Source organism: Lysobacter olei (assembly GCF_054777355.1).
In genome coordinates this window covers 1-115,343 of record NZ_BAAHAT010000006.1, presented here as the reverse complement: position 1 = coordinate 115,343, position 115,343 = coordinate 1, and the positions used below count along the sequence as shown (strand labels likewise).

Genomic DNA, 115,343 nt, shown 5'->3' with positions numbered 1-115,343 from the left:
TATTCCCGAAGCAGCGCCGTTGATACCGCGACACCTTTGTGTCTTGGCAAGGCGTTGAGCTTACCAAGGCCATGTGACTGGCCGCATACCACGCATTCGCTCTTCTCGCCGAGGTTGCTGATCCTGTGCGCCACACCGTGCCGTGTGGCCAGGAAGGCATGCAGCGCCTTGAGGTCACCATCATTCAAGCGCCTGTAGTACCACCAGGGCATGATGGGGTCGAGCAATCCGGATTTGCCGGTACGCATGATCTGGATGAAGTTTTCCGCGTCGTAAGGCATGCCGCTGGCATGCGGCGTGATGTTCGCACTGAACACGTCGCGGCCATTGCGTCCCACTTCGTTGCCGCCCGCAAAGGCGCCGGGAAGACGCTTTCCGTCCCACAAGGTGTGGCATCCGGAGCAATCGCCAATTGCGGCAAGGTAGCGGCCGCGTTCGACCTGCGTCCCTTGGGGCGGTGCCGGCACGGGCGCGGTAACGGGCTGTGGCCAACTGACATAGCGCTTGACCTGGTCCGCCGTCAGAACCGTCTTCGGCAATGGGTTGCGCACGGGTGGAAGCGAACGAATGAACACCACCACTGCAGCAAGATCTTCGTCGGACAACATCCGGAACGTGCGGTAGTACATCTGCGGGTGCAGCAGGCGGCCGTCGTGGCCAATGCCCTCGCGAATTGCGCGGGCCAGCATGTCATCGCTCCAGCGGCCCACGCCGGTTTCCGGGTCGGACGTCAGGTTTGCGGCGACAAGGCGCGCTTTGCCATCGTCATTCCACACCGTGCCTGCGTAGGCCTTGCCCACCACGGGCGGACCACCCGGCTGGTTCAGGTCGCGGTCGGAATGGCAGGCCTCGCAGGCGAGGATGCCCTCGGCCAGGTACCGGCCGCGCAGGCGCCTCTCCTCTGTCCGTTCGAACACGCGGTCGGTCAACGGACGCACCTTGAGGCCGGGCAATTGCGCGATCTGCGCGATTTCGGTCTGCTTGGGAGACGGCGCCGCAGCCTCGGGTCGCGAGCACGCTGCCAAAGGGAGGCCGACCAGCGCGATGATTAGCGTCTGCAGCGCCGTGCTCATGCGCTTCCACTCCGCCATGAAGAATCCACGATTCCAACGGACAGGGAAACGCGCGACGGCCACTCCATGCTGGGCAAACATGCCCGTTGGTGCCTCGCTTCGGCCCGAGGCGGACATCCGGCGAGCCCCAATCCGCCAACGCGGATAAGCCAAGCTCAGACGCGCGACTCAGGCCAACCGACGAAGCGTCCCGTGAAGCTGCGTCCCCGGCGACACGGTGTTGAACACCGTCCCGTATTTGGTGACGTTTTCGTGCAAGAGTTCAAGACGGCGATCGGACTCGTCCGTGTCCACGAGGATTTCGTAACTGATCGACTCCATCCGCGGGGGAACATCCTGCCGGACGCCGTGGATCCGCACCTCCACCCCCTTGAGCTCGAACTTGAGTATCGGGACCACCCGTTCGATTCCTTTGATCATGCAAGCCGACAGGGCTGCGAGGAGTAACTCCGCTGGATTGAACGCGTCACGCCGACCCGCCAGGTCGGTGTCCAGTTCGATCCGCGCGTCCTTGCAGTCAGCGTAGCTGCCATGGGCATCGCGACGCGTCGCGCGCACGTTGAAGGTCAACTTTGTCTTTGCTTCACTCACTTCGCTCTCCCGTGGCGAATGGCGCCCGCCTGCCCCCCAAAAACACGCTCATGATGGCCCGGGAAGATCGATCATCTCGCCGTCGGCGTTCATTGGCTAGCTCGATCCAAGCGGCGCTGAATCGAAGTCGAAGGACTAATTGACTGGGCGAAAGTGGGGAGGTGCCCTCACGAGGCGCGATCCATTCGGACCCCATCGTACCGGGCGTCAGCGGGTGTCGTGGCTCACAGTGATCCGAGCCAGGAAACCGAGCGATCGAGAGCAAGGCGTCCTGCCTCGGTATCCAGGTTGAACTGGTACTCATGGGCCAGGGGTGGCTGGTAATCGGGCGAATAGAACAGTTCAGTGACCGCGACGCCTTGCGATGCCAACGCGCTCGCCATGGCCTTGGACTGCGGTGCCAGCGGGTCTGCATTTCCGGCGCTGATGAATGTCGACGGAAATGCGGGGGTGACGTGGGGCGCAATGGACATCATTGCGAATCCTTCGGCATCGCGCCAGTCGCGCTTTCCGCTGTAGGCCCACGAGGTGGATTTGACGAACCACCCCAGTATTCCGCCGCCCTGTCCCATCTTCGTCACGTCGTACACGCCGCAATGAAGCAGCGCCCCGGCGATTCGTCCGGCTTCCATACCCGGGGCAATGCCCACGGCGCGCGCGTAGTCTGGATTGCTCAGATCGCCGCGGTCTGCGCCGCGATCTGCGCCCCCGCGCTATCACCGGCCAGCACGATCTTGTCCGCGTTGATCCGCAGCTGGCCTGCGTTGGCGCGGAGGTGGGCCAACGCCTTGTTCGCCTGCCGGATCGGGGTTGGATACGCCGCCTCCGGTGCAATGGCGTACTCCACGTTGACGACGTGGAACCCGCGCCCGGCCAGGATCTTCAGGTAATTGGCAACGTCGCTGCGTCGCCCTGACACGAAGCCACCTCCATGGAACCATACGATCGTGGGCGCCGCGGGCGTGACCTTGGCGCCGCGATAGATGTCGAAGCGTGCATCGGGGTCAGTGGCGTCGTAAGTCAGCCCGGATTCGACCGAAATGTCCGTCGGCACCTTTGACGCCAGCGCGGCGGAAGCCTGCTCCGCCCCGCGATCGAAGATGGTTCGAATCACCAGCACGCTGGGCCACGGAGTGACATACACCGTGACGATGGCCAGCACGCCCACCAGCAATGCTACCCACGTAATCAGCCGGAGCACCATGTCTCACCCGTCTTCGGAAGAGCGCTTGAACTCATAAATGCCGGAATCGGCCTCCAACGCGAGGTAGAGCCGATCCTGTTTCAGCGTGAAGGAGCGAACGCGCGCAAGGTCACGTGCCAGTCGCGTGTCCATCGCACCCGTCTGGCACATCGCCCGCGTCATGGGCCCACCCTGCAGGGCGACGGAGCCTCCCTGCGTGGATTGCGACGTTACCTGCCAGGTCCCCGAAGCCCGGTTGCAGTCCAGTTGCAGCAACAGGCGTCCGCCTTCCTCGAAGGTCATGGTGTATCGCTCGACATTTGGCGGAATGACCGTGCCGATCGCATCATCGGACGATTGGAACGCGATCAGGCTCCAGCGCGTACCGGCAAGGGCATTGCGTGGGGGCTCGACCTGTGGCTGCTGCATCGTCCATTTCTCCTCGCGACAGGTGACGGTTTCCTGGTTGGCGTTCGTCCAGCGCAGTTCATGCCCTTTCCCGCGGATGCTCTGGCCGCTGCCGGCATAGGCGAAGCCGGAACCCGCCGGCTGTGCGGCCATTTCGGCCATGCCACCCGGCGATTCAACGGTGGCCCGGCCATCGGCGAAGGCCACCGTCAACGTGATTCCGCCGTCGCAGAGGAAGCGGGTCGTCGTCGACGAGGCGTCCCGGACCGGAGATTGCGCCATACAGCCGGCAAGCAGGCAGGTGGCCGTCATCGGCAACAGTGCAAGGCGTACGTTCATGGGCTTCTCCACAAGTCAGCGATGGTTGCGGCATCGGTTCGGCCAACGCGGGGCTGCGATGGTCCCGGTCACCCCCGGGAGGCCTGGGGTAGTGCAATTCGGCATACGGGGGCTGCCCCCACATGGATGCAGTCGGTGGCGTCTCGCCAACACCCCGCCGCCCGTGGCTGGACGGGGGGCAGGATCGGGGCTAAATGCGTGTAAAATCGCGGGTTTTCCGCAAGACCTGCCTGTGCACAACGCCCTCCGGGCCCCGGTCCCGGCGCTCCACCGCCTGCTTGCCCGCCTGGGCGAGACCGACGTTGCCGCCCCCGCCCCGTCCCTCACCGCCCGGCTGAGCCAATGGCTGGAGTGGACCCAGGCGGTGGCGCTGTCCTCGGCGCTGGATGCCCGGCCCGTGGCGCGTTCACCCGACACTGCACCCTCGCTGGCCCTCGACGCCAGCGAATGCGCGCGCGTTCGCGCCGCGTTGATGGCGGCCATCGTGGGTGACCGGGCGTTTGCCAGTGCGCCCGGCGCCAGCGGCAACGACCTGGCACAGCCCGACGCCAGCTTCTTCCGCCAGCGTTACACCGCCCTGCAGCAGGTGATGGAGGCTGACATCGGCCACCTGCGCGGTCGACTGCGCGGTCTGATGACCCAACAGGCGCCGGAGCTGGCGCCACTGGCCGCCATGGACGCCGTCATGGAGCGCGCGCTGGGCCGCCAGGAGCGCGCCCTGCTGGCGAGGCTCCCCGAGTGGCTGGCCCAGCACTTCGATCGCCTTCGCCTGGCCGCGGCCGCCGCGCCTGACGCCACCTCCCCCTCGGCCCGCTGGCTCGATGTGTTCCGCCAGGACATGCAGAGCCTGCTGCTGGCCGAACTCGACCTCCGTCTGCAACCCAGCGAGGGCCTCGTTTCGGCCCTGCGCACCACCGTGACTCCCTGACATGCCCAAGCACCTGCTCTACCGCGCCATCTTCATTGCTGGACTGGCCGCCATCGGCTGGATCGGCGCGGGCTACCTCGGCACCAACCTGCTGGCGTTGGCGGTGGTACTGCTGATCGCGGGCTGTTATGTGGCCGGCGCATTGGAGCTGCGGCGCTATCGGCAGGCCACGGCCACGCTGGTGCGCGCCTTGGAAGCGGCGGCGCAGCCGGTCGCAGACCTGGGTGCGTGGCTGGGCCAGCTGCACCCGTCCCTGCGCGACGCCGTACGCCAGCGCGTCGACGGCGGCCGCGTGCCGCTTCCAGCGCCGGCGCTGACGCCGTACCTGGTCGGCCTGCTGGTGCTGCTCGGCATGCTGGGCACGCTGCTGGGCATGATGAACACGCTGCGCGGCACCGGGCTGGCACTGGAAAGCGCCTCGGACCTGGCTGCCCTGCGTGCGTCCATCGCCGCCCCGGTGAAAGGCCTGGCGTTCGCCTTCGGCACGTCCATCGCGGGCGTGGCGGCATCGGCCATGCTCGGGTTGCTGGCCGCGCTGTGCCGCCGCGAACGCGTGGAGGCGGCGCAGGGACTGGACGCGGCCATTGCGTCCACGCTGCGGCCGTTCTCGCAGCCACACCAGCGCGATGAGGCCTTCAAGCTGCTGCAGCGCCAGGCCGACACCCTGCCGACGCTGGTGGCGCAGCTGCAGGCCACGCTGTCCACGATGGAACAGCAGAGCCTGGCGGCGAACGAGCGCCAATTGGCGCAACAGACCGCCTTCCACGAACGCACCGAAGCCGTGCACACGCGGCTGGCCGCCTCCGTGCAGCAGTCGCTGATGGAAGGCGCCTCCGAAAGCGCCCGCGCCACGGGCGCTGCGCTGCAGCCGGTGATGGAAGCCACCATGTCCGCCATTGCGCGCAATGCCGCCACGTTGCAAGAAAACGCGATGCAGGCCGTGCAGCAGCAGGTCGCGGGGTTGGCGTCGGAGTTCCAGAACACCACGGCCACCGTCGCAGGGCTGTGGACCGGCTCGCTCGCCGACCAGCGCCAAGCCAACGACGCGCTGGTGCACGATCTGCGCGCCTCGCTGGAGCGCTTCAACGAAGCCTTTGAGCAGCGTTCGGCAGGCGTGGTGGACACCGTCGCGGCGCGCTTCGATGCGGCCACTGCACGAGCAACCGCGGCGTGGGATGAGGCTGCGGTACGTCAATCCACGGCGTGGACCGAAGCGGCCTCGCGCCATGAAGCCGCGTGGTCCGAGGCGGCAACTCGCCACGAGACTGCCTGGGCCAATGCCGCTGCACGCCACGAGACCGCATCGGCAGACGCCGCGGCACGCCAGGAGGCCGCGTGGACGGAAGCCGTGGCCCGCCAGCTCACAGCCGGCACCGAGCTGGCGACCCGCAACCAGACGGCGCTGGAAACCGCGGCAAGCACGTTCGAGGCACATGCGGCCGCGCTGGTGCAGGCCGTGCAGCACTCGCACGCGGAGCTGCAGGCCACGCTGGACGTCAACGCGCAGCAGCGCATGGCCGCCTGGGCGCAATCCTTCGACGACATGACCCAGCCGCTGGTTGTCCGCTGGGAGCAGGCCGGCGAGCGCGCAGCGAGTCGCCAGCAAGACCTGTGCGACACGTTGGCCCGCACCGCCGATGAAATCACGGCGCAGACGCAGGCGCATGCCCGAGACACCATCGCCGAAATTTCGCGCCTGGTGCAGACCGCCTCCGAGGCGCCCAAGGCCGCCGCGGAGGTCATCGCCGAACTGCGCCAGAAGTTGTCCGACAGCATGGCCCGTGACACCGCGGTGCTGGAAGAGCGCGGCCGCCTGCTGGCGACCGTCGACACGCTGCTCAACGCGATCAACCACGCCTCCACCGAACAGCGCACGGCGGTGGACGCGCTGATCTCCACCAGCGCGGACCTGCTCGACCGGGTAGGCAACCGCTTCACTTCGCACATCGAAGCCGAGACCGGCAAGCTGGATGCCGCCGCTACCCGCATCGCCGCCGGCGCGATCGAAGTGGCCAGCCTGGGCGATGCGTTCGGCGCGGCGGTGCAGCGCTTCGGCGAGTCCAACGACCAGTTGGTCACGCGCCTGCAGGCCATCGAGGCCGCGCTGGACCAATCGCTGTCGCGCAGCGACGAGCAACTGGCGTACTACGTGGCGCAGGCGCGTGAGGTCATCGACCTGAGCGTGCTCGCGCAAAAGCAGATCATCGGCGAGCTGCAGCAACTGTCCGAGCAGCGGGCCGGGGCGGACGTGGCATGAGCGTGGAGCACGACGGCGACGTCGACGCCTCCACCGCCGTCTGGGCCGCGTTCGGCGACCTGATGTCGGTGCTGCTGGGCGTGTTCGCGCTGATCCTGGTCGGCGTGATCGCGGTGCAGATGCGCCTCTCGCACCAGTTGGACGAGGAAGTCCGCAAGCGTGAACAGGCCGCCAAGCAGATGCAGACGCTGGAACAGGTGTTGGCGGTCCCACTGGCCCAAGGTCGGGTCACGCTGGTGAATGGCCGCATCGGTATCCGCGGCAACGTGCTGTTCGCACTCAACTCCGACCGCTTGCAGCCCGACGGTCGCGAGCTGCTGAAGTCGCTGGCAAGCCCGTTGGCCGAATACCTGCGCGCGCGCGAGGAGATTCTGATGGTCAGCGGTTTCACCGACGACCGTCTGGTGAGCGACAGCAACCGCCACTTCGCCGACAACTGGGAGCTGTCGGCGCAGCGCGCCCTGACCGTGACCCGCACGCTGATCGACGCGGGCGTGCCGCCGTCCTCGGTGTTTGCCGCCGCGTTCGGTTCGCAGCAGCCGGTCAGCTCCAATGCCAACGAGGAAGGCCGCGCGCGCAATCGCCGCGTGGAGATCGCGCCCATGCCGCGACCGGCAAAGGCCGCCCCCGGCACCCCATGAGCGACGGCAGCCCAAACCTGCGGTCCAGGCTGGAGGCTTTGCGGGCCGTGAATGGCGCGCCACTTGGTACGCTCCGGCTGGCGCGCGTCGAGGCTTTGGAACGGCGCGCGGCCACGCAGACAGGCGAGGTACGGCAACTGCTCGACGCGCGGGTGGCTGAATTGCTGACCGAGCTCGCGGGAGAAACGCCACGCCCAACTGAACTCGTGGATCCGGGCGACCGCGCGCGACCGAATAGCGCACTGGCGGAACTGATCCGGCAATTTGATCGTCATGGAGCGGGCCGCCATGCCAGCGACCGCGTCCGGTATGACACGCCGCAAGTTGCCGCCGGTGATGCTAGGGGCACACGTACCGAAGCCGACGCAGACGCAGGTAGTGCCAGCGCCAACTTCGGATCCAATGCCAGCGTCGCTGGGCACGGCGCAGCCAGCGCCAGCCCTGGGCGGCCCATGTCACTCCAACGCGCCGAACATGCCGCGTTTGAAGATATCCGCCGGGCCTGCGCTGAAGTTCGCTCCCGGGCCCAACTGCGTGAAGCGCTTGCTTCGGCACCCGCCGATGCGGGCCCGCTCAACTCGGTCAGTCTGGTGCACCGTGCGCTGGCGAGGATGCACGCGCTGTCGCCGGAGTACCTCGAGCATTTCCTGGCGTACGTGGATGCTGTGTCGGCCTTGGAACCGCTATGCGGCAGCGTCGCAAACTCGGGCGAGAACCCGCCTCGCAACAAGAGCGGTAGCAAGCGCGTTGCAGCCAAGCCCCGAAGCCGGAAGGCATAAGCGCCCGCAATTTGCGCCGTTCCCCTGCGAACGCCATCTGAGCATGGCGCAGGCGAAATAGCCCGAGGCCCCATTAAAGGCAAACGCCAGACATGAAGAAGGCCCAGTCCTCGGAAACGTGTCCCGGGTGGCTGAGCCTTCCAGTCGGAGCGATTGCAGGAAACAGGTTGTTTCTCGCTTTTTCTCCGGCAAGTCGAACTTTACGCGCCTGCCTGTTAGCTCCATGTAAATAAACAGGCGCCGTTCGTCGGCCGGTGGGCTAGCATGCGCACATGTGCCTGATTGCCGTTGCCTGGCGTGTCCACCCCCGTTACCCGTTGGCGCTGATCGCCAACCGCGACGAGTCCCACGCGCGCCCCACGCTTCCCGCTGGCACCTACCCCGACCTGCCCAACGTATTGGGTGGCCGTGACCAGTTGCAGGGCGGCAGCTGGCTGATGGTGTCTTCGCTGGGCCGCTTGGCCGCCGTGACCAACGTCCGCCGCGGCCTTGCCGCGGAAACGGCTCCGCGCTCCCGAGGCTGTCTGGTGACCGGCTTCGTGCAGGACGACGCTTCGGCGCCCGACTGGTGTGCGTCGTTGGCACCTGGCGCCCCTGACTACGGCCGTTTCAACCTGCTGGCGTGGGATGGATCGACGCTGGCCTTCGCCACCAACGCCCCATCCTTCGCCACGCGCCCCATCGAACCCGGCGTGCATGCGATGTCCAACGGCGCGCTTGATGCAAGGTGGCCCAAGGGCGGCCACGCGACGGCCGCACTGTCGACCTGGCTGTCGAACGACATGTCCGCCACCCGCGAGACCGATGACGTCACATCACTGGAACCGTTGTTCCAGGCGCTGGCGGATACCACGCCTGCGCCGGACGACGCCTTGCCCGACACCGGCGTGGGTCTGGAGCTGGAGCGCATGCTGTCGCCACCGTTCGTGCGCAACGATCGCTATGGGACGCGCTGCAGCACGGTGGTGCTGGTGGAATCCGGGCGGCTGCTCTTCGTGGAGAGGCGTTTCGGACCGGAAGGCCACGTGACCGGTCAGACCGCCCACACATTGCCTTTGCCCGAAAGCGTTCGCTGAGACTGGTTCAGCCCCGCATGCCGCCGGACTACGGCGCGAGCCCATGTTCGTGGACCGCACAGCATCGCCAATTCTCAACCTGAACAATTTCCCTTCGGGAGGTTTGGCATTGCCGCGGCTTTCACATGCCCGGCGGCAATGTGCCTGCGACGCACCAACGCGTTCCAGGAGAGCACACGATGAACACGACCAAGACCCTTCTCGCGATGGCCTTCGTGCTGGCGCTGGGCGCCTGCAACAAGGATCAGGCGAACATGTCGGCGCAGGATGCTGCCGAATCCGCCACCGAAGCGCAGGAAGCCGCCAACAACGCCGCCGCCACCGGCGACGCTGCAGCCGCCACCGCGGCCCAGGCCGCTGCTGACGCCGCCGCCGCCGCTGCCGACGCTTCCGCCACCACCGCGCAGGCCGTGGCTGGCGACGAAGTGACCCGCCGCGACGACCTGGCTGACGCTGCCGAAAAGGCCGCCGATGCCGCCGAGCAGGCCCAGGACGCTGCCGAAGAGGCCAACGCGGCTGCCGATGGCAAGAACAACACCGACGGCAACTAAGCCATAGGTGGCTCCATTCGCCGGCCTGCGGTTCCGGACACTTCCTCGTCCCCGCTCCAGGAGCCGCAGGTCTGGCGATTCTCGCGGACGCACGTGGGCAACCACGTGCGTCGCGTTTTTTCCGTAGGGGCCCCTCGAGTCAGGACACGGCGTGCCGGCCCTCAGGTCCACGGCCACCAGCCGCGCCCGCTGAGAGCGTAACGATCGGCGGCGCGCTCGAATGGATTGCGCACGCTGACACCGCCGCACAACAGATACACCGGCAGGAACAGCGGCCCCAGCACCATGTACTGGTACACGTGCGCGCGCTCGTGGTCGGCAAGCGTGATGTGCGGGTCTTCGCCGTGTCCGGCGCGGTGCGCATAGGTAATGCAGGGCGAATCCAGTGTGTCGCCGGTGTGCAGGATCACATTGCCCATGGTCAGCGCGCCGCCGGGACCCCACGGCCAGCGGTGGAATACCACCGCCAAGTCCTGCGGCCGCAAGTGCACGTGCGCGCCGAAGGCCATGCCGACCATGCCGGCCATCAACCCCAGCACGGTGTTGGGAGACGCCCACGCAATGCCAAGCACCTGCCCAGCGCGATGCAACCAAGGGCTCAGGCGCCCTCCTCCGGCATCAGCAGCCACAGGATCAGGTACACCAGGATGCCCGGGAACGCCGCCGAGGCGATCGAGACGATCACGAAGATGGCGCGCAGCAGCGTGGAGCTCCAGCCGAAGCGCTGGGCGATGCCGCCCAGGACGCCGGCGATCATGCGGTCGGAACGGGAACGGGTGAACGGGCGCGGGGTGTTCATGGCGTCGGTCCTTGTGGCCTCGGCGGCGAGCATAGCGCGGGCCCGCCGCCGGGGCATGTGACGGTCAGCGCGAGCGCGCCGCCAGCCAGTCGTGGATCGCCTGCGGCACCTCACGCTGGGCCCGGCTGGAAACGTAGATGCCAATGTGGCCGCCGCGGAACGACAGCTCGCTGTAATCGCGGCTGCCCACCAGACCACCCAGTGCCTTCGACGCCTCGGGCGGGACCAGGTGGTCCTGCTCGGCGAAGATGTTGAGCACGGGCATGTCCACGTGCATCAGGTCCACGGGGTGGCCACCGATGTCGATGCCGCCCTTCACGAACCCGTTGCCCTGGTAGAACTGCTTCATGAACTGGCGGAAGGCTTCACCGGCCTGGTCAGGCGAGTCGAAGATCCACTTCTCCATGCGCAGGAAATCTTCAAGGGCCTGCTTGTTGTCGAGGATGTCGACCAGGCCCACGTACTTCTGCACGAACAGCCGCCACGGCTTGAGCTGCAGGTAGGTGAAATTCATCAGGTCCGCCGGCACGTTGCCCAGCGTGTCGACGAACAGGTCCACGTCCAGGCTGCGCGCCCAGTTGGACAGCATGTTGCCCTCGGTGTGGAAGTCCACCGGAGTGACCATGGTGATGAGGTTGCGCACCTTGCGTGGGTTGAGCGCGCTGTAGCACAGCGAGAACGCACCGCCCTGGCAGATGCCGAGCAGGTTGATGGCGTCCTGGTGATAGGCACTGCGCAGGTGGTCCACGGCGCCGCCGATCCAGCGCTGGATGTAATCCTCCAGTTCGAGGTAGCGGTCGGAGCGGTCGGGGTAGCCCCAGTCGAGCACGTAGACATCCTCGCCGCGCTCGAGCAGACCGCGGACGATGGACTTGTCGCTCTGCAGGTCGACCATGTACGGACGGTTGACCAGCGCGTACACCAGCAGCAGAGGCACCTTGGCGGTGGACGCGCGCTCGCCGATGAAGCGGTACAGCACGACCTTGCCGTCGCGCCAGACTTCCTCGCGGCGGGTGGCGCCGTAGGTGACGTCATCCACTTGGGTCAGCGTTTCCAGGCCGGCGGCGAGCTTGTGCTGCAGTTGTGCGGCCTCTTCGGCCAGCGACTGCGGGGTGAAGCCCAGTGGACCGAAGCTGTCGAAAGCGTTCATGTCAGCGGACTCCCTTGCTGGTCTTGCTCACCGTCGGCTTGCGGGCCGTCGCCTTTGCGTTGCGCGCTGGCTGAGCGACCTTGGCCGCCGGGGCGATATTGCGGGAGCGGGTGGCCGAGGCCGCGCCCGCAGCCCGTGCCTGCGCGGCGGGTTGGCCGGCCGTTGCCACCTTGCGCTTGGCCGGCACCGACGTGTTCGCCTTCGCACTGGAAGCGCCCACGGCTTTTGCTGCACGGCTCGGGGTCTTGCTCGCCTTTGTGCCGGCCCTCGACTTCTCTGCCGCCGCGCGCGGTGCGGCGGCGACCTGTGCGCCGGTCTTGCGTCGCAACGTGCCAATGGCATCGGAGAACGCGCTGGCCTGCACGGGCGCGGGACGGGTCGCCGGCGTCGCCGACATGGCATGCACCAGGTCACGCAGGCGGCGCACTTCGCGCTCCAGCTGCACGATCTTGCGGTGCGCGGCGTCCACTTCGGTGCGGCCGGGCACCCCCAGCAGCGCGCTGGCGCGCTCGATCTCGTCCTGCACGTGCTGACGCACACGCATCTGTGCGTTGGCCATGTGCCCGTATGCGTCGCGGAAGCGCTGTGACAATGCCAGCTCCGCGTAGGCGTCTTCGGCCGCATCGATCCACAGATCGAACAGCGCACGCGCGGACGTCAGTTGGCGGCCTGGCTCGCTGCGCTCGGCCAACAGCTGCTCAAAGCGCTCGAACGCGGTCTGCGCCGATTCGGCCAGCAGCGTGTTGAACGCTTGGGTGGCGGCCTGGTATTCGTCCTGCGCCTTGGCGGCAGCCTGCCACCGCTCCTGGTGCTCGCGCGCGAAGCCGAACGTAGGCACGTCCATCCAGCGCCCGCGATCGTGCTGCAGCATGTCCAGGTAGGGACGCACCTGCTCGATCCAGGCTTCGAAATCGTGCTGACCGGGGCCGCGCACGTGCTTGAACACATCCGCGAAGGGGTTGGCGTTGGCGCCACCCAGCATCTGCTTCCAGACCCGGGTGATCTCGTTGGCATCGGCGTTCTGGCCGGCGAACTGCGCCGCCAACTGCTGCATCTGCCCGAACCAGCCCTGCGCCTGCGCGTTGAAGCGGCCGACGGCATCGTTGGCCTGCGCCGGTCCACCCTGCGCCAGCTGCGACCACCAGCGCACCGCTTCGTCCCAGCCTGGCACGGCATTGGCGGGCTTGGCGCCCGCACCGCGCATCATCTCGCCCCACGCGCTCCAGTACTGCTTGGCAATGGCGTCGAACTCATCCGCGCCAAAACCGCCCATCGCTCCGAAACCCTGCTTGGCCATCGTGCCCTCCCGCGTATGGGCAGATCATAGCAACGGAAATGTTGCGGTGCGCCAAGCCTTCGGTGACACCCTCAGGGCTTGGGGATGTGCAGGGTCTTGCTGATCATCAGCGAACCGGACAGGGCAAACATCAGCACGAGGGGGTGGAACTGCCACGGCCCCAGCTGGACCATGCCGAACCACAGGTTGTCACCGATGGCCCCTTGCGCCGCCGCCACCGCGAGGACAATCACCAGCACCAGACTGGTCGGAATGGGCGTGCCTTCGAAGTACTTGACCTTGCCCTCGTCGCCCGAAAGCTGTTCGGCGGTGACGTTGTAGCGGGCCAGGCGACTGACGCCACAGCCGACGAAGTAGCTCAGCACCACCCAGTCCCATCCGCCCTGCAGGCCGCAGGCGTAGGCCAGTGCAGCGGGTGCGACCCCGAAGGAGATCACGTCGGCCAACGAGTCCAGCTCGCGCCCCAGGGTGGACGCGGACTTTCGCCAGCGGGCGATGCGACCGTCGAGCGCGTCGAACACGAACGCCAGCGGGATCAGCGCCATGCCGATCATCAGGTCGCGCACGACCCCCTCCTGCAGGAAGCGCATGGCGGCGAAGATGGCGCCGGTGCCGCAGAAGGCGTTGGCGAGGGTAAACCAGTCCGCAAGGTGGAACTCACGGAGCATGGAGAAATGACGGCGCGACATGGCGACTCCTGTCGTCGGCAGGTCAGTGGGTGACCTTCAGCCTGTCAGCGTGCCAAAGACGGTGTGAATAGGGCAAGCACGAAATCTCGGGCGGCCTGCGTCGGATGGCAGAGAGCGTCCATTCCTGCGCACGACCGCCCTGCCCCTTACTGCAAGGCGGTCGCCCTTGCAGGGGAGCGCGACTTACTCCGTCGGCATGGCAAGGTGGCGCGTTTCCAATGCGTTGCCGGCGCCGCGGGGCACCGTGGGGATCACCGCATCGGCCGGGAGTACGCCGACACCGTCCAGGTGCGCCTGCACACGATCCAAAGCCTGGTAGACATACGGCAGCAGCGGCACGTAGCGCGCGGCATAGTCCGGCAAACCGAGGAAGCCGTCGAAGTGCTGGGCATTGCGGACCTGCCAGAAACGCACGTCACGACCGGCCGCCTTGGCGCCCGCAACGTAAGGCGCGCTGCTGAAGGACATGGGAATCAGGCCATCGCTGGTGCCATGCACCACCACCACCGGCAATCCGGCGCGGGGCCAACCGGCACGGGTCTCGGCCACGCCTCGGTGCAACTGCGTCGCCTGCGCGTCGGTGGTGTCGGTCCACAGCGCGCGCAGGCACTGCAGGTCATTCATGGGATTTGAGCCTGCTGGGGGCAACGCAAAGACGGCCGCACCCGGCGGGATGCCACTGGCGTCGCTCCACCACGCGGCACGCTCTGCGGGCGTCGCGGCGCGCGGCTTGCCGCCGGCATCCATGGCCGTGAAGCGGTAGCCACAGGGCTGGGCGCCCAACGAGGCACGCGTGTACGCGGCGGCGTAGGTCACCGCGACCGAACGCCAGAGGTCGAAGCCGGCCGACAACGCGCCGGCACGCAGGGCCTCGTCGGTCCAGCCGGCGTCACGCATCCGTCCATAAGCCGAGGCGGCCTGCGCGACCGTGTCGGCGCCTTCCACCAGTCCCATCTGTTTCACCGCCGCGCACTGGGCAGCCCACAACGGCGCCACCTGCGCCTGCAGCGGCGGCTGCGGCAACGGTGCCAGCGCCGGGTGCAGCAGCGCGCACGGCATCAGCAACGCGGCCTCCGTGGTGTAATCGTAAAGAGCGCGGCTGCCGTGGCCTTCCACCAGCACGTTGGGCTCGCCCGCCACCACGGCATCCAGCCAGTCACCTTCCAGCTCGGCCGCGCGCAGCACCGCGCCTCCGCCATTGGAGATACCCACGGCGATGACGCGGGTATTGTCGAAAGTGAACGGCGCGGCCTGCGGGAACGCCGTGCTCAGCGACTGCAGCGCAAACTCCGCCGCCTGCTTTACGTGGCGGCCCCAGTCGGCCTCCGGGTTGTCGCCGGAATGTGCGTGCTTGAAGGCCACGCCGGTGCTGCCGGCAGGCGCATGCGGCGCGAAGGCCAAGCCATCGGCCGCGCTACCGACGGTACCGTCCAGGCGTACACCCTGCCCGCTGTCCAAATCGAAATAGTCGGTCCCCGCGCCTTTATCGGTGTGCGCCACGGCGCAGCCCTTGGGCAAGCCCCACGCCCCCGCCACCGCGATGGCGCCGTAGACACCCCGCGAGCCCGAGGCTGCGGTCACCACGACGCAACGCCGATTGAGATCGAACGCATCCGGCACCTGCACCAGCACGCGATGCGGCTGCGTCGCGCCCGGAACGGTCGCAAACGCGCTGAACTCGCGGCCCGGCACCGTGGCCGTGCTGCCATACAGGCTGCCGTAGCCGCCACCCGGCGCCAGATCGGCGATGCCACGCCAATTCGCCCACAGCGCGCGGCGGCGAAGTTCCGCAGGTGTGGGCGCTGCGGTGTCGGCGAAGGCCGGGGGCGTCATCGCACGCAAGCCATCGAGGCCGAGGCCGGCGGTCAGCAGGTCATCGTTGCCGCGATGGTCGGTGATGCGCGTGGGGCCAAACACGGTGCGGTCTCCGGTGGCTCGGGGGGCGCCGAGGCTGCTGCAGCCCATCATTGCCGCGACCGCGCCAAAGGCCAAGAGCAAGCGCAGCGCATGCATTGTGCGACGGGACGTTTGCAGGCGGCTGCCATTCTGACGGCCACGAATCAGGAGAATGTTCATGCCACGAGCCTAGCAATCTCCGCCTCGCGCCTCATCGTACTTTGGTACCACCTCGCTGCAACGCACAGGACCCGGCCGGCTTGCTAGGCTAGGCGCGAAACCGAGTACGCCATGCCTTCACTCCTCATCGCCGACGACCACCCGCTGTTCCGCGCCGCCCTGCGCCAGGCGGCCACCGATGCCGTGCCGGACACCGTGGTGGCCGAGACGGACAGCCTGGACGGCGTGCTGGCGGCGCTGGACGCCGACCCCGGCATCGACCTTGTGCTGCTGGACCTGCACATGCCCGGCAACCATGGGCTGGCCGGACTGGCCGCCGTGCGCGCGCAGCACCCGGAGGTGGCGGTGGTGGTCGTGTCGGCCAACGATGATCCCCGCGTGGTTCGGCGCGCGCTGGACCATGGGGCCGCCGGCTACCTGCCCAAGAGTTCGGGGCTCGAGGAATTGCGTGATGCGGTACGCGCCGTACTCGCTTGCGAACAATGGCTGCCGTCCTCGCTGCGAGCGGCGGTGGCACGCACGCAAAGTTCCAGCACTGACACCGACCTTGCCTCGCGCCTGGCCAGCCTGTCACCGCAACAGTTCCGCGTGCTGACCTACGTGGCACAGGGGCTGTTAAACAAGCAGATCGCCGACCGGTTGGACGTGCAGGAGCGCACGGTGAAGGCACACCTGTCGGCCATCTTCGAGCGCTTGGGTGTGCGCAATCGCACGCAGGCCGGTGTGATCCTGCGCGAACTGGAACTCAGCGACCCGGCGCGGCAGATGGCGGGCTGACCTGGCCCAGCTACACATGCCCAGGAATACCTGTGCAGCGGACAAGTCGATGTCCTGTGCTTACGCCGGCTGCAACTCCCGCGATACCAGCAACCGGTCCAGTACCGACTTCAACGCCAGCGGTTTGAGCGGCTTGCGCAGGAATGTGAACCCCACCGCCTGCACGTCTCGCCGCACGGCTTCACTGGCGTCTGCACTCAGGATCACCGTCGGGCGCGCGCCGAAACGCGCGGCCAGGCGCTCCACTACCGCCGGACCGGTGTCGCCATCGTCGAGGTGGTAGTCGAACAGCCAGAGCGCGACCGGCGCGGTGGACAGCGCCTCGGCCGCCTGCTCCCCGTTGACGGCGGTTAGCACCTCGCAGCCCCAGGTGCGCAACAGGTGCGCCAACGCCTCAAGTGCAACGGCATCGTTATCGAGCACCAGCACGCGCGTGCCCGCCAGCGCGACGCGCTGCACCTGGGGTGGCGTGACCACGCGCGGGCGGCTGTCCACGCGAGGCACCTCCACCGTGAAAGCGGTGCCGTGCCCAAGTCGGCTGCGCAGCCCGATAGGCGCCTGTAACAGCTCGGCAATACGATCGGCGATGGCAAGTCCCAGCCCGAGCCCCTGCCCGGGCGCATCGTCACCCCGGCGAAACTCTTCAAAAATGCGGAGCTGCTGCTCGACCGCGATGCCCGGGCCCGTGTCGAGCACCTCGATGCGCAGCACATCGCGTTCAACGCGCACGCCTAGCAGCACCGAGCCCGAGGACGTGTAGCGCACCGCATTGGCGAGGAAGTTCTGCAGCACGCGGCGCAGCAGTTGCGGATCGGTGCGCACCCAGGCCGAACTGGGCACGTAGCGGAAGCGCAATCCGCGCGCCGCCGCGATAGCCCGGAACTCCGATGCCAGCGGATCCAGCACTTCCGCGATCGGCAGCTCGCGAAGCTGTGCCTCCAGCCCACCCGCCTCCAGCCGCGACATATCCAGCAGGCCGTTGAGCAGATCGCTGGTGGAATCGAGCGCGCCATCGATCTGGCCGATGGTGGCGCGCTGCGCCGGGTCCTGCACCTGCTGCGACAGCGCATCGGTGAACAGCTGCGCCGCGTGCAGCGGCTGCATCAGGTCATGGCCGATGGCGGCTAGAAAGCGGCTCTTGGCGTCGTTGGCGCGTTCTGCCTCGCGCTTGGCGGCCTCCAGGTCCACGGTGCGCTCGGCCACACGCTGCTCCAACGTGGCATTGGCCTGGATCAGCCCGGCTTCCGCATGCCGGAATTCCGTGACATCGGTGAACGTGGCCACGAAGCCACCACCCGGCATGGGGTTGCCGCGGATCTCGATGATGGTGCCGTCAGGCAGCACGCGTTCCGACAGATGCGGCGTGCCTGCGCGCATGAAGGCCAGCCTACGCTCCAGCGCGTGCTCGGTATCCGGTCCGTGCGGCACCTTCGCCAACGCCCAGCGCGCGAGATCGGCGATGGGGCGCCCGACCTGCAAGAGGTCCTCCGGGTAGCCGAAGATCTCGACGTATCGGCGGTTCCAAGCCACCAGCCGCAATTGCGCATCAACCACGCTGATGCCCTGCGACATGTTCTGCAGTGCGGCCTCCAGCACGCGCTGGTTGAAACGCAGGTCGGCCGAGGCAACACCGACGATGGCCGCGACAGTGTCGAGGTCGCGACCTGCCTCGCGGCGTGCCGCATCGAGCAGCACGCGGGCCGAGGCGGTACCGAGCACCGCAGCGAGTTCGCGCTCCATCTGCGCCTCCACCTCGGCCGGCACGGCGCCTTCGTCGGTGGCGCCCGCCAGCAACTGGTCCACACGATCACGCGCGAGGAATCGCAGGCCGGCGTCGCGCAGTGCGCGCGCGTCCAGGCCCAGCCGTGCCTTGCGGGGCGCATCGTTTTGCCAAAGTGCGGCCACCAGCGTGCCGAGGGTACCCACGAACAGGCTGGCGCCCACGGCGCGTCCTAACCGGCTCCATCCCGTCAGTCCGAACAGCGCGTCGGGCGCTAGCCAGGTCTGGCCGAAGGGACCGGCGGCCGCCCAAGCCGGGGATACCCCCTGCATCTCCAGCGTCATGGGCACCAGCAGCACCCATGCCCAGGCAATGAAACCGACCACGATGCCCGCCTGCGCGGCGCGCGCTGGTGTTTTCGGCCGCCAGACCGCAAACCCCAACGCCGGCACCAGTGTCGCCAACGCGGAGAATGAAACAGCGCCGACGTCGGCCAGCGCATCGCTGCCGGCAATCAGGCGGCTGTAGGCCCACGCCAACAGCATCGTCGCGACGATGCCACCGCGGCGCAGCAGCAGCACGTGACCGCGCAGATCGCCGCCGTCATGGCGTGACCATGCGCCCCGCAACAACCCCGGGGCGAACCAGTGGTTGCCAATCATCAAGCTCAGGGTCAGGGTGCTGACCACCACCATGCCCGTCGCCGCGCTCAGGCCTCCCAGAAACCCAAACAGCGCCAGTGCCTCATGTCCCTGCGACAGTGGCAGTGCCAATACGTACAGGTCGGAGGGCACCTGTCCACCAAGCAGAGCCTGCCCGGCCTTCGCCAGCGGCAGCACCGGCAACGCGATCAGCACCAAGTACAGGGGGAACAGCCAGCGGGCGGTGCGCACATCGCGCTCATCACGGCACTCCACCACGGCAATGTGGAACTGGTGCGGCAGGATGAACATCGCCATCGCGCCCAGCAACACCAGCGGCATGAACCCGCCGGCCGCAGTGGACGTCGCGGGTAGCTTGGCGGGCGCAGGCAACTCAGGGATGTCCAACCCAAACCAGACAAAGCACCCCAACGCGAGCATCGCCGCCAGCTTGAACACCGATTCGAACGCCATCGCGAGCACCAGGCCGCGGTTGTGCTCGGTGGCGGAGGCGCGCCGGGTACCAAACAACATGGCGAACACCGCCATCGCCAACGCCACGTACAGGGCGATGTCCTGCCACGCCGGCCCGGCCGCATCGGACGCGGACCGCGTGGTCAGCATGGAGAAGCTCATCGCCACCGCCTTGAGCTGCAGCGCGATGTAAGGGATGAGGCCCAGCGCCGCCACCAGCGTGACCGTGGCGGCCAGCCAGGCGTCTTTGCCCAACCGCGTGGCGATCAGATCGGCGAGCGAGGTGGCATTGCTCTCGCGTGCCAGTCGCACCAGTCGCATCATGAAAGCAACGGCCAGCGCGTACAGCATGATTGCGCCGAGGAAGGTCGGCGGCAGCGGCCACCCGTAGCGCGACGCCTGCGTGACGGTGCCGTAGAACGTCCACGACGTGCAATGCACAGCGAGAGACAGCGCGTAGATGTGGCGCCAGTGGCGGCCAAGCACGCCCGGGTGCTTTTCTGCCCACAACGCGGTGCCGAACATGAGGGCCAGCCACACCAGGCTGGCCAGCGCGACCACGGTGAAACTCAGCATTCGCGCGTGGACTCCCCTTCCCTTCAGCGTTCCGGTCAGACCTGTGGCGACTGCACGATGGCATGGGCGCGCGGGCCGCCGTGGCTTCGAGCATAACTAAAAACGCAACGACGGGCCCCGTCGCCGGGACCCGTCGTGCACCCTGACCGTTTCGGGGCCGGTCAGAAGTCGTAGCGCGCCGTCAGGGTGTACTGGCGCGGCGGGCCATAGAAGCCGGTCAGCACGCCGTAGGCCGGGATGTTGTAGCCGGTCGTACGGTATTCTTCGTCGGCCAGGTTGCTGCCCTGCAGCGAGAGCGACCAGGCGTTGTCGATCTTCCAGATCACGCCCGCACTCAGCAGGCCGTAGCCATCCTGCTTGATCACCGGGCTCAGGTCCGTGGTGGGCCACACCTCGGTCTGGTACGAATAGCCAACGCGCGCCGACAGGTTGCCGCCATTCGCCAGATCGGTACGCCACTCCACGTTCATGGCGCCGGAGAACTCCGGTGCGTTGGTGAAGTACTGGCTATCGGCCACATTGACGCCCGCGCTGATGAACTCGTCGTACTCGGCGTCCAGCCACGCCAGGTTGCCGCTGATGACCCAGTGGTTGCTCGGCAGGAACTGGTATTCCACTTCCACGCCCTGCACGGTGCCCTTGCCGGCATTGGTGAAATCGCCGAAGAAGCTCTGCGAGCCGTTGGGCAGCGTGAACGAGGTGAACACCGAAAGCTGGATGTCCTCGTACTTGTTGTGGAAGTAGGCCAGGTTCAGGAACAGGCGCTGGTCGAGCAGCGACATCTTGCTGCCGATTTCGAAGCTGTCGACCTGCTCGTCATCGAACGGCTCGCCCGAGCGCGGGATGGAGGTGGTGTTGGCGCGGATGTTGTAGCCACCCGACTTGAAGCCACGCGACGCCAAGCCGTAGACCATGATGTCCGGCGTGAGCTGGTAGTCCAGCGACACCTTCGGGGACACGTTCTTGAAGTTGACCGTCTTGTCGAAGTTGGCAGCGGTGCCCCACGACGTGGTGTAGTCCAGGCCAGTATAGAAACGGTTGAGCGCGACGGCGTGCTTGTCTTCATCGGTGTAACGCGCGCCGACGTCGAGCTTCAGCTGCTCAGTCAGGTCAAACGTCCAATCAGCGTAAACCGCGATGCTGGACGTGTTGACCACGCCCTGGGTATCGCCGAACAACGGATTGGTCAGGCCACGCGGCACATTGGGGTTGTAGAAGTGGTTCAGCACCTGCCCGCCGGCGTCACCGTCGAACCAGTACAGGCCCATCACGCCACGCGAGCGTCCGCCACCGTCATAGTTGACCTGCAGCTCATTGCTGACCTGCTCATCGCTATAGAACGCGCGCACGTCCACCAGGGTCAGCGGCGTGGTGTCGAAGTCGATGTTGGTCTCGGTATCCGACTCGCGCTTGGCAACGACGTACTTGAGGCTCAGGTCGTCGTTCAAACGCCAGTTGGCGGTCAGCGATGCCCCCTTCATGGAGGTGTCGTTGACATTCTTCATGCCGCTGCGGATGTCGTAACGGTCATCCAGCGGCGGGAACGCCGGGGCCAGCGCGCTGGGGGCCAGCATCTTTGCACCGCGCACGCCCGACTGGTCGTCCATCCAGTCGAAGGCCACGCGGACGTCGAAGTCCTCGCTGGCGTAGGCGCCCAACTCGAAGCGCGCAGCGTTGATTTCCTTGTCGCTGACATCCTGGCCGGTGTAACGGTTCTCGCCGAAACCGTCCCGGTTCATGCTGGCCACCGACACGCGACCGCGCAGACCACTGTCAGCGCCGCCGATCGGACCGCCGATGGCGCCCTTCACATCGAGCTGGTTGTAGTTGCCGATGGAGACCGAGCCAAATCCGTCCAGCGAGGTGGGAAGCCCGCGCGAGACGTACTTGATGGCGCCGCCGATGGTGTTCTTGCCGTACAGCGTGCCCTGCGGTCCGCGCAGCACCTCGATACGCTCCACGTCGAACACGTCGAGCAGTGCGCCCTGCGGACGTGCGATGTATACGTCATCCAGGTAGATACCCACGCCCGGGTCGACGCCCCACAGCGGATCGGCCTGGCCGACGCCACGAATGTAGGCGGTCACCGTGCTCGTCGAACCGCGTGCCGCATAGATCGTCAGGTTCGGCACCTGTGCATCCAGGTCGCCCAGGTCCTGGATGTTGAGCTTGTCCAGGGTTTCCGGCGTAAACGCGGTCACCGCCACCGGAACGTCCTGCAGGGTCTCCTCGCGCTTTCGCGACGTTACCGTGATCTTGTCCAGCGTCGTGGCCTGCTGGGCCTGCTGACCCGCCGGTGCCGATTCCTGCGCCCACGCCGCCGGCGCCAGCAGCGCACTGGCGATGGCCAGGCTCAGGTACTTGCGGCTGTTCTTGCTACGACCCATTACGGCACTCCTCCCCCGATTTCGTAGTGGCGCGGCATTGGCCATCGCCTGATGGGACGGTCCCACCATGGCCGCAAGACTAGGAGAGCCTCGGCGCTGCGGCATCTGTACCTTCGGACAATGCCGGCCGACCCACCCGACCCGGAGACTTGCCATCCACCTGTAAGGCTCCGGAGCTGGGGATGGCGTTTCTGATCGTGCTGGCCGCGTTGTGCTTCCTGATGTTCGTGGCCTACCGCGGCTACAGCGTCATCCTGTTCGCGCCGGTCGCCGCACTGGGCGCCGTGCTGGCGACCGACCCCTCGCTGGTCGCCCCGATGTTCACCGGCCTGTTCATGGAAAAGATGGTGGGCTTCCTCAAGCTCTATTTCCCGGTGTTCCTGCTGGGTGCCATCTTCGGCAAGCTGATCGAGGTCTCGGGGTTCTCCAAGTCCATCGTCGCCGCCACCATCCGGCTGGTGGGCGCCAGCCGCGCGATGCTGTCCATCGTCATCGTGTGTGCGCTGCTGACCTACGGCGGCGTGTCGCTGTTCGTGGTCGTGTTCGCGGTGTATCCGTTCGCAGCGGAGTTGTTCCGCCAGAACAACATCCCCAAGCGCCTGATCCCCGGCACCATCGCCTTGGGCGCGTTCACCTTTACCATGGACGCGCTGCCGGGCACGCCGCAGATCCAGAACATTATTCCGGCCTCGTTCTTCGGCACCAATGCCTGGGCTGCGCCGTGGCTGGGCACGCTGGGCGGCATCTTCATCCTGATCGTGGGCCTTTCGTACCTGGAGTGGCGTCGCCGCGCCGCGCTCAAGGCCGGTGAGGGCTATGCCGACGGCGGCGCACTGGTGAACGAGCCGGCCACTTTCACCGGCGGCCAACTGGCCAACCCGTTGATCGCGCTGTTGCCCCTGGTGCTGGTCGGCATCAGTAACAAGCTGTTCACAGGCTGGATTCCCGGCTTCTACGGCAACAGCCATTCCTTCGACCCGGCGGTAATCGGCAGCACGCCGCCGGTCGTCCAGGAGGTGTCCAAGGTCGCCGCCATCTGGGCGGTCGAAGGCGCCTTGCTGGTCGGGATCGCCTGCGTAATCGCATTTGCGTGGAAGCCGGTGATGGCCAGCTTTGCCGAAGGCACCAAGTCAGCGATCGGCGGTGCAATGCTGGCGGCCATGAACACCGCGTCCGAGTACGGGTTCGGCGCAGTGATCGCGGCGTTGCCAGGCTTCCTGGTGGTGGCGAACGCGCTGGGCGCCATACCCAACCCCCTGGTCAACGAGGCAGTCACCGTCACCGCGCTGGCCGGCATCACCGGTTCGGCCTCGGGCGGCATGAGCATTGCCTTGGCGGCCATGGCCGAGACGTTCATCGCGAACGCCAATGCAGCGGGCATCCCGATGGAAGTGCTGCACCGCGTCGCGGCGATGGCCTCCGGCGGCATGGATACGCTGCCGCATAACGGTGCGGTGATCACCCTGCTCGCCGTGACCGGCCTGACCCACCGCCAGGCCTACAAGGACGTCTTCGCCATCACCCTGATCAAGACGGCCGCGGTGTTCGTGGTGATCGCCACGTTCTACGCTACTGGCCTCGTCTGAAGCAGGGCTGCCTGCGGGACGACACGGGGGCAAAAGGCGCGTTCGGTCAGAAGGGCACCTTGCGGCCATCGCCGCTGAGGGCACAAGGTCCGCTTGCGGCTGGCCGCAGCCGCAGCCGCAGCCGCAGCTCAGGATGCCGCTGAATCCGCGTGAATGGGCAGCGACACATCCATGATCGAGGGGTCATCGGCATTGGGCGCCACCTTGAAACCCAGCGCCTTGCACATCTCCAGCATGGTGCGGTTTTCCTGCAGCACCTCCCCCACGACCGAGCGCAAGCCCAGCCAGCGCGCGTACTCGATCATGATCTGCATGAGCCGCCACCCGAGCCCGTGCCCCTTCAGGTCCGAGCGCACCAGAATGGCGTACTCACCGTGGTCATAGTTGGCGTCGGCGAGCAGGCGTACCGCCCCCAGCATCTCACCCGTCTCGGGATCAATGGCCACCAGCGCGATCGAGCGCGCGTAATCCAATTGCGTCAACTGCGCGATGAATTCGTGGCTGAAATGCCGCATGGCCTGGAAGAACCGCATGCGCAGATCTTCATCCGACACGCGGGTGAAGAACGTGCGGAACAATTCCTCGTCCTCGGGTCGCACCGGCCGCACAAAGACGTGGCGACCGTGGCCCAGCTCCACGTCGCGCTCCCACTCCTTGGGATACGGCCTGATCGCGAACCGGGGATGGCCAGGCCCCTTGTGCAGCCGCGCCAGCGCTGACACCCCAATGCGCGCGTCCACCGCGATGACACCGTCCTTGTCCGCCAGCAGTGGGTTGATGTCGATCTCCCGGATGTCGGGCACGTCCGCCGTGAGTTGCGCGAGCTTGACCAGCACCAGTGCCACCGCACGTTCGTCAGCCGCCGGCATGTCACGGTAAGCCTTGAGCACACGCGAAACACGCGTACGGCCGATCATCTCGTGGGCCAGACGCAGGTCCAGCGGCGGCAATTCCAGCGCCTTGTCGTTGATCATCTCCACCGCGGTGCCGCCACGACCGAACACCACGACGGGTCCGAAGGTCGCATCGTCCACCACGCCGGCGATCAACTCGCGTGCCTTCGGTCGCATCGCCATCGGGTGCAGGGTGACACCTTCGATGCGCGCATTGGGGCGCACGGCGCGGGCGTACGCCAGGATCGACGCGGCTGCCTCGCGTACCGAAGCGGCAGTGGCCAGGTTGAGGCGCACGCCGTCGATATCGGATTTGTGGGTGATGTCCTGAGACAAGATCTTGACCGCCACTGATCCACCCTCGGCGAGCATCGGCTCTGCCAGGCGCGCCGCTTCCTCCGCATCGCGGGCCGTCACGACTGGCGTGATGGGAATCCCGTACGCACCCAGTACGCGCGCGACTTCCAGCGGGTTCAACCAGGCGCGGCCGTCGGCCAACGCAGCAGCAACGGTTTCGCGGGCCGCAGCTGTGTCCACGAGCACGTCGTCGGGGAGACTGGGCGGCGTCTCCATGAGGGTAGTCTTTGCCTCGCGGTGCCGAACCAGGTACATGAATCCACGCGCCGCATCGGCCTCGGTGGCGTACGTGGGAATGCGTGCGCTCCCCAACCGCTCGGTCGCGGTGTCGTTGGCACCTAGCCAGACCGCCAGCACCGGCTTGCGAGCCACCGTGCCCGGCAACACCTTGCGCGCATCAGCCAGCGCCTGTGCGCGCACCTCGGAAGGCACCAGCGCCGTCGGCACGTTGAGCACCAGGATTGCGTCGTTGCCTGGATCGTTGGCCAGCGCAGTGAAACCCGCAGCGTATGCCGCGTTGTCCACGCCACCGTTGATGTCCACCGGATTGGTCCCAGGCCACACTGCCGAGGCGATCGCCTTGAGCGACTCCTTGCTGTCGTCGCCGAGGGTCGCAAGCGTGCCACCCATGTCGCGAAGGCGATCGGCGGCCAACATGCCGGTGCCGCGCCCGTTGGCGAAGATTGCGAGACGGGGCCCCGGGAACGTATCCACACGCCCGAGCGTTTCGGCCGCGGCAAACAACTCGTCCAACGCCAACACACGCAACATGCCCGCGCGCTGGAATGCGGCCGCATACACGGCATCGGGCGAGGCCAGCATCGCCGAATGCGTCTGTGGTTGCGCTTTCGGGCGCGCATGGCGATCGGACTTCACGACCACCACCGGCTTCAGTCGGGCAGCGGCCCGCGCCGCGGACATGAACTTGCGCGCGTCGCGGATTGACTCGACGTACAGCACGATTGCCCGCGTGCGGTGATCGCGCGCGAAGAAATCCAGCAGGTCGGCAAAATCGACGTCGAGCTCATCGCCCAACGACGCGACCGCGGAGAACCCGATCGAACGTCCGGCACCCCACTCCACCAACGCAGCGGCGATCGCCGCCGATTGCGAGATCACCGCGATGTCGCCCGCCGGGGGATGGTGCGCGGAGAAGCTGGCGTTGAGCCGAGCGTGCGGCGCGATGATCCCCAATCCATTGGGGCCGATCAGTCGCAGTCCGTGGGTACGCGCCATGGCGGCCAGCCGCTTTGCCGCGGACCCCGAGCCGTGGCCCAGGCCGGTGCCCAGTACGATGGCCGCACGGGTTCCCTGCTCCGCAGCCGCCTGCGCCAAGCCCACCACCTTGCTGGGCGGCGCCGCGATCACGACCAGTTCCGGCACCCACCCAAGATCCGCGAGATGGGACACCGAGGCCACGCCCGCGATTTCGCGATAGCGCGCATTGACCAAGCCCAATGACCCTGCGAAACCGGCGGACTGCAGGTTGCGCAGCACGGCTGCCCCCAGCGAGCGTTCGCGCGGACTTCCGCCGATTACCGCCACGGACTTGGGGTTGAAGAAGTACTCGAGGGAATAGGTGCTCATCGCCGTTCGACGCTAATCCTCGTGGTTTCCGCCCTGACGGGTATTGATCACACTCAAAGGAGTGCGCACGCAACCTCACGCTACCGCATCCAGCCCTTGCGCGTCCCCGGCGGTGCGTCCACTACTGGCGGCGAACCGGCTGCAGATCTATCGATGGGCCCGACTCAATCCGACGGAGCGGCACGGGCACGTGTCGGTGGTCGGTGGTCGGTGGTCGGTGGTCGGTGGCAGCTGATCACGTTAGTATTTTAACTAACACCCCACCAGCCAACTCCCTTTGCAGTTTCCCGCCCGCAAGATCCTCCACGTCGACATGGACGCCTTCTACGCGTCCGTCGAGCAGCGCGACGACCCCGCCCTGCGTGGCCGGCCGGTGGTCGTGGCATGGCGTGGCGCACGCTCCGTCGTTTGCGCAGCCAGCTATGAAGCGCGCACGTTCGGGGTGCGTTCGGCCATGCCCGCGGTGCGCGCCGAACGGCTTTGCCCACACGCCGTGTTCGTTCCACCGGACTTCACTCGCTACAAAGCGGTGTCACGGCAGATCCGCGAGATCTTCGCCCGTCATACCGACCTGATCGAACCGTTGTCGTTGGACGAGGCCTATCTGGACGTCACCACCACGAAGACCGGTCTCCCGTCGGCCACCGAAACCGCGGAAGTCATTCGCGCAGCCATCCGCGAGGAAACCCAACTCACCGCGTCCGCCGGGGTTGCCCCCAACAAGTTTCTGGCGAAGATCGCCTCAGACTGGAACAAGCCCGACGGGCTGTTCGTGGTCCGCCCGCGGCATGCCAAGGCGTTCCTCACGCCACTACCGGTGGGCCGCCTGCCAGGCGTGGGCAAGGTGATGGAACTGAGGCTTGCCGAACTGGGCATCGCCACCGTTGGCGAACTGCGCGGGTTTGGCGCGGAAGCACTCGAACAGCGCTTCGGTCGCTGGGGCCGTCGACTGCACGAACTGTCACTGGGCATCGACGATCACCCCATCGTCACCGAGCGCCCGACGGTGCAGATCTCCAGCGAGGACACCTTCGAACGCGACCTGTTGCTCGACGAACTCGAGCCCCACATCCGCCAGCTGGCGGAGAAGACCTGGGCCGGCTACCAACGCGAAAACGGGCGCGTAGCGCGCACCGTAGTGCTCAAGCTCAAGACCGCCGACTTCCGCACGCTGACCCGCAGCCTTACCCAACCGGTCCCGCCCGCTTGCGCGGATGACTTGGCAAGAATCGCCTGCGACCTGCGTGCTCGTATCGACCTTCCGCCCCGAACGCGCTATCGACTCGTGGGCGTTGGACTGTCGGGTTTCATCGACACCGATCAGTTCGAAGTGCAGAGCGACCTGTTCCCTGCACACGGCGCATTGAACGAAGTCGCCCATCACGACTGACAGGGGGCTGCTTGCCCCACACCCCAAATGCAGAAGAGCGGGCTTTCGCCCGCTCTTCTGCGCGTACAGCGATGAACCCGCCAGCGATTACTCGCCCGCCAGGCCCTCGCCCTCAGCCACGGCCTTGATCGACAGGCGGATGCGGCCCTGCTTGTCGACTTCCAGCACCTTGACCTTCACCACGTCGCCTTCCTTGAGCTTGTCCGAGACCTTCTCGACGCGCTCGCTGGAGATCTGCGACACGTGCACCAGACCGTCCTTACCCGGCAGGATGGTGACGAATGCACCGAAGTCCATGATCTTGGCGACCTTGCCTTCGTAGATGCGGCCCGGCTCCACGTCCGACGTGATCTGCTCGATGCGCGCCTTGGCGGCCTGGGCAGCGGCGGCATTGACCGACGCGATGACGATGGTGCCGTCGTCCTGGATGTCGATCTGCGTACCGGTTTCCTTGGTGATGCCCTGGATGGTGGCGCCACCCTTGCCGATCACTTCGCGGATCTTGTCCGGGTGGATCTTGATGGTCAGCAGGCGCGGGGCGTACTCGCTCAGCTCGCTGCGCGGCGTGGTGAGGGCGTTGGCCATCTCGCCGAGGATGTGCAGGCGACCGGTCTTGGCCTGCGCCAGCGCGACCTTCATGATCTCTTCGGTGATGCCCTGGATCTTGATGTCCATCTGCAGCGCCGAGATGCCCTCAGCGGTACCGGCCACCTTGAAGTCCATGTCGCCGAGGTGATCCTCGTCACCCAGGATGTCGGACAGCACGACGAAGTTGTCGTCTTCCTTCACCAGACCCATGGCGATACCGGCCACCGGCGCCTTGATCGGCACGCCAGCGTCCATCAGCGCGAGCGACGAACCGCAGACCGACGCCATCGACGACGAACCGTTCGACTCGGTGATCTCCGACACGATGCGGATGGTGTAGGGGAACGCTTCCATCGTCGGCATGACGGCCAGCACGCCGCGCTTGGCGAGACGGCCGTGGCCGATTTCGCGACGCTTCGGGCCCATCATGCGGCCAGCTTCACCGACCGAGTAGGGCGGGAAGTTGTAGTGGAACAGGAAGTGTTCCTTGTACTCGCCCGAGACGGCGTCAATGATCTGGCCGTCGCGCGCGGTGCCGAGGGTGGCGACCACGATCGCCTGGGTCTCGCCGCGGGTGAAGAGCGACGAACCGTGGGTGCGCGGCAGCACCGACACCTTTGAGCTGATCGGACGGACGGTGTCCAGCGCGCGACCGTCGATGCGCACCTTGGTGCTCAGCACGGCATTGCGCATGGTCTGGTACTCAAGCTCGCCGAATTCCTTGGAGGCTTCGACGGCGTTCCAGCCGTTGGCTTCAATCTGCTCGGCCAGCGACGCCAGCACTTCCTTCTTCAGCGAAGAAATCGCGTCACGACGCTCCAGCTTGTTGCGGATCTGGAAGGCGTCGGCCAGGCGGTTACCGATGGCGGCCTTGAGCGCGCCGATTAGCGCGTCGTTCTTGGCCGGAGCCTGCCAGTCCCACTTCTGGGTGCCGGCTTCGGCGACCAGTTCGTTGATGGCGTTGATCGCGATCTGCATCTGCTGGTGACCGAACATCACCGCGCCCAGCATCACGTCTTCCGACAGCTCCTTGGCTTCGGACTCAACCATCAGCACCGCGCTCTGGGTGCCGGCGACAACCAATTCCAGGTCTGACTCCAGCAGCTCGCTGGTCGACGGGTTGAGGATGTACTCGCCGTTCTTGTAGCCCACCTTGGCGGCACCGATCGGGCCCTGGAACGGGGCGCCGGTCAGGGCGACCGCAGCCGAGGCACCCAGCAGGGCCGGGATGTCACCGTCCACTTCCGGGTTCAGCGACATCACCGTGGCAATGATCTGGACTTCGTTCTTGAACTCTTCCGGGAACAGCGGACGGATCGGGCGGTCGATCAGGCGCGAGGTCAGCGTTTCCTTCTCGGTCGCGCGGCCTTCGCGCTTGAAGAAGCCACCCGGGATACGGCCACCGGCGTAGAACTTCTCCTGGTAGTCGACCGTCAGCGGGAAGAAGTCCTGACCTTCGCGTGCGGTCTTGGCGGCGACGGCGGCCACCAGCACAACGGTGTCATCCATCTTGACGAGGACGGCGCCGCCGGCCTGGCGCGCGATCTCACCGGTTTCCAGGGTGACCTGGTGCTTGCCGTACTGGAAGGTCTTGGTAATTTTTGCCACGTTGGTTTCCTTCGAATTTCGATGCGTTACGCACGGGGCCCCTGCCCCTCGCGTTCGGCGGCCGATGGCCGCCTGGTGTTGCAGGGGACGCCGAAAGTTCCGGCAGACCCCAAAAACGAACCGCGGCGCATCACTGCGCCGCGGCGGGTGTCTCGGTTAGCGACGCAGACCGAGCTTCTCAATCAGGGCCTTGTAGCGCTCGACGTCCTTGCGCTTCAGATAGTCCAGCAGGCTGCGACGGTTGTTGACCATCATCAGCAGGCCGCGACGGCTGTGGTGGTCCTGCTTGTGCTGCTTGAAGTGCTCGGTGAGCTGCTCGATGCGGGCGGTCAGCAGGGCGACCTGAACTTCCGGGGAGCCGGTGTCGTTGGCGCCGCGCTTGTTTTCTTCGATGATCTTGCTGGTATCAATGGACATTGCGATATCTCGTGACGCGAGGCCTGCAGAAGCGAATCGGAACGCACATGGCGCCGATGCACCGCTTGGCCCGCCTTTGCCAAAGGAAAAAAGCACCCGATGGGTGCCTGCTTGCTGTTGAAAGCCTGCGAATTGTAGCCCGCGAGGCTTGCCGGGACAAGGTTTTACTGACTCCCGCCCGCACTGCACCGCGGGGGCCGCGTCCCACTGGACCTAGGCGACCGCCCAGATGAACAGGCGCTGGGCTCGCAGCACGCGGCCCTCGACGTGGCCCAGTCCAAGCGCGCGGCCGGTCTCATCCATTACGGCGACCGTGCCCTCGACCGCTTCATGCGGCAGCTGGACGACCTGACCGCGCCCCAGCCGTTGCGCGCCAGCTCCATCCAGACGCACGTGCGGGAACCCGACCAGTCCGGCCTCGATGGGCAACAGCGCCTGCTGCAGTCGCTCCTCCCCCTCCGCCGCGAGCGCCTCGAGCTCCTCCAGCGTCCACATCCTTGGGGCCGTAAAGGGATCTACCCAGAGCCGCCGCAGAACCTCCACATGCGCGCCACAACCCAGCGCCTCGCCCAAATCGCGGACCAGGCTGCGGATGTAGGTGCCAGAGCCGCACTCCACGTGCAGGCGCAGTCGGTTGCCCTCGCGGCCCAGGAGTCGGATGGCACGCACGTCCACTTCGCGGACAGGGGCCTCGATCGCCTCGCCCCGCCGGGCCTTGGCATACAGCGGCTCACCGCCCTGCTTCAGCGCGGAATAGATCGGCGCCCGCTGCTGGATCACCCCCGTCAGCGGACGCAAGGCGGCTTCGATGGCCGCGTCGTCCAACGCGGGCACCGGGCGGTCCTGCAGGACAACGCCATCCGCGTCGTCGGTGTCGGTGGTGCTACCGAGCACCGCCACGGTCTCGTACGCCTTGTGCGCACCCAGTAGCAGACCGGCGATCTTGGTCGCCTCGCCCAGGCACAGCGGCAGCAGGCCGGTGGCCAGCGGGTCCAGCGCGCCGGTGTGCCCGCCCTTCTCCGCTCGGAACAGATGGCGCACGCGCTGCAGGGCCTGGTTGGAGCTCAGGCCCTGAGGCTTGTCCAGCAACACGATGCCGTGCAGCGGACGGAATACGGTACGTGGTTTGCGGCTCATCCCAACCCCATCACGGAAAAGGCGGCCGGAGCCGCCTTCGTGGATCACTTCTGCCGGTCGGCATCCGGATCGCCGTGGTCGTCACCGCCGGATGCGCGGCCGTCGGTGGAGTCGTCGTCACCGGCGCCTTCGTCCTCGACGTCACGCGCCTGCACCTCCGGCAGATCGCGCAGCAACAGGTCGATACGCTCGCCCTTGTCCACCGAATCGTCATAGTGGAAGTGCAGCTCCGGCACGTGCCGCAGCTTCATCGCCCGGCCCAGCTGGTAACGCATCTCCGGCGACAGCGCCTTCAACGCCTTGACCGCCTCGGTCGAACGCTCCTGCTGCAAGGCGGTCACGAACACCTTGGCGTGCGCCAAGTCGCGGGTGACCTCCACGTCGGACACACTGACGGACGGCAGGCCATGCTCGCGCACGGCGACGTGCACGATCCGGCCCAGCTCACGGCGGAGCTGGGCGGACACGCGATCACTGCGGTAGAACGACTTCTGTGCCATGGCTTAGAGGGTACGCGCCACTTCGATGCGCTCGAAGCACTCGATCTGGTCGCCCGGCTTGACGTCGTTGTACGCCTTCACGCCGATACCGCACTCGGTACCGTTGCGCACTTCGTCCACGTTCTCCTTGAAGCGACGCAGCGATTCCAGCTCGCCCTCGAAGACCACGGTGTTGTCGCGCAGCACGCGGATCGGCTTGTTCCTCTTGACCACGCCTTCCACGACCATGCAGCCCGCGACCGCGCCGAACTTGGAGCTGCGGAACACGTCGCGGACCTCGGCGATACCGATGATCTCCTCGCGGATCTCCATGCCGAGCAGACCCGATGCCACCTGCTTCACCTGGTCGATCACGTCATAGATGATCGAGAAGTAGCGCAGGTCGACGCCATTGGTTTCGATGACCTTGCGCGCCGAAGCGTCCGCACGGACGTTGAAGCCGATGATGGTGGCCTTGGACGTGGCCGCCAGGGTGGCGTCCGACTCGGTGATGCCGCCCACGCCCGAGCCGATGACGTTGATGCGGATCGCGTCGGTCGACAGGCCGGTGAGCGCCTCGCGCAGGGCCTGCACCGAGCCGTGCACGTCGGCCTTGACCACCAGGTTGAGGGTCTGCTGGCCTTCGCCCGAGCCCATCTGGGCCAGGATGTCTTCCATGCGGTTGCCGGCCTGGGCAACCAAGCGCGACTCGCGGCGCTTGGCGTCACGCTGCTGCGCGACGTCCTTGGCCAGGCGCTCGTCGTCAACAACCACGAAGTCGTCGCCCGAATCCGGCACGCCGGACAGGCCGAGCACCTGCACCGGGATCGACGGAGTCGCCTCCGGCACCTGCTCGCCACGCTCGTCGAACAGCGCACGCACGCGGCCGTACTGCACGCCGCAGACCAGGTAGTCGCCCTTCTTCAAGGTACCGGCCTGGACCAGTACGGTGGCGACCGGGCCACGACCCTTGTCCAGCGAGGACTCGATGACCACGCCGTTGGCGCGACCGTCGCGCACCGCGCTCAGTTCCAGCAGTTCGGCCTGGACCGAGATGGCGTCCAGCAGCGCGTCGATGTTCTGGCCGGTCTTGGCCGAGATCTCGACGAACTGGGTGTCACCACCAAACTCTTCGGCCACGACCTCTTCGGCCAGCAGCTCGTTCTTCACGCGCAGCGGGTCGGCGTCGGACTTGTCGATCTTGTTGACGGCCACGATCAGCGGCACCTTCGCCGCCTTCGCGTGCTGCACCGCTTCGCGCGTCTGCGGCTTGACGCCGTCGTCAGCGGCCACGACCAGCACCACGATGTCGGTCAGCTTGGCGCCGCGGGCACGCATCGCGGAGAACGCGGCGTGGCCCGGGGTGTCCAGGAAGCTGATGACGCCACGGTCGGTTTGGACGTGGTACGCACCGATGTGCTGGGTAATGCCACCGGCTTCGCCCGACACCACCTTGGTGCGGCGGATGTAGTCCAGCAGCGAGGTCTTGCCGTGGTCGACGTGGCCCATGATGGTGACCACCGGCGGACGTGCGACCTTCTCGCCCTGGGTGTCTTCCACGTGCGCCAGCAGCGCGTCCTCGACGTTGCCCGCGTCGGCCTTGAGCGCGACGTGGCCCAGTTCCTCGGTGACCAGCACCGCGGTGTCGTGGTCGATGGACTGGTTGATGGTCGCCATGACGCCCATCTTGAACAGCGCCTTGACCACCTCGCCGCCCTTCATCGCCAGCTTCTGCGCCAGGTCGGCGACGGTGATGGTGTCACCGATGGCCACCTCGCGCACCACCGGTGCGGTCGGGCGTTCGAAGGCGTGCTTGCCACCGCCGGTACGGGACTGCTCGGTGCCGCGACGCGGACGGTTGCCGCCCGCCGGCTTGCCACGCGCGCCGGTCGAGCGGCGGGCACGGTCGGACGCGCTCAGGTGCATCTGGCCGGCGAAGCGGCTGGCGCGATCGTCGTCCTCGACGCCCGCGACCATCGCGTGCGAACCACGCGGCTTGTGCGCCGGGGCGCGCGTCGTGTCCACGCGCGGAGCGGCCGGCTTGACGTGCGCATGCGCATGGGCCGGCGCTGCCTTGCGTGCAGGCGCTTCTTCACCTTCGGCCACCACGCCGGACGCTTCAAGCGCAGCACGGGCTTCGGCTTCGGCCTTCTGACGCGCGGCTTCCTCAGCCTCGCGGCGGATGCGGTCCTGCTCCTCGGCACGCTGGCGATCGGTCTCGGCCAGGCGGCGCTGCTCGTCGAGGTTGCGCTGACGCGATTCCTCGAGCTTGCGCAGGATCTCGGCACGTTCGTCGGTGACCGGCCCGCCCTTTTCGGCAGCCGCGTCACGGGGCGAAAGGGTGATCTTCTTGCGCACGACCACGTCGACCGTGGTCTTGCCAGCGCCCTTGCTGCCGCCAACCGTGATTTCCTGCTTGCGGCTGCGGTTGAGCGTGATCTTCTTCGGGGCCTCGACGGCTTCCTCGCCAACGTCGGCCTTGCCATGGGCGCGCTTGAGGAAGCCAAGCAGCTTGACCTTCTCAATGCTGGTCACGACCTGGTCGGGGCCGCTGAACGGCATGCCGGCTTCGGCGAGCTGTTCCAGCAGCTTCTCGACCGGCGTGTTCACCAGTGCGGCCAGCTTGCGGATAGTGGTTTGCTGCGACATTCGGTTTCCGTGTCCTCGTGGCGCGGGACGCATCCCGCGCGTGATGGAGCGATTCTAGCCCTGCGGTGGCGGCCCAGCCCTGTTCAGGGTCACAGGCCGTCCGGAATTACTCGAACCAGTGCTTGCGGGCTTCCATGATCAGCGCCGCGGCGCGTTCCTGGTCGATGCCCTCGATATCAGTGAGCTCGTCGGTGGCCATGTCCGCCAGGTCGTCGCGGGTGACCACGCCACGGGCGGCCAGGGCGTAGGCGGTGGCCTCGTCCATGCCTTCCAGCGAGAGCAGGTCGGCGGCCGGCTGATGCTCCTCCAGTTGCTCCTCGGCGGCCAGCGCGTCGTTGAGCAGCGCGTCGCGGGCACGCGAACGCAGCTCTTCGACGATGTCCTCGTCGAAGCCCTCGACGGCCAGCAGCTCTCCCACCGGCACGTAGGCAATTTCCTCGACCGTGTTGAAGCCCTCAGACACCAAGATGCCGGCGATTTCCTCATCGACTTCCAGCTTGTCCATGAACAGCTGGCGGGCGGCGGCCTGCTCGGCCTCGCTCTTGGCCTGCACCTGGTCGGCGGTCATCACGTTGAGCTGCCAGCCGGTCAAGCGGCTCGCCAGGCGCACGTTCTGGCCGCCCTTGCCGATCGCCTGGGCGAGGCGCTCTTCCGCCACGGCCAGGTCCATCGAGTGCTTTTCCTCGTCGACGATGATCGACTGGACCTCGGCAGGCGCCATCGCATTGATCACGAACTGCGCCGGATTGTCGGACCACAGCACGATATCCACGCGCTCGCCGTTGAGCTCGTTGCTCACCGCCTGCACGCGCGAGCCGCGCATGCCGATGCACGCGCCGATCGGATCGGTGCGATTGTCGTGGGCCAGGACAGCGATCTTGGCGCGGTCACCCGGGTCGCGCGCACAGGCCTTGATGGACACCAGGCCCTGGCCCACTTCCGGGACCTCGAGCTTGAACAGTTCCATCATGAACTCCGGCGCCGCGCGGCTGATGAACAGCTGCGGGCCACGCGGCTCGGTACGCACGTCGAACAGGTAGCCGCGGATGCGGTCGCCGGTGCGGACCACGTCGCGCGGAATGCCCTTGTCCTTCGGAATGATGGCCTCGGCGTTGCCGCCCAGGTCCACGTAGATGTTGCCGCGCTCCACGCGCTTGACCACACCGGTGACCAGCTCACCCAGGCGATCCTTCCAGGCGTCCACGACCTGCTGGCGCTCGGCCTCGCGCACGCGCTGCACGATCACCTGCTTGGCGGCCTGCGCGGCGATGCGACCGAACTCCGGATTCTCGATCTGCTCCTCGATGTAATCGCCTACCTCGACGCCTTCGACTTCGTCGATGGCGTCCATTAGGCGGATCTGGCGGTCGACCGAGTCCATGACCACGTCATCGGCCACGACTTCCATTCGGCGGAAGGTCTCGTAGCTACCGTCCTTCTGGTCGATCTTGACGCGCACCAGCACGTCCTCGTCCTGGTAGCGCTTCTTGGCAGCCGACGCCAGCGCGGCCTCGATGGCCTCGAAGATCACTTCGCGCGGCACGCCCTTCTCATTGGCGACCGCGTCAACGACCAGCAACAGTTCCTTGCTCATCTCTGGTTACTCCGCACGGGACGGCTTGTCGGCCGCCGGCTTCTTGGTGGATTTGTTGGATTTGCTCTTGCCCGGGCGCGCATCGCGGCCGGACTTGTCTTTTGCCGGCGCCATGCCCAGGGCCACCCAATCGGGGACCAGGCGCGCCTTCTCAATGTTGTCGACCGACACGACAAACGGCGTGCCGTCGATGCTGAACGTGACCGTGTCACCTTCCACGGCATCGATCCGGCCTTGCAGGCGCCGGCGGCCGTCTTGCGGCAGCTTGAGCGTCACCTTGGCCGACCCACCCGCGAAGCGCGCGAAATGCGCAGCGCTGAACAGCGGGCGATCAATGCCCGGAGAGGAGACCTCGAGCGTGTAATTGCCGCTGATCGGGTCCTCGACGTCGAGCTGTGCCGACACCTCGCGGCTGACGGCCTCGCACTCGTCGATGCCGACCATGCGCGGCTCGCCATCCTCGCCCGGCTCGGTGCCTTCCGGCATGTCGATGTACAGGCGCAGCGTGGCCCCGCCCGGCGACGGAAGGTACTCCACGCCCAACAGTTCGACGCCCAGCGACGCCACCGTCGGGGCCAGCAGATTGGAAATTTCGGTCGCCTTGTCCGTCACGCGTACGAGCTCCTGCGATGTTGACTTGCGAGTGGCTACTGCAAATCCAGCGGTCTACGAAAAAGCTTTTTGCCCCAAACGCAACAAGGGGCCCGATGGGCCCCTTGTCCGGTACAACTGGATGTCGGCGTGACGCGTGAGCAGTGCGCGTCACCAAGCCCAAGCACCCAAGCCGTGAAGCCACCCCGAGAGGCCCTGCTTCGAGGCACCGATCCAACCGGCGCCGCGACTAGAATGTGGTAGCGGGGGCAGGATTTGAACCTGCGACCTTCGGGTTATGAGCCCGACGAGCTGCCAGACTGCTCCACCCCGCATCAGACGAACAATGTTACAGGGGGTTATCAGTTACCGCAACCCCCGTTCATGAATTTTCTTACACCGCGAACGCGGCCTGGCACCACGCCATGATCGGATTCCACGCGAAACCCAGCGCCAGCAGCGCGAGCGCATTGACGCCGAACGCAATGTGCAGCGGGCGGTTGTCGCGGATTTCCGGGGCATTGCCTTCCGGCTCGTCGAAGTACATCGCCTTGACCACCCGCAGGTAGTAGAACGCGCCCACCACGGCAAACACCACGCCGACGATGGCCAGCCACAGCATGCCGCCTTCGATGGCAGCGCGCAGCACGGCCAGCTTGGCCCAGAAGCCCAGGAACGGCGGCACGCCGGCCAGCGAGGCCATGACGCACAGGACCAGGCCGGCGAGCCACGGGTTGCGCGCGTTCAGACCCTTGTAGTCTTCGATGCGATCGGCCTCGAACCCCTGGCGCGACATCACCACGATGGCGCCGAACGCCGCGGCCGACATGATCGCGTAGCTGATGGCGTAGAACATCGCCGACGCATAGCCCTGGGAACCGCCACCGGCAAAGCCGATAAACAGGAAACCGACGTGCGACACGGTCGAATAGGCCAACAGCCGCTTGAGGTTGGACTGCACCAGCGCGCTGAGGTTGCCGATGGCCAGCGACAGCACGGCCAGACCCGCGAGCATCAGGCGCCAATGACTGTCCAGCGGCCCCATGCCCGACTCGAGCAGCCGGTAGGTCATACCGAATGCGGCCAGCTTCGGCGCGGAGCCGATGAACAGCGTGATCGGGGTCGGCGCGCCGTGATACACGTCGGGCAGCCACATGTGGAACGGCGCCGCGCCGAACTTGAAGGCGATGCCTGTGACCACGAACACCAGGCCCGTAACCAGCATCAGCGATGCACTGCCGTCGGCGACGGCGGAAATCGCGTGCAGATCCAGCGACCCGGTTGCGCCATAGACCAGCGACATGCCGTACAGCAGCAGGCCCGAGGCCAGCGCACCCAGCACGAAGTACTTGATGCCGGCTTCAGACGCCAGCGGGCTGTCGCGGTCGGTCACCACCAGCGCGTAGGAGCACAGCGCCAGCATTTCCAGGCCCACGTACACCATCACCAGCGTCGCCGACGAGACCATCAGCATCATGCCGAGCGCCGCGAACAGCATCAGTACGGTGACTTCACCCTTGTACAGACCGCGCTCGCGCAGGAACGGCCACGCATAGACCATCGCCAACGCACTCACCAGCGCGATGCCGATCTTCAGCACGTCCGCAGCGGTGTCGCGGACGAACATGCCGCTCAGGATCGTGCCGTGCCCGCCCACGCCGGCAGCGACCATGGCCGCCACCGCCAGCAGCAGCGCCACACCGAGCAGGTGGGTCACCACGCGGCGGCGCTCGGGCAGGAACAGGTCCAGCATCAGCAGCGCGAACGCACCGCCCACCAGCACCAGCTCCGGCAGGAGTGGCGCCAGTTCGGCGGCGGAACGTACCGCCACCAGGGGCTGGTCGTTGGTAACAGTCACAGGCAGGGTCATCGTCAGCCCTTCTTTAAAGCTTGGTCGAGGCGATCTGGGTGGCGAGCTGCGCGATCGCCGGCTCCATCAGATCGGTCAGCGGCTTGGGATACACGCCCAGCAGCAGCACGCCGGCGGCGAACACACCCAGCACGAACGCTTCGCGGGCATTGATGTCCTCCAGCTCGGCCACGTGCTTGTTGCCCACGTCGCCCCACAGGATGCGCTTGGTCAGCCACAGGGTGTAACCGGCGCCGATGATCAGCGTGGTCGCCGCGGTAAAGGCGATCAGCGGATGCTTCTGGAAGCTGGCCAGGATCACCATGAACTCGCCCACGAAACCCGACGTGCCCGGCAGGCCGGAGTTGGCCATCGCGAACAGCACGTAGAACACCGCGAACCACGGCATCACGTTGGCGACGCCGCCGTAGTCCTTGATCATGCGACTGTGCATGCGGTCGTACAGCACGCCCACGCTGGTAAACATGGCGGCCGAGATGAAGCCGTGGCTGATCATCTGCACCATCGCGCCCTGCATGCCGAGGCGGGCGGCGTCGGTATTGCCGAAGTCGCGCACCAGGCCGAAGGCGATGAACGTGCCCAGGGTAACGAAGCCCATGTGCGAGACCGACGAATAGGCAATCAGCTTCTTCATGTCGTCCTGCACCAGGGCGACGAGGCCGACATAGACTACCGCGATCAGGCTCAGCGCGATCACCAGCCATGCCCACTCGTGTCCGGCATCCGGAACGATCGGCAGGGTGAAGCGGATGAAGCCGTAGCCACCGATCTTCAGCATGATCGCGGCCAGGATCACCGAACCGGCGGTCGGCGCTTCCACGTGCGCGTCCGGCAACCAGGTGTGCACCGGGAACATCGGCACCTTCACCGCGAACGCGATCAGGAAGCCGAAGAACAGCCACATCTGCTCAGTCGCGTTGAGCGGCAGGTTGTACATGTCGGCCAGCTGCCAGCTGCCGCCCTTCAGGTACAGGTACACCAGCCCGATCAGCATGAAGACCGAACCGAGGAAGGTGTACAGGAAGAACTTCACCGACGCGTACACGCGGCGCGGACCGCCCCACACGCCGATGATGATGAACATCGGGATGAGCATGCCTTCGAAGAAGACATAGAACAGCATCGCGTCCAGCGCCGAGAACACGCCGATCATCAGGCCTTCGAGGATCAGGAACGCCGCGTAGTACTGGCTGACACGCTTGTCGATCGACGTCCACGCGCTGATCAGCACCAGCAGTGAGGTCAGCGTGGTCAGGCCGATCAGCGCCACCGAGATACCGTCGGCGCCCAGGGAGTACTGGATGTTGTAGGCCGGGATCCAAGCGCGACTCTCGACAAACTGCATGGCCGGGCTGGCCATGTCGAAGCCGGTGAACAACGGGAAGCTCAGCAGCAGCGCCGCCGCGGCGACCGCGGTGGCGAACCAGCGCGCGGCATTGGCGCGCTCGTTGCCGAAGAACAGGGTGGCGGCGCCGCCGATGATCGGCAGCCAGATCAGGAGGCTGAGCAAGGGGAAGGAACTCTGCAAGGGCTCGGGGCTCACGTCTCGGTCCTTGTCGTCAGTGCCAGGAACGGATGAGCAGGGCCAAGAGCACAATCAGGCCGAGGATCATCGCGAAGGCGTAGTGGTAGAGGTAACCGGACTGGACACGGCGGACCAGACGGGCGGTGAAGTCGACGAGGCTGGCGCTGCCATTGACCGCGGCGCCGTCGATGACGCGCGAGTCGATGATCCGCGACAGCTTGCCCAGCGCGATACCGCCCCCGGCAAAGCCGTTGATCCACAGCGCGTCCATGCCGTACTTGTTCTCCAGGATGCGGATCGGCAGCTTCAGCGCGTGCGCCACCTTGCCCGGCAGTTCCGGCTTGAGCAGGTACATGAAGGTCGCCAACGCGAAGCCCGCGAAAGCCAGCCAGAACGCCGGCGCCTTGAAGCCGTGCAGCGCGAACGCCACCGGGCCGTGCCACAGCTCCTGCTTGAGCGCGAGCACCGTGTCGCGGGCCGCCGTCAGGTCAATGGCGCCCAGGAAGAACGGCAACTGCTCGTGGTGACCGGTCCAGTCGGTACCGAACAGCATCGGGCCGACGGTGAAGAAACCTATCAGGATCGACGGGATCGCCAGCAGCACCAGCGGCAGCGTCACCACCCACGGCGACTCGTGCGGCGCGTGGCCATGGCCGTGACCATGGTCGTCGTGGCCGTGCGCGTCATGGCCGTGGCCGTTCGCATCGTGCTCATGCGAGAACGCGGCGGCGTGCTCGTCACTGTCGGCTTCCGGCGCGACGTAGTCCGCCGGCGGCGCGGCGTGGAAGCGCTCCTTGCCGTGGAACGTCAGGTACAGCAGGCGGAAGCTGTAGAACGAGGTCACGAACGCGCCCAGCAGCACCGCCCAGTAGGCGTACTGCCCGACCCAGCCACGGTGCTCGGACACGTGCTTGGCGGCCTCGATGATGGTGTCCTTCGAGTAGAAGCCACTGAAGAACGGCGTCCCGACCAGCGCCAGGGTACCGATGACCATGGTGATGTAAGTGATCGGCATGTACTTGCGCAGGCCGCCCATGCGGCGCATGTCCTGCTCGTGGTGCATGCCGATGATCACCGAGCCCGCGCCCAGGAACAGCAGCGCCTTGAAGAAGGCATGGGTCATCAGGTGGAACACGCCAGCGCTGTAGGCCGAGGCACCGAGCGCCACGGTCATGTAGCCCAGCTGCGACAGGGTCGAGTACGCGACCACGCGCTTGATGTCGTTCTGCACGATGCCGATCAGGCCGGTCCAGAACGCGGTGGTGGCACCGATGAACAGGATGAACTGCAGCGCGGTCTCGGACATCTCGAACAGCGGCGACATGCGCGCCACCATGAAGATGCCCGCGGTAACCATGGTCGCGGCGTGGATCAGCGCCGAGATCGGGGTCGGGCCTTCCATCGAGTCCGGCAGCCACACATGCAAGGGCACCTGGGCCGACTTGCCCATCGCGCCGATGAACAGGCAGATGCAGATCAGGGTGGCGACTGACCACTCGTGCCCGTCGAAGATCGCGATGGTCGCGCCTTCGATGGTCGGGGCGTTGGCGAACACGGTGCCGTAGTCCAGCGAGCCGAACATCAGCACCACACCGGCGATACCGAGCAGGAAGCCGAAGTCACCCACGCGGTTGACCAGGAACGCCTTCAGGTTGGCGAACACCGCGGTCGGCTTCTTGAACCAGAAGCCGATCAGCAGGTACGACACCAGACCCACCGCTTCCCAGCCGAAGAACAGCTGCAGGAAGTTGTTGCTCATGACCAGCATGAGCATCGAGAAGGTGAACAGAGAGATGTAGCTGAAGAAGCGCTGGTAGCCCGGATCTTCGTGCATGTAGCCGATGGTGTAGATGTGCACCAGCAGCGACACGAAGGTGACCACCACCATCATCATGGCGGTGAGCTTGTCGACCATGAAGCCGACGTGCGCCTCGAACCCACCCACCTGGAACCAGGTGTAGAGGTTCTCGTTGAACGGTGCCGCGCCCTGCCCCACCAGCTGCCACAGCACGTAGCCCGACAGCGCGCAGCTGACCGCCACGCCGAGGATGGTGATGCTGTGCGCGCCGGCGCGACCCACCTGCCGTCCGAACAGGCCGGCGATGATCGAGCCCAGCAGCGGTGCCAGCACGATGGCCAGCAGCACCGACTTGGAAATTGCGAACTCCATGCCCGGCATCGGATCAGCCCTTCATCGAATCGATTTCGGCGACGTTGATCGTGCGCCGGTTGCGGAACAGCGTGACGAGGATCGCCAGGCCGATGGCGGCCTCGGCGGCGGCCACGGTGAGGATGAAGAACACGAACACCTGGCCGGCCTCGTCGCCGAGCTGGCGCGCGAACGTCACGAAGTTGATGTTGACCGCCAGGAGCAGCAGCTCCAGGCACATCAGCAGCACGATCACGTTCTTGCGGTTGAGGAAGATGCCCGCGATGGCGATGCAGAACAGCGCGGCGCCCAGCGCGAGGAAGTGGCCCGGGGTCAGCCCGGAAGCAAGCAGGTTCACGACTTCACCTCCTCGGCGGCGGCTTCAGTGGCCTCGAGCACGGCCGGCTTGGACGCGTCCATCTTCACCATGCGCAGGCGGTCGCCAGCACGCACGCGGGCTTGGGCACCGGGGTTCTGGTGCTTGGCACCGGGACGGCGGCGCAGGGTCAGCATCACGGCCGCGATGACCGCGACGGTCAGGATCACCGCCGCCACTTCGAACGGCAGCAGGAAGCGGGTGAACAGCGCGCGGGCCAGCCACGCGGTGTTCGACACGCCGGCCATGTCGGCGGCGTCCGGCGTCAGCGGGATGGCGGTCTGCGCCTTCACGCCGATGAGGATCAGGATCTCCACCAGCATCGCCGCGGCGACCAGCAGGCCGACAGGCAGGTAGCGTACGTAACCCTCACGCAGCGGCTCGGCATCGACGTCGAGCATCATCACCACGAACAGGAACAGCACCATCACCGCGCCGACGTAGACCAGCACCAGCGCGACGCCGAGGAACTCGGCACCGGCGATCAGCCACACGCAGGCCACGGAGAAGAAAGTCAGCACCAGCGACAGCGCCGCGTGCACGGTGTTCTTCATGCTGATCACGGCCACGGCCGAGGCCACCGCCGTGAGGGCGAACACGAAGAAGGCAATCGTTGCGAAATCCATGGCGGGCCCTCAGCGGAACGGCGCGTCGGAAGCGCGGCGCTCGGCGATTTCCGCTTCGAGGCGGTCACCAATGGCCAGCAACTTCGGCTTGGTCAGGATGTTCTGGCCGCGCTGCTCGAAGTGGTACTCGTGCACGTGGGTCTCGACGATCGAGTCCACCGGGCACGACTCCTCGCAGAAGCCGCAGAAGATGCACTTGAACAGGTCGATCTCGTAGCGGGTGGTGCGGCGGGTGCCGTCCTCGCGCTTTTCCGAGTCGATGGTGATGGCCAGCGCCGGGCACACGGCCTCGCACAGCTTGCACGCGATGCAGCGCTCTTCCCCATTGGGGTAGCGGCGCAACGCATGCACGCCGCGGAAGCGCGGCGACTGCGGCGTCTTCTCCATCGGGTACATGAGCGTGTACTTCGGGCGGAACAGGTACTTCAGCGTCAGCCAAAGGCCCTGCGACAGCTCGATCAGCAGCAGGCTCTTGAAGTAGGAAACGATGCGATTCATGCCTGTGTCTGCCTCACTGCCCCGGCTCAAAGACGCGGAAGTACGCCATCAGCGCCACCACCACGATCCACGCGATGGTGATCGGGATGAACACCTTCCAGCCCAGCCGCATGATCTGGTCATAGCGGTAGCGCGGGAACGAGGCGCGGAACCAGATGAAGCAGCTGGCGAAGAAGAATACCTTCGCGAACAGCCACCACCAGCCATCGACCGACAGCAGCGGGATGCCCCAGCCATGGAACGGGCTCAGCCAGCCGCCGAGGAAGAAGATCGCCGTCAGGAAGCTGATCAGGATCATGTTCGCGTATTCGGCCAGGAAGAACAGCGCGAACTGCGAACCCGAGTACTCGACCATGTGGCCGGCCACGATCTCTGACTCGCCTTCCACCACGTCGAACGGCGCGCGGTTGGTCTCGGCCACGCCGGAGATGAAGTAGATCACGAACAGCGGCAGCAGCGGCAGCCAGAACCACTCGAGGAAGCCGGCGTGACCCGCCTGCGCCATCACGATCTCGGACAGGTTGAGGCTGCCGGCGGCGACCATCACGCCGACCAGCGCGAAGCCCATCGCGATCTCGTAGGAGATCATCTGCGCCGAGGCGCGCATCGCACCGAGGAACGCGTACTTGGAGTTGGAGGCCCAGCCGGCGAGGATCACGCCGTACACACCCATCGAGGTCATCGCCAGCAGGTACAGCAGGCCCGCGTTGGCGTTGGACAGCACCAGCTTGGTGTCGAACGGGATCACCGCCCACGCGGCCAGTGCCGGCACCATCGCCAGCATCGGCGCCAGGACGTACAGCGCCGGCGACGCGTTGGTCGGGCGGATGACTTCCTTGAACAGCAGCTTGAAGACGTCGGCGAAGGCCTGGAGGATGCCCATGCCCACGTACATCGGCCCGTGGCGGACGTGCATCCAACCGATGAGCTTGCGCTCCCAGACGACGTAGAACGCCACGGCGATGATCACCGGCATGGCGACCAGCAGGATCTTCAGCACGATCCAGGCCGCGATGCCAACGGCACCGAACGACTCGAAGAACGCGCGAATCGGGTCAATCAAGGTCTCGAGCATGAATCAGGCCCTCCCCGCCTGAGCGCGGCCGGCGCCCATCGGCGCGGTCGCACCGTGGCCGCTTTCCACCCACACCGTGCCGCGGGCGACCTTGTCGCTCACCGCGATCGGCAATGCGGCCGTGCCCTGCCCGGCCTGGAACTTGGCCATCGCGCCATCGGCGAAGCCGAGCGCAGCGGCGTCTTCCGGATGCAACGTGGCACGCGGTTCGACATTGAGTGGGTGCGACTGCAGCGCGGGTGCGCGGCGGACCACTGCGTCGCTGCGGTAGATGGCGATGCTGGAGGCAATCTCCAGGCCCTCGCCCGCCACCAACGGCGCCTTGCCGGCCGCAACGGTGACTTCCTGGCGCTGCAGACCGGCACGCAGGCCGGCCAGGTCGGTGAACTCGAAGCCTTCAGCCGCCAGTTCGCCGCCCAGTGCGCGCAGCACGCGCCAGCCGGCACGCGCTTCGCCCGGCAGCTTGCCGCCAGCCACGGCCACCTGATCGCGGCCGTCCAGGTTGGTCAGCGTGGCGTCCACTTCCGGCAGCAGGCCGATCGGCAGGATCACGTCGGCGACGGCACGGGTGGAGCGGCACGCGAAGTGGCTGAACGCCACGACCTGCGCGCCATTGAGCGCCTTCATCGCGGTCGCGGTGTCGGCGAAATCCATGCCCGGCTCGATGCCGTAGATGACGTAGGCAGAACGCGCGTCGGCCAGCATGCCCTGCGCATCACGCGCGGTGGGCAGCACGCCGTAGTCGGCCAGGCCGACGGCGTTCGCGCCCTGCGGGATGCGGCAGACGGCGGTGTTGGTGGCGGCGCCAAGTGCAGCCACGGCCTTGCGGATGGCGGCGGCGTACGGGCCGTTCTCGGCCAGCGCACCGACGATCACCACGGCGTGGTTGGCGGCCTTCGCGGCCTCCACCAGACCGGCCTCGGACAACGCGTCCGCCAGCTTGGACGGCGCGACGATCTGCTTGCCGGCGATGTCGAAGGTGAAGTCGAAATCGACCGGATTGACCACGTGCACCTTCGCGCCCTTGCGCGAGGCTTTGCGCACGCGCTGGTGCACCAGCGGCAGCTCGTGGCGCAGGTTGGAACCCACGATCACGACCAGATCTGCCGACTCAATGTCCGCCACCGGCATGCCGAAGATGTCGGCGGTCGCGGCGTCGCTCAGGTCGTTCTGGCTGATGCGGTGGTCGAGGTTGCCGGTGCCCAGCGCTTTGGCCAGGCGGGCCAGCAGCGCGCCTTCCTCGTTGGAGGTGGCCGGGTGCGCCAGGATGCCGAGGTTGTCGCCGCCGTTGTTGCGCAGGATGTGCGCGGCCTTGGCCAGCGCCTCGTCCCACGAGGCCTCACGCCAGTCATCGCCATCCTTGACCAGCGGCTGCTTGGCGCGGTCGGCGGCGTACAGGCCCTGGTGCGAATAACGGTCGCGGTCCGACAGCCAGCACTCGTTGACCGCTTCGTTGTCGCGCGGCACGGTGCGCAGCACTTCGCCGCGACGCACGTGGTGGAACAGGTTGCTGCCCAGCGCGTCGTGGTAGCCGAGCGACTCGCGCGCGGTCAGTTCCCACGGGCGGGCCTTGAACTGGAACACCTTGTTGGTCAGCGCGCCGACCGGGCACACGTCGATAACGTTGCCCGACAGCTCGGTGGTCAGCGGCTTGCCGTCAAAGGTGCCGATCTGCAGGTTCTCGCCGCGGTACATGCCGCCCAGCTCGTAGGTGCCGGCGACTTCCGCGGTGAAGCGCACGCAGCGCGTGCACTGGATGCAGCGGGTCATCTCGGTGGCGACCAGCGGCCCCATGTCCTCGTCGGGCACCGAACGCTTGCGCTCGGAGAAACGGCTGACCGAGCGACCGTAGCCCATCGACAGGTCCTGCAACTCGCACTCGCCGCCCTGATCACAGACCGGGCAATCCAGCGGGTGGTTGATCAGCAGGAATTCCATGACGTTGCGCTGCGACTTGAGCGACTTCTCGCTGCGCGTGACGACCTTCATGCCTTCCATCACCGGCGTGGCGCAGGCCGGTGCTGGCTTCGGCATCTTCTCGACCTCGACCAGGCACATGCGGCAGTTGGCCGCCACGCTCAGCTTGTCGTGGTAGCAGAAACGCGGGATCGGAATGCCGGCCTTGTCGGCGGCATGGATGATCATCGAGCCCTTGGGCGCGGTCATCGCCACGCCGTCGATCTCGATCGATACGTGATCCGGCGGAACGTTTGGATTGGCGGGCTGTGCGCTCATGCGGCTACCTTTTCCACGACGGTGCCGGCGCGCTGGTCATCGACCAGGAAGCGCTTGTTCACGATCGCGTATTCGAACTCGTCCCAGAAGTGGTGCAGCATGCCCTGCACCGGCCACGCGGCGGCTTCGCCGAACGCGCAGATGGTGTGGCCTTCGATCTGGCCCGCGGCGGCGCGCAGCATCTGCAGGTCTTCCAGCGTCGCGGTCTTGTCGACGATGCGGGTCAGCATGCGGTACATCCAGCCGGTGCCTTCGCGGCACGGCGTGCACTGGCCGCAGCTCTCCTTGAAGTAGAAGCGGCTGATGCGCTGGGTGGCGCGCACCATGCAGGTGGTGTCGTCCATCACAATGACGGCGCCCGAACCCAGGCCCGAACCGGCCTTCTGGATCGAGTCGTAGTCCATGGTGCAGGCCATCATCGCGTCGGCCGGCAGCACCTTCATCGAAGAACCGCCGGGGATCACGGCCTTGAGCTTGCGGCCCGGTCGCAGCCCGCCGGCCATCGCCAGAAGGTCAGCGAACGGGGTGCCCAGGCGGATCTCGTAATTGCCCGGCTTGGTGACGTGGCCGCTGACCGAGAAGATCTTCGGGCCGCCGTTGTTCGGCTTGCCGAGGTTGAGGAACCACTCGCCGCCATTGCGGATGATCGCCGGCACCGAGGCATAGGTCTCGGTGTTGTTGATCGTGGTCGGCTTGCCGTACAGGCCGAAGTTGGCCGGGAACGGCGGCTTGTAGCGCGGCTGGCCCTTCTTGCCTTCCAGCGACTCCATCAGCGCGGTCTCTTCGCCGCAGATGTAGGCGCCGGCACCGAGCGCGCCGTAGATGTCCACGTCCACGCCACTGTCGAGCACGTTCTTGCCCAGCCAGCCGTTCTCGTAGGCTTCCTTCAGCGCCTGCTCGAAATGCTCGAACGGCTCATGGTGGAACTCACCACGCAGGTAGTTGTAGGCGACCGTCGAACCCGTCGCGTAGCAGGCGATGGCCAGGCCTTCGACCACGGCATGGGGGTTGTAGCGCAGGATGTCGCGGTCCTTGGCAGTACCCGGCTCGGACTCGTCGGAGTTGCACAGGATGTACTTCTGCCCCGGGCCCTTGGGCATGAAGCTCCACTTCAGGCCGGTCGGGAAGCCTGCGCCACCGCGACCGCGCAGGCCGGATTGCTTGACCATCTCGACGACGGCGGCCGGATCCATCTTTTCGGTCAGGATCTTGCGCCAGGCGGCATAGCCACCGGTCTTGAGGTAGTTCTCGTACGACCACGGGGTGTCGTAGTGCAGCGTCGTATAGACGACGTTGTGCTCCTGCGGGGCCGGGCCGACCGGGCCGTAGCCCTTGGAGTAGTCGTGGTGCGAGTGCGCCATCTGTCCGTGCCTCACTTCAGCCCGTCGAGCAGCTCGTCCACCTTCGCGGTGTCCAGCTTCTCGTGGTAATGACCGTTGATGACGACCACCGGCGCGCCACAGCACGCGGCCACGCACTCTTCCTCACGCTTGAGGTAGACGCGGCCGTCGGCGGTGGACTCGCCCAGCTTGCAGCCCAGCTTCTGCTCGGCGTGCTTGACCAGGTCCTCGGCGCCGTTGAGCCAGCAACTGATGTTGGTGCAGAAGGCGACGTTGTTGCGGCCGACCTTCTGCGTCTCGAACATCGAGTAGAAGCTCGCAACTTCGTACGCCCACACCGGCGGCAGGTCGAGGTACTTGGCTACGGCGGCGATCAGCTCGTCGCTCAGCCAGCCGTCGTTCTGCTCCTGCGCGGCATGCAGACCCTGCAGCACCGCCGAACGCTTGCGGTCCGGCGGGAACTTGGTCAGCCAGTGGTCGATGTGCGCACGGGTCTTGTCGGACAGCACGACCATCGGGTCGACGTTCTGACAGGCCTCGAAATTTCCAGTCGCCTTCATTGATTCAGATCCTCAACGGCCGCCGCGATCAGCGGTCGACCTCGCCGAACACGAGATCGTAGGTACCGATCATCGCCACGACGTCGGCCAGCATGTGGCCCTTCACGATTTCGTCCATCGACGACAGGTGCGCGAAGCCCGGCGCGCGCAGCTTGACGCGGAACGGCTTGTTGGCACCGTCGGACACCAGGTAGCAGCCGAACTCGCCCTTGGGCGCTTCGACGGCGGCGTAAGTTTCGCCCGCCGGCACGCAGTAGCCCTCGGAGAACAGCTTGAAGTGGTGGATCAGGGCTTCCATGTCGTCCTTCATACCCTCGCGCGACGGCGGAGCGACCTTGAAGTTGTCGACGATGACCGGACCCGGATTGGCCTTCAGCCACTTCACGCACTGCTGGATGATGCGGTTGGACTGGCGCATCTCGGCCACGCGGACCAAGTAGCGGTCGTAGCAGTCGCCGTTGACACCGACCGGGATGTCGAAATCCATCTCGGCGTACTTGGCGTACGGCTGCTTCTTGCGCAGGTCCCACGCAATGCCCGAGCCGCGGATCATCGCGCCGGTCATGCCCCACGCCAGCGCCTGCTCCGGCGACACCACGCCGATGCCGACGGTGCGCTGCTTCCAGATGCGGTTGTCGGTCAGCAGCGTCTCGTATTCATCGACGCGCGCCGGGAAGTCCTGGGTGAAGCGCTCCAGGTAATCCAGCAGCGAACCTTCACGCCACTCGTTGAAGCGCTTGAGCTTCTGGCCCTTGCGCCACGGCGACTCCTTGTACTTCGGCATGCGGTCCGGCAGGTCGCGGTACACGCCGCCCGGACGGTAGTACGCGGCGTGCATGCGCGCGCCGGAGACCGCTTCGTAGCAGTCCATCAGCTCTTCGCGCTCGCGGAAGGCATACAGGAACACCGCCATCGCGCCGAGGTCGAGCGCGTTGGAGCCGATCCACATCAGGTGGTTCAGGATGCGGGTGATCTCGTCGAACATCGTGCGGATGTACTGCGCACGCTCCGGCGCCTCGATCCCCATCAGGGTCTCGATCGCACGCACGTAGGCGTGCTCGTTGCACATCATCGACACGTAGTCCAGGCGGTCCATGTAGCCGATCGACTGGTTGAACGGCTTGGACTCGGCGAGCTTCTCGGTGCCCCGGTGCAGCAGGCCCACGTGCGGGTCGGCACGCTGGATGACTTCGCCGTCCATCTCCAGGATCAAACGCAACACGCCGTGCGCGGCCGGATGCTGCGGACCGAAGTTCATCGTGTAGTTGCGGATCTCGGCGGCCTTCAGGCCCGAGGTATTCACGCTGGACGCAGGAACGCTCACTTCTTCACCTCGGCGCGCTGGGCGGCCTCGCCCACCGCGGTCTGGTAGCGCGCGTCGTCGCGGATCACGCGCGGCACGCCGACACGCGGCTCGATGGAAACGGGTTCGTAGACCACGCGTCGCTTCTCGGCGTCGTAGCGCACTTCGACATTGCCGATCAGCGGGAAGTCCTTGCGGAACGGATAGCCGACGAAACCGTAGTCGGTCAGGATGCGGCGCAGGTCCGGGTGGCCTTCGAAGATGATGCCGAACAGGTCGAACGCCTCGCGCTCGAACCAGTTGGTGCCAGCCCAAATGCCAGTCAGCGAGGCCACCACCGGCAGGTCGTCGTTTTCGGCGAAGGTGCGCAGGCGCACGCGGCGGTTGTGCTGCACCGACAGCAGGTGCGCGACCGCGGCGAAGCGGCGTTCCGGCGAGGCGGCGGCACCGTTGGGCTGCTCGCCCCACTTGAAGCGGCCGGCGCTCTTGCCTTCCACGCCACGGGAAAAGCCCTCGGAGGAGACGTCGGTGTCCCACTCGTCGGAGCCGTAGCTCAGGTAGTCGACGCCGCTGACATCCACGCACTGCTCGAAGGCGAACTCGTCGCGCAGCGCGCGCGCGGTGTCCAGCCAGGTGTCGGCGGATACGTCGATGGTCACTTCGCCGCGCGGCGTGGCGACGGTGATCGCCGCATCGGCGAAGCGCGCCTGGAGGCGCGCCACGAAGTCCATCACGGTTTCGTTGGAAGCGGAAACGCCGGCCATGTCAGCGGACACCCTGCTTGTTGTCGCCGAAGTTGGTGCCGCGGCGGATCTTCTTCTGCAACTGGAGGATGCCGTGCACCAGCGCCTCCGCGGTCGGCGGGCAACCCGGCACGTACACGTCCACCGGCACCACGCGATCGCAACCGCGGACCACGGAATAGGAATAGTGGTAGTAGCCACCGCCGTTCGCGCAACTGCCCATCGAGATCACCCACTTGGGGTCGGGCATCTGGTCATAGACCTTGCGCAGCGCCGGGGCCATCTTGTTGACCAGCGTGCCGGCCACGATCATCACGTCGGACTGGCGCGGCGACGGGCGGAACACCACCCCGTAGCGGTCCAAATCCAGGCGCGACGCGCCGGCCTGCATCATCTCCACCGCGCAGCACGCCAGGCCGAACGTCATCGGCCACATCGAGCCGGTGCGCGCCCAGTTCCACAGCGCGTCCATGCTGGTGGTGACGAAGCCCTGCTGCATGACGGGGTTGTCGGCTTCGGGAAGCAGGATGTCATCCAGCCGCCCTTCCGGCAGCGGGTTGTGCATCAGGCCCGAGACAGTCTGGATCACTCCCATTCGAGCGCGCCCTTCTTCCAAACGTAGACGAAGCCAAGCAACAGCATGCTGGCGAAGATGCCCATCTCGACAAGGCCGACCACACCGAGTTCGCGGAACACGGTGGCCCAGGGCACGATGAAGATGATTTCCAGGTCAAAGATGATGAACTGGATGGCGATGAGGTAATAGCGCACGTCGAACTGCATGCGCGCGTCTTCGAAAGCTTCGAAGCCGCACTCGTATGGAGACAGTTTCTCCAACGAGGGACGCTTGGGTCCGAGGGTATTACCCACCACGATGAGGGCGACGCCGATGACGCTGGCGACGACGATGAACAGCAGGGTCGGCAGGTATTCGGCCAGCACTCGATGTTCTCTCAGCTATGGCCGCTGCTGCGGCCTTGGCTCGGCGATTTCGCGCCGTTGATGCGGCCCGTCGCGCGTGCCACACCGCGTTGTGTTGGTGCCCAAAGGGGGACTCGAACCCCCACGACCTAAGTCGCTACCACCTCAAGGTAGTGCGTCTACCAATTCCGCCATCTGGGCATTGCTTACAGCGTTTGGCCATCCTGGCCATCGAATCCGCCTATTGTAGCCGACTCGATCTTGGTCGTGACAGACCATCCACCGACTTTTCCATGCCGGCGGACTACAACCTTGGTACCTGAAGCTCAGCCCTGCGGGGGCGTGGCGGGTGCCTGACCCTGCTCAGCCGGCGCCGACCGCGGCGCGGGAGCGGCCGGAGTGGTGGCGGGAGCCGTGGTAGCCGGGGCCGCCGGAACGGCCTGCGCCGGTGCCGCCGGGGCAGCGGGAACCGCACCACCCTGCGCCGGAGCAGTCGCCGGCGCGGCCGGCATCTGTGACATCAGGCCCAGGTCCTGGGCGCCAGCCGAGCCACCCGTCGCGGTATTGGTCGCGTGCCAGGCCATGAACAGACTGATGCCGAAGAAGACGATGGCCAGCCACTTCGTCGACTTGGACAGGAAGTTGGAGGCACCGCGGGCGCCGAACACCGTGGCGGAGGCGCCACCGCCGAAACCGGAACCGGCCTGCGCGCCCGCGCCACGCTGCATCAGGATCAGCGCGATCATCGCGACAGCAACCAGCACGTAGAGGACGTTGAGGAACACCAGCATCGGGGATAGTCCAGCGATTCGTCAGGGGGCCGCCGCCGCAGCGATGGCGTTGAAGTCGGCGGCGACCAGCGAGGCCCCGCCTACCAGGCCGCCATCGACGTCGGGCTGCGAGAACAGCGCCGCGGCGTTGTCGGCCTTTACGCTACCGCCGTACAGGATCGGCAGCGAGTCAGCGATTCTAGCATCGTATGCGGCAATTTCGCTACGGATGAACGCGTGGACCTGCTGCGCCTGCTCCGGGGTGGCGGTCCGACCGGAACCGATGGCCCACACGGGCTCATAGGCAATGATGGCGCCTTCGAACGCGGCCGCCCCGCCCTGCTCCAGGATCGGTGCCAGCTGCTCTTCCAGGCGCCACTCGGTCTTGCCGTCCTCGCGCTCGGACAGGGTCTCGCCGATGCACAGGATGGGGGTGATGCCGCTCGCCTTGGCCGCGAAGAACTTGCGGGCCACCAGCTCGCTGGTCTCGCCGTGGTACTGGCGACGCTCGGAGTGGCCCACCAGGCCGTACTTGGCGCCCACGTCCTTGAGCATCGCGGCCGAGACTTCGCCGGTGTAGGCGCCCTTCTCGTTCATGCTGACGTCCTGCGCACCGAACGCCATGCCGGTGGCCTCGTAGCGATCGGCCAGCTCGCCCACATAGGGCAGCGGCGGCAGGATGACCAGCTCCACGCCGTGCGGCGGCGGGGTGAGCGCATCCAGCAGTTCAAAGGCGAACTGGCGGTTGCCATGCAGCTTCCAGTTTCCGGCGACGATCTTGCGACGCATCAGCGACTCCCTACGTGTTCTTCTGGTTCCCGGCGGGGCCGCGAACGGCCCGCGCCCGGCAAAGGCGCGGCATTCTACCCCACCGCGCCCACAATCCGGCTTGCCCGGGCGTGGCCGTTACTTGAGCTTGATCTCGCGCAGGCGCTCTTCGAGATAGCCCTGCGCGGTGATCGGCTCCGGATACCGGCTGGGGTTGTCGGCGGTGACGCACGAGGGCAGCACGTCGATCAGGAAATCCGGATTCGGGTGCAGGAAGAACGGCGTGGAGTAGCGCGGCTGGCGCGCCTGATCACCCGGCGGATTGGTCACGCGGTGCGTGGTGGACGGGTACACGTGGTTGGTCAGGCGCTGCAGCATGTCGCCGATGTTGACCACGATGGTGTCGGCGTCGGCAGTGAACGGCACCCACTCGCCCTTGCGCGACAGCACTTCCAGGCCCGCGGCACTGGCACCGACGAGCAGTGTGATGAGGTTGATGTCTTCGTGCGCACCGGCGCGGACGTTGGGGATGTCCGGCGTGGTGATCGGCGGGTAGTGGATCGGGCGCAGGATCGAGTTGCCCGAGTCGGTCTTGTCCGCGAAGTAGTTCTCCGGCAGGCCGATGTGCAGCGCCAGCGCGCTCAGCACGCGCGAGCCCAACTGGTCGAGGGCGGTATACAGGCCGTACGCCTTCTCGCGGAAGTCAGCCACTTCCTCCGGCCACAGGTTCGGTTGCATGACGTCGGCGTATTTGGAATCGCGTGCGATCTCGCGGCCGACGTGCCAGAACTCCTTGAGGTCGTAATGCTGCGCGCCCTTGGCGGTTTCCACGCCGAACGGGGTGTAGCCGCGCGCACCGCCGCCGCCCGGCACGTGGTACTTGCGCTTGACCTCCTCCGGCAGCGCGAAGAAGCGCTGGAAGGCGTCGTAAGCGCCGGCGATCTGCTCGTCGCTGATGCCGTGACCGCGGATGCCGGCAAAGCCCCACTCGCGGTAGGCCGCGCCGAGCTCGGCGACGAATGCTTCGCGATCGGTGTCGAAACGGCGAATGTCGAGGGTGGGAATCTGGGGCTGGGTCATGGTCACGGCGTGGAAAGAGGAAGGAACAGTGTGCCGGCACGAGTCCGGCACGACTTGACGAGGATCAGGCCGCGGCCTCGCGGACGGCCGCTGCAAGGCGCTCCAGGGTGGAATCGACGAGCGCGGCGTCATCCGCTTCGACCGTCACCCGCACGACCGGCTCGGTACCGGACGGCCGCAGAAAGGCCCGACCGCGCCCTTGCACCGCCGTCTGGGCCGCCTCAAGCGCTGCCTGGACGGAGGGCGCCTCCACAGGCCGGGTCGCGCCCGGGCTGTATCGCACATTGATGGTCTTCTGCGGGACACGGGTCATGCCCGCCAGCGCCTCGCGCAGGGACAGCCCGCGGCGCTTCAGCGCCTCCAGGACCTGCAGCGCACTGACGATGCCATCGCCGGTGCTGGCCCGGTCCAGGCACAGGATGTGCCCGGAGGCCTCACCCCCGAGCACGCCATCGTTGGCCAGCAACTGCTGGTGCACATGACGGTCGCCGACCTTGGCACGCACGAAGCCGATGCCCATACGCGCCAGCGCCTGCTCCAGGCCGAAGTTGGTCATCAGCGTACCGACCACGGGGCCACGCAGGCGTCCACTGGCCTGCCAGTCGCTGGCGAGCACGTAAAGCAGGTCGTCGCCATCGCGCACCACGCCGTCGCCGTCGACGAACAGCACGCGATCGCCATCGCCGTCGAAGGCAATGCCGAGGTCGGCGCCGGTCTCGCGCACGCGCGCGGCCAGGTTGTCAGGGTGCGTGGAGCCGACGCCGGCGTTGATGTTGAGGCCGTTGGGATCGACGCCAATGGCGTCGACGCGGGCACCCAGTTCACCCAGCACGAGCGGGCCGAGCCGGTAGGTCGCGCCGTTGGCGCAGTCCACCACGATGCGCATGCCGCCCAGGTCGAACCCCTTCGGCACGGAGTTCTTGCACGCCTCGACGTAGCGGCCGATCGCGTCGCGGGTACGCTCGGCCTTGCCCAGCCGTTCGGAGGAAACCGTGCTGAACGGCAGGTCCAGGGCATTCTCGATGGCCAGTTCGGTGGCGTCATCGAGCTTTTCGCCTTCGGCCGAGAAGAACTTGATGCCGTTGTCGAAATGCGGGTTGTGCGAGGCCGAAATGACGATGCCACCATCGGCGCGCATGGAGTGGGTGAGGTGCGCGACCGCGGGCGTGGGCATCGGCCCCATCAGCTGCACGTCCACGCCAGCGGCCACCAAACCAGCTTCCAATGCGGCCTCGAACATGTAGTTGGAGATCCGGGTGTCCTTGCCGATGATCACCACCGGCTTGCGCCAGCCGCGCGGCCCCGCCTGCGACTCGGCGGCCGCGCGCAGGACGTGGCCATAGGCGTTACCCAGGCGCAGGACGAAGTCCGCCGAGATCGGCCCCTCGCCCACCCGCCCCCGGATGCCGTCGGTACCGAAATAGCGGCGACTCACGCCGACGCCTCCGCATCGTGCTCCTGGGCGGGCTGGCGCATCATCATCGCCAACAGGTCCGCCAGGCGATCACGCAGTTCGCGGCGGTCGCAGATCTGGTCGATGGCACCGTGGTCGAGCAGGAATTCGGAGCGCTGGAAGCCTTCCGGCAGCTTTTCGCGCACGGTCTGCTCGATCACGCGCGGGCCGGCGAAGCCGATCAGGGCCTCCGGCTCGGCGATGTTGATGTCGCCCAGCATCGCGAACGAAGCCGATACGCCGCCCGTTGTCGGGTGCGTCAGCACGGAGATGTACGGCAGGCCCGCGTCACGCAGGCGGCCCAGCGCGGCCGAGGTCTTCGCCATCTGCATCAGCGAGAACAGGCTTTCCTGCATGCGCGCGCCGCCGCTGGCGGAGAAGCACACGAACGGACAGCCCAGCGCCAGCGCGCGCTCGGCGCCCAATGTGAAGCGCTCGCCGACCACAGACCCCATCGAGCCGCCCATGTAGGCGAAGTCGAACGAGGCGGCGACGAGGTCACGCCCCTTGAGCTTGCCCGCCAGGGTGACCATGGCGTCGCGCTCGCCCGTGGACTTCTGCGCCGCCTTGATGCGATCGGAGTACTTCTTCTGGTCCTTGAACTTGAGGACGTCGGTCGGGCCGAGTTCAGCCCCGAGCTCCTGGGTGCTGCCCTCGTCAAACAGCGACGCCAGGCGCGCGCGGGCGCGGATGGGCATGTGGAAATTGCACTTCGGGCAGACCTCGAGGTTTTCCTCGAGCTCCGGGCGGTACAGGACGGCGCCGCAGCGGTCGCACTTTTCCCACAGCCCCTCGGGCACGTTGCGCCGCTTGGCGTTGGCACCGGCTTCGGTGCGGATGCCGGACGGCATGAGTTTCTTGAGCCAGGACATGTGTGGCGTATTCCCCTGTTCAGGCTTTTCCATGGGGGCCGGAGACGGGTGGTCACCCAAATCCGGCCAAGCGGGTCAGTTTAGCGCAGGGGGTGCGAGGGGCGGGAGACGGTGGGGTATGGGGCGCGAGAACCAAGGAGTCGGTCAGCCAGGGCCGGCCAGGTCCAAAGCCTCGCGAAGGGGAGAAAGGAAGGCGCGCGCGGCCGCCGCCGCGGCCTCCGCGGTGGGGTGCTCGGCCATCGCGGCCACCAGGGCGCTGCCCACCACCACCCCGTCCGCCTCGCGGGCCATGGCAGAGGCGCTGGCGGCGTCCTTGATGCCGAAACCGGCCACCACGGGCACTCGACTGCCATTGCGGATGACATGCAGGCGATCACTGGCGGTGGCGGTATCGAGGCGGTCGGCACCGGTCACGCCGGCATAGCTGACGTAATACAGGTAGCCCTCGCCCTCGGCGCAGAGTTGGGCGATGCGTTCATCGGACGTGGTGGGCGATGCCAGCAGGATCAACTCCAATCCTGCCGGGGCAAAGCCCGCGCGGAATTCGGCCGCCTCTTCCGGCGGAAGGTCGACCAACAGGATGCCGTCCACCCCCGCCTCGGTCGCGGCCTTGGCAAAGGCAGCAGGGCCCCGGATCTCGACTGGGTTGAGGTAGCCCATCAGCACGACAGGCGTATCCGCATCCCCTTGGCGGAAAGCACGGACCGTATCGAAGATGTATTGCAGGCCCGCCCCTCGGGCAATCGCGCGCTCGGAGCTGTGCTGGATGGTGGGGCCATCGGCCATGGGATCGGAGAACGGCACCCCGAGTTCGATGACGTCAGCGCCGGCCTCGACCAGCGCATGCATGACGGGCACGGTCGCCTCCAGCGACGGGTCGCCCGCGGTGATGAACGGCACGAGCGCCTTGCGGCCGGCAGCCTTCAGGGCCTGGAACTTGGTGGAGATGCGGCTCACAGCGAAATGCCCTCCCGCGCAGCGATGGTGTGCACGTCCTTGTCCCCGCGACCGGAGAGGTTGCAGAGCACGAGCGCGTCCTTGGGCAGCTCACGCGCCAGCTTGAGCGCCTGGGCGATGGCATGGCTGGACTCGAGCGCGGGCAGGATGCCCTCGGTCAGGGGCAGCAGGTGGAAGGCGGCCAAGGCCTCGTCATCGGTCACGCCCACGTAGTCGGCACGCCCGGTGTCCTTGAGGAATGCATGCTCGGGGCCCACGCCGGGGTAGTCCAGCCCCGCCGAAACCGAATGCGTCTCGATGATCTGGCCGTCGTCGTCGCACAACACGTAGGTGCGGTTGCCGTGCAGCACCCCCGGGCGGCCGGCCGCCAACGACGCGGCATGGTGGCCGGTGGCAATGCCCTCGCCCGCCGCCTCGGCACCGACCAGGCGCACGTCGCGGTCGTTGAGGAAGGCGTGGAAGATGCCGATGGCATTGCTGCCCCCGCCCACGCAGGCAGTCACCACATCCGGCAGGCGACCGTATTCGGCCAGCATCTGCGCGCGTGCCTCGCGGCCGACGACCGCGTTGAAGTCGCGGACCATGCGCGGATACGGGTCGGGGCCGGCGACCGTACCGATGATGTAGAAGGTGTCCTGCACGTTGGTCACCCAGTCGCGCATGGCCTCGTTCAGCGCGTCCTTCAACGTGGCCGAACTGCTGGTCACTGGCACCACGGTCGCGCCCAGCAGCTTCATCCTGTAGACGTTGATCTTCTGGCGCTCGATATCGGTGGCGCCCATGTACACCACGCACTCCAGTCCGAGACGCGCGGCGACGGTGGCGCTGGCCACGCCGTGCTGGCCGGCGCCGGTCTCGGCGATGATGCGCTTCTTGCCCATGCGGCTGGCCAGCAGCGCCTGGCCGATGGTGTTGTTGATCTTGTGCGCGCCGGTGTGATTCAGGTCCTCGCGCTTGAGCAGGATGCGCGCGCCGCCGTTTTCACGGCTGAGGCGCTCGGCGAAGTAGATGGGGCTGGGGCGGCCGACGTAATGCGCCAGATCGTTCTCGAACGCGGCGACGAAGGCCGGATCGACGCGCGCCGCGTCGTACGCGGCCGCCAATTCCTGCAATGGACCGATCAGGGTCTCGGCGACGAAGCGACCGCCAAATCGGCCAAAGTGACCAGTGGCGTCGGGGTAGGCATGGAAGTCGATCGCCGCAGCGGGTGCAACCTGGGGGGTGGAACTGTTCACGCGTGTTCTCCGGAACCGGGGCCCACGACGCGGCCAACGCCTGACGTCGCGGAAAGGGGCAAGGGGTTCGGTGCGCCTGTCGTGCAGGCGCGGAGGCGTGATGCGTTATCGCACCGCCGCCGCAGGCACGCGGCGCCATCGGCGCAGCGAGCGACCGAAGGGAGCGGAGGGGCGATTCGAGGTCTTCATGGTGTGGGGTTAGCGTACCCCATCGTGCCGGCCTGCGCCGCTCGCCGCGGGCAGACCTTCGTCGGCATCCGCCGAGCGCACTTGCTCGACGAAGCGGGACATGCGCGCAGCGTCCTTCTTGCCTGGCGACGATTCGATGCCGCTGGAGACATCGACGGCCCAGACGCGAGTGGCGTGGATGGCGTCAGCCACGTTCTCGGGCGTCAGCCCACCGGCCAGCAACAACGGGCGGCCTTCGATGGCAGGCACGTGGGTCCAGTCAAAGGCCTCACCCGTGCCGCCTGCGGCACCGGGCGCGTGGCTGTCCAGCAGGAAGCCGGCGGCCCGGGGGTGGGCATCGATCTGGGCGAGCACTTCGTTCATTCCCTGCCCCCCCATCCCGACCGCCTTGAGGTAAGGCAGTCCGAACTGCTCGCAGAACGCAGGTGGTTCGCTCCCGTGAAACTGCAGCAGGCTCGGGCGAACCCGCGCCACCACCTCGGCAACCTCATCGGCGGCGTTGTCCATGAACAAGGCCACCACGTCGACGAACGGCGGCGTCGCGGTGCGCAGTGCCACGGCCTGATCGATAGGGACACGCCGGGGACTGCGCTCGGCAAACACGAGGCCGACCGCATCGACGCCCATTGCCGCGGCCTCGCGAATATCCTCGGCCCGCGTCATCCCGCAGAACTTGATCCGCGTTCTGCGCGGCGGCGTGCTCACAGGGTGACCTCGGCCGGCAGGCCGCATTCGGCGGGATACCGCGGCCCCAGGAACACGAGGCCGGCGGAGGGCGCCGTCGGCCCCGCCACCGTGCGATCGCGCCCGGCCAGCAACTGCCCGATCCACGCCTCAGGTTGCTCCCCGCACCCCACCACTAGCAGGCTGCCCACGATGTTGCGCACCATGTGGTGAAGGAAGGCGTTGGCTTGCACCTCGACCTCCACGACGTCGCCGACGCGGGTCACGGCGATGAACTGCAGGTCCCGGCGCGCATGCGGCGCCTGGCAGTGCACCGTGCGGAACGCGGAAAAGTCGTTTTCGCCCAGCAAGGCCTGCGCGGCGCGATGCATGGCATCGGCGTCCAGGGGGCGACGTTCCCACGAGAGGTACTGCCGCCGCAGGGCTGGCCGCACCGCACGATTGAGGATGCTGTAGCGGTAACGTCGTGCCCGCGCCGAGAAGCGCGCGTGGAAATCATCGGCAACGGGAATGCACCAGCGCGCGCAGATCGCAGGCGGCAGGCGACTGGTGGTTCCAAGCACCCAACCGCGCGGATCGCGCTCGGCCGGACCGTCGAAATGCACCACCTGCGCGGATGCGTGCACGCCGGCGTCGGTGCGTCCGGCACAGACCACCTCGACTTGCCGGCCTGCCACGAAACTCAAGGCGGCCTCCACCGCCGCCTGGACGGTGGGCTCACCGCGCAGATCAGGCTCGCCGGGTTTGGTCAGCCGCTGCCAGCCGGAAAACTCGCCCCCATCGTATTCGATGGCCATGGCATAGCGCCGGAACGGGACAGGCTCCGGCACGGGGTCAACGTCAGGCACCGTCAGTCCAGCTCCCGCAACATGCGTTCGGCGCTCGCGCGGACAGTGGCGTCGCTATCCGCCAGCACCTCCGCCAACAGGTTGCGCGCGCTTTCCTGATCACCGAGGTCCATGAATGCCCGCGCGAGCTCAAGGCGCTCGGCCCCTTCCCCGCTCACCGGTGCGGGTGCGGGTGCGGGTGCGGGTGCGGGTGCGGGTGCGGGTGCGGGTGCGGGTGCGGGTGCGGGTACGGGTGCGGGTGCGGGTGCAGCGGCGAGGCTTGGCGTCCCCTCGGCCGCGACACCCGCGCCCGTATGCCACGCCGGCTCGCTGCGCGTTGGCGCCGGAGGCGTCATCGGTTCCGCCTCTGCGTTGCGCGGAATGGGCGATACCGGGACAAAGGCATCCGCCAGAGAGGGCGATTTGCGCTGAGCGACGGCGTCACGGAACGTGGTGGCGGCCGAGTGGCTACGACGTCGGCTAAACCACCAGCCCGCCAACGCCGCCACCAGCAGACCTGCGCCGCCCAACAGCCAGGGGGCGGGCCCCGCCGAACCCGTTTCGGCCAGCTGCTGCTTGGCTTCCGCCGCGGCAGGCTGGGATTGATTGGAATTGGCAAGCCGCTTCTGCGCGGCGGCCAGCTCGGAATCCTTCATCGTGATCAGCTGTTGCTGCTGCCTCTGCAGCTTCTCAAGCTCATCGATACGCGCCTTCATCTCAGAGACTTCGGCATCTCGCGCAGCGAGGGTTTCCTTGGTTTGTTGCAGTTCCTGTCGCAGCATTTCACCCTCGCCTCCGGCCTGGATGCCGGACTGAGTGCCCGCGCGCTTGGCATTGCTGGCGCCGGGCGGAACGATTTCGAGTCGTGCATCGGCCGTGCGTCGACCGGCCGGGGCCGAAGCCGCGGCTTTCGGGGCCTGGGCCACGCCATCACCACCCGCCTGTGCCGGAGCCACCTGCACAGGTCGGCGGGTCTCCGCCCGCCATGCCTGGGTCTGGGCGCGCACCAATGCCACCGCGGATGCCTGGTCGATCGGCGCCGCTTCCGCTGGCAGTCGCAGGACGGCCCCCTGCTTCAGGCGATTGATGTTGCCGTCGATGAACGCGCCCGGATTGGCACGCAGAAGCGCGACCATTGTCTGCTCCACGCTGGAGCCGCGGTCGTTGGCGACCTCCCCTGCGATCCGGGACAACGAGTCGCCCGCCTTGACGGGTCCGTATTGTCCCGGGCTGCGGCCGTCGACTGCGGAGGCAGGCTTGGGTGGCGCCGCCCGGGCCACGGCGGGCGCACGTGGCGTGGCCTCCCGCGACGGCTCTGGAGCCGGGCGGGCAGGCTGTGCCGAAGCCGTCGTGGGCGACGTGCGCACCGGCGCGGCTTGCGGCGACGCGGGCGCCCCAGCGTTGGCACCGCTGGCATCGACGACGGGGGCCGCTACGACAGGTTCGCGCTCGATGGTGTTGGCCGGCCCAACGGTGGCTTCTTCAATGGCCGGCTGCACCGGTGCGGACACCGTGCGCGGCGCATCCACCAGCGCGGAATATTCACGGACCAACCGTCCTTGCCCCCAGTCGACCTCCACCAGGAACGTCAGCAGCGGGTCGGTCACGGGAGCCTCGCTGGTCACCCGGATGACCGGTCGGCCGGCCGCGTCCACGCCCTGCGAGAACTGCAGGCTGGACACGAATTCGTCGGGCAACTGCAGGCCAATGCGGGCAAACGTCTCAGGCGAAGGCAGGCCTGCCCGTAGCTGCTCCAGCTCGGCCGGGTCGGTGGAGATGATCGGGATCTCGGCCACCAGGGGTTGGCCCAGCCGCGATTTGAGTTCGATCTGCCCCAGTCCAAGCGCCGCCGCCGCGCCGCTGGCCATGGCCAGCGACAACGCCAGTGCAACCCGCAATGACTTCTGCGCGAGTGGCTTCACATCCAATCCCCCGGTTCTCCTCGCGGCGACTCTAGCCGCCGCGGGAGGGTCACGCAATGAAAACCGTCGGGAATCAGCCTTCCTGAAGCACCAGTTCGGCCAGCTGGACGGCATTCAAGGCCGCACCCTTGCGAATGTTGTCGGACACGATCCACAGGTTGATGGCGTTCGGATGTGAGAAATCCTCGCGGATGCGGCCCACGTACACCGGATCGGTGCCAGAGGCATGGGTCACCGGGGTCGGGTAGCCGCCAGCCTTGGGCTCGTCCACCACCTCCACGCCCGGAGCCGCTTCCAGCAGCGACTTGACGTCGGCGACGGACAGCTTCTGCCTGGTCTCCACATTGACCGCCTCGGAATGGCCGTAGAACACCGGCACGCGGACGGCCGTGGGGTTCACCTGGATGCAGTCATCGCCGAGGATCTTGCGGGTCTCCCAGACCAGCTTCATTTCTTCCTTGGTGTAGCCGTTGTCCAGGAAGTCGTCGATGTGCGGGATCAGGTTGAAGGCGATCTGCACCGGGAAGCGCTTGGGCTCCGGGGACTGGAAGTTGAGCAGCGCACCGGTCTGGCGGCCCAGCTCCTCCAGCGCCGAACGGCCTGCGCCCGACACCGATTGATAGGTGGCCACGTTGATGCGGGTAATGCCGGCCTTGCGGTGCAGCGGCGCCAGCGCGACCAGCATCTGCATGGTGGAGCAGTTGGGGTTGGCGATGATGCCGCGCGGGCGATTCTTCACCTGCTCCGGGTTGACCTCCGACACCACCAGCGGCACGTCATCGTCGTAGCGGAAGGCCGAGGAGTTGTCGATGACCACCGCGCCAGCGGCGGCGAACTTGGGCGCGTATTCCTTCGAAACACTGCCACCGGCCGAGAACAGGGCGATGTCGACACCGGTGGGGTCGAAGGTGGCCAGGTCCTGGACGATGAGGTCGTCGCCCCGGAACTCGACGGTGCCGCCGGCCGAGCGCTCGCTGGCCAGCACGTGCAGCTTTCCGATGGGGAACTTGCGCTCGGCCAGGATGGCCAGCATGGTCTCGCCCACGGCGCCGGTGGCGCCAACGACGGCTACGTTCGCGGTCTTGCTCATGGTGTTGCGGGTCCTTGGATGTCGTGGTCGGGCGGCGGCGCGTGAAGGGAAATTGTGCGCCATCTCCAGCCCTGGAAAGGATGGGGCCGATGGAATGTCAGGCGGCGCAGTTGAAACGGTCGCGCTCCGGGCCCAAAGGCGGAGGCGCCTGGCAACTGGCCGCTACCGTTTGCCCGTCGCCGGTTTGCCAGCGGGGGCGCTTGCCGTGGTCGCTCCCGGCACGCGCGGGGCAACCTCGCCCACGTCGCCGCATTGCGCGCGGTGGCGCAGCGCCTGGTCCATCAGCACCAGGGCGACCATCGCCTCGCAGATGGGCGTGGCGCGGATGCCGACGCAGGGGTCGTGACGGCCGGTGGTGACGACTTCGACCACGTTGCCGTGCACGTCCAGGCTCTCCACCGGCAGGCGCAGGCTGGAGGTGGGCTTGAACGCAATCGAGCAGCGGAGGGGCTGGCCGGTGCTGATGCCGCCGAGGATGCCGCCGGCGTGGTTGCTGGCGAACCCGCCGGGGCCCAGATGGTCGCGGTGCTCGCTGCCCTTCTGCGCCACCACGTCGAAGCCGTCGCCGATCTCCACGCCCTTGACCGCATTGATGCTCATCAGCGCGGCGGCCAGTTCGCCATCAAGCTTGCCGTAAATGGGCTCGCCCCAGCCGGGCGGCAGCCCTTCGGCGATGACGTCCACGCGCGCGCCCACCGAATCGCCGGACTTGCGCAGCGCGTCCATGTACAACTCGAGTTCGGTGACCTGGCGAGGGTCCGGCCAGAAGAACGGATTGTCTTCCACGACCGACAGGTCGATGCCGTGCGGGGTGATGGCGCCGATCTGCGACAGGTAGCCCTGCACGCGCACGCCAAACCGCTCGGCCAGCCACTTCTTGGCGATGACGCCGGCGGCCACGCGCATGGTGGTCTCGCGCGCCGAGGAACGTCCGCCGCCGCGCGGGTCGCGGATGCCGTACTTCTGCCAGTACGTGTAGTCCGCATGCCCCGGGCGGAACTGCGCGGCGATGTTGGTGTAGTCCTTGCTGCGCTGGTCGGTGTTGCGGATCAGCAGCGCGATGGGGGTACCCGTGGCAACACCCTCGTACACCCCGCTGAGGATTTCCACCTCGTCGGCCTCGTGCCGTTGAGACGTGTGACGGGTGCGACCGGTGGCGCGCCGCTCCAGGTCGTGGCGGAAGTCCTCCGGGGCGATTGCGATGCCCGGCGGGCACCCGTCGATGACGCAGCCGATCGCCGGCCCGTGGCTTTCGCCAAAGGTGGTGACGGAGAACAGCTTGCCGAAGGTGTTGCTCGACACGGAGAGGGGTGCGGGGGGTAAGGGGGTGTGGGGACTGTAGCAATCCGCAGCGTTTACCGCTGCAACCAGACGAGGACGGGGCAGCAACAGCCACCCTGACCCGGCGAGCCACCGCCCGCCCCCGTGGTCAGAAAGGCCCCGGTTCGCGGCGCGCGAAGCCGAGTCGCGCGGCGTCGCGGGAGGTCATCCGCACGCCGCCGATGCCGGGGTCAGCGCGCGTCGGCCAGCGCCTTGATGCGTTCGTGGTGCTCGACCAGGTCCTGGCGCTCCACCACGAAGATCCCCATCTGGCCCACCTTGAACTCCACCCACGCCATCGGCACTTCGGGCAACAGCTCGACCAGCGCGCGCTCGGCCTCGCCGACCTCGCAGATCAGCAGGCCGTGCTCGCTCAGGTGCTCGGGGGCGTCGCGCATGATCTTCAACGCCAGATCCAGGCCGTCGTCACCGGCGCGCAGGCCGAGCTCCGGCTCGTGCGCGTACTCGGCGGGCAGCGCGTCGGTCTCGTCGTTGGTCACGTACGGCGGGTTGGTCACGATCAGGTCGTAGACCTCGCCCTTCAGGCCGCTGAACAGGTCCGACTTGATGAAGGTGACGTTGTCGGCGTGCAGGCGCGCCTTGTTCTCAGCGGACAACGCCAGCGCGTCATCGCTGATGTCCACGCCATGCACTTCCCACTCCGGGTGGTAGTGACCGGTGGCAATGGCAATGCAGCCGGAGCCGGTGCACAGGTCGAGCGCGCGGTGCACCTCGCGACCGCCCAACCAAGGCTCGAAGCCGGCCTCGATCAGCTCGGCGATCGGGCTGCGCGGCACCAGCGCGCGCGAATCGGACTTGAAGCTCAGGCCGGCGAACCAGGCCTCGCCGGTCAGGTAGCACGCCGGGATGCGCTCGTTGATGCGGCGGTCGAACAACGCCAGCACTTTCTCCTTTTCCTCGGTGGTGACCCGCGAGTTGCCATAGACCGGGCTGAGGTCGTGGGGCATGTGCAGCGCGTGCAGCACCAACTGGGTGGCCTCGTCGAGGGCGTTGTCGAAGCTGTGGCCAAAGGTCAGCCCGGCCGCGGCGAAGCGGCTGCCGCCGTGGCGGATCAGGTCGATGATCGTCAGCTGCTCGAAGGTGGGGGTTTCGGCGGGCACGGGCGGGTCCGGGAGCGGGCGGGCAGTCGGCCATTATAGCCGGCGGCCGGCCCTGGCCCGGTATCATGCCCCGGCACCCGCCGCTGGAACCGCAATGTTCAACCGCACCACACTCATCATCATCGTCGTCGCCCTGGCCGCAGGCCTGGGCCTGCTGGCCTCGCGCCACGTCTTCGGCCCGGGTCCCGCCCAGACCCTGCCGCAGACGAGTGCGGTGCGGCTGTTCCAGCCGGCCCGGGAACTGCCGCCCTTTTCCCTCCGCCAGTCCGACGGCACGCCGCTGGTCCCCGGCGAGTTGAAGGGGCACTGGACGCTGGTATTCCTGGGCTTTACGCATTGCCCGGATGTCTGCCCCACCACCCTGGCCGCATTGGCAGGTGCCCAGAAGCGCTGGGAGACCCTTCCGGAAAACCAGCGCCCGCGGGTGCTGTTCGTGTCCGTGGACCCGGAACGCGACTCGCCCGACCGCATCGGCGAGTACGCCCATGCGTTCCACCGCGACACGCTGGCCGCCACCGCGGACATTCCCGCGTTGGAAGCCTTCACCAAGTCGCTGAGCCTGGTATTCGCCAAGGTCCCGGCCCCGGAAGGTGTACCCGCCGACCAGTACACGATGGACCACAGCGCCACGCTGGCCGTGCTGGATCCGCAGGGCCGCATGAGCGGCGTGGTGCAACCGCCGCTGGACGCCAAGGCCATTGCCGCCGATTTCACGCTACTGACCCAGGCCACCACTCCATGAGTCCCATCAGCGCCCTGACCTACGTCCTGCCTCACCGCGCCCTGTCGTCGCTGGCGCGCGCGCTGGCGTATTCGCGCACGCCTTGGGTGAAGCAATGGCTCATTGACACGGTCACGCGCCGGTTCGGCGTCAACCTGTCCGAGGCGGCCGAGCCCGACCCGACCGCGTACACGTCGTTCAATGCCTTCTTCACTCGCGCCCTGAAGCCTGGCGCACGGGTGCCGGCGGCGGATGCGCGCGCCCTGCTGATGCCCGCCGACGGCCGCATCAGCCAGTGCGGCCCCATCCAGGATGGCCGCATCTTCCAGGCCAAGGGCCAGTCCTTCACCGCGGCGGAACTGCTGGGTGATGCGGACGCGGCAATGCCGTTCAACAACGGTGTGTTTGCCACGGTGTACCTCTCACCGAAGGACTACCACCGCGTGCACATGCCGTGGGCCGGACAACTGCGCGAAACCGTCCACGTGCCGGGTCGCCTTTTCAGCGTGGGCCCGGATGCCGTGCGCAACGTCCCGCGGCTGTTTGCCCGCAACGAGCGGCTGGTGTGCCACTTCGACACCGACTTCGGCCCCATGGCGCTGGTGATGGTGGGCGCACTGCTGGTCTCCGGCGTGGAAACCGTATGGGGCGGCGTCGAGATCCCCCGCTATGGCGACGTGGTCACCACCAAGGACTACCGCGGCGCCAACATTTCCCTGGAACGATTCGCCGAAATGGCGCGCTTCAACTACGGATCGACCGTGATCGTGCTGCTGCCGCCGGGCGTGGCGGAGCTGTCGGACGTGCTGGGCGCCGAGACGGCGGTGCGTCTCGGCGAACGACTTGCGACGCTGAAGACGAACTGACGCCCGTCAGCCCTTGCACCCGGCCAAGCGCAGCCGCTGGCCGGGCCGGATGGCGAAGCGTGGCCCGCTGATGCCATTGGCGCTGGCCAGTTCCTGCACGCTGCACTGGAACTTGCGCGCAATGGAGAACAACGTTTCCCCACCCTGCACGGTGTAGTCCTTGGGGGCGCTTGGCGAAGCGGGTGCCGACACCGGCGCCGTCGCACCGGGGTTGGGGGAGGCCAATGGCGGCTCGCCCTCGTGGACCGGGGTCACCGGTCCGGTGCGCACGATGGCACGTTTGGGATCGCTGAGTACCAGCATCCGCGCAAGCTCCGCGCGCCGTCCCTTCGTGCACCAGCGGTTGTACAGCCCCACCATGTCGGTGGTGGCATTGAGCACGGTGCCTGCCGGCAGCCAGCTGTCCGCCTGGTAGCGCGGGTTGAGGTTGCGCATCGCGCGCATGTATCCCTCACGCACCCCCCGATTGCCCATGCAGATGGTCAGCTGGTAGATCGAAGCCGCCTGCTCGAGGCGCAACGGGGCCGGCTTGGGCCGGACGCGCGGAAAACTCAACCCGTATTCGCGGGGATGCAGGAACAGCCATGCCGCGGCGATCACCATCGGAACGTAGTCCCGGGTTTCCGCAGGAAACTGGTGGTACACCGATTCGTCCCAGAAACTGCGGCCACCGCTGCCGTTGAAAACGCGCTGCGCACGCCCCTCACCGCCGTTGTAGGCAGCGAGCGACATTTCGATGCTGCCGTTGAGCTGACGCAAACGCTCGTTAAGGTACGCCACGTTGGCCTCGGCCGCCGAGCGCGGGTCGTACCGCGTATCGAAGCCGGTGCCGTCATCGCCCAGCCCGAAGCGGCGGCCGGTGGCGTACATGAACTGCAACGGCCCGGCCGCACCCGCACGGGACGTGGCATGGACGCGACCGTTGGACTCCTTGGCCATGATGCCGAACAGCAGCGCCTCGGGCAGGTTGGCGCGCTCGTACTGGGGCCACATCAGGTGGCGCATGTACTGGTAATTCTCGTACGACGTAAGCAGGGCGCCGCGCATGTCCGTCAGCCAGCGGCGAATGCCCTCCTGCACGGCGGGGTTGTATTCGACCATCTGGTCGAACTTGTGGCCCGAACTTGTCAGCAGGGCCGCGGCGCGCGCCGCTTCCGGCACGTCGCCCGCGAGATACGCATGGTCGTCGTGCTCGCCTTCCTCTTCCACTTCCTCCCCGGCGCCTGCTTCATCGGCACCCAGCTTCAGCAGGCGCTTGTAGGTGGCCAGCATCGTCGAGACCGAGCAGCCTCGCTGCTTCATGCAGGCGTTGATCACGTCTTCCATGTCCTCGATCGCCTTGTTGGCCTTCACCTGGCCTTCGGGATCGGCGTTCGCGATACTGACGAGCGCGCCGCGGTAATCCGCCTCGGCCACCTGCATGCGCTTGGCAAGCGCGTCCACGGCGGCCTGCGCCTTGCTCGGCGCGGCGTTCGTCGACAGCGAAAAAGTCAGCGCCAGCGCGGCAACCAGAGGGGCCAATGCGCCCGGAACTCGCACGAATGAGGACATGGATCAGACACACTTCGGGGGTCTGGCAGGGTAGCCCCGTTACGGAGCGAAGGGCAACCGCGAAAACCTTGCTTCGCTGAACACGCAGTGCAGCATAGAATCGCCGGAACCGCCCACCGGAACTGCACATGGACCCTATTCTTGTCGGCAAGGCCGTGACCACGCCCGACAGCGGCAACGTCTATCTGGAGCCCAGGTTCGGCAATCGCCACGGCCTGGTCGCCGGTGCGACGGGAACCGGCAAGACGGTGACCCTGATGACCCTGACCGAAGGCTTCTCCCGCTTGGGGGTGCCGGTGTTCCTGGCCGATGTGAAGGGCGACGTGGCGGGGCTGGCAATGCCCGGCACCATGACCGAAAAGCTGCAGGCGCGCATCCAGCAACTCGGCATCGGCGACTACCGCAACGAGGGCAACCCAACGGTCTTCTGGGACCTGTTCGGCAAGCTGGGGCACCCGGTACGTACCACCGTCAGCGAGATGGGCCCGGCCCTGCTCGCCCGCATCCTGGAACTCAACGACACGCAAAGCGGCGTGCTCGACATCGTGTTCAAGCTGGCCGACGACCGGGGACTGCTACTGCTCGACCTCCAGGACCTCCGCGCCCTGCTGGGACTTGTTGCCGACGAGCGCAAGGACATTTCCACCGCGTACGGCTTGGTCAGCACGCAATCCGTCGGCGCCATCCAGCGCGCTTTGTTGCGGCTGGAAAGCGAGGGCGGCGATCGCTTCTTCGGCGAGCCCGCGCTGGAGCTCACCGACCTGATGCGCACCACCCAGGACGGGCGCGGGGTGATCAACATCCTCGCCGCCGATCAGTTGACCCTGAAGCCGCGGCTGTACTCCAGCTTCCTGTTGTGGCTGCTGTCGGAGTTGTTCGAGTCGCTGCCCGAGGTCGGTGACCTGGACAAGCCCAAACTGGTGTTCGTGTTCGATGAAGCACACCTGCTGTTCGACGATGCCCCGCCGGCACTGCAGCAGCGCGTGGAGCAAGTGGTGCGCATCATTCGCTCCAAGGGCGTGGGCGTGTATTTCTGCTCGCAATTCCCGGACGACGTGCCCGATGACATCCTCGGCCAGTTGGGCAACCGGGTGCAGCATGCACTGCGCGCATTCACTCCGCGCGACCAGAAGGCGGTCAAAACCGCTGCCGAGACCTTCGTCGCCAACCCACACCTGGATGTCGCGGACGCCATCTCGCGACTGGGCACGGGCGAAGCGCTGGTATCCACCCTGCAGGACAAGGGCGTGCCGATGCCGGTGGAGCGAACCCTGATCGCCCCGCCCCGCTGCCGTATGGGCGCCATTACCGAGGCTGAGCGCGCGCAGGTTCGCGCGGGCAGCCCGGTAGGCGCCAAATACGACAACGCCGTTGACCGCGAGTCGGCGGCGGAGATGCTGGCGCGCAAGGCCGAAACCGCCTCCGAACAGGCCAAGGCGCCACCGGCGCGCACCCGCGAGCAGGATGATGCCGAGGAAGGTGGATTCGGGCAGACCGTGAAAGACGCGGTGTTCGGCACCAAGCGTCGTCAGGGCATGGTCGAGACCATGGCCAAGCAGGCGGCGCGCACCGTCGGCAACCAGATCGGCCGGCAGATCCTGAGGGGCCTGCTGGGCGGCATTCTCGGCGGCGGACGCCGCTGATCCTTCCCCATGACCACGAACAAGGAGTCTTCGTCCCCATGAACCGGATCCTCACCCCGCTGGCGCTCGGCCTGCTGATCGCAACCCTGCCGGCGTGCAATCGGGAGGCGGCCCCCACCCCGGCCGCCACGCCGGCAGCAACGCCGGAACCGGCACCGGCTCCGGCCCCGGAGATGACGGCACAAGCCTCCGACAGCGACCTCGCCGCCAAGGCGGGCGCCATCGACATGAAGCAATTCCCCGGTACGTTCAGCGGCACCCTGCCCTGCGCCAGTTGCCCGGGCATTGATACGCGCCTGGAGCTGCTTGCGGACGGCCCGTTCAAGCTGACCGAAACCTACCAGGGGGAAGCCGGCGCGCCCGTCGTCACCGAGGGCAGTTGGACCGTTGAAGACGGAGGCAAGCGGGTGCTGCTCGATCCCAACAGCAAGTCCGAGCAGGACCGCAGCTATGAAATCGTCTCCAACGATGAAGTGCGCTTGTTGGGGCAGGACGGCAAACCTGTCAACAGCCAGCTCAACTACAGCTTGAAGCGCGAAGCCAAGTGATGATCGGCCGCGCGGCGTCCTTCGTCGCGCGGCCCTTCCCGCGCCGCCTCCTGGCCATCCTGGCCACCCCTGATTGAAGCATTGCCCGCCCGAACTGCCGCATGTCCCGTTGGCGCCCCCCTGCTCCTTCCTCAACCGCCGTGATCACCCGCGCTGGCTTTGAACGCCTGCGCGAAGAGCTCCATGAGTTGTGGAAGGTGCGCCGTCCCGAGGTGGTCAAGGCGCTTGCCGCGGCCGCCGCCGAAGGCGACCGATCGGAGAATGCCGAGTACACCTACCGCAAGAAGCAACTTGCAGAAATCGACCGGCGGGTGCGCTACCTGAGCAAACGATTGCCGGCGCTTCGCGTGGTGGACACCACGCCGTCAGACCCCGAGGCCGTGTACTTTGGCGCGCTGGTGGAAATCGAGCACTGCGTGAGTGGCGATTGTCAGCGGTACCGCATCGTCGGCCCCGACGAGACCGACGCGAAACTGGGCTGGATCAGCGTGGACTCCCCGCTGGCCCGCGCGATGCTGCGCAAGCGACTGGACGATGAATTCGAGGCATTGCTGCCCGGCGGCGCCCAGCGCTTCGTCTTGATTGCGGTGGAGTACGGCGACTGAGCCCGGATGGGGCGCTTGGCGGGAGTCACCCGCGACCTGCCCCCCGATAAGCGCCCCCGCGGCATTCCACGGGGTTGGATGCCCCGCCGACCTCAGTCGTCGAACGGCACTTCGCCGTACAGGTCGTGCTCGTCGCTGCCCATGATCTCGACATCAACGAACTCGCCCACCTTCAGCCCGGCCTCGAAACCGTTCTGGATCTGCACCAAGCCGTCGATTTCCGGTGCGTCGGCCATCGATCGGGCGATGGCCAGGTCGCCATCGAGCGCATCGACCAGGCAGCGCTGCACGGTGCCCACCTTAGCGGCGAGCTTGGCTTCGGAGATCTCGGACTGACGCTCCATGAAGCGCGCCAGGCGCTCCTGCTTGACCTCCTCCGGCACGGCGTCGGGCAGCGCGTTGGCGGCTGCACCGTCCACCGGCGAGTAGGCGAAGGCGCCCACGCGATCCAGCTGCGCCTCGTCGAGGAAGTCCAGCAGTTCCTCGAACTCGGCCTCGGTCTCACCGGGGAAGCCGACGATGAACGTGGAGCGCAGGGTGATATCCGGCGCGATGGAACGCCAGCGCTGGATGCGCTCGAGCGTCTTGTCGACCGCACCGGGGCGCTTCATCAACTTCAGGATGCGCGGGCTGGCGTGCTGGAACGGGATGTCGAGGTACGGCAGCACCTTGCCCTCGGCTATCAGCGGGATCACGTCGTCCACGTGCGGGTACGGGTACACGTAGTGCAGGCGCGACCACACGCCCAACTCGCCCAGGCCTTCACACAGCGCCGTCATGCGCGTCTGGTACGCCTTGCCGCGCCATTCGCGCTCGGCGTACTTCAGGTCCACGCCGTAGGCCGAGGTGTCCTGCGACACCACGAGCAATTCCTTCACGCCGCCGCGCACCAGGCGCTCGGCCTCGCGCAGCACATCGTCCACCGGGCGGGACACCAGGTCGCCGCGCATCGACGGGATGATGCAGAAGCTGCAGCGGTGGTTGCAGCCTTCGGAAATCTTGAGGTAGGCGTAGTGCTTGGGCGTCAGCTTGAGCCCGTAGTCCGGCACCAGGTCGATGAACGGATCGTGCTTGGGCGGCAGCGCGTCATGCACCGCGCTCATCACGCTGGTGTAGTCCTGCGGGCCGGAGATGGACAGCACGCCCGGGTGGGCCGCGCGGATCTCCTCGGGGCGCTTGCCCAGGCAGCCGGTCACGATGACCTTGCCGTTCTCGGCCATGGCCTCGCCGATGGCGTCCAGCGACTCGGCCACGGCCGAATCGATGAAGCCGCAGGTGTTGACCACCACCACGTCCGCATCGTCGTAGGTCGGGACGATGTCGTAGCCCTCCACCTTGAGCTGGGTGAGGATGCGCTCGGAATCGACCAGCGCCTTCGGGCAGCCGAGGCTGACGAAGCCGACCTTGGGGTTTTGCAGGGACATGAAGGGACCAACGGAAAGGGCGGCCGGAGTTCGGGCCGCGGGCGGCGAATTATAGCCGGGCCGGGCTGCCGACCGGCCCCGGCCGGGGGTACCATCCTCCCAAGCCGTTCAGGAGCGCGACCATGAGCCAATGGATGTCCCTCGAAACCCCCACCGGCCGCATCCAGGCCTGGCGCGCCGACCCGCCCATCCCACCCAAGGGTGCGCTGGTGGTGGTGCAGGAGATCTTCGGGGTCAACCATCACATCCGGCAGGTCTGCGACACCTTTGCCGCGCACGGCTACGTGGCCATCGCCCCGGCCTTCTTCGACCACTTCGAGCATGGCGTCGAGCTCGACTATGACGCCGAAGGAGTGAAGCGCGGCAAGGAACTGGTGGAACGCCTGGGCTTCGAGCGGGCGCTGGAGGATATCCACGAAGCTGCGGGCGTGGTCCAGGACGCCGGCAAGGTCGGTGTGGTCGGCTACTGCTGGGGCGGCTCGGTTGCCTTCCTCGCCAATACCCGGCTGTCCATGCCCGCCGTGAGCTACTACGGCGCGCGCACTGCGCCTTTTCTGAGCGAAAAGCTGGACGCGCCGATGATGTTCCACTTCGGCGACCACGATGCGAGCATCCCGACCGAGGTCATCGACCTGCACCGCAGCCTGCAGCCGACGGCGGAGCTCCATGTGTACCCCGCGGGCCATGGTTTCAACTGTGACCAGCGGGCCGACTACGACGAACCCAGTGCAACGCTTGCACTTGAACGCACCCTGGCTTTTTTCCGGCGCACCTTGCGGCCGGCCTACTGAACAGCGAGCCCGACGATGAGCCACAAGCACGCTGCGCCGCCCCGCTTCGCGCTGCACCCACAACTGGCAAGTGACACGCACCCCGTAGCGCACCTGCCCCTGTGCGACCTGCTGCTGATGGACGACGCCAACCACCCGTGGCTCATCCTCGTCCCGCGGCTGCCCGACGCGGTGGAAATCATCGATCTGAGTGAAGACGAACAAGCCGAGTTGATGCGTGAAATCAGCTTGGCCTCACGCGCGCTGAAGACGGCATTCAAGCCCGACAAGATCAATGTCGCGGCGCTGGGCAACATGGTTCCGCAGCTGCACGTGCATGTGATTGCCCGCTTCAAGGGCGATATTGCCTGGCCGCGCCCGGCATGGGGCATGGCAGATGCCCTGCCCTACAGCGCGGAGACGTTGGTCGAACGCATCCAACGGTTGAGGGCGGTACTTGGGAACTGAAAGCGCATGCATCGTCCGACATTTCCTCCCACCTAGCACCCTTTCCTCACGGGCTACTCTCTAGACTCGGCATTCCCACATGATCCAGCACCTGTTTTTGGCCACGCTACTCACAGCCGTTACCGTGGCATCCCCCAAGGCGCAGGCGGCCCTCTTCGCCAAGAAGCCCATAGTGGCCGCCGACGAAGCAGTCCAGAACCGGCTGAACACCATTACTATCTGGGTGGATGCGTCTTGGGGATTTCGCAGTCAGGGCGCTGCAAACTCGCTCAACGATGCCCATCGAGCCTTTGACCACCGCGGCTACCGTGTGCACAGCGTGGTGCCGTATATCGAGAACGGGGACCTTCAGGGCTTCTTTGTCACGTACGAACGAAGAGATCCATTAGTGTAGGACGCCGTTTGCCATAGTCGGCTCCATGCCTTAATGACGCCCCCCCTCGAAGTCCAACGCCACAGGCTGGGCACGAGAAAGAGAGCGTGGGCTTCAGGTGCGTGGCAGCGTCACTCCGGTCTGCCCTTGGTACTTGCCGCCACGATCCCGGTATGAGGTTTCGCAGACCTCATCGGACTGGAAGAACAGCATCTGGGCAACGCCTTCATTGGCGTAAATGCGCGCAGGCAGCGGCGTGGTGTTGCTGAACTCCAGCGTCACGTGCCCCTCCCACTCAGGCTCCAGGGGCGTCACGTTGACGATGATGCCGCAGCGGGCATAGGTGCTTTTGCCAAGGCACACCACCAGCGTGTCCCGCGGAATGCGGAAATATTCCACCGTACGCGCCAGCGCGAACGAGTTCGGCGGAATGATGCAGACGTCGGACTCGATGTCGACAAAACTGCCACTGTCGAAGTGCTTCGGGTCGACGATCGTGGAGTTGATGTTGGTGAACACCTTGAACTCGCGCGAGCAGCGCACGTCGTAACCGTAGCTGGACGTGCCATAGCTGACGATCCGCTGGCCGTCGGCGGCGGTCTTGACCTGGCCGGCCTCGAACGGCTCGATCATGCCGTGTTGTTCGGACATGCGACGGATCCAGCGATCGGACTTGATGCTCATGTGGTAGGGGTCGGCCAACGGTCGGAAACCTCGATTCTAGCGGTTCGGCCCGTGGTTTCGCAGCCATAAACGCGAAGAGCCCGGCACAGGCCGGGCTCTTCGGTTACCGCCAGGACGGGAATCAGAAGCCGCTGGCGTTCAGGCGACCACCGGTGACGACCTTGCCCTGCAGCGACGGGGTCGGCACAGCCGAGGTCATGATCGCGGCCTTGATGTCCGCCGCCGAGGCGCCCGGGTGCGACGAGGCGTACAGGGCCGCGGCGCCGGTCACGTGCGGGGTGGCCATCGAGGTACCGTTGTAACTGGCATACCCCGAGAGCACCGCGCCCTTCGACGACTTCGGAACGGTCGACCAGATGCCCGAGCCCGGCGCACCGATGTCCACCGTGGTGGCGCCCCACTGCGAGAAGCTCGACAGGCCGCCGGTGCTGGTCGTCGAGGCTACGGCAATGATGTTGGCCTGCGGGTAGTTGGACGGGTAGCTGGCCTGCGCGTCGTTGTCGTACGCCGAGTTGCCGGCCGCGGCGATGAACAGGATATTGGCGTTGTTCGCGCGGGTGATGGCGTCCGACAGGCCCTGCGAGAAGCCGCCGCCGCCCCAGGAGTTGTTGGTCGCGACGAGGTTGAGGCCGTGACGGGTCTTCAGGTCGGTGATGTAATCCACGGCCTTGATCGAGTTGGCGGTAGTACCGCCGCGACGGCCCAGGAACTTGGCGCTGATCATCTTCACGCCGCTCCAGCAGACGCCGGCGACACCCTTGCCGTTGCCGCCCACGCCGCCGATCGTGCCGGCCACGTGCGTGCCGTGGTCGTCGTTGGCGCCCCCGGAGTTGATGTTGTTGCTGCCGCCATCGAAGTCCCAACCGCGGGTGTCGTCGACATAGCCGTTGCCGTCGTTGTCGACGCCGTCAGCCGGGTCATATGGGTTGACCCACATGTTGGCCGCCAGGTCTTCGTGGTTGAAGTACACGCCTTCGTCGATGATACCGACGACCACGTTGCTGCAGCTGGTGTGGCCAGCGGCCCAGGCTTCCGCGGCCTGCGAACCGTACTGGTTGGCCGGGGAGGACGCGTCACCGTACATGCCCCACAGCGAGCCGTTGGTGTAGTAGGTGTCGTTGGACGTGGCCGAATGGGTGTAGATCCAATTCGGTTCGGCATATTCGACCGCGCCATTGCGGCTGAGCGCACCGATCGTGGCGGACAGGTCGCGACCGGCCGGCAGGCGCATCAGGGCCAATTCGCCGCGCTGGCCGTTGCCAGCACGCAGGGTGTCAATCTTGGAGGCGCCCAATCCTTGGCGAACGGCGGCCTGCTGGGCGGCCGTGGTGCCGTCACGGAACTTCACCAGCAGCTCATTGGCCTGGTGGGCGCGACCGGCCTTGAGGCCAGCGATGACGAGATCCGGACGGCCGCCGGCGAACGCCGCGGAAGACAGGCCGAGAGAGGCGACGACAGCGCCGGCCAGAACCGCGGTGCGAATTGGATGCTTCATGATTGGAACTACCCCCGAAATAGTGGTTCACACGAAAAGCGCGGCCGCCCTGGCCGCGCTCTCGGAATCTGGGGGATTTTCTGAAGGTCCGCATGCTGCAGCGCAGCACGCGACCAGGATCAATGTCAGGACAAAAGCGAGGCGGATAAAGGCCTTGCAACCTGAGGTTTACCTGAAAGCTCGATCGCAAGCCGACGAGCGGTCGTTTTATAGATTTGAACGGTGTCCGGTTTTCCCGAGTTCGTAACAGCCGGGGAACCGCTGTCGCCGAATTCGCGGATGGTGACGTCGAGCGGGAGGCTCCCGAGCAACGGCACGCCATATTGCTCAGCCATCCGCCGCCCTCCACCCTCGCCAAAAATGTGCTCGGAGTGGCCGCAGCGGGTGCACACGTGGACCGCCATGTTCTCGACTAGGCCCAGCACCGGCACATGCACCTTCTCGAACATTTTCAGCGCCTTGCGCGCATCGAGCGTGGCCACGTCCTGGGGTGTCGTCACAATCACGGCACCCGCGACCGGAATTTTCTGGGCCAATGTGAGCTGGATGTCACCTGTGCCCGGCGGCAGGTCGATGATCAAGTAATCCAAGTCGCCCCAACGGGTGTCGTTCAACAACTGGGACAGGGCGGACGTGGCCATCGGCCCACGCCAGATCATCGGCGTGTCCTGGTCGACCAGAAGACCGATCGACATCGCCTCAACTCCATGGGCTCGCATCGGTTCGATGGATTTGCCGTCGGGGCTGTCAGGGCGCCCGTGCAGGCCGAGCATCATCGGCAGACTGGGGCCGTAGATGTCGGCATCCAATATCCCGACACGCGCACCGTCTTTGGCGAGCGCCACCGCTAGATTGACAGCGGTCGTCGACTTGCCTACCCCACCCTTGCCCGAGCCGACAGCAATGACGTTACGCACGTGCGGCAGCGGGCTAAGGCTGGGCTGTACTGCATGACTTGGGATACGTTGCGTGATGTCCAGTCGACCGAGACGCTGGCCTGCTTCGGCGCAGATCCGGGCAACTTCTCTGCCAAGCCAGTCCTGGAGCCATTCGCAGGGGATCCGGAAGCTGACCTCCACAGCCGCTCCATCTTGGGCCGTCGCCGAACGGATCTTGGCGCACTCGCCCAACTCAACCTCCAAGCCTGGCAGGATCAGTTCCGCGATTTGCCTATTCAATAGATCCAATGCCATCGGTCCAACCATATCGCTTGAGATTGGGGTCATTTTACTCTGCAGACCCTCGACACGCCGTGCAATCCCCGTGGCGCCTGATCGAAACCAACGAGAATTCATTTCTTCGCTATCGCGCCACAAGCATGGTGATGCCGCCAAGCCGAACGAAATGACCGCTAGATCCGCCCCATTCCATACTCAACCGGATGCGGTATAACGACCGGGACGCCCGGATCGCCCGGTGCAGTCACATTTTGCTTATTCCCTTGGGAGGGGATCCATGCGCAACAAATTGTTCACGCTCCTGATCGCGCTGCCACTGCTGGCCCTCTCGGCCTCGGTGTTCGCGCAGTCGTCGCCGGTTGGGTCCTGGACCACCATCGATGACAAGACCAAGAAGCCGAAGTCGGTCGTCGAGATCTACGAAACCACCAACGGCTCGCTCGCGGCCCGTGTGGCCGAAATCCTGCACTCCGACCGTGGCCCGAACCCGGTGTGCGACAAGTGCGACGGCGAGCGGAAGAACAAGCCGGTGAAGGGCATGGTCATGATGTGGGGCGTGAGGAAGAAGGGCGATAGCTGGGAGGGCGGCCAGATCCTGGACCCGGCCACCGGCAAAGTGTATTCGGTGAAGGTTCGCCCGATCGAAGGTGGCCGGAAGCTCGAAGTGCGCGGTTTCCTGGGCTTTTCGCTACTGGGCAGGACCCAAGTTTGGGTGCGCCGCTAGAATTATCCCGTCTAATCAAGACTTTAGGGCCCGGGTTACCGGGCCCTCACTGTGTTACATGATCCAGAGACGCATGGAGGCCTCTACAAAATGCGACGCACTCGTTAATTTCATGTTACGTTCAGGCTTCAACGGATGAAGAACTCCGAGTCAGTGCATGGACGCAATTCCAAACAGCCCAAAGGGGGTAGATGGTGAAGGGACGTAACAACGCTTTGCAGAGGAGCCGCCTGAGTGCGGCATTGTTCGCCGCATTGCTCGTGCCCGTGTCGGGCGCGGCATTCGCACAGGACCCGGCTGAAGACGAACAGCAGGGACAGACCTCGCAGGCCACCACGGTGGACAAGGTCACGGTCACCGGCTCGCTGATTCCGCAATCCGAGGTCGAAACATTCGTCCCGGTGACCGTCATCACCGCCGAGGACATCCAGACCCGCGGTTTCAACAACGTGACGGAAGTCCTGCAGAAGTCGTCGTTCGCGACGGGTGCGGTGCAGGGTTCCCAGACCTCAGCCTCCTTCACCCAGGGTGCGGAGACGGTCAGCCTGTTCGGTCTGCCCCCGGGCTACGTGAAGTACCTGATCGACGGCCGGCCGATGTCGAACTACCCGGCGCTGTACAACGGCAGCGACGCGTTCAACAACATCTCGGGCATTCCGATCGACCTGGTTGAGCGCATCGAGATCCTGCCGGGTGGCCAGTCGTCCATCTACGGCTCCGACGCCATCGCGGGCGTCATCAACGTCATCCTCAAGAAGCGCGTGGATGGTGCCTCCATCAGCGTGCGCGGTGGCGCATACAGCGAAGGCGGCGGATCCAGCATCCGTGCCACGCTGTCCAACGGCTTCAGCTCCGAAGACGGCCGCCTGAACGTGCTGGCCGGCCTGCAGCTTGAGCAGCGCGACCCGATCTGGGGCTACCAGCGCGACCTCACCAGCCAGTACAACCCGCGCGGCTACAACCGCCAGCTGGCCAGCCGCGACTTCCTGGTCTACGGCCCCTTCAGCAGCTACCGGTTCATGGATCCGGCCAACTGCGCCAACGTCGACCACCTCTTTGGCGGCACCGAAGGCCTGCAGACCCGCCCGGGCTTCGGCGACGAGAACTACTGCGGCTCGATGAACACCCCCGGCTACCGCACCCTGCTCAACGGCAAGGAATCCGGCCAGGCCTACCTCAATGCCACCTTCGACATCAGTGACAATGCCTCGCTCTACGGCAACGTGCTGTACAGCGAAGAGGAAGTGAAGTACCACGTCGGCTCCAACTTCACCTGGTGGGGAACTGGCGTGAAGTGGGGTTACTTCTTCGATCCGCGCTTCACCGATTTCGGGGTGCGCGACGTGTATGGCCCGTTCTTCTGCGCCCCGGGTGCAGGCTATGCGGCGTGCGTCGCCTCGTTGCCGCCGGGCGACCTGGTCAACCTGCAGCGTGCATTCTCGCCGGAAGACATGGGTCCGGAAGGCTTCGACAGCACGATGAGCACCGACAAGAGCAAGGCGCTCCGCGGCAGCATCGGCATCGAAGGTACCTTCGGCGAGTCGAACTGGGACTACGATTTCGGCGTCACCTACTCCCAGTACAAGCTCGATTCCACGTCGTGGGTCCGCTGGGCGGACAAGATGAACGACTATTTCGAACGCACGGTGCTGGGCCCGCAGCTGGGCACTGATCCGTACTTCGGTTACCCGGTGTACACGCCGGATTACAGCAAGTTCTACCAGCCCATCAACCCGGTCGACTTCTGGGCGATGAGCGGCTTTGCCACGACCTCCGCCAAGACCAGCGACACGATGGCGCGTGCCCAGATCGTCAACGGCAGCCTGTTCACCCTGCCCGGCGGCGACGCCGGCATCGCGGTGGTCGGCGAGTGGGGCCAGCAGGAGTGGCGCTACAACCCGGATCCGGGCTTCCTCAACGGCGAGATCTGGGGCCAGACCGACGTCCAGGGCGGCGGCGAGCGTGATCGCTACGCGCTGACCTCGGAGCTGCGACTGCCGCTACTCGACATGCTGACGGCCACCGTTTCTGGTCGTTACGACAGCTTCAAGGCCAGCGGCCGGACGATCGACAAGCCGACCTACAGCCTGGGCCTCGAGTTCCGCCCGACCGATACGCTGCTGGTTCGCGGCAAGTACGGCACCGCGTTCCGCGCTCCGACCCTTGCTGACCTCTATCAGGGCGAGAGTGGCTTCTACACCAGCGTCACGGACTACTACAGCTGCTCGCTCGCCGGTTACTCGCCGGAGCAGGTGGACGACTGCCCGGCGCGCTTCTCCAGCCGCCAGGTGTTCGGTACGCAGTCGGGTAGCCTCGACCTGCAGCCGATCAATGCGGATGTGTGGAGCGCGGGCATCGTGTGGGCGCCAATCGAGCGCATGGCACTGACCGTGGATTACCACAACTGGGACATCTACGACGAAGTGACCACCCAGAGCGCCAACGGTCTGATGCTGCAGGAATACCGCTGCCGCACTGGCGTGGATCCGATCAGCTCGCCGCTGTGCGTCAACACGCTGGCCCAGATCACGCGTAATGCCACCGGCCAGGTCACCGAGATCTACACGCCGAAGATCAACGTCTCCAACCAGCGTCTGGAAGCCGTCACCGCATCGTTCAACTACGGGTTCGATGTCGGCAGCTTTGGCGACATGAGCCTGCGCAGCAGCTACACGCAGAAGCTGAGCCACGAGTACCAGCAGTATCCGGAAGATCCGATGATCGACCTGCTGAACGATCCGTACTGGAGCTCGGATCCGAAGCGCAAGGCCGAAGCGTCGCTGTCGTGGCGTCGCGGTGACTGGGCCTCGACTGTCTACGCCAACTGGCGCGACAAGACGCCCAACTACCGCGCATGGATCTCGACCACGGGCTACGATGCAGCGCTGGCGGGCCAGCTGGGGTCGACCACGACCTACAACTGGAGCGTGTCCTACCACGCCTCGTCGAACATCGACCTGTCGCTGATGGTCAACAACGTGTTCAACAAGATGCCCCCGTACGACTCCACGTACCCGGGTTCGAGCGGTGCGCCGTACAACAGCTACAACTTCGACGTGAACGGCCGCGCCGTGTACCTGGAGATGCGTTACAACTTCGGCCAGCGCTGATCCCGGGCTGATTCGAAACCTGTAAGACACGACCCCGCCGAAAGGCGGGGTTCGTGTTTCAGGGAGACACCGCAGTCGGTCTTATCCGACCGGCAAACCGCCCTCGCGCAGTAGGGCACGCACTTCTGTGAGTTGGTCCGCATAGCGCTTCCAGCGACCGCTCGAGCGCGCGTGCAGTCCCTCACGCACCTGCACGACGCTGGCCGTTGCCACCGGCGCGGCGTTGTCTTGGAATCGCAGGCATGCGTCGTCCCACGGCAGCCCACAGAATTCCAGCAGCCTGCGCGTCTGCCCCTCCTGGTCATTCACCAGTTGCTCGTAATCGACCTCGAGGATGCGGCCAGGCAGGACCTGCTGCCAGTGGCGCATCAGCCGATCGAACTGCAGGTAGTACCGACCCGTGTCCATCACGTCGTAGGAGTAGCCGTAGTACGGGTTGCCCGCCGCGAACAACTGCCTGAAGTTGCTCAGGCAGGTATCCACCGGATCGCGTCGCAGGCAGACGATGCGCGCGTTGGGCAGCGCTCGCGCGATGAAGCCGGCGTACAGGAAATTGTGAGGCAGCTTGTCCACGAAATGCGGAGTGCCATCCGTGCCCGGGCGCGTGCTTTCGAGATAAACGCGTCCCAGCTCCTGCGGGTCGACGCCGAGCGCGCGCTGGATGGTATCGCTGTCCAGCAGGGCCTGCGTCCGGCTTCCCGACAGACGCTTCAATGCAACACCAAAATTTTGCAGTTCGCCCGCCGAGCGCACCGCAGGGTGACTGGACAGGATCCGGTCGACCAGCGTGGTGCCCGACCGCGGCATCCCAATGACGAAGATCGGCTGTGCGCTCGGATCTCCCGAAGACACCGCACCGACGTCGGAAAACGCCGCGTGCAGCGCATCGAACAAAGCCACATCGCGTTCGGGCTGGTAGCGCTCAAGGCGACCGCCCGCGGCCTTGCCTGACACGAGGTGCCCAAATGCATCCGCGTATTGCCCCAGGTCCTCCAATTCCTTGGCGAGTGCCAGGTCCAGATACAGGACGGCCACGGGATCGGCCTCATGTTCCGCGCGGAGACGGCGGAGCCTATCGAGGTGGTTGCGCTGCTCCGTCTGGCGGCGGTGCTGGGAGAGCGCAAGGTGTGCCTTCCAGTGCCCCGGATCATGGGCGAGGCACGCCTCGTATTCCTGTTCTGCCTCGTCCAACCGGCCGTTGAACGTCAGCGACGTCGCCAGGTTGAATCGGTAGCTCGCCACAGTGGGCATTGCAGCCGCCGCGCCCGCAAACGCCTGCAGCGCTTCCGCGTGGGCATTGTTCTGCGTGAACACCACCCCGACGGTGTCCAGGGACATCGCGTCCAGGCCGCCCAGCGCCATCGCCCGCCGCGCCTCGGACAAGGCCTCCGCGCCCAGGAACACCGCCGAGAGCGCCGCCGCCGACTGCGCCGCATAGTCCGGCCGGTCTGCATTGAGGCGCGTGGCCGCCTGCAGGTGGTCCAGCGCGGGCCGGTAATCCTGCTCTCGCAGCGCAGCCACACCCGCAACGAAATGGACGCCGGCATGCCGGGGCGCCATCCCGAGCAGTCGTCCAGCCATGTCCCGGGCGCTTCGCCACTGCCCCGCGTTCAGGGCATCGATCGCCCTGGCATAGAGTTGTCGTGCTTCTTCCATCGTTCCATCGTACCGCGGGGTCGATGGGGGCGTGCGATAATCGCTGCCCCCTTGCGCCGCGTACTCCCATGTCCACGCCACGCCAACACCTTGTCACCTGTGCCCTGCCCTATGCCAATGGCCAGATCCACCTGGGCCACCTGGTGGGCTACATCCAGGGCGACATCTGGACGCGGGCGCAGCGCCTGTCCGGACACACGGTCCACTTCGTGTGCGCGGACGACACCCACGGCACCCCGATCATGCTGGCCGCGGAAAAGGCCGGGATGACACCGGAGTCGTACATCGCCGGCATCCAGGTGGCGCACGAGCGCGACTTCGCCGACTTCGGCGTGGCCTTCGACCACTTCGACTCGACCAACTCTGAGGGCAACCGGGTCCTGACCGAAGCGATCTTCCAGCGGCTGCTGGAGAACGGACACATCACCCGCCGTTCGGTCGCGCAGCTGTTCGATCCGGAAAAGGGCATGTTCCTGCCGGACCGCTACGTCAAGGGCATCTGCCCGAACTGCAGTGCAGCCGACCAGTACGGTGACAATTGCGAGAACTGCGGCGCGACCTACGCCCCGACCGAGTTGAAGGAGCCGCGCTCGGTGCTGTCGGGCGCGACGCCGGTCATCCGCGAGTCCGAACACTTCTTCTTCGAGGTGGGCCAGTTCGAGGCCTTCCTGCGTGGCTGGCTGGCCGGCGACGTCGCCACCGCGGGCACCAAGGCCAAGCTGCTGGAATGGCTGGACGCCGAGGGCGGCCTGCGCGCATGGGACATCTCGCGCGATGCGCCGTACTTCGGTTTCCAGATCCCGGGGCACCCCGGCAAGTACCTGTACGTGTGGCTGGATGCGCCGATCGGCTACCTCAGCAGCTTCCAAGCCTTGTGTGATCGCGAGGGGGTGGACTTCGCCAGTTTCCTGCGTCCCGACAGCGCGGCCGAGATGCACCATTTCATCGGCAAGGACATCGTCAACTTCCACGGCCTGTTCTGGCCGGCGGTGCTGCACGGCTCCGGCCATCGCGCGCCCACCCGCCTGCACGTCAACGGCTACCTGACGGTGGACGGCGCCAAGATGTCGAAGTCGCGCGGCACGTTCATCATGGCGCGCAGCTACCTCGAGCATGGCCTGGACCCGGAAGCGCTGCGTTACTACTTCGCCACCAAGACGTCGGGCGGCGTCGACGACCTGGACCTCAACTTCGCCGACTTCGTGGCGCGGGTGAACTCGGACCTGGTCGGCAAGTTCGTCAACCTCGCCAGCCGCTGCGCGGGTTTCATCGGCAAGCGCTTCGACGGTCAGTTGGCCGCGTCGCTGCCGGATGCGGCCATGTACGACCGCTTCGTGGCACAGCTCGCGCCCATCGCCGAAGCCTATGCGCGCAACGAGGCTGCCACCGCGCTGCGCCTGACGATGGCACTGGCCGACGACGCCAACCGCTACATCGACGACACCAAGCCGTGGGTGCTGGCCAAGCAGGAAGGCGCCGACGCCGAACTGCATGCCGTGTGCACGCAGGGGCTGAACCTGTTCCGCGTGCTGGCCGTCGCGCTCAAGCCGGTGCTGCCGCGCGTGGCCGCGCAGGCCGAGGACTTCCTCGCCGCGCCGGTCCGGGGCTGGCAGGACCTGCAGGTGCCGCTGCTGGCCCATCGCATCCACGACTACGCCCCGCTGTTCACCCGCATTGACCCGAAACAGATTGACGCCATGATCGAAGCCAGCAAGGAATCCCTGCAGCCGACCGTCGCCGCTGCGAACACGTCCGACACCCAGACCACTGGCAAGCAGTCTGCTGAGGCCAAGGCGACGACGCCGCAGCCAAAGGCGGACGCGGCCAAGGGTGCTGCCAAGGCAGGCGCCAACGACGCGGGCGAAGGCGCTCCCGCCTACATCGGCATCGACGACTTCGCCAAGCTCGACCTGCGCGTGGGCAAGGTGCTGGCCTGCGAATTCGTGGAAGGCTCGGACAAGCTGCTGCGCTTCGAACTGGACGCCGGTGAGCTGGGCACGCGCCAGATCTTCTCGGGCATCCGTGGCTCGTACGCGGAACCGGAGAAACTGGTGGGTCGCAGCGTGGTGTTCATTGCCAACCTCGCGCCGCGCAAGATGCGCTTCGGGATGAGCGAAGGCATGATCCTGTCGGCCGGCTTCGACGGCGGCAGTCTCCATTTGCTGGACGCCGACAGCGGCGTGCAGCCCGGCATGCCCGTCCGCTGAGGCTCTCCGCAGTCAGGCAGCGGCCAGCACACCCACTGGCCGCGCGGTCCTGAACACAGCCGGGACAGCCGCGCGCCATGCCATCCTCCTCCCCGCGCACCCACGACGTCGACGCGCTGACCGAGCGCTTGGACCGCCTGCTGCCCCAAACCCAGTGCGGGCAATGCGGCTACCCGGGCTGCCGGCCGTATGCGGAAGCCATGGCCACCGGCGCGGCTGGTCCAGACCACTGCCCGCCCGGCGGCGATGCAGGCGCCCGCGCCCTGTCCCACGTGCTGGGCGTTGCGCCGCGCCCGTATGACCGCAGTCGCGGCGAGCACAAGGCGGCGGCCGTGGCGCTGGTCATTGAGGCGGACTGCATCGGGTGCACCAAGTGCATCCAGGCCTGCCCCGTGGACGCGATCATCGGCGCATCCAAACACATGCATACGGTGATCGAGCCGCTCTGCACCGGTTGCGAGCTGTGTATCCCAGCTTGCCCGGTTGACTGCATCGTGATGGTGCCGCCGCAACCCGCGGTGTGATCTCGCGCTAGCGGCAACGCGCCGTCGTCGAGCAGGCGCGGGCATCGGTCGCCCGGCCGTATGCCCGACATGCGTCCGTACTTCGTCAGTGCCCGCCAGCGCCTGTGCCTGTGCCTGGCCGGCGTGGCCATGCAGCGCAGCAGCGCTGCCGCTTCGTCCACTCAGTTCGGGGTGGGCGTCGCCCCATCGATCCCGCAAGCCGCGCAGATCCGTTCGACCGCATAGCCCTTTGCACGCAGCTTCTCGACCACGCCGTCGCTGCCAAGCAGGTGCAGGGAGCCCACGACCACCAGCACGTCACTGTCCTTGCCGTGGCCATCCAGCATCGCCTGCAGCTGCGGCACCCAGGCGTCGTTCCGCTGCACGTTCATGATCTGGTAGGACGCCGGCGCCTTTTCCTGCATTTCGACGCGCGTCAGTTGCTCCAGCCGCACCGTGTCACCGTTGCGCCATGCGTCGTGCAGTTCGTTGAGCACCTTGGGCATTTCGTCGACGCGATCGACGAAATCCACGAGGCCGGCGACCTGCTCGTCCATCGGCGAGGCATCCAGTGCGTTGAGCTGGAAATCGATGCTCTCCAGCGCCCCGGTTACCTTGCCCGCCTCAAGCGCGCGGCGGGCCAGATGCTGGTCCAGGCCCATCTCGGCCCTGAAACCCTGGGCGCCCGCCATGCCAAGCGTCAGCGACAGGTTGACGAACCACGGCTCGAAACCGTCGATGGCCGCAATGGACCCGCCTTGGCGGGCGAGCAGTCGATCCAGCTTCTCCCGCAATACGGGCGGAACCACGTTGCTCAACCGACGATCGTCGCTGTAGCCCGCCGCAAGCATGAATTTCTGTGCCGTCGCGGGATCCGAGAGCTCATCCAGAGCCACCTCGAACACCACCTTTTCCGCCTCGTCGAAAACACGGTCCACGTCGCCCGACAACGGGTAGTCACTGGGCTTGAGCAGATGCAGGGAGCCCAGCAGGTAGACGGCGTTGTCGCGGTCGGACACCTTCCAGAGCAGCGGCACCGGCGACGTATCCGCCACCTTGCCAGGAGCCTCGGCGGTCTTGGCAAGCGAAGCAGACACCGCGCTGTCCTTCGCGACGGCCATCGCACGCGTGGGCGCGGGCGCGACCCGGGGCGCTTCCGTGGCCGCCCAGGCCACGGCCGAGATCAGGGTGGCGGAACCGAGGATCAGGCCAAGGGCGTTGGGGCGTCGGGACATGTGGACGGTGGCGGTAGGTGTTGGCGGCCCGCTAAGGGCTCAGAGTTTCTTGGCGTACGTCTTCTCGCCCGCCGTTATCTGCAGGTCCAGCCGGTTCTCCGGCGGCGGCAGCGGACACGTGGCGAAGGAGGTAAATGCGCAGGGGGGATTGTAGGCCTGATTGAAGTCCAGCATCACCTTGCCCTGCGCATCCGGCAGGTCGGTGTACAGGTAGCGGCCCGCGCCGTAGCTGCCGTGCCCGCTGGTGCGATCGGCCAGGATGAGGAACAGCTTGCCATCGCCCTCGTCGAGCGCTTCCAGGCGGTACGTCTTGCCTTCGCGTTCAAACTCGACCGCGCCCGGATTGGCGACCGGCTCCGTGGTGCCGATGATGTTCACCACATCCATGGTCTTGCCCGCCGGATGGGCAATGAAACGTCCCGGGATCTTCCAGGCCGGGTCCGCCTGCCAGTACGCCAGGCCGGCAAAACCGGTGCGGGTGGGCGCGTCGGCGTGCTTCACGCGGAGGGCATACCGCTGGCCGCGCTGGATGATGGTGGCCAGGCCTTTGCCTTCGTCAAAGCCAATCACGCTTGGCCCGGCGGGATCGGCATCGGTGCGCAGTGTGACCGCGCCCTTGAAAGGCTGGCCGTCCAGCGTGAGGGCCACCTTTGACTCGGGCGAGAAGCGGAGTGTGTCCCCCTTGAGCGTGAGCATCCCGAGGTGCGCGGGGCCCGCGGCAAGGCGGATGCCATTGTCCGCATCGCTGCCCAGGTAGTGTGAGCCCGGGTCCACCCAATGCAGACCGACCAGACTGGTCCAGCCGTCGGGCTTGAGCAGGTCGGCTTTGCGCTGCTCGCGCCACGCGTGCTGTGCGTTGTTGAACGCGACATGCTCGGCGGCGGACGCGGCCGGGTCTGCCGCGTCGTCCTTTCCGCAGCCGGCCAGCAACGTGCCCGCGAGGAGGAATGTCGTCATCAGGGCGCTCGGGAAATGGCGCAAGTCAGCGTCCTCGCAGGAACCATCGGTCGATATCGGAGAGGGTAAACCGCGCCCACGTGGGGCGGCCATGGTTGCATTGCCCGGAACGCTCAGTGATTTCCATCTCGCGCAGCAAGGCATTCATTTCGGGCAATGTCAGGCGACGGTTGGCGCGCACGGCCCCGTGGCAGGCCATCGTGGCCAGCAGTTCGTCACGCGCAGCCGCCACGCGGCGCGTCGCTCCGTGCTCACGCAGGTCCGCCAGCACGTCCCGCAACAGTGCTTCGACGTCGCCGTGCGCCAGCAGGGCGGGCACGCTGCGCAAGGTGAGCGACTGCGGCCCGCTACGGGTAATTTCAAAGCCCAATGCAGCCAGCGTATCGGCTTCGCGCTCCGCCACCTCCGCTTCACGTTCGGCCACGGCCAGCGTGGCAGGCACCAGCAGGGGTTGCGTGCGCAGGCCTTGGCCATCGTGCGCGGCTTTGAGCTTCTCGTACCCAATGCGCTCGTGGGCGGCGTGCATGTCCACCACGATCAGGCCGTCGGCAGTCTCGGCCAGGATGTAGATGCCGTGCAGTTGGGCAATCGCATAGCCGAGCGGGGGCAGCGTCGCCTCGGCACTCGTGGGCAACGGTGAGGGACCGACGCCCTGCGCCACCACCGAAGAGGGGGTCGCGCCATACAGCGCGCCGTAGGAGGCGCGCACCTCTTCCACGGGCAGGCCAAGCGGCGCCTGCGGCCGGTTCCAACCGATGCCCGCACCGCCCGGGCGACCTTCGGCATAACCACCGCCCAGCGGCATTGCCACGGACGGGGTCGTGAAAGGCGTGCCGGCGGCCGATACGCCCATCCCACTGTCCAGCCCTGTGCCAGCCAGCCCGGAAGCAACGCCTGCAACCACGCCCGCGCGCGTACCCGCCAAGGCATCGTGCAGCGTGCGATAGACGAAATCGTGGATCAGCCGCGAATCGCGGAAGCGCACTTCGTGCTTGGCCGGGTGCACGTTGACATCCACGCGCCGCGGATCGAGCTCCAGGAACAGCACGTAGGCCGGCTGGCGTCCATGGAACAGGACATCGGCATAAGCCTGCTTGACCGCGTGCGCGATGCTGCGGTCGCGAACCGCACGCCCGTTCACGTACAGGAACTGCTGGTCGGCGCTCGCCCGGTTGTAGGCGGGCTGCGCGATCCAGCCATGCAGAGTCAGGCCCGCCGCGGCGTGGTCGACGTGCAGCGCATTGCGCGCGAACTCCTCGCCGATGGCCTCGTGCAGTCGCGCATCCGAAAGCAGGTCACCCTCGCCCTTCCAGCGCCGCGACGGCTTGCCGTTGTGCGACACCCGCAATTCCACGTCCGGGCGCGCCAGCGCCAGTTGCCGCAGCCAGTCCTCGATGTGCCCCAGTTCGGTGCGTTCCGCGCGCAGGAATTTCCGGCGCGCCGGCACGTTGTAGAACAGGTCGCGCACTTCGATGGTGGTGCCCTGCGGGTGCGGACGCGGCATCACTTCGCCCACGCGGCCACCGTCGATTTCCAGCGCGGCGCCGTGTTCGGCCGAGCGATGGCGCGAAGCCAGGAGGAAGCGGCTGACGGAGGCGATGGAGGGCAGTGCTTCGCCGCGGAACCCGAGCGTGGCAACCCCCTCCAGGTCGTCGAGCGACGCGATCTTGCTGGTCGCATGGCGCGACACCGCCAAGGGAAGCTCCTCGGACGGAATGCCGTGGCCATCGTCTCGGATGCGGATCAGGCGGACGCCGCCCTCCTCCAGATCGATGTCCACGCGTTTCGCGCCGGCGTCCAGCGCGTTCTCGACGAGTTCCTTGACGACCGACGCGGGTCGCTCAACGACCTCGCCGGCGGCAATCTGGTTGATGAGGGTATCAGGCAGCTGGCGGATGGGCACGTCGGGGGCGACGCCTGTTCGGCGCCGTCAAAAGGCCAGCGGTGATGATAGCCGGAATCGCCGACGCGCCCCGCGTCGGCGACGGATCAGGGACTGCCACCCGCGGCGGCGGCGCCGGCCGATGCGAACTCCGTTGCCTTGGCACGCGCCGCGTACCAGGTCCCCGGCGGGGGCTGGCGGGTGAAGTGGGTGTTTACGCCATCCAGCACGGCGCCCGCGATCTTGCGCACGAACGCAGGATCATTGAGGCGGCGCTCTTCCTCCGGGTTGGAGATGAAGGCGGTCTCCACCAGCATTGCTGGCATGTCGGAGGTGCGCAGCACGGCGAAGTTCGCGCGCTCGACATGCGGCTTGTGATTGTTGCCCACGCGCTTGAGCCCGCTCAGCACCTGGTCCGCGGCCTCTTCGGAGGCACGCATGTGGCCGGACTGGGTCAGGTCCAACAGGACCGATGCGAGCGTGTTGTTGGCCTTTTCCAGCCGCACGCCACCGATCAGGTCAGACGAGTTCTCCTTGTCCGCCAGCCAGCGGGCGCGCTGCGACGACGCGCCCTTCAACGAGAGCACGTAGACCGAGGACCCGTCGGCGCTGCGGTTTTCCGCGGCATCGGCGTGGATGGAAATGAACATGTCTGCCTTGGCGGCGCGCGCCCGGCGTGCACGCTGGGGCAACGGGATGAACTCATCCCGGTCGCGGGTCAGGAAAGCCTTCAGGCCCGGCGTGGCATTGATCTGGCGGGCCAGCTCTCGGCTGATGGCCAAGGTGACGTCCTTTTCGCGCGTGCCATTCATGCCCAAGGCGCCCGGATCCTGGCCGCCGTGCCCCGGGTCGATCGCAATCACCAACGGGCGGGCGCCACGGCCGGTCATCACGTCCTGCAGGGTCTTGACCGCGTCGGCACGGGAAGTCGCCTCCGCGTCGGTGGCCGCCGAAACGCTCGTCGGTGCGGGAATACCCGTGGCCACCCGCGTTGTGCCTCCGGTGGCAACGCGAGCCGGGGCTGGCGTTGCCTGAGACAAAACGGCGACCGAGGCAGGCGCGGTGGCCGCCGGGGCCGGTCCTGCATTGCCTTGGCTCGCGGCCGCGGCGCTGGCCGGCAGCCCGGCTGCAATCTGGGAAATCAGGCGGCTGGTGGCAGCGGACGAGGCCGCCGCCGGATCCACCGCGGAAGCCGCCGGAGACGGCTTGGCGGACGGAATGCTGGAAGCAGGCGGCGGCACCGTGCCGGACGCCACGCTGCTGGCGGGCGCCGTTTGCACGTTACCCATCGCCGCGCCATCGCCTGGCCATTCCAGGACCAGCGAGGTCCCCGCGGCCGACGGCTCCAGCCGCGGCTTGAGAACGGCCACCTTCTCGGTCAGGTCGAACACGACTCGCGCGGTACCGGGCGCGGGCTCGCCCACGCGGACCGACTTCACCACGCCGGCGCCCGAAGGCGGCTTGACCCCTTTGCCTAGCGCGGACGCCGGCAGATCGACGACCAGGCGGTCCGGGCCTTGAAGGCTGATGACCCTGTAGTCGGCGGACTGGTCTAGGGCGATCTCGGCGCGGGTGCCCGTGGCACCGCTGCGCAGCTCCAACCCCTTGATTTCACTGGAATGGGCAAGGTTCCAAGCCAGCGCCGACAGGAGCGCTGCGCCCAGCAGGAACTTCTGCACGGTAGCCCCCTTTTCTCGCATGGGCCCAAGTCAATCACTCCCCCGCCCGGATTGCAAGCCCTTTTTCCCTTATAGATCCAGTACCTGGCTCAACTTCCTGTCCCCGGGTTCAGGAAAGCGCCCCAACCCCGTGCCGCGTGACGGCCTCGACCCATTCCACCCCGGCCGAAGTCCGGGCCTGCAACCGGGCGCGCCGCCCCGATCCAGCCACGGCCAGGTCGACCACCAGATCCGGCGCCGGGAGCGCCCCTCGTCCCCGCTCCGGCCACTCGATCAGCCAGAGCGTCACCTCGTCGGCATCCAACCCCAGGAACTCGAGTTCGCCGGGGTCGGCGATGCGGTAGAGGTCCAGGTGCCACGCCTCTCCGCCAGCAGGCAGCGGGTAGCGCTCAACCAGCGTGTAGGTGGGGCTGCGGATCGTGCCCGTCACGCCAAGCGCCCGCAGCAGGGCACGCGCAAGCGTCGATTTCCCCGCTCCCAGATCGCCGTGCAGGTGCACGACTGCGTGCCCGGGCCGCGTTCCGGCCAGCGCCGCACCCAAATCGGCCGTCGCGTCTGCGTCCCCCAACAGGAACTCCGTCATGCGCCCTCCCCGGCATTGCGCAGTCGCCGCAACTCAAGCATCAGGTCCCCGGGCAACAGGCCGATGCGACCGCCAGTCGTAGCGGCAGCATCACCGGCGGCGGCGTGCAGCAACGCGCCCGCCGTCACCGCCTCGAACGTGGGCATGCCCTGCGCGCATAGCGCGGCCACCACGCCCGTCAACACATCGCCCATGCCACCCACGGCCATGCCAGGATTGCCCGCGCCAATCACGCGCGGCGTGACATCGGGTGCCGCCACCACGGTGCCGGCACCCTTGAGCACCACCGTGGCATGGAAGCGTTGCGCCAAGGCATTCGCCGCAGCAAACCGATTGCGCTGTATCGCCTTGCCGTCCGTGCTCAGCAGTCGTGCGGCCTCGCCGGGGTGCGGCGTCAAAATGCAGTGGGTGCCCAGCGCGCGGGGCGAATCGGCCAGCAGGTTGAGTGCGTCGGCATCAATCACCAACGGCTTGCCTGACCGTACGGATACGTCGAACAACCAACGGCCCCAAGCGCCCTGCCCCAAGCCGGGCCCCACTGCGATCACGTCCGCCGATTGGATCAGGTCATGCATGACCGCATCCCCCAGCGCCACGGCGCGCACCATGGCTTCAGGACGACGCGCGAGCATCGCCGCTACGTGCTCGGCGTGGGTCGCCACGTCCACCAGGCCGGCACCCGCACGCAGCGCGGCTTCGGCAGCCATCAGGATGGCGCCGCCGTGCCCCAGGTCTCCGCCCACGCACAGCACGCGGCCGTGATGCCCCTTGTGGCTGTCACGCGACCGACGCGGCATCCGCTGTGCCAGCGTGTCGGCGGATACCCACTCCGCGGCAGGCGGCGTGCCCGCAAGATCCGCAGGCACCAACTCAAGATCGGCCACCCGGCATTCGCCCACGTGATCCAGCGCCGCTCCCGTTACCAGCCCACGTTTGCGCAGCAGGAACTCGAGCGTCACATCCGCGCGAATGGCCTCGCCTTCGACGGCACCATGGTCTGCGTCCACGCCGCTGGGGACATCCAGCGCCAGAACGGGCACGCCCGCGTGGTTGATGGCACTGAACAACGCGGCGACCTCACCCATGGGCGCGCCAGAAAGACCAATGCCAAACACCGCGTCGACGAGGACGTCGGCCGCGGGCAGCGCGCCAGACCAGCAAATGGTCCGGCCGCCGGCTGCGGTGAACGCATCGGCCGCCTGCTGGGCCAGCCGGCCGCGCGGCGCATGTTCCGCCAGGTGCACGACGACGACGTCGCGGCCGACTTCCAGCGCGTGGCGCGCCAGCACGTAACCATCACCGCCGTTATTGCCGGGTCCGCAAACCACCACGATGCGCAACGCCGCCGGCCAACGGTCGAGCACGACCTGCCATGCCGCGAGACCGGCGCGTGCCATCAAGACCGCGGCGTCGCCCAGGCGCGCGGTTGCGCGCACCTCGACGGCTCGCACGGTTTCGACGTCATGGAGGGCAGCGCCGGACATGGCGCGATTCTATACTGCCGCTGCCGTGAGCCCGTCCCCCGCCCCGCCAGCTGCCACCCACACCGACCTCGACGCACTGGCGCCGCGCATCCGCGCGCTGGCGCACGAGGCCGGCTTCCAGCATTTCGGCATCACCGGCATCGAACTGGGAACCGACGAGACCCATCTCCGCGATTGGCTTGAAAAAGGACTGCACGGGTCAATGGGCTGGATGGCGCAGCATGGCGACAAGCGGTCGCGGCCTGGCGAGTTGATCCCGGGGACGCTGCGCGTGATTTCGGTGGGCCTGGATTATGGGCGCCGGGATGATCAGGAAGCGCGGGAGACGCTGGCCGACGGCGAGCGCGCCTACGTGGCCCGCTACGCACTGGGCCGTGATTACCACAAGCTGATGCGCCAACGCCTGCAGAAGCTGGCCGAGCGTATCGCTGCCGAGATTGGCCCTTTCGGCTATCGCGTGTTTGTCGATTCCGCGCCGGTGCTGGAACGCGCGCTGGCGCGCAACGCGGGCCTGGGCTGGATCGGCAAGCACACCTGCCTGATCGATCGTGACGGCGGCTCATGGTTCTTCCTGGGTGAGATCTACGTCGACCTGCCCTTGCCGGTTGATCCCGCCGCCACCGCCCATTGCGGCACCTGCACGCGCTGCCTGGAGGTTTGTCCGACGCAGGCGATCATCGCCCCGTACCGGTTGGACGCGCGTCGTTGCATCTCCTATCTCACCATCGAACACGACGGCGCGATCCCCGAAGAACTGCGCGCGCCGATGGGCAATCGCATCTTCGGGTGTGACGACTGCCAGCTGGTCTGTCCCTGGAACAAGTTCGCCAAGCGCAGTGACGAGCCTGACTTCCGTGCACGCAACAACCTTGACCAGGCGTCACTGGCCGAGCTGTTTGCGTGGGACGAAGAAGAATTCCTGCGCCGCACCGAAGGCACCGCGATCCGCCGCAGCGGGCACGAACGCTGGCTGCGCAACATCGCGGTGGCACTGGGGAATGCGCCCACCACGCCGGAGGTGATTGCGGCACTGGAATCGCGCCGCGGCCACCACAGCGAGATGGTGCGTGAGCATGTGAGCTGGGCGTTGCAGCGTCACGGAGTCGCCTGAGCCAAGCGGAGGACCGCGCCCTCAGCGCAACTGCGAAGCGCGTGCGCGCCACTCCGCAATGAGCGTTGCCGTCACCGGGTCTGCGGCTTCGCTCTCGCCCTGGAGCGCCGGCAACAGGCGATTGGCCACCTGCTTGCCCAGTTCGACGCCAAACTGGTCGAACGGATTGATGCCCCACACCAGCCCCTGCAGGTACACGCTGTGCTCGTACATCGCGATCAGCGCGCCGAGCGACTGCGGGGTGAGCTCGTCCAGCAGGATCAGCGTGCTGGGGCGTTGGCCGGCATAGCTGCGGTGCGGGTCATCGCTGCCCTGGCCGTTGGCAAACGCCTCCGACTGCGCGAACAGATTTGCGAGCAAGGCGAGGTGGTTGCCCGGGTGGTCGTGGTCTGGCCGCGCGACGCCGATGAAGTCCACCGGCTCGATGCTGGTGCCCTGGTGCAGTGCCTGGAAGAAGCTGTGCTGACTGTCCGTGCCGGCACCGCCCCACCACACCGGAACCGTATCGACGGCCACCGGGGAGCCATCCAATCGCACCGACTTACCCAGGCTCTCCATCACCAGTTGCTGAAGGTAGTTGGGCAGCAGCTTCAGTCGCTCGTCGTACGGCAGCACCGCCTGCGTGGAAAGCTTGAGCGCGTTGCGGTTCCACACCGCGGTCATGGCGTGCCACACCGCGAGGTTCTCGCGCAGCGGGGTCAACAGCACGTGCGCATCCATGCCTGCCGCGCCGTTCAACAGGGCCTCGAACTGGTCCATCCCGATGGCCAGCGCGATCGGGAAACCGACCGCCGACCACAGCGAGTAGCGCCCGCCCACCCAGTCCCACATCGGCAGAACGCGCTCGGCGGGGACGGCAAACGCCTCCGTGGCCCGTGAGGGGTTGGCGGTAATGGCGTACAGGTGGCGGTCACTGCCCAGCCACGTGCGCAGGATGGCGCCGTTGAGCAGCGTTTCCTGCGTGCCGAAGGTCTTGGAAATGAGCAGCACGGCCGTGCGCGCGGGATCCAGCCGCGCCAGCACGCGCTGCGCGGCAGCCCCGTCGACGTTGGACAGGAAGTGCACACGGAAGCGTCCGCCCTCCACGGGCGCGAGTGCGTCGACCACCAGTCGCGGCCCGAGGTCGGAACCGCCAATGCCGACGCTGACGATGTCGGTCACGTGGCTGGCGGCCAACTCGTCGACCAGGGCACGCATGCGCTCACGGACGGCGACGGCCTGTGCATGGGCTTCGCGCCCGGATTCGGTGCCGGTCAACTCGCCACGCAGGGCGGTATGCAGGGCCGCACGGCCTTCGGTCTGGTTGACGGGCTCGCCGCCGAACAAGGCGCGAAGGCGCCCCGGGGCGTCCACCGACTCGGCCAGCGCAAACAGTGCCTCCAGCGTGACGCGATCGTAGCGCTGGCGGGCGAAGTTGGCATACACCGGACCCGCGCGAACGGCGAACCCGCTGGCGCGGCCGGGATCAGCCGCGAGCAGCGAAGCCGTGCTGACCCCGTCCAGACGGGCCGCGAGGGAAGTCAGTCCATCCAGCCCGTTGGTCGTGGTCATCTGCCGATCAGGCGGCCTGTGCGGGGATCGAGTGGTTGGTGTGCGTGAGGCGGTTGTCCCGGTCCACGTACACCATGGTCGGCTTGTACTTGGCGGCCTCGGCCTCGTCGGCCACACCGTAGGCGCAGATGATCACCAGATCGCCGACCTGGGCGCAGTGCGCCGCAGCACCATTGACCGAGATTATGCCACTGCCCTCTTCGGCGCGGATGGCGTAGGTCGAGAAGCGGTGGCCGCTGTTGATGTTGTAGATGTGGATCTGCTCGTACTCGCGGATGCCCGAGATGTCGAGCAGGCGGCCGTCGATGGCGCACGAGCCTTCGTAGTGCAGCTCGGCGTGGGTGACGGTGGCACGGTGGATCTTGGCCTTGAGCAGGTTCAGTTGCATGTGCGTACTCAATCCGCAGGGGGTCGCGGGTGAAAGCAGGATTCTACCAGCCGATGGCGCAACGCAACATCTGCCGGAAACCGGTTCAGCCAGCGGTTGGCGGACGCTGACGGGCCGTTCAGGCCTCGAATTCCAGGTTGTCGATCAACCGGGTGGTTCCGAGCCGGGCGGCGATCAGGGCCACCCGCGGGCCCGGCTGGCCGTCGACCGGCTCCCGCAGGTCCGGCGTGCGGATCACGGTGTAGTCCACCTGGAACCCGTCGGCGGCCAGGGCGCGCGCCGCGTCGGCCTCCACCTGCCCACGCGAGGCGCCACCCTTCACCGCTTCCCGCATGGCCTGCAGGGTGCGATGGATGCCGGGGGCCAAGGTGCGTTCCTGGGCTGACAGGTACTGGTTACGCGAGCTGAGGGCCAGGCCATCTTCGGCGCGGAAGGTGGGCGCGGGAACCAGCTCAACCGGGAACGCCATGTCCCGGACCATGTACCGGATCACGGCCAGCTGCTGGTAGTCCTTGCGGCCAAACACGGCCACGTCCGGCTGGACCTGCAGGAACAGCCGCGAAACCACCGTGGCGACGCCATCGAAGTGACCGGGGCGGTGCGCCCCTTCCAGCGTGGCGGTCACGTCGGGGACGCGGACGCTGACGGCGGCCTCCGCTCCGTACGGATACATCGTGTCCACCGAGGGCAGCCACAGCAGGTCGCACCCGGCGGCGCCCAACCCGTCGGCATCGGCTTCCGGCGTGCGCGGGTAACGGGAGAAGTCTTCGTTGGGGCCGAACTGGGTCGGGTTGACGAACACGCTGGCCACCACGCGATCGGCGTGGCGACGCGCCAGTTCGATCAGCGAAAAATGCCCGGCGTGCAGGTTGCCCATGGTGGGCACGAGCGCCACCCGCAGGCCAGCACGCTTCCATTCGGCCACGCGGGCGCGCAGCGTCGCCAGGTCCTTGACGGTCTCGATCATCGGTGGGGTCTTCCGGTGGGGATGCGCCGGTCAGGCGTAGGAATGTTCGGCGTCGGGGAACGCGCCGGTGCGGACCGCATCGGCGTAGGCCTGCATGGCGCCCGCAATCGAGCCGCCTTCGGCCAGGAAATCCTTCACGAAACGCGGGCGACGGTGACCGCTGTTGACGCCCAGCAGATCGTGCAATACCAGCACCTGGCCATCGCAAGCGGGGCCGGCCCCGATGCCAATGGTCGGGATGGCGAGATCCGCGGTGATCTGCGCGGCCAATGCACTGGGCACGCATTCCAGCACCAGCATTGCGGCCCCTGCCTCCGCCACGGCCCGCGCATCGTCGCGCAAGCGGGCGGCGGTGGCGTCATCGCGCCCCTGCACCTTGTAGCCACCGAGGCGCAGCACCGACTGTGGCGTCAGGCCCAGGTGCGCACACACCGGAATCTCGCGCTCCACGAGGAAGCGGATCACGTCCAGCTTGTGCCCGGCACCCTCCAGCTTGACCATGGCCGCGCCGGCCTGCAGCAGGCGCGTTGACGCGTCCAGCGCCCGTTCCGGGGTGGCATCGGCCTGGAACGGAAGATCTGCCACGACCAGTGCCTTGGACAGCCCGCGCTTCACGCAGGCGGTGTGGTAGGCGATGTCTTCGACGGTCACGGGCAGCGTGCTGTCATGGCCCTGCACCACCATGCCGAGCGAGTCACCGATCAGCACCAGATCGACGCCGCTGGCGTCCAGGGCGCGCGCGAACCCGGCGTCATAGCAGGTGAGCATCACCAGCTTGCGGCCTTCATGCTTGGCCTCGGCCAGCGCCGGCACGGTCCAGGGTTTTTCCCGCGGGGTCGAGGTGTACATGGGGTCAGCGGTTTCCGGGGTGGTCGGAGGCCCGAGGTGCTCGGGCGGGATCGTCGATTTCCGGCCCGGGCGAGCATTCGCCCCCCAGGACCTGGATGTCGTCGGTCACCAATGCAGCCAGGACATGCGCCGCAGGACCGATGCCGGGAATGATCGCATCCGGCGCCACTTCCACCAATGGCACCAGCGCAAACGCGCGCTCGGCCAGGCGGGGGTGCGGGACGTGCAGCCCGGGAAGGTCCACGGCGCCATCGCCGTACAGCAACAGGTCGAGGTCCAGCGTACGGGGTCCCCAGCGGTCACTGCCATCGGCGCTGCGCTGCCGGCCGGCCTCGCGCTCCAGTTGCAGCAGCGCGTGCAGCAGTTCCAGGGGAGGAAGCGAGGTTTCCAGCAACGCCGCGGAATTGACGAAATCCGCCTGCGCCGTCACGCCCCACGCGGGCGTGCGGTACAACCGTGACCGCCGCACCACCCGGGTATGGGGGATGCTGCCAAGCGCATCGAAGGATGCGCACACCGCGGCGGCGGCATCGCCGATGTTTCCGCCGATCCCGACCACCGCCAACGCGGGCATGCTCACTCGCCGGCCGGCCCTTCCGCCATGCCGTCGCCGGCGTGCGCACCACCGTTGCCGCGGCGACGGCGGCGACGCTTGCGCAGCGCGCGGCCTTCGCCTTCGCCTTCGTCCGCGTCATGGGCGGGTTGCGCCTCCAGCTGGGCCGCCAGGGCATCGCCCGGCTGCAACTGCGCCTCACGCCAGAATGCGACGTCGGCTGCGTGTTCGTCCGAGGCCGCCAGCCGCAGCTGGAGGAAGTCGAAGGCCGCGCGGAAACGCGGATGCGCCAGCAGACGGAACACGCGCTTGCGCTGGCGTTGGGAGAAACGCGTCTGCAGCAGCCAGATTTCCTGCATGGGCAGCGAGAAGCGGCGCGGCAGCGCGATGGTGTCCAGTTGGTGCACGGTCACGCGATCGGCGGCGCGACGCTGCGCTTCCACCGTATGCATGCCCTGCGACTGCAACTGGATGAGCGACCGGCAATAGGCCGGCCACAGCAGCAGTGCGAACAGGAACGCGGGCGACACGGGCTCGTCATTGGCCACGCGCTGGTCGGTATTGCGCAAGCCGGCGAGCACCATGCGACGTAGTGCGCCGCTGCGGTTGGACTTGAGGGCCGCGGCGGTTTCCGGGAACAGCGCCGGCAGCAGGCCATGGCGCTCCAGCCCTTCGAAGCTGGCCACGCCGTGCCCGGACAGGAACATCTTCAGGCATTCCTCGAACAGGCGCGCGGGCGCCGCTTCCTTGAGCAGCTGGGCCAGGGCGGGGATCGGCGTCGCGGTGTCGCGCTCGATTTCAAACCCGAGCTTTGCGGCCAGTCGCACGGCGCGCAGCATGCGCACCGGATCTTCGCGGTAGCGGGTTTCCGGATCGCCGATCAGGCGCAGGACCTTGTTGCGCACGTCCTCGAAGCCACCGACGTAATCACGCACCGAGAAGTCTTCGATGGCGTAGTACAGGGCGTTGGCGGTGAAGTCGCGGCGCACCGCGTCTTCCTCAATGTTGCCGTAGACGTTGTCCCGCAGCAGGCGGCCCCCGTCATGCACTTCGCGATCGCCGCTGCCGTCGTCCGCGCTGGAACGGAACGTGGCGACCTCGATGATCTCGCGACCGAACACCACGTGCGCCAGCCGGAACCGGCGGCCGATCAACCGGCAATTGCGGAACAACTGCTTGACCTGTTCCGGCGTGGCGTCGGTGGCCACGTCGAAATCCTTGGGGTGCCCTCCCACCAGGAGGTCGCGCACCGCCCCTCCCACGAGGTAGGCGCCAAAGCCGGCCTCGCGCAGCCGGTAGAGCACGCGCAGTGCATTGGGGCTCACGTCCTTGCGCGAGACATTGTGCTGGTCGCGCGGGATCGAGCGCGGCAGTACGGCTTGGATTTTGTCGGTTGGCTGCATCAGTAGCGGGGCTTGCCGCGGAGTAAGGGGAAATCGCTGACCGGAGGGTGAACGGCCCGTTGCCTAAGGCCACGGAGCCGCCTATACTAACAGGCCACGCTGCGACGTAAGTCTGGCGTGACCCCTGCTCCCTTCGTCTAGAGGCCTAGGACGTGGCCCTCTCAAGGCTAAAACACGAGTTCGAATCTCGTAGGGAGCGCCAATTCGCGATCTGATCGCACGAAAAGCCCGCGTCGCAAACGCGGGCTTTTCTTTTTTCCGCGAGTCGAGCCGCGCATCACCGACGCCCTGCGCATGCCCCCCGGCGCGCGTGTCGGCCATGACGGCACGTTCGGCATTTGGGTTCGCCCATCCGGAACGTTAAACTTCGCGTAGCTTCGATCCCCACGGAAGACTGCCATGCCCTTCGTTGTCACCGAGAACTGCATCAAGTGCAAGTACACCGACTGCGTGGAGGTGTGCCCGGTGGACTGTTTCCACGAAGGCCCCAACTTCCTGGTGATCGACCCGGACGAATGCATCGACTGCACGTTGTGCGAACCCGAGTGCCCGGCCAACGCGATCTTCCCGGAAGATGACGTGCCTGCCGGCCAGGAAGGCTACGTCAAGCTCAACGCCGAGCTTGCGAAGGACTGGCCGGTGATCAACGCCCGCAAGGATCCGCTGCCCGATGCCGCCGAGTGGGATGGCAAGACGGGCAAGTTGCCCCTGCTGGAGCGCTGAGAGCCCCACACCGGTCCCAGTTGACCGAAGGGCGTCTCGAAATGCAGAACGGGTGCCGAAGGGCACCCGTTCCTGTTTGCAGCATTGGATTCACGGAGCCGAATCGGCGCCTGTGAGTGCCGCCATCGAACCCCGGGAAACACCGGTTGCGCCGCGCGCGGCATCTGCCGGCGCGCGGACGCGATCCCCCGGTCAGCGACCGCCCAACGCGTCCTTGAGGCTGGCGATCAGCTTGGCGGGTGCCTCGCCGGTCGCGGGCACACCGCGCGGATCCACCGCGGACACGTAGGCACCGGCCTCGACGGCGGCGATTCGCACTAGGAAGTTGCTGCCACCGTAATTGACGTCAAACGCGCCCAGCAGCTGCGCGCGGCTGGCGATCGTCACGCCCTCCACCTTCGCCAGCGCATCGCCGACCTTGGTGAATGTGTCGTCGCGCGTGCCGCTGACGGTGAATCCCGAGGCGGCCACCGCGGCACCGGCGGGCTTGGGCTGTGCGCTGCCCGCCAGACCCGAAGCGGTCGCCGAGCCCGCATTGGGCGCAGCCGCTGCACGATCCAACTCCGGCGGCACCTCCAAGGGACGGGACGCCACGTCGTCGGCATACAACTTATTGCTGTTCCGCCACCAGCCGCAGCCGCTACCGGCCACTACCGCGGCCAGCACCACGCTGCCCACCACCACTCGACCCATCGAGACGTTCAAACGCATGCACTACTCCTGCTTTCAGGCCGTGACGGTGTCGCGGCAGGCGGATTCCAGATCTTGAATGATGGCCGCAACGCGCTCGGCCGTGTCCCGATGCTCGCTCGACAGCGTGGTGAGCGGCAGGCGCAGGCCGTGGCCGATGCCCGCCATTTCCAGCAGCGCCTTCACCGGGATGGGGTTTGGCTCGATGCCGAAGAAGTCGTAGGTCGGTGCGAGGCGTGCGTCCCAGGCCTGCGCCTCGGCGTCCCGACCGCTGCGCGCAAGGTCACACAACTGACGGAAGCCGCGTGGCAGCACGTTGGACGCCACCGAGATCACGCCATCTGCACCGGCCAGCATGGCACGGCAGGCCGTCGCGTCATCGCCACTGAGCACGCTGAAACCGTCGCCCTTGAACGCCAGCAAGGCTTCCATCCGCTCGGGCTCACTGCGCGCTTCCTTGATGCCGATGATGCGCGGGTGCTGGTACAACTCGGCCACCGTCTCGGGCAGCAGGTCGCAGCCGGTCCGGGTCGGCACGTTGTAAAGTACTACCGGCAGCGCGCCGTCGTCGGCGATGGCGCGGTAGTGCGCAATCATGCCGGCCTGCGTGGGGCGCACGTAAGGCGGCGTGACGACGAGGGCCGCATCGGCGCCCAATGCCGCGGCGCGACGGGTCTGCTCGATGGTCTTGGCGGTGTTGGACAAGCCAGTGCCGGCCAGCACGGGAATGCGGCCGCCCACCCTCTCGACGGCCGTGCGCAGGAGCACGTCGTACTCCGCGTCGTACAGCGCATTGGCCTCGCCGGTCGAGCCGGCAACCACGATGGCCTGGGTGCCGCCTTCAAGCTGCTGGTCCAACAGGCGACGCCAAGCGTCGAGGTCGAGTTCGCCGGTGACGCCAAACGGCGTGGCCAGCGCGGTGATGCTGCCAATGAGTCGCAAGGGGGAGCCTTCGCGTGGATCGGGTGGGCGCGCACGGGCGCGTGGATTTAGCCCTGCGATGCTAATCGGGATGGGGCGGGCCGTCCATGGCGGTTGCCGCGACAACGCCAGCCGCCCTTCAGGCAGCGAACCGCCCGGATGTCGGCTTGCGACCCCAAACCACGGCCAAGTATCCTCCCCTTCCATACACGGCGCCCCCGGGCCGCCGTTCAGCCACCCGAGCCCACACGCTCCCAGCAGGCGCCGCCTTGACTGATTCCGCTTCCCGGCCGTCGCCGAACGAAAACCACCTCCTGATCAACGCCTACACGACGCATCCGGAGTCGCCGCTGCTGTCGGTGACCCGCCGGATCTCGGACAGCGGCTGCAACCTGGTGGACGCACGCCTGTCCACCGTGGGCCGCGACGTGTCGGTGACCGCGCTGGCGGTGGGCTCGTGGGACGCCGTCGCCAAGCTCGAAGCCATGCTGTCCCGGCTGGAGCGCGAGGAAGGCATCAAGCTGGTGTGGTACCGCACCGGCCCCAAGCAGATCCAGTCGAACCTGCTGCCTTACATCGTCGAGGTGGTGGCGGCGGACAAGCCGGGCATCCTGTTCCAGCTGGCCGACTTCTTCGACCGTCAGGGCATCACCATCGAGAGCCTGCACTGCTCGCGCTACCGCGCCATGCAGACCGGCGCGGACATGTTCTCGGCGCAGGTGACCATCGGCGTGCCGGCGAGCATGCACATCGCCGCGCTGCGCGATGACTTCCTCGAGTTCTGCGACCACCTGAACCTCGATGCCATCATGGACCCGATGAAGTTTTGAGGACTGCCATGCTCGACACCGGCGACCGCATCCCCGACCTGCCGCTGGCGCTGTCCAGCGGCGCCAGCGCCCGCACCGGCGACTTCAAGGGCCAGTGGCTGGTGCTGTACTTCTACCCGAAGGACAGCACGCCCGGCTGCACCACCGAGGGCCTGGACTTCAATGCGTTGCTGCCGAAGTTCAAGAAGCTTGGCGCGACCGTGCTGGGCGTTTCGCGCGACTCGCTCAAGTCCCACCAGAACTTCTGCGCCAAGCAGGGCTTCAAGTTCGACCTGGTCAGCGACCAGGACGAGGCGCTGTGCAATGCCTTCGGCGTGATCAAGCCCAAGAAGTTGTACGGGCGTGAATACGTGGGCATTGAACGCAGCACTTTCCTGATCGACCCGAAAGGCGTAATAGTGGAGTCATGGCGACCGGTCAAAGTCGCCGGCCATGCCCAGGCCGTCCTGGAAGCCCTGCAAGGTTTCGCCAAGTAGGCGCTCCCGGAAGGCTGCATACCACCAGTGCTCCACAAGGGTTCCGCAACGAAGTGACCTCGCCTGTCCACATCAGCCCACCACCCCGCCCCGCGGGCCTGTGGTGGCTTTGTCGTGTGCGCGGACCGGGAGACCGCGCCAGCCCCGCCCCAAGCTGCCCCACCCCATCGCCATGAACCGGTGCTGCCGCCCCTGCGGCCGCCCAACGCCACGAGGCCTGGAATGACACGAAGCAAGCGGATCTACGTGCTCGACACCAACGTGCTCATGCATGACCCGACCGCGCTGTTCAAATTCGCCGAACACGACGTGTTCCTGCCGATGCAGGTCATCGAAGAGCTCGACAACGCGAAGAAGGGCAACTCCGAAGCCAGCCGCAACGCCCGGCAGGTCAGCCGCTTCCTCAACGAAGTGATCGAAGCCGGCGGCACCACCGACATCCACGAAGGCGTGCCGCTGGTGCGGCCGCAGGGCCTGCAACTGCGGGGCGACCAGAGTACCGGCCGCTTGCTCTTCCAGACCCGCGATTTCGACGCGGGCAAGCGCTTTGGCGCGGTCATCCCGGACAACCACATCCTGGGTTCGATCCTGTCGCTTAAGGAGACCCACCCCGGCGTGCCGGTGGTGTTCATCTCCAAGGACATCAACCTGCGGATCAAGGCGTCCATCGCCAGTATCGCCAGCGAGGACTACGAGAACGACCGCGCGCTGGACGATTTCAGCCTGCTGTATACCGGTGCCACCGCGCTGCCGGAGGATTTCTGGACGCGCCATGGCAAGGACCTGAAGTCGTGGACGGAAAAGGGCCGCACGTTCTACGAACTGAATCGCAACCCTGACGATGACTGGTACCCCAACCAGTTCCTGTACCTGCCGGGCGACGATGAGTCGGAAATGAAGGTGGCCCGCGTCACCGACAGCAAGGTGGTGCTGCAGATCGTCGACGACTTCCGCCACAACCAGCATTCGGTGTGGGGCATCACCGCGCGCAACCGCGAGCAGAACTTCGCGCTCAACGCGCTGATGGACCCGGAGATCGACTTCGTCACGCTGCTGGGCACGGCCGGCACCGGCAAGACCCTGCTGGCGCTGGCAGCAGGCCTGGCGCAGACGATGGACCAGCAGCGTTACCGCGAAATCATCATGACCCGCGCGACGGTCAGCGTGGGCGAGGACATCGGCTTCCTGCCCGGCACGGAAGAGGAAAAGATGACGCCTTGGATGGGCGCGCTGACCGACAACCTGGAGGTGCTGACCCACAACCAGGACGGGGGGACCTGGGGCCGCGCGGCCACCAACGACCTGCTTGCCAGCCGGATCAAGATCCGTTCGCTCAACTTCATGCGCGGGCGCACCTTCTTGAGCCGCTGGCTGATCCTGGACGAGGCCCAGAACCTCACGCCCAAGCAAATGAAGACGCTGATCACCCGTGCCGGCCCCGGCACCAAGATCATCTGCCTGGGCAACGTGGAGCAGATCGACACGCCGTACCTGACCGAGACCACCTCGGGCCTGACCTACGCGGTGGACCGGTTCAAGCACTGGCCGCACAGCGCGCACGTCACGTTGCGTCGCGGCGAGCGCTCGCGCCTCGCGGACTACGCGTCGGAAGTGCTGTAAACCGCCGGCATGGGAATCGAACTGCCCCGCTGGGTGTGGTTGGGCGCCGGCCTGCTGGCCGGCGTCGCGGGCATGGTCAACGTGGTGGGCTACCTGGGCTTCGAGCATCAGGCGGTCACCCACCTGACCGGTACCACGACCCTGCTGGGTTCGGCCCTGGCCCGGGGTGACCTGCGGGCGCTGGCGCACCTGGCCGGCGTGGCGCTGGCCTTCATGCTGGGCGCCGCGCTGAGCGGGATGATCATCCAGGACAGCACGCTGCGGCTGGGGCGCCGCTATGGCGTGACGCTTGCACTGGAGTCGCTGTTGTTGCTGGCGGCCATCCCCTTGTTCAAACAGCAGCAGATCGCCGGCGCCCTGTTGGCGGCGATGGCCTGCGGCCTGCAGAACGCGATGGCCACCACGTACAGCGGTGCGGTGATCCGCACCTCGCACCTCAGTGGCATGTTCACCGACCTGGGGATCGGACTGGGTCATGCGTTGCGTGGCATGCCGCTGCAGAGGCGACGCTTGCTGCTCTGCGGGCTGATCATCAGCAGCTTCCTGTCCGGCGCGATCGTCGGCGCGCTGTTGTTCGTGCGACTGGGCTACAACGCATTGCTGGTGCCGGCCGTGATGACCGGCACCGCGGGCCTGGGCTACGTGGCCTATCGCTACCTGTGGGCGCTGCGCGAGCGCGAGTACGACGCGGGCGAGTAACTCCCGGGAGGGATAACGACCATCGAACCGGGCATCATGGCGCCCTGCCCCATCGGAAGAGTCCCGTGACCGACCCTCGCCCTGCCTGTGCCCTGACCATTGCCGGCTCCGATTCGGGTGGCGGCGCGGGCATCCAGGCCGATCTGAAGACGTTTGCCGCGCACCGGGTGCACGGACTCAGTGCGATCGCCGCGCTGACCGCGCAGCACACGCGTGGCGTGACCGCAGTGGAGGTGCCCTCGACGGCCTTCCTGCGCGCGCAGATCGATGCGTGCTTCGATGACTTCAACGTGCAGGCGGTCAAGCTGGGCATGCTGGCCACGGCCGAGGTGATCCATGCCGTGGCCGACGCCCTGGAACACTACCGGCCGGCCCACACGGTGCTGGACCCGGTCATGGTCGCCACATCGGGGGCCCGCCTACTGCAGCTCGACGCGCTGGACGCCATGCGGACGCGGCTGCTGCCGCTGGCAACGGTGGTCACACCCAACCTGCCCGAGGCGGAGCTGCTGCTGCAAACGACGATCAGGACGGAAGCGGCGATGCAGGAGGCCTGCCAGGCGTTGCTGGGCACGGGGGCGCGTGCCGTGCTGCTCAAGGGCGGCCACCTGCCGGTCAACCCGCAAGACGACCGCGATGACGAGGTGGTGGACCTGCTCGCCGATGGCAAGGGCATCCGCCAGATCCGCCATACGCGCTTGTCCCTGGAGGCCCACGGCACGGGCTGCACGCTGGCCTCCGCCGTGGCCGCACAATTGGCGCAGGGGTGGTCGCTCTCCGAGGCGTTTACTTCGGCGTCGGACTACGTGCATCGCGCACTGGTCCGCGGGTATCGGCCCGGTCGCGGCGATACCGTCGTACTCGACCATTTCGGGGCCATGGAGCACTAAGCCGGTCGTCGAACGCGACAAGTCGGCCTTGACCCCGCAGGCGGCACGTGTCCGTCCGCGAGGATGCCAACCATGCTACGGGGGCGGTGCCATGCGCGATGGCCGCACCCAACCGCTCGGGACGTGATCAGGGATAACCGGTCACGACCCATGGGCCCCACACCGTGTGCGGAATTGCAGGCTTCATAGAGCCAGGTGCGACGCCGGACGAGGCGTGGCCGGTACTGGACCGGATGATCCGCACCCTCGCGCACCGGGGGCCGGATGGCTATGGATTCCATGCGGACGTCGGCATCGGTCTGGCCCATTCGCGCCTGTCGATCATCGACCTTGCCACCGGCGACCAGCCTATCCACAACGAGCGCCGCACCGTCTGGACGGTCTTCAATGGGGAGATCTTCAACCACGTCGAGCTGCGCAGATCGCTGGAGGATGCGGGCCACCGCTTCTACACCCAGTCCGACACTGAGGTGATCGTCCACCTCTACGATCGCTACGGCGATCGGTTCGTGGAGCACCTCAACGGCCAGTTTGCCATCGCCCTTTGGGACGCCGAGCGCAGGCGCCTGGTGCTGGCGCGGGACCGCGCAGGCATCCGACCGCTGTTCCTTGCGCGTAGCGGCGCGCGGCTCTGCTTTGCCTCCGAGGTCAAAGCCCTGCATGCGGTCCTGCCGGACACGGCCGTCCTGAACCCGATCGGACTGGCCCAGGCCCTGACCTACTGGTCGACCATCGACCCGGACACGGTGTACGCGGGAGTTCGCAGCTTGCCACCGGGCTGCCTGCTCAGCATCGAACACGACGGCCGGGAGCAACTGACCCGCTATTGGGATTGGCGCTTTCCACCGGCGGAAGATGTCTCCCCGGCCAGAGGCACGTTCGATATCGAGGCGGCCACCGCCGAGTTACGCGACCTGCTCATCGATGCCGTTCGCCTCCAGCTTCGCGCTGACGTGCCGGTAGGGGCATACCTCAGTGGCGGACTGGACTCATCGGGCATCGTCGCGCTGATCCGGGGCTTCACGAATGCGCCGGTCCGTACGTTCTCGCTCGCCTTCGACGACGGCGAGTTCGATGAAAGCGAACACCAGGCGGCGGTGGTCAAGCACCTGGAGACCGACCACACGACGCTGCGTTGCAGCCGGGCCGATATCGGCCGCGCGTTCCCGCGGGTGGTGAGCCACGCGGAGACGCCCATCCTGCGCACGGCGCCGGTGCCGCTGATGCTGCTTGCGGGCAGCGTGCGTCAGCACGGCTACAAGGTCGTGCTGACGGGCGAAGGCGCGGACGAGGTGTTTGGTGGGTACGACCTGTTCAAGGAGGCCAAGATCCGCCGATTCTGGGCGCGGCAGCCGGACTCGCGGATGCGGCCCCTGCTGCTTGGTCGGCTTTATGGCTATCTCGAGAACTCGCCGGTCCGGCACGCAGGCTTTGCCCAGTCGCACTTCGGCCAAGGCATGGAGCACGTGGGGCGCCCGATATTCGCGCACGTGCCGCGCTGGTCCACCTCAAGTCGCGCGATGGCGATGCTGTCGCCGGAAATGCGCGCGTGCATTGGCGCCTGGGACCCGTTGATTGCCTACGAGCAGACGCTGCCTCCGGACATCATGGGGTGGAGCCCGCTGGCCCGCGACCAGTACGTGGAGGCGAAATCGCTGCTCGCGGGGTACCTGCTCTCGGCACAGGGCGACCGGGCGGCCATGGCCAACTCCATCGAGGGGCGGTTCCCGTACCTGGATCATCGGCTCATTGAATTTGCCGCCCGTCTGCCGCCCAGCTTCAAGATCCGCGGGCTGACGGAGAAGTACATCCTGCGTCGCGCGCTGTCCGGGCTATTGCCGACGGACATCATCCGTCGCACCAAGCAACCCTACCGCGCGCCCGACAGCCAGAGTTTCTTCCAGGACGGGAAACCGCTCGACTACGTGGCCGAGCTGTTGGGCCGGGAAAGTATCCGGGCAGCAGGCTACTTCGAGCCTACGGCTGTCGAGCATTTGCTGAAGAAATGCCAAGCCGGACGCGCCACCGGCTTTGCCGACAACCAGGCGTTTGTCGGCGTGCTGTCGACCATGCTGCTCCATCAGGGCATGGCGACCTCGCGTGCCCGCCCCCGCCACGAGCAATCGCCTGCGGAGCGGCATCTGGCCACCTCGGTTTAAGCCAGTCCTTGCGCAGATCGGCATGCGCGTCTGCCGCATCAAGTGCTTGCGAGGTGCTTGTACAAGCGACGCCTGGGATTGGCCGACGCGGCTACGCGGCCCCGTTATCCGAATCAGACGAGCCCTACTAGTGCGCCGTTTGCAGCCGCACGGCGATGGGCGCCGCCTCGGATGGGGACGCAATACCGGTACGCGTGGCGCGTTCGGACTGGAGATGGAGCGGAATGGAACGGCGAAAGCAAATCAAGCAGTTCGTATTGGAGAACTTCCTGTTCTCGGACAACGAGGGGGCCATCAGCGACCACGACTCGTTGATTCGGGGCGGGATCGTCGATTCGACCGGGATCCACGAGCTGATCCTGTTCCTCGAAGAGCGCTACCAGATCTCCGTGACGCCGGATGAGATGACGCCTGCCACATTCGATTCGATTCACTCCGTGGACGAGTTTGTTACACGAAAGTTGTCGGCCTGATACAGGGGGATGGGGAACGTGGAGTCACTGGCGTCCAGGGTCGCATCGATGGCGCGCGCCGAGCCCGACAGGCTCGCGATGGTCGATGGAGGGCGTCGCAGCAGTTACGGCGCGTTCGTTGCCCTTGCGTCAGGCTTTGCCAGCCAGTTGCTGGCCAGCGGATTACAGCCTGCTGATCGAGTCGCCATTGTCCTGCCCAACCGGATCGAGGCAGCCGTGGCGTGCTACGGCACCTGGATGGCGGGAGGGGTGGTCGTGCCGCTGAACGTGCAGGCGCGCGCTCGCGACTTCGCACCATGGATCGAGCATTCCGGCGCACGGTTCATCGTCCATGAGCGGGCGAACAACGACGTCGCAATTGCACTGGAGACCCTGGAATCCCCGCCGCGTGCTTTCGCCCTGAGCGATGACGAGGCGATCTGTCCTGCGGCGGAACCCGGCACCGGTGACGGCGAGGCTGCGCAGCCATGTGCTGCACACGATGGCCTGGCGATGATTCTCTACACCTCCGGCACCACGGGGGCACCCAAGGGAGTCATGCTGAGCCATGCCAACCTGCTGGCCAACGCGAAGGCCGTGACGGCCTACCTTGAGCTCTGCAAAGACGACAGCGTGCTGTGCGTGCTGCCCTTCTACTATGCCTATGGCGCTTCCGTGCTGCACACGCACCTGATCAACGGCGCCGCGGTCCACCTTGCGAAGAATCTGCTTTTCCCCCATCTGCTTGTCGAAGCCTTGGCGACCCACGCGATCACCGGCTTTTCAGGCGTCCCCTCCACGTTTGCCCTGTTGCTGGACCATGTGGAACTGGGACGGCATGACCTGTCGCGCCTGCGTTATGTGACGCAGGCCGGTGGCCCGATGACACCCACGCTGACGGCACGGCTTCGCCAGGCGCTGCCACGCCCCCGACTGTTCGTGATGTACGGGCAAACCGAGGCCACCTCGCGCCTCACATGGCTGCCTCCCGAGCAACTGGACGCCAAACCCGGGTCGGTGGGTATCCCGGTCGATGGGGTCACCATCCGGATCGTCCATGAAGACGGCTCCACTGCAGCAGCCGGCGAATCTGGCGAGGTCTGGGTTCGCGGACCCAACGTGATGCTCGGCTATTGGCGCAATGCCGAGGCCACGCAGGCCGCCTTGCGGGATGGCTGGCTGAAGACGGGCGACATGGGCCGCCTCGATGGCGACGGCTACCTGTACATCGCGGGCCGGCGCAGCGACATGATCAAGACCGGCGCACATCGGGTCCACCCCACCGATGTCGAAGAAGCGATCGCGGAGATTCCCGGGGTGATCGAAGCCGCGGTGGTGGGCATCGACGACGAGGTGCTGGGCCAGGTCATCAAGGCCTTCGTCGTGGTCGAGCGCATCACGGAACAGCTCGCCAACGAGATCAAGGCGCACTGCCGCACCCGTCTGGCGACGTACAAGATCCCCAGGCACATCGAGTTTGTTTCCAGCCTGCCCCGGACTGCATCAGGCAAGGTGCAGCGCGCCCAACTGCTTGCACGACAGACCACCGCATGAGTGCCCTCGATCTCAACATGCTGGACCTCGACTACGAACGCGAAGCCGATCGCATTGCCGCCTCGCTAAGGGACATCACCGCGCGCACACTGCACCGCCGCGGACTGGTGGTGGCCATATCCGGCGGGATCGACAGCTCGGTGAGCGCCGCACTTGCGGTGCGCGCCCTGGGCGCCGATCGCGTGTTCACCCTGATCCTGCCCGAACGCGACTCCTGCGACGACAGCGCCAGCCGCGCCTCGCTGCTGGCAGCACACCTCGGCGTGCGCAGCGAAACCGTCGACATCCAGCCCACGTTGGCGGCGATTGGCTGCTACCAGGCGCGTGACGCGGCCGTGCGCAATCTGCTTCCCGAGTACGGCGACGGCTGGAAGTTCAAGATCGCGATCGACGGCGGCACGGAGGGCCGCATCAACCGATTCCGGTTGATCGCGCAGTCTCCCGACAGCGAGTCACACGCCCGCGACTTGGGTCTAAATGAGTACCTGACCATCGTCGCGGCCACCAACTTCAAGCAACGCATACGCAAGACGCTGGAGTACTTCCACGCCGACCGCCTCAACTATGCCGTAGTGGGAACGCCCAACCGTGTGGAGTACGACCAGGGCTTCTTCGTCAAGAACGGTGATGGCTCGGCGGACGTGAAGCCCATCGCCCATCTCTACAAGACTCAGGTGTACGGCATGGCGCGACACCTGGGCCTGCCCGATCGCATCTGCGAGGCGGTGCCCACCACCGACACGTACAGCCTTGAGCAGGGGCAGGACGAGTTCTATTACGGCCTTCCTTACGAACAGATGGACGTCGCACTGTGGGCGCTGAACAACGGCAAGCCTGCCACGTGGCTCGCGGAGGCCATTGGCATCAGCCTCGCCCGGGCGGAAGCCACGTACGAGGATATCCGCACGAAGCGGCGCACCACGCGTTACCTGCACCAGCCGCCGGTGCTGGCCGGTTGCGTACCGGAGCTTGAGACCGGCGCGTGACCACGTGCACACCAGCGCCGCTCTACACGCTGCACGACGCGGATCCCATCCGGGACCAGGACATCGTGCTGTCCATCTGGCGGGGCAACCTGCAGCATGAGCACGGTGGCCACGAGGCCAAGTACCGATGGTTCTACCTGAGTGGGCCGGATGGCCCGCCCTTGCTGCAACTGATGCGGCATGAGCCCAGCGGGGACTGGGTGGGCACGTGCGCCGCCGGGCGGCGTCGGATGCTGTTGAACGGAAACGAGATCCGCGGCGGGGTGATCGTCGATTTTGCCGTGCTGCCCGAGCATCGTTCGCTGGGTCCGGCCTTGATCCTGCAAGGCGGGTTGATCGCCGCGAGCGCGCACCAACTGGACCTGCTGTATGGCTTCCCGAATCCGAAGGCAGTCGCTGCCGTCAAACGGGGGGGCTACGAAAAGCTAACCGATATCGTGGGGTACGCGCGGGTGCTGCGGCACGCGCGGTTTCTCGCCGAACACATGCCCGCCGTATTGGCCAACACCCTTGGAGCCATCCTCGACATGGCCGTCTGGGCATGGGATGGGCTGCGCCGACTCGTATCGCCACGCGTGCACACTGAATGGTCCGATCAGGCCGACGCGCGCATGGACACGCTCTGGCAGCAATCCGACCGTACCAGCGGCCTGATGATGGTCCGGGATGCCGCCTACGCCCGCTGGCGCTTTGACGAGGCACCGCAGGGCAGGACGCGCTACCTGTTCGTCATGGACAAGCGGGACGGTGCGCCATTGGCGTGGTTTGCGACCCGCAGCGATGCGGGCCTGCTGCGCGTGCGGGACTTCTGGTCCAGCGAAGGCGTGCGCGGTGTCAGCCGGACCTGCGTTGAGGCGTTGCTCTGGGCGGCCCGAGCGACAGGCCACGTCGGCATAACGACCGAGATCACGGCCCCTGCGGCCAGTTTGGCGGGGTGGCGCGCCTGCGGCTTCTTCGAGCGGGAGCGACGCCCCGTGTATGGGCGCTGGGGTGGCTCGACCGCCCACTCCGCCGGCATGGGGTGGTACCTGACGTCCGCGGACAAGGACGGCTAGGTCACGGATTCCCCCGCAGGAACAGGCATCATCTGGGCTCGCCCTTCCGGAGAGTTCGCGTGACCGATCCGCACGCCCGCACCCTGCCGATCAACGCGCAGCGCGGCGACGATGCCGTCGATGCCCATGAATTGAACGTGCAGGCCAACGACGGCCATGCCTGGTTGCTGCTTGCGCGCGTACCGCAACGGCCGACCGCCACCCTGCTATGGCTGCCCGCGCTGGGCTGACCTGCCCCCGCTGTTAGGGCCACGAGCTACTTCGTAGAGTCCAAGGTTGCGAGCTTATCGCTCGATGGGTGGGTTGCAAGGGTGCCGCTCTCT

The 115,343-nt window shown here is 66.8% G+C and carries 101 protein-coding genes, 3 tRNA genes and 1 pseudogene (1 of these 105 running past the window's edge); 35 read left to right on the top strand and 70 right to left on the bottom strand.

The features are described from left to right. The 5 genes from ACYVBS_RS10470 to ACYVBS_RS10450 form a co-directional block, all read right to left on the bottom strand. Window positions 1-1,073: the 5' portion of a hypothetical protein gene (locus ACYVBS_RS10470; protein ID WP_460823526.1), read on the bottom strand. Its footprint begins 259 nt before the window's first position; only the first 1,073 of its 1,332 coding nucleotides appear in the window; the start codon lies at window positions 1,071-1,073; its stop codon lies beyond the left edge, outside the window. Window positions 1,074-1,241: 168 nt separating this feature from the next. Then, window positions 1,242-1,664, bottom strand: a complete 423-nt coding sequence (locus ACYVBS_RS10465) for an OsmC family protein (protein ID WP_460823525.1) — start codon at window positions 1,662-1,664, stop codon at window positions 1,242-1,244. Between the two features lie 224 nt (window positions 1,665-1,888). After that, a complete protein-coding gene (locus tag ACYVBS_RS10460) occupies window positions 1,889-2,314 on the bottom strand; it encodes a hypothetical protein (protein ID WP_460823524.1) in 426 nt (141 codons plus the stop codon). A gap of 23 nt (window positions 2,315-2,337) precedes the next feature. Further along, window positions 2,338-2,868: an alpha/beta hydrolase gene (locus tag ACYVBS_RS10455; protein WP_460823523.1), complete on the bottom strand. Its 531-nt coding sequence runs from the start codon at window positions 2,866-2,868 to the stop codon at window positions 2,338-2,340. A gap of 3 nt (window positions 2,869-2,871) precedes the next feature. Then, window positions 2,872-3,594 carry an META domain-containing protein gene (locus tag ACYVBS_RS10450; protein ID WP_460823521.1) on the bottom strand — a complete coding sequence of 241 codons (723 nt, stop codon included), beginning with the start codon at window positions 3,592-3,594 and terminating at the stop codon, window positions 2,872-2,874. A 232-nt stretch (window positions 3,595-3,826) separates the two neighbouring features. On the opposite strand from ACYVBS_RS10450, the gene ACYVBS_RS10445 reads away from it, so the two are divergent. The 6 genes from ACYVBS_RS10445 (at window position 3,827) to ACYVBS_RS10420 (ending at window position 9,826) form a co-directional block, all read left to right on the top strand. Beyond that, window positions 3,827-4,522 (top strand): DUF3348 family protein, encoded by a 696-nt coding sequence (locus ACYVBS_RS10445; RefSeq protein WP_460823520.1) that lies wholly within the window; start codon window positions 3,827-3,829, stop codon window positions 4,520-4,522. A gap of 1 nt (window position 4,523) precedes the next feature. After that, the gene (locus ACYVBS_RS10440) at window positions 4,524-6,779 is read left to right on the top strand and encodes a DUF802 domain-containing protein (RefSeq protein ID WP_460823519.1); all 2,256 of its coding nucleotides are present in this window, start codon (window positions 4,524-4,526) and stop codon (window positions 6,777-6,779) included. Beyond that, on the top strand, window positions 6,776-7,420 hold the full coding sequence (locus ACYVBS_RS10435; RefSeq protein ID WP_460823517.1) for an OmpA family protein: 645 nt from the start codon (window positions 6,776-6,778) through the stop codon (window positions 7,418-7,420). Before ACYVBS_RS10440 ends, ACYVBS_RS10435 begins: the two co-directional genes overlap by 4 nt. Continuing rightward, window positions 7,417-8,199 (top strand): DUF2894 domain-containing protein, encoded by a 783-nt coding sequence (locus ACYVBS_RS10430; RefSeq protein ID WP_460823516.1) that lies wholly within the window; start codon window positions 7,417-7,419, stop codon window positions 8,197-8,199. Before ACYVBS_RS10435 ends, ACYVBS_RS10430 begins: the two co-directional genes overlap by 4 nt. 272 nt (window positions 8,200-8,471) lie before the next feature. Beyond that, window positions 8,472-9,275 (top strand): NRDE family protein, encoded by an 804-nt coding sequence (locus ACYVBS_RS10425; RefSeq protein ID WP_460823514.1) that lies wholly within the window; start codon window positions 8,472-8,474, stop codon window positions 9,273-9,275. Between the two features lie 179 nt (window positions 9,276-9,454). Continuing rightward, window positions 9,455-9,826 carry a hypothetical protein gene (locus ACYVBS_RS10420; protein ID WP_460823513.1) on the top strand — a complete coding sequence of 124 codons (372 nt, stop codon included), beginning with the start codon at window positions 9,455-9,457 and terminating at the stop codon, window positions 9,824-9,826. A gap of 161 nt (window positions 9,827-9,987) precedes the next feature. Here the strand turns inward: ACYVBS_RS10420 and ACYVBS_RS10415 are convergent, their stop codons facing one another. The 6 genes from ACYVBS_RS10415 to ACYVBS_RS10390 all read right to left on the bottom strand — a co-directional run bounded on the left by ACYVBS_RS10415 (window position 9,988) and on the right by ACYVBS_RS10390 (window position 15,837). Beyond that, window positions 9,988-10,455 (bottom strand): hypothetical protein, encoded by a 468-nt coding sequence (locus tag ACYVBS_RS10415; RefSeq protein ID WP_460823512.1) that lies wholly within the window; start codon window positions 10,453-10,455, stop codon window positions 9,988-9,990. After that, window positions 10,425-10,625: a PspC domain-containing protein gene (locus ACYVBS_RS10410; protein WP_460823511.1), complete on the bottom strand. Its 201-nt coding sequence runs from the start codon at window positions 10,623-10,625 to the stop codon at window positions 10,425-10,427. Before ACYVBS_RS10410 ends, ACYVBS_RS10415 begins: the two co-directional genes overlap by 31 nt. A gap of 64 nt (window positions 10,626-10,689) precedes the next feature. Beyond that, window positions 10,690-11,775 (bottom strand): class III poly(R)-hydroxyalkanoic acid synthase subunit PhaC, encoded by a 1,086-nt coding sequence (locus ACYVBS_RS10405; protein ID WP_460823509.1) that lies wholly within the window; start codon window positions 11,773-11,775, stop codon window positions 10,690-10,692. Between the two features lies 1 nt (window position 11,776). Then, complete coding sequence (gene phaE, locus ACYVBS_RS10400; protein ID WP_460823508.1) at window positions 11,777-13,072, bottom strand: class III poly(R)-hydroxyalkanoic acid synthase subunit PhaE; 1,296 nt, start codon at window positions 13,070-13,072, stop codon at window positions 11,777-11,779. Between the two features lie 71 nt (window positions 13,073-13,143). Continuing rightward, window positions 13,144-13,761 (bottom strand): CDP-diacylglycerol--serine O-phosphatidyltransferase, encoded by a 618-nt coding sequence (pssA, locus tag ACYVBS_RS10395; RefSeq protein WP_460823506.1) that lies wholly within the window; start codon window positions 13,759-13,761, stop codon window positions 13,144-13,146. A gap of 183 nt (window positions 13,762-13,944) precedes the next feature. Continuing rightward, entirely contained in the window at window positions 13,945-15,837 is a 1,893-nt protein-coding gene (locus tag ACYVBS_RS10390; RefSeq protein ID WP_460823505.1) for a 3-hydroxybutyrate oligomer hydrolase family protein, read from the bottom strand. Between the two features lie 111 nt (window positions 15,838-15,948). On the opposite strand from ACYVBS_RS10390, the gene ACYVBS_RS10385 reads away from it, so the two are divergent. Next, the gene (locus ACYVBS_RS10385) at window positions 15,949-16,614 is read left to right on the top strand and encodes a response regulator transcription factor (RefSeq protein ID WP_460823504.1); all 666 of its coding nucleotides are present in this window, start codon (window positions 15,949-15,951) and stop codon (window positions 16,612-16,614) included. 60 nt (window positions 16,615-16,674) lie between these two features. Here ACYVBS_RS10385 and ACYVBS_RS10380 read toward each other — a convergent pair whose 3' ends face one another. Next, window positions 16,675-20,025: a hybrid sensor histidine kinase/response regulator gene (locus ACYVBS_RS10380; protein ID WP_460823503.1), complete on the bottom strand. Its 3,351-nt coding sequence runs from the start codon at window positions 20,023-20,025 to the stop codon at window positions 16,675-16,677. Between the two features lie 161 nt (window positions 20,026-20,186). Then, window positions 20,187-22,412: a TonB-dependent receptor gene (locus ACYVBS_RS10375; RefSeq protein ID WP_460823502.1), complete on the bottom strand. Its 2,226-nt coding sequence runs from the start codon at window positions 22,410-22,412 to the stop codon at window positions 20,187-20,189. 182 nt (window positions 22,413-22,594) lie between these two features. Between ACYVBS_RS10375 and ACYVBS_RS10370 the strand changes: the two genes are divergently transcribed. Continuing rightward, window positions 22,595-23,998 carry a GntP family permease gene (locus ACYVBS_RS10370; RefSeq protein ID WP_460823501.1) on the top strand — a complete coding sequence of 468 codons (1,404 nt, stop codon included), beginning with the start codon at window positions 22,595-22,597 and terminating at the stop codon, window positions 23,996-23,998. A 128-nt stretch (window positions 23,999-24,126) separates the two neighbouring features. Here ACYVBS_RS10370 and ACYVBS_RS10365 read toward each other — a convergent pair whose 3' ends face one another. Beyond that, window positions 24,127-26,835, bottom strand: a complete 2,709-nt coding sequence (locus ACYVBS_RS10365) for a bifunctional acetate--CoA ligase family protein/GNAT family N-acetyltransferase (protein ID WP_460823500.1) — start codon at window positions 26,833-26,835, stop codon at window positions 24,127-24,129. Window positions 26,836-27,112: 277 nt separating this feature from the next. Here ACYVBS_RS10365 and dinB point away from each other — a divergent pair, with 277 nt between their 5' ends. Continuing rightward, window positions 27,113-28,225: a DNA polymerase IV gene (gene dinB, locus ACYVBS_RS10360; RefSeq protein WP_460823498.1), complete on the top strand. Its 1,113-nt coding sequence runs from the start codon at window positions 27,113-27,115 to the stop codon at window positions 28,223-28,225. 87 nt (window positions 28,226-28,312) lie between these two features. Here dinB and pnp read toward each other — a convergent pair whose 3' ends face one another. The 36 genes from pnp to prmB form a co-directional block, all read right to left on the bottom strand. Further along, entirely contained in the window at window positions 28,313-30,421 is a 2,109-nt protein-coding gene (gene pnp / locus ACYVBS_RS10355) for a polyribonucleotide nucleotidyltransferase (RefSeq protein WP_460823497.1), read from the bottom strand. Between the two features lie 156 nt (window positions 30,422-30,577). Next, the gene (rpsO, locus tag ACYVBS_RS10350) at window positions 30,578-30,838 is read right to left on the bottom strand and encodes a 30S ribosomal protein S15 (protein ID WP_144812657.1); all 261 of its coding nucleotides are present in this window, start codon (window positions 30,836-30,838) and stop codon (window positions 30,578-30,580) included. A gap of 213 nt (window positions 30,839-31,051) precedes the next feature. Next, window positions 31,052-31,975 carry a tRNA pseudouridine(55) synthase TruB gene (truB, locus tag ACYVBS_RS10345; RefSeq protein WP_460823496.1) on the bottom strand — a complete coding sequence of 308 codons (924 nt, stop codon included), beginning with the start codon at window positions 31,973-31,975 and terminating at the stop codon, window positions 31,052-31,054. Between the two features lie 44 nt (window positions 31,976-32,019). Continuing rightward, complete coding sequence (gene rbfA, locus ACYVBS_RS10340; protein WP_460823495.1) at window positions 32,020-32,475, bottom strand: 30S ribosome-binding factor RbfA; 456 nt, start codon at window positions 32,473-32,475, stop codon at window positions 32,020-32,022. A gap of 3 nt (window positions 32,476-32,478) precedes the next feature. Then, complete coding sequence (gene infB, locus ACYVBS_RS10335; protein ID WP_460823493.1) at window positions 32,479-35,103, bottom strand: translation initiation factor IF-2; 2,625 nt, start codon at window positions 35,101-35,103, stop codon at window positions 32,479-32,481. Between the two features lie 106 nt (window positions 35,104-35,209). After that, a complete protein-coding gene (gene nusA / locus ACYVBS_RS10330) occupies window positions 35,210-36,697 on the bottom strand; it encodes a transcription termination factor NusA (protein WP_460823492.1) in 1,488 nt (495 codons plus the stop codon). Window positions 36,698-36,703: 6 nt separating this feature from the next. After that, window positions 36,704-37,309 (bottom strand): ribosome maturation factor RimP, encoded by a 606-nt coding sequence (gene rimP, locus ACYVBS_RS10325; RefSeq protein ID WP_460823491.1) that lies wholly within the window; start codon window positions 37,307-37,309, stop codon window positions 36,704-36,706. Between the two features lie 237 nt (window positions 37,310-37,546). After that, window positions 37,547-37,623 (bottom strand) — tRNA-Met (locus ACYVBS_RS10320). A 59-nt stretch (window positions 37,624-37,682) separates the two neighbouring features. Further along, a complete protein-coding gene (gene nuoN / locus ACYVBS_RS10315; RefSeq protein ID WP_460823489.1) occupies window positions 37,683-39,158 on the bottom strand; it encodes an NADH-quinone oxidoreductase subunit NuoN in 1,476 nt (491 codons plus the stop codon). Window positions 39,159-39,171: 13 nt separating this feature from the next. Beyond that, window positions 39,172-40,686 carry an NADH-quinone oxidoreductase subunit M gene (locus ACYVBS_RS10310; RefSeq protein ID WP_460823678.1) on the bottom strand — a complete coding sequence of 505 codons (1,515 nt, stop codon included), beginning with the start codon at window positions 40,684-40,686 and terminating at the stop codon, window positions 39,172-39,174. Between the two features lie 31 nt (window positions 40,687-40,717). Continuing rightward, window positions 40,718-42,853, bottom strand: coding sequence for an NADH-quinone oxidoreductase subunit L (nuoL, locus tag ACYVBS_RS10305; RefSeq protein WP_460823487.1), 2,136 nt, complete (start codon window positions 42,851-42,853; stop codon window positions 40,718-40,720). 13 nt (window positions 42,854-42,866) lie between these two features. Then, window positions 42,867-43,169: an NADH-quinone oxidoreductase subunit NuoK gene (gene nuoK, locus ACYVBS_RS10300; protein ID WP_460823677.1), complete on the bottom strand. Its 303-nt coding sequence runs from the start codon at window positions 43,167-43,169 to the stop codon at window positions 42,867-42,869. Window positions 43,170-43,186: 17 nt separating this feature from the next. Continuing rightward, window positions 43,187-43,834, bottom strand: coding sequence for an NADH-quinone oxidoreductase subunit J (locus tag ACYVBS_RS10295; protein WP_460823486.1), 648 nt, complete (start codon window positions 43,832-43,834; stop codon window positions 43,187-43,189). Between the two features lie 9 nt (window positions 43,835-43,843). Further along, complete coding sequence (gene nuoI / locus ACYVBS_RS10290) at window positions 43,844-44,332, bottom strand: NADH-quinone oxidoreductase subunit NuoI (protein ID WP_460823485.1); 489 nt, start codon at window positions 44,330-44,332, stop codon at window positions 43,844-43,846. 13 nt (window positions 44,333-44,345) lie between these two features. Beyond that, entirely contained in the window at window positions 44,346-45,407 is a 1,062-nt protein-coding gene (gene nuoH, locus ACYVBS_RS10285; RefSeq protein WP_460823483.1) for an NADH-quinone oxidoreductase subunit NuoH, read from the bottom strand. 3 nt (window positions 45,408-45,410) lie between these two features. Further along, window positions 45,411-47,642: an NADH-quinone oxidoreductase subunit NuoG gene (gene nuoG / locus ACYVBS_RS10280; protein WP_460823482.1), complete on the bottom strand. Its 2,232-nt coding sequence runs from the start codon at window positions 47,640-47,642 to the stop codon at window positions 45,411-45,413. Further along, window positions 47,639-49,003 (bottom strand): NADH-quinone oxidoreductase subunit NuoF, encoded by a 1,365-nt coding sequence (gene nuoF / locus ACYVBS_RS10275; protein ID WP_460823481.1) that lies wholly within the window; start codon window positions 49,001-49,003, stop codon window positions 47,639-47,641. The genes nuoG and nuoF overlap by 4 nt, the downstream gene beginning before the upstream one ends. Window positions 49,004-49,014: 11 nt before the next feature. Further along, complete coding sequence (gene nuoE / locus ACYVBS_RS10270) at window positions 49,015-49,542, bottom strand: NADH-quinone oxidoreductase subunit NuoE (RefSeq protein ID WP_460823479.1); 528 nt, start codon at window positions 49,540-49,542, stop codon at window positions 49,015-49,017. 28 nt (window positions 49,543-49,570) lie between these two features. Next, complete coding sequence (locus ACYVBS_RS10265) at window positions 49,571-50,800, bottom strand: NADH-quinone oxidoreductase subunit D (protein ID WP_460823676.1); 1,230 nt, start codon at window positions 50,798-50,800, stop codon at window positions 49,571-49,573. 62 nt (window positions 50,801-50,862) lie between these two features. Further along, entirely contained in the window at window positions 50,863-51,609 is a 747-nt protein-coding gene (locus ACYVBS_RS10260; protein ID WP_460823477.1) for an NADH-quinone oxidoreductase subunit C, read from the bottom strand. Window position 51,610: 1 nt separating this feature from the next. Then, on the bottom strand, window positions 51,611-52,183 hold the full coding sequence (locus tag ACYVBS_RS10255; protein ID WP_460823475.1) for a NuoB/complex I 20 kDa subunit family protein: 573 nt from the start codon (window positions 52,181-52,183) through the stop codon (window positions 51,611-51,613). Continuing rightward, complete coding sequence (locus ACYVBS_RS10250; protein WP_460823474.1) at window positions 52,174-52,530, bottom strand: NADH-quinone oxidoreductase subunit A; 357 nt, start codon at window positions 52,528-52,530, stop codon at window positions 52,174-52,176. The genes ACYVBS_RS10255 and ACYVBS_RS10250 overlap by 10 nt, the downstream gene beginning before the upstream one ends. A gap of 95 nt (window positions 52,531-52,625) precedes the next feature. Beyond that, window positions 52,626-52,710, bottom strand: a tRNA-Leu gene (locus ACYVBS_RS10245). Window positions 52,711-52,835: 125 nt separating this feature from the next. Continuing rightward, window positions 52,836-53,300, bottom strand: coding sequence for a preprotein translocase subunit SecG (secG, locus tag ACYVBS_RS10240; protein ID WP_460823472.1), 465 nt, complete (start codon window positions 53,298-53,300; stop codon window positions 52,836-52,838). Window positions 53,301-53,321: 21 nt separating this feature from the next. Further along, complete coding sequence (gene tpiA / locus ACYVBS_RS10235) at window positions 53,322-54,068, bottom strand: triose-phosphate isomerase (RefSeq protein ID WP_460823471.1); 747 nt, start codon at window positions 54,066-54,068, stop codon at window positions 53,322-53,324. Between the two features lie 117 nt (window positions 54,069-54,185). Next, a complete protein-coding gene (locus ACYVBS_RS10230) occupies window positions 54,186-55,127 on the bottom strand; it encodes an isopenicillin N synthase family dioxygenase (protein WP_460823470.1) in 942 nt (313 codons plus the stop codon). A gap of 64 nt (window positions 55,128-55,191) precedes the next feature. Beyond that, window positions 55,192-56,562, bottom strand: a complete 1,371-nt coding sequence (glmM, locus tag ACYVBS_RS10225; protein WP_460823469.1) for a phosphoglucosamine mutase — start codon at window positions 56,560-56,562, stop codon at window positions 55,192-55,194. After that, complete coding sequence (gene accD, locus ACYVBS_RS10220) at window positions 56,559-57,452, bottom strand: acetyl-CoA carboxylase, carboxyltransferase subunit beta (protein WP_460823468.1); 894 nt, start codon at window positions 57,450-57,452, stop codon at window positions 56,559-56,561. Before accD ends, glmM begins: the two co-directional genes overlap by 4 nt. 144 nt (window positions 57,453-57,596) lie before the next feature. Beyond that, window positions 57,597-58,409: a tryptophan synthase subunit alpha gene (gene trpA / locus ACYVBS_RS10215; protein ID WP_460823467.1), complete on the bottom strand. Its 813-nt coding sequence runs from the start codon at window positions 58,407-58,409 to the stop codon at window positions 57,597-57,599. Then, window positions 58,406-59,605: a tryptophan synthase subunit beta gene (gene trpB, locus ACYVBS_RS10210; protein WP_460823675.1), complete on the bottom strand. Its 1,200-nt coding sequence runs from the start codon at window positions 59,603-59,605 to the stop codon at window positions 58,406-58,408. Before trpB ends, trpA begins: the two co-directional genes overlap by 4 nt. 237 nt (window positions 59,606-59,842) lie before the next feature. After that, window positions 59,843-60,565 (bottom strand): phosphoribosylanthranilate isomerase, encoded by a 723-nt coding sequence (locus ACYVBS_RS10205; RefSeq protein ID WP_460823465.1) that lies wholly within the window; start codon window positions 60,563-60,565, stop codon window positions 59,843-59,845. Further along, window positions 60,535-61,314: a tRNA pseudouridine(38-40) synthase TruA gene (truA, locus tag ACYVBS_RS10200; RefSeq protein ID WP_460823464.1), complete on the bottom strand. Its 780-nt coding sequence runs from the start codon at window positions 61,312-61,314 to the stop codon at window positions 60,535-60,537. Before truA ends, ACYVBS_RS10205 begins: the two co-directional genes overlap by 31 nt. Window positions 61,315-61,367: 53 nt before the next feature. Continuing rightward, a complete protein-coding gene (locus ACYVBS_RS10195; RefSeq protein ID WP_460823463.1) occupies window positions 61,368-63,266 on the bottom strand; it encodes a type IV pilus assembly protein FimV in 1,899 nt (632 codons plus the stop codon). Between the two features lie 73 nt (window positions 63,267-63,339). Beyond that, window positions 63,340-64,356 carry an aspartate-semialdehyde dehydrogenase gene (locus tag ACYVBS_RS10190; RefSeq protein WP_460823462.1) on the bottom strand — a complete coding sequence of 339 codons (1,017 nt, stop codon included), beginning with the start codon at window positions 64,354-64,356 and terminating at the stop codon, window positions 63,340-63,342. A gap of 162 nt (window positions 64,357-64,518) precedes the next feature. Beyond that, window positions 64,519-65,658: a chorismate synthase gene (gene aroC / locus ACYVBS_RS10185; protein WP_460823461.1), complete on the bottom strand. Its 1,140-nt coding sequence runs from the start codon at window positions 65,656-65,658 to the stop codon at window positions 64,519-64,521. A gap of 209 nt (window positions 65,659-65,867) precedes the next feature. Continuing rightward, window positions 65,868-66,797, bottom strand: coding sequence for a 50S ribosomal protein L3 N(5)-glutamine methyltransferase (gene prmB / locus ACYVBS_RS10180; protein ID WP_460823460.1), 930 nt, complete (start codon window positions 66,795-66,797; stop codon window positions 65,868-65,870). A 94-nt stretch (window positions 66,798-66,891) separates the two neighbouring features. Between prmB and ACYVBS_RS10175 the strand changes: the two genes are divergently transcribed. Beyond that, window positions 66,892-67,539 carry an SCO family protein gene (locus ACYVBS_RS10175; protein ID WP_460823458.1) on the top strand — a complete coding sequence of 216 codons (648 nt, stop codon included), beginning with the start codon at window positions 66,892-66,894 and terminating at the stop codon, window positions 67,537-67,539. Then, complete coding sequence (gene asd, locus ACYVBS_RS10170; protein WP_460823457.1) at window positions 67,536-68,384, top strand: archaetidylserine decarboxylase; 849 nt, start codon at window positions 67,536-67,538, stop codon at window positions 68,382-68,384. Before ACYVBS_RS10175 ends, asd begins: the two co-directional genes overlap by 4 nt. A 6-nt stretch (window positions 68,385-68,390) precedes the next feature. Here the strand turns inward: asd and ACYVBS_RS10165 are convergent, their stop codons facing one another. Beyond that, window positions 68,391-69,935, bottom strand: a complete 1,545-nt coding sequence (locus tag ACYVBS_RS10165) for a transglycosylase SLT domain-containing protein (protein WP_460823456.1) — start codon at window positions 69,933-69,935, stop codon at window positions 68,391-68,393. A gap of 128 nt (window positions 69,936-70,063) precedes the next feature. Between ACYVBS_RS10165 and ACYVBS_RS10160 the strand changes: the two genes are divergently transcribed. The 3 genes from ACYVBS_RS10160 (at window position 70,064) to greB (ending at window position 72,731) form a co-directional block, all read left to right on the top strand. Continuing rightward, window positions 70,064-71,578, top strand: coding sequence for a helicase HerA-like domain-containing protein (locus tag ACYVBS_RS10160; protein WP_460823455.1), 1,515 nt, complete (start codon window positions 70,064-70,066; stop codon window positions 71,576-71,578). Window positions 71,579-71,616: 38 nt separating this feature from the next. Continuing rightward, window positions 71,617-72,126 carry a copper resistance protein NlpE gene (locus tag ACYVBS_RS10155; protein ID WP_460823454.1) on the top strand — a complete coding sequence of 170 codons (510 nt, stop codon included), beginning with the start codon at window positions 71,617-71,619 and terminating at the stop codon, window positions 72,124-72,126. Window positions 72,127-72,227: 101 nt separating this feature from the next. Then, window positions 72,228-72,731: a transcription elongation factor GreB gene (greB, locus tag ACYVBS_RS10150; RefSeq protein WP_460823453.1), complete on the top strand. Its 504-nt coding sequence runs from the start codon at window positions 72,228-72,230 to the stop codon at window positions 72,729-72,731. A 92-nt stretch (window positions 72,732-72,823) separates the two neighbouring features. Here greB and rimO read toward each other — a convergent pair whose 3' ends face one another. After that, window positions 72,824-74,155, bottom strand: a complete 1,332-nt coding sequence (gene rimO / locus ACYVBS_RS10145; RefSeq protein ID WP_460823452.1) for a 30S ribosomal protein S12 methylthiotransferase RimO — start codon at window positions 74,153-74,155, stop codon at window positions 72,824-72,826. A gap of 122 nt (window positions 74,156-74,277) precedes the next feature. Between rimO and ACYVBS_RS10140 the strand changes: the two genes are divergently transcribed. The 3 genes from ACYVBS_RS10140 (at window position 74,278) to ACYVBS_RS10130 (ending at window position 75,787) form a co-directional block, all read left to right on the top strand. Further along, complete coding sequence (locus tag ACYVBS_RS10140; protein ID WP_460823451.1) at window positions 74,278-74,946, top strand: dienelactone hydrolase family protein; 669 nt, start codon at window positions 74,278-74,280, stop codon at window positions 74,944-74,946. 15 nt (window positions 74,947-74,961) lie between these two features. Then, complete coding sequence (locus ACYVBS_RS10135; protein WP_460823450.1) at window positions 74,962-75,393, top strand: HIT family protein; 432 nt, start codon at window positions 74,962-74,964, stop codon at window positions 75,391-75,393. A 79-nt stretch (window positions 75,394-75,472) separates the two neighbouring features. Then, window positions 75,473-75,787 (top strand): hypothetical protein, encoded by a 315-nt coding sequence (locus ACYVBS_RS10130; RefSeq protein ID WP_460823449.1) that lies wholly within the window; start codon window positions 75,473-75,475, stop codon window positions 75,785-75,787. Between the two features lie 93 nt (window positions 75,788-75,880). Here ACYVBS_RS10130 and dcd read toward each other — a convergent pair whose 3' ends face one another. The 3 genes from dcd to apbC all read right to left on the bottom strand — a co-directional run bounded on the left by dcd (window position 75,881) and on the right by apbC (window position 79,132). Next, window positions 75,881-76,450, bottom strand: coding sequence for a dCTP deaminase (dcd, locus tag ACYVBS_RS10125; RefSeq protein ID WP_460823448.1), 570 nt, complete (start codon window positions 76,448-76,450; stop codon window positions 75,881-75,883). 121 nt (window positions 76,451-76,571) lie between these two features. Further along, complete coding sequence (locus ACYVBS_RS10120) at window positions 76,572-77,945, bottom strand: S8 family peptidase (RefSeq protein WP_460823447.1); 1,374 nt, start codon at window positions 77,943-77,945, stop codon at window positions 76,572-76,574. A 125-nt stretch (window positions 77,946-78,070) separates the two neighbouring features. Next, complete coding sequence (gene apbC / locus ACYVBS_RS10115) at window positions 78,071-79,132, bottom strand: iron-sulfur cluster carrier protein ApbC (RefSeq protein ID WP_460823674.1); 1,062 nt, start codon at window positions 79,130-79,132, stop codon at window positions 78,071-78,073. A 268-nt stretch (window positions 79,133-79,400) separates the two neighbouring features. Between apbC and ACYVBS_RS10110 the strand changes: the two genes are divergently transcribed. Further along, a complete protein-coding gene (locus ACYVBS_RS10110) occupies window positions 79,401-79,847 on the top strand; it encodes a DUF2147 domain-containing protein (RefSeq protein WP_460823445.1) in 447 nt (148 codons plus the stop codon). Window positions 79,848-80,038: 191 nt separating this feature from the next. Further along, the gene (locus tag ACYVBS_RS10105) at window positions 80,039-82,957 is read left to right on the top strand and encodes a TonB-dependent receptor plug domain-containing protein (RefSeq protein WP_460823444.1); all 2,919 of its coding nucleotides are present in this window, start codon (window positions 80,039-80,041) and stop codon (window positions 82,955-82,957) included. Window positions 82,958-83,038: 81 nt separating this feature from the next. Here the strand turns inward: ACYVBS_RS10105 and ACYVBS_RS10100 are convergent, their stop codons facing one another. Then, a complete protein-coding gene (locus ACYVBS_RS10100) occupies window positions 83,039-84,538 on the bottom strand; it encodes a sulfotransferase family protein (protein ID WP_460823443.1) in 1,500 nt (499 codons plus the stop codon). Between the two features lie 143 nt (window positions 84,539-84,681). Between ACYVBS_RS10100 and metG the strand changes: the two genes are divergently transcribed. Both metG and rnfB read left to right on the top strand, forming a co-directional pair. Further along, the gene (metG, locus tag ACYVBS_RS10095; protein WP_460823442.1) at window positions 84,682-86,820 is read left to right on the top strand and encodes a methionine--tRNA ligase; all 2,139 of its coding nucleotides are present in this window, start codon (window positions 84,682-84,684) and stop codon (window positions 86,818-86,820) included. Window positions 86,821-86,897: 77 nt separating this feature from the next. After that, window positions 86,898-87,344, top strand: a complete 447-nt coding sequence (gene rnfB, locus ACYVBS_RS10090) for an Rnf electron transport complex subunit RnfB (protein WP_460823441.1) — start codon at window positions 86,898-86,900, stop codon at window positions 87,342-87,344. Between the two features lie 161 nt (window positions 87,345-87,505). Here rnfB and ACYVBS_RS10085 read toward each other — a convergent pair whose 3' ends face one another. The 6 genes from ACYVBS_RS10085 to ACYVBS_RS10060 form a co-directional block, all read right to left on the bottom strand. After that, window positions 87,506-88,558: a TraB/GumN family protein gene (locus tag ACYVBS_RS10085; protein WP_460823440.1), complete on the bottom strand. Its 1,053-nt coding sequence runs from the start codon at window positions 88,556-88,558 to the stop codon at window positions 87,506-87,508. A gap of 39 nt (window positions 88,559-88,597) precedes the next feature. Beyond that, window positions 88,598-89,515 carry a DUF1684 domain-containing protein gene (locus ACYVBS_RS10080; protein WP_460823438.1) on the bottom strand — a complete coding sequence of 306 codons (918 nt, stop codon included), beginning with the start codon at window positions 89,513-89,515 and terminating at the stop codon, window positions 88,598-88,600. A gap of 25 nt (window positions 89,516-89,540) precedes the next feature. Next, a complete protein-coding gene (gene mutL, locus ACYVBS_RS10075) occupies window positions 89,541-91,418 on the bottom strand; it encodes a DNA mismatch repair endonuclease MutL (RefSeq protein ID WP_460823437.1) in 1,878 nt (625 codons plus the stop codon). 86 nt (window positions 91,419-91,504) lie between these two features. Then, on the bottom strand, window positions 91,505-93,097 hold the full coding sequence (locus ACYVBS_RS10070) for an N-acetylmuramoyl-L-alanine amidase (protein WP_460823436.1): 1,593 nt from the start codon (window positions 93,095-93,097) through the stop codon (window positions 91,505-91,507). Between the two features lie 88 nt (window positions 93,098-93,185). Then, on the bottom strand, window positions 93,186-93,659 hold the full coding sequence (gene tsaE / locus ACYVBS_RS10065) for a tRNA (adenosine(37)-N6)-threonylcarbamoyltransferase complex ATPase subunit type 1 TsaE (protein WP_460823434.1): 474 nt from the start codon (window positions 93,657-93,659) through the stop codon (window positions 93,186-93,188). Then, the gene (locus tag ACYVBS_RS10060) at window positions 93,656-95,143 is read right to left on the bottom strand and encodes an NAD(P)H-hydrate dehydratase (RefSeq protein WP_460823433.1); all 1,488 of its coding nucleotides are present in this window, start codon (window positions 95,141-95,143) and stop codon (window positions 93,656-93,658) included. Before ACYVBS_RS10060 ends, tsaE begins: the two co-directional genes overlap by 4 nt. On the opposite strand from ACYVBS_RS10060, the gene queG reads away from it, so the two are divergent. Then, window positions 95,142-96,254, top strand: coding sequence for a tRNA epoxyqueuosine(34) reductase QueG (gene queG, locus ACYVBS_RS10055; RefSeq protein WP_460823431.1), 1,113 nt, complete (start codon window positions 95,142-95,144; stop codon window positions 96,252-96,254). The two genes, ACYVBS_RS10060 and queG, sit on opposite strands and share 2 nt — an antisense overlap. A gap of 21 nt (window positions 96,255-96,275) precedes the next feature. Here the strand turns inward: queG and pgi are convergent, their stop codons facing one another. The 6 genes and pseudogenes from pgi to pcnB all read right to left on the bottom strand — a co-directional run bounded on the left by pgi (window position 96,276) and on the right by pcnB (window position 101,965). After that, window positions 96,276-97,805, bottom strand: coding sequence for a glucose-6-phosphate isomerase (gene pgi, locus ACYVBS_RS10050; RefSeq protein ID WP_460823429.1), 1,530 nt, complete (start codon window positions 97,803-97,805; stop codon window positions 96,276-96,278). A gap of 7 nt (window positions 97,806-97,812) precedes the next feature. After that, complete coding sequence (gene panD, locus ACYVBS_RS10045) at window positions 97,813-98,193, bottom strand: aspartate 1-decarboxylase (RefSeq protein WP_460823428.1); 381 nt, start codon at window positions 98,191-98,193, stop codon at window positions 97,813-97,815. Between the two features lie 118 nt (window positions 98,194-98,311). Next, window positions 98,312-99,160 (bottom strand): pantoate--beta-alanine ligase, encoded by an 849-nt coding sequence (gene panC, locus ACYVBS_RS10040; RefSeq protein WP_460823427.1) that lies wholly within the window; start codon window positions 99,158-99,160, stop codon window positions 98,312-98,314. A 30-nt stretch (window positions 99,161-99,190) separates the two neighbouring features. Continuing rightward, window positions 99,191-100,009: a 3-methyl-2-oxobutanoate hydroxymethyltransferase gene (gene panB, locus ACYVBS_RS10035; RefSeq protein ID WP_460823426.1), complete on the bottom strand. Its 819-nt coding sequence runs from the start codon at window positions 100,007-100,009 to the stop codon at window positions 99,191-99,193. An 82-nt stretch (window positions 100,010-100,091) separates the two neighbouring features. Then, window positions 100,092-100,583 (bottom strand): annotated as a pseudogene (gene folK / locus ACYVBS_RS10030) (2-amino-4-hydroxy-6-hydroxymethyldihydropteridine diphosphokinase); the annotation flags it as partial. Window positions 100,584-100,585: 2 nt separating this feature from the next. Continuing rightward, window positions 100,586-101,965: a polynucleotide adenylyltransferase PcnB gene (gene pcnB, locus ACYVBS_RS10025; protein WP_460823425.1), complete on the bottom strand. Its 1,380-nt coding sequence runs from the start codon at window positions 101,963-101,965 to the stop codon at window positions 100,586-100,588. A gap of 126 nt (window positions 101,966-102,091) precedes the next feature. On the opposite strand from pcnB, the gene ACYVBS_RS10020 reads away from it, so the two are divergent. Continuing rightward, a tRNA-Glu gene (locus ACYVBS_RS10020) sits at window positions 102,092-102,167 on the top strand. A gap of 197 nt (window positions 102,168-102,364) precedes the next feature. Next, on the top strand, window positions 102,365-102,688 hold the full coding sequence (gene fdxA / locus ACYVBS_RS10015) for a ferredoxin FdxA (protein WP_460823424.1): 324 nt from the start codon (window positions 102,365-102,367) through the stop codon (window positions 102,686-102,688). 192 nt (window positions 102,689-102,880) lie between these two features. On the opposite strand, the gene ACYVBS_RS10010 is transcribed toward fdxA, so the two are convergent. Beyond that, complete coding sequence (locus tag ACYVBS_RS10010) at window positions 102,881-103,399, bottom strand: hypothetical protein (RefSeq protein WP_460823423.1); 519 nt, start codon at window positions 103,397-103,399, stop codon at window positions 102,881-102,883. Between the two features lie 15 nt (window positions 103,400-103,414). Further along, entirely contained in the window at window positions 103,415-104,320 is a 906-nt protein-coding gene (dapA, locus tag ACYVBS_RS10005) for a 4-hydroxy-tetrahydrodipicolinate synthase (RefSeq protein WP_460823421.1), read from the bottom strand. 248 nt (window positions 104,321-104,568) lie between these two features. Here dapA and ACYVBS_RS10000 point away from each other — a divergent pair, with 248 nt between their 5' ends. From ACYVBS_RS10000 to ACYVBS_RS09950, 11 genes are all read left to right on the top strand, one after another. Continuing rightward, on the top strand, window positions 104,569-105,129 hold the full coding sequence (locus ACYVBS_RS10000) for a glycine cleavage system transcriptional repressor (protein ID WP_460823420.1): 561 nt from the start codon (window positions 104,569-104,571) through the stop codon (window positions 105,127-105,129). An 8-nt stretch (window positions 105,130-105,137) separates the two neighbouring features. Then, window positions 105,138-105,605: a peroxiredoxin gene (locus ACYVBS_RS09995; protein ID WP_460823419.1), complete on the top strand. Its 468-nt coding sequence runs from the start codon at window positions 105,138-105,140 to the stop codon at window positions 105,603-105,605. A 222-nt stretch (window positions 105,606-105,827) separates the two neighbouring features. After that, window positions 105,828-107,225 carry a PhoH family protein gene (locus tag ACYVBS_RS09990; RefSeq protein ID WP_460823418.1) on the top strand — a complete coding sequence of 466 codons (1,398 nt, stop codon included), beginning with the start codon at window positions 105,828-105,830 and terminating at the stop codon, window positions 107,223-107,225. A gap of 9 nt (window positions 107,226-107,234) precedes the next feature. Next, window positions 107,235-107,924 carry a YoaK family protein gene (locus ACYVBS_RS09985; RefSeq protein ID WP_460823417.1) on the top strand — a complete coding sequence of 230 codons (690 nt, stop codon included), beginning with the start codon at window positions 107,235-107,237 and terminating at the stop codon, window positions 107,922-107,924. 65 nt (window positions 107,925-107,989) lie between these two features. After that, the gene (gene thiD, locus ACYVBS_RS09980) at window positions 107,990-108,814 is read left to right on the top strand and encodes a bifunctional hydroxymethylpyrimidine kinase/phosphomethylpyrimidine kinase (RefSeq protein ID WP_460823416.1); all 825 of its coding nucleotides are present in this window, start codon (window positions 107,990-107,992) and stop codon (window positions 108,812-108,814) included. Window positions 108,815-108,978: 164 nt separating this feature from the next. Next, complete coding sequence (asnB, locus tag ACYVBS_RS09975) at window positions 108,979-110,973, top strand: asparagine synthase (glutamine-hydrolyzing) (RefSeq protein WP_460823415.1); 1,995 nt, start codon at window positions 108,979-108,981, stop codon at window positions 110,971-110,973. A gap of 224 nt (window positions 110,974-111,197) precedes the next feature. Further along, window positions 111,198-111,446 (top strand): acyl carrier protein, encoded by a 249-nt coding sequence (locus ACYVBS_RS09970; RefSeq protein WP_460823414.1) that lies wholly within the window; start codon window positions 111,198-111,200, stop codon window positions 111,444-111,446. 48 nt (window positions 111,447-111,494) lie between these two features. Beyond that, entirely contained in the window at window positions 111,495-112,979 is a 1,485-nt protein-coding gene (locus ACYVBS_RS09965) for a class I adenylate-forming enzyme family protein (RefSeq protein ID WP_460823412.1), read from the top strand. Further along, complete coding sequence (gene nadE / locus ACYVBS_RS09960; protein WP_460823410.1) at window positions 112,976-113,965, top strand: NAD(+) synthase; 990 nt, start codon at window positions 112,976-112,978, stop codon at window positions 113,963-113,965. The genes ACYVBS_RS09965 and nadE overlap by 4 nt, the downstream gene beginning before the upstream one ends. Next, entirely contained in the window at window positions 113,962-115,020 is a 1,059-nt protein-coding gene (locus ACYVBS_RS09955; protein WP_460823409.1) for a hypothetical protein, read from the top strand. Before nadE ends, ACYVBS_RS09955 begins: the two co-directional genes overlap by 4 nt. Window positions 115,021-115,079: 59 nt before the next feature. Further along, window positions 115,080-115,250 (top strand): hypothetical protein, encoded by a 171-nt coding sequence (locus tag ACYVBS_RS09950; RefSeq protein WP_460823408.1) that lies wholly within the window; start codon window positions 115,080-115,082, stop codon window positions 115,248-115,250. Window positions 115,251-115,343: the final 93 nt, after the last annotated feature.

Excerpts from the sequence above, each read along its gene's own strand:
- ACYVBS_RS10455 (WP_460823523.1), bottom strand. The coding sequence starts at position 2,868 with ATGGTGCTCCGGCTGATTACGTGGGTAGCATTGCTGGTGGGCGTGCTG.
- ACYVBS_RS10450 (WP_460823521.1), bottom strand. The coding sequence starts at position 3,594 with ATGAACGTACGCCTTGCACTGTTGCCGATGACGGCCACCTGCCTGCTT.
- ACYVBS_RS10440 (WP_460823519.1), top strand. The coding sequence starts at position 4,524 with ATGCCCAAGCACCTGCTCTACCGCGCCATCTTCATTGCTGGACTGGCC.
- ACYVBS_RS10435 (WP_460823517.1), top strand. The coding sequence starts at position 6,776 with ATGAGCGTGGAGCACGACGGCGACGTCGACGCCTCCACCGCCGTCTGG.
- ACYVBS_RS10430 (WP_460823516.1), top strand. The coding sequence starts at position 7,417 with ATGAGCGACGGCAGCCCAAACCTGCGGTCCAGGCTGGAGGCTTTGCGG.
- ACYVBS_RS10425 (WP_460823514.1), top strand. The coding sequence starts at position 8,472 with ATGTGCCTGATTGCCGTTGCCTGGCGTGTCCACCCCCGTTACCCGTTG.
- ACYVBS_RS10420 (WP_460823513.1), top strand. The coding sequence starts at position 9,455 with ATGAACACGACCAAGACCCTTCTCGCGATGGCCTTCGTGCTGGCGCTG.
- ACYVBS_RS10410 (WP_460823511.1), bottom strand. The coding sequence starts at position 10,625 with ATGAACACCCCGCGCCCGTTCACCCGTTCCCGTTCCGACCGCATGATC.
- ACYVBS_RS10405 (WP_460823509.1), bottom strand. The coding sequence starts at position 11,775 with ATGAACGCTTTCGACAGCTTCGGTCCACTGGGCTTCACCCCGCAGTCG.
- phaE (WP_460823508.1), bottom strand. The coding sequence starts at position 13,072 with ATGGCCAAGCAGGGTTTCGGAGCGATGGGCGGTTTTGGCGCGGATGAG.
- pssA (WP_460823506.1), bottom strand. The coding sequence starts at position 13,761 with ATGTCGCGCCGTCATTTCTCCATGCTCCGTGAGTTCCACCTTGCGGAC.
- ACYVBS_RS10390 (WP_460823505.1), bottom strand. The coding sequence starts at position 15,837 with ATGAACATTCTCCTGATTCGTGGCCGTCAGAATGGCAGCCGCCTGCAA.
- ACYVBS_RS10385 (WP_460823504.1), top strand. The coding sequence starts at position 15,949 with ATGCCTTCACTCCTCATCGCCGACGACCACCCGCTGTTCCGCGCCGCC.
- ACYVBS_RS10380 (WP_460823503.1), bottom strand. The coding sequence starts at position 20,025 with ATGCTGAGTTTCACCGTGGTCGCGCTGGCCAGCCTGGTGTGGCTGGCC.
- ACYVBS_RS10375 (WP_460823502.1), bottom strand. The coding sequence starts at position 22,412 with ATGGGTCGTAGCAAGAACAGCCGCAAGTACCTGAGCCTGGCCATCGCC.
- ACYVBS_RS10370 (WP_460823501.1), top strand. The coding sequence starts at position 22,595 with ATGGCGTTTCTGATCGTGCTGGCCGCGTTGTGCTTCCTGATGTTCGTG.
- ACYVBS_RS10365 (WP_460823500.1), bottom strand. The coding sequence starts at position 26,835 with ATGAGCACCTATTCCCTCGAGTACTTCTTCAACCCCAAGTCCGTGGCG.
- rpsO (WP_144812657.1), bottom strand. The coding sequence starts at position 30,838 with ATGTCCATTGATACCAGCAAGATCATCGAAGAAAACAAGCGCGGCGCC.
- truB (WP_460823496.1), bottom strand. The coding sequence starts at position 31,975 with ATGAGCCGCAAACCACGTACCGTATTCCGTCCGCTGCACGGCATCGTG.
- rbfA (WP_460823495.1), bottom strand. The coding sequence starts at position 32,475 with ATGGCACAGAAGTCGTTCTACCGCAGTGATCGCGTGTCCGCCCAGCTC.
- infB (WP_460823493.1), bottom strand. The coding sequence starts at position 35,103 with ATGTCGCAGCAAACCACTATCCGCAAGCTGGCCGCACTGGTGAACACG.
- nusA (WP_460823492.1), bottom strand. The coding sequence starts at position 36,697 with ATGAGCAAGGAACTGTTGCTGGTCGTTGACGCGGTCGCCAATGAGAAG.
- nuoN (WP_460823489.1), bottom strand. The coding sequence starts at position 39,158 with ATGACCCTGCCTGTGACTGTTACCAACGACCAGCCCCTGGTGGCGGTA.
- nuoL (WP_460823487.1), bottom strand. The coding sequence starts at position 42,853 with ATGGAGTTCGCAATTTCCAAGTCGGTGCTGCTGGCCATCGTGCTGGCA.
- ACYVBS_RS10295 (WP_460823486.1), bottom strand. The coding sequence starts at position 43,834 with ATGGATTTCGCAACGATTGCCTTCTTCGTGTTCGCCCTCACGGCGGTG.
- nuoI (WP_460823485.1), bottom strand. The coding sequence starts at position 44,332 with ATGAATCGCATCGTTTCCTACTTCAAGAGCCTGCTGCTGATCGAGCTG.
- nuoH (WP_460823483.1), bottom strand. The coding sequence starts at position 45,407 with ATGCTCGAGACCTTGATTGACCCGATTCGCGCGTTCTTCGAGTCGTTC.
- nuoG (WP_460823482.1), bottom strand. The coding sequence starts at position 47,642 with ATGAGCGCACAGCCCGCCAATCCAAACGTTCCGCCGGATCACGTATCG.
- nuoF (WP_460823481.1), bottom strand. The coding sequence starts at position 49,003 with ATGGCGCACTCGCACCACGACTACTCCAAGGGCTACGGCCCGGTCGGC.
- nuoE (WP_460823479.1), bottom strand. The coding sequence starts at position 49,542 with ATGAAGGCGACTGGAAATTTCGAGGCCTGTCAGAACGTCGACCCGATG.
- ACYVBS_RS10265 (WP_460823676.1), bottom strand. The coding sequence starts at position 50,800 with ATGAACTTCGGTCCGCAGCATCCGGCCGCGCACGGCGTGTTGCGTTTG.
- ACYVBS_RS10260 (WP_460823477.1), bottom strand. The coding sequence starts at position 51,609 with ATGGCCGGCGTTTCCGCTTCCAACGAAACCGTGATGGACTTCGTGGCG.
- ACYVBS_RS10255 (WP_460823475.1), bottom strand. The coding sequence starts at position 52,183 with ATGGGAGTGATCCAGACTGTCTCGGGCCTGATGCACAACCCGCTGCCG.
- secG (WP_460823472.1), bottom strand. The coding sequence starts at position 53,300 with ATGCTGGTGTTCCTCAACGTCCTCTACGTGCTGGTTGCTGTCGCGATG.
- tpiA (WP_460823471.1), bottom strand. The coding sequence starts at position 54,068 with ATGCGTCGCAAGATCGTCGCCGGAAACTGGAAGCTGCATGGCAACCGC.
- ACYVBS_RS10230 (WP_460823470.1), bottom strand. The coding sequence starts at position 55,127 with ATGACCCAGCCCCAGATTCCCACCCTCGACATTCGCCGTTTCGACACC.
- accD (WP_460823468.1), bottom strand. The coding sequence starts at position 57,452 with ATGTCCTGGCTCAAGAAACTCATGCCGTCCGGCATCCGCACCGAAGCC.
- ACYVBS_RS10205 (WP_460823465.1), bottom strand. The coding sequence starts at position 60,565 with ATGCGGCCTGCCGGCCGAGGTCACCCTGTGAGCACGCCGCCGCGCAGA.
- truA (WP_460823464.1), bottom strand. The coding sequence starts at position 61,314 with ATGGCCATCGAATACGATGGGGGCGAGTTTTCCGGCTGGCAGCGGCTG.
- ACYVBS_RS10190 (WP_460823462.1), bottom strand. The coding sequence starts at position 64,356 with ATGAGCAAGACCGCGAACGTAGCCGTCGTTGGCGCCACCGGCGCCGTG.
- ACYVBS_RS10175 (WP_460823458.1), top strand. The coding sequence starts at position 66,892 with ATGTTCAACCGCACCACACTCATCATCATCGTCGTCGCCCTGGCCGCA.
- asd (WP_460823457.1), top strand. The coding sequence starts at position 67,536 with ATGAGTCCCATCAGCGCCCTGACCTACGTCCTGCCTCACCGCGCCCTG.
- ACYVBS_RS10165 (WP_460823456.1), bottom strand. The coding sequence starts at position 69,935 with ATGTCCTCATTCGTGCGAGTTCCGGGCGCATTGGCCCCTCTGGTTGCC.
- ACYVBS_RS10160 (WP_460823455.1), top strand. The coding sequence starts at position 70,064 with ATGGACCCTATTCTTGTCGGCAAGGCCGTGACCACGCCCGACAGCGGC.
- ACYVBS_RS10155 (WP_460823454.1), top strand. The coding sequence starts at position 71,617 with ATGAACCGGATCCTCACCCCGCTGGCGCTCGGCCTGCTGATCGCAACC.
- greB (WP_460823453.1), top strand. The coding sequence starts at position 72,228 with ATGTCCCGTTGGCGCCCCCCTGCTCCTTCCTCAACCGCCGTGATCACC.
- rimO (WP_460823452.1), bottom strand. The coding sequence starts at position 74,155 with ATGTCCCTGCAAAACCCCAAGGTCGGCTTCGTCAGCCTCGGCTGCCCG.
- ACYVBS_RS10140 (WP_460823451.1), top strand. The coding sequence starts at position 74,278 with ATGAGCCAATGGATGTCCCTCGAAACCCCCACCGGCCGCATCCAGGCC.
- ACYVBS_RS10135 (WP_460823450.1), top strand. The coding sequence starts at position 74,962 with ATGAGCCACAAGCACGCTGCGCCGCCCCGCTTCGCGCTGCACCCACAA.
- ACYVBS_RS10130 (WP_460823449.1), top strand. The coding sequence starts at position 75,473 with ATGATCCAGCACCTGTTTTTGGCCACGCTACTCACAGCCGTTACCGTG.
- dcd (WP_460823448.1), bottom strand. The coding sequence starts at position 76,450 with ATGAGCATCAAGTCCGATCGCTGGATCCGTCGCATGTCCGAACAACAC.
- ACYVBS_RS10120 (WP_460823447.1), bottom strand. The coding sequence starts at position 77,945 with ATGAAGCATCCAATTCGCACCGCGGTTCTGGCCGGCGCTGTCGTCGCC.
- ACYVBS_RS10110 (WP_460823445.1), top strand. The coding sequence starts at position 79,401 with ATGCGCAACAAATTGTTCACGCTCCTGATCGCGCTGCCACTGCTGGCC.
- ACYVBS_RS10105 (WP_460823444.1), top strand. The coding sequence starts at position 80,039 with ATGGTGAAGGGACGTAACAACGCTTTGCAGAGGAGCCGCCTGAGTGCG.
- ACYVBS_RS10100 (WP_460823443.1), bottom strand. The coding sequence starts at position 84,538 with ATGGCTGGACGACTGCTCGGGATGGCGCCCCGGCATGCCGGCGTCCAT.
- metG (WP_460823442.1), top strand. The coding sequence starts at position 84,682 with ATGTCCACGCCACGCCAACACCTTGTCACCTGTGCCCTGCCCTATGCC.
- rnfB (WP_460823441.1), top strand. The coding sequence starts at position 86,898 with ATGCCATCCTCCTCCCCGCGCACCCACGACGTCGACGCGCTGACCGAG.
- ACYVBS_RS10085 (WP_460823440.1), bottom strand. The coding sequence starts at position 88,558 with ATGTCCCGACGCCCCAACGCCCTTGGCCTGATCCTCGGTTCCGCCACC.
- ACYVBS_RS10080 (WP_460823438.1), bottom strand. The coding sequence starts at position 89,515 with ATGACGACATTCCTCCTCGCGGGCACGTTGCTGGCCGGCTGCGGAAAG.
- ACYVBS_RS10070 (WP_460823436.1), bottom strand. The coding sequence starts at position 93,097 with ATGCGAGAAAAGGGGGCTACCGTGCAGAAGTTCCTGCTGGGCGCAGCG.
- tsaE (WP_460823434.1), bottom strand. The coding sequence starts at position 93,659 with ATGACGGAGTTCCTGTTGGGGGACGCAGACGCGACGGCCGATTTGGGT.
- queG (WP_460823431.1), top strand. The coding sequence starts at position 95,142 with ATGGCGCGATTCTATACTGCCGCTGCCGTGAGCCCGTCCCCCGCCCCG.
- ACYVBS_RS10060 (WP_460823433.1), bottom strand. The coding sequence starts at position 95,143 with ATGTCCGGCGCTGCCCTCCATGACGTCGAAACCGTGCGAGCCGTCGAG.
- pgi (WP_460823429.1), bottom strand. The coding sequence starts at position 97,805 with ATGACCACGACCAACGGGCTGGATGGACTGACTTCCCTCGCGGCCCGT.
- panD (WP_460823428.1), bottom strand. The coding sequence starts at position 98,193 with ATGCAACTGAACCTGCTCAAGGCCAAGATCCACCGTGCCACCGTCACC.
- panC (WP_460823427.1), bottom strand. The coding sequence starts at position 99,160 with ATGATCGAGACCGTCAAGGACCTGGCGACGCTGCGCGCCCGCGTGGCC.
- panB (WP_460823426.1), bottom strand. The coding sequence starts at position 100,009 with ATGTACACCTCGACCCCGCGGGAAAAACCCTGGACCGTGCCGGCGCTG.
- pcnB (WP_460823425.1), bottom strand. The coding sequence starts at position 101,965 with ATGCAGCCAACCGACAAAATCCAAGCCGTACTGCCGCGCTCGATCCCG.
- fdxA (WP_460823424.1), top strand. The coding sequence starts at position 102,365 with ATGCCCTTCGTTGTCACCGAGAACTGCATCAAGTGCAAGTACACCGAC.
- ACYVBS_RS10010 (WP_460823423.1), bottom strand. The coding sequence starts at position 103,399 with ATGCGTTTGAACGTCTCGATGGGTCGAGTGGTGGTGGGCAGCGTGGTG.
- ACYVBS_RS09995 (WP_460823419.1), top strand. The coding sequence starts at position 105,138 with ATGCTCGACACCGGCGACCGCATCCCCGACCTGCCGCTGGCGCTGTCC.
- ACYVBS_RS09990 (WP_460823418.1), top strand. The coding sequence starts at position 105,828 with ATGACACGAAGCAAGCGGATCTACGTGCTCGACACCAACGTGCTCATG.
- ACYVBS_RS09985 (WP_460823417.1), top strand. The coding sequence starts at position 107,235 with ATGGGAATCGAACTGCCCCGCTGGGTGTGGTTGGGCGCCGGCCTGCTG.
- ACYVBS_RS09970 (WP_460823414.1), top strand. The coding sequence starts at position 111,198 with ATGGAACGGCGAAAGCAAATCAAGCAGTTCGTATTGGAGAACTTCCTG.
- ACYVBS_RS09965 (WP_460823412.1), top strand. The coding sequence starts at position 111,495 with ATGGCGCGCGCCGAGCCCGACAGGCTCGCGATGGTCGATGGAGGGCGT.
- nadE (WP_460823410.1), top strand. The coding sequence starts at position 112,976 with ATGAGTGCCCTCGATCTCAACATGCTGGACCTCGACTACGAACGCGAA.